Below are 115,343 nucleotides of genomic sequence, written 5' to 3' on the forward strand. Positions count from 1 at the left end.
GAATGTATATCGTGTCTCACATGTTAAAGCCTGTTTCTCATCAGGAGTTGCAACAAGTGGAGCAAGAACACGCCGTTCGTCTGCCTTTGGCTTATCAGCGCTGGCTGCAACAATACGGAGAAGGAACTTATTCAGGCTGGATGAACATTCAGCGGCCGGATCCTGAAGTTTTAAAACCATTTGCAGCATATGATCTTTGGGAGCATACGGAAGCAACGGTCATCAGCCAGTCCCAATTGCAAGAGTGCATTAGCATTGGAAGTTCAGTAGACGGCGATTTCCTGGTTATTCATGCAGATGTGGAAGGTCTAATTTGGCTCCCGCGGCATGATGAACAGATTACGGTATGGCCGTCGAACGAGGTGTCTTTCGCTGATATTCTTGACCATATTTACTGCGGATATTACCACAGGGATGAGCCGTTCAGACCAGCGTATTTCGAACCGTGGAACGAGGAGAGGCAACATATTTTTTATCATTTTACGGGAAAAGAGAACGGAGCATCAATGAAAGAACTGGTAGATCTGTGCGAGTCGCACCTTTCATGGGATCTGGTCATTGATAATGAATATACATGCAAGCTGTTCAGCGCCATGATTGGCGGGTATGTTCGTTTTAATATGGCGAGTGAGCGCGAAATAGGTTTATTTTATGAAAAAATTAATCATGCAACGGAGGCGCAAGAAGCGCAGCAGCAGGTGCAGGCGATACAACAGTTTTTGCAGGCACATCATTGCACTGCATTGGAATAGAGAACAGCAGAGGGCGAGGGGATTTTATGGTTTGGCTGGATACAGAAATTGCAGAACAGTGGCGTAAGGAAGGCAAGCGGTATGCCAGCGATGTAAATGCATTTGTACATAGAATTCTTCAGGGAGAGCATCCGGATGAATCTGAACTGGCAGATGATGCCCGGCATTCGCTCAGTTCCAAAGTGATGAAAATGGTGAAACAGGCTAATCTTCAGGGTGAAGTGAAGCGACTTCGAGAAGAATTGCCTGCGGCCACGTGGCCGCTGAGCAATCATTTTCAGGATTCTATGCAGGCCGTGCAAGCTGTATGTTACCTGAATGAGGATACGATGCTCTGTAATACAGGAGTATTGTCGAATAACGGGCAGGTATATACGATGGATCAGCAGGGATGGTGGTGTAGTCCAGATTACACCATGGCAGGCTGTTCAGCGGTCGGCGGTTACGTTGCTCTGGCGAGTCATGAAGGTATTCGCGTCATTCGTGAACCAGACCGCAAGCTGGAAGGAGAGCAAGTCGCATACTACCCATGGGACAAGATCAAAGATCGAATCAAAGCTCAATTGCCTGAAATTGAATCCCTGGCAGATACGATACATCCCGAGAACACGATTGAAAAGCTGATCCCCATGGATCAAGGACAGGCGCTGCTGCTTCAATCCCGGTACGGCATCTATCTGATAGAGCGGGAACAGGTGGTCATTCTTCATCCCGATGTGGCGGAGATTCAGGAGTACGAATATGAAGACACCCATCTTTCTATGGGACATACCGCAGTATCTTCGGATGAGCGCTGGATTGCCTGGGGAAGCCAGATGAGTAGCCATACGGTGCTGGATCGGGAAAGTAACAAGACGTATCAGGTGGAGCCGGAGTCGAGTTATCCGCACTGTGCGGCATTCAGTCAGGACAATCAAGTTGTCTGGTTTAACGCCTGCCATTTCTACAATGGAGTAACGATTCAAGTTCAGCTTGACAGCATTGCTGATCGTAAACAGGATGAAGAGTGGCCTATTATGGAAGAGAATGCTCGTGTGTATACCATGATTGAGATGGAGGCAGGCATGGTGATTGGTGATGCATACGGTTATTTGTATTGCATCAACCGCGAAGGCCAAGAGCTATGGCGCCATTTTGTGGGCTCAACGATCTGTTCTCTGGCTGTGTCACCTGAGCAGTCTCAGCTTGCTGTGGGAACATATGGCGGTATGTTGCACATCCTTGATCTGGGTTCGGAACGGATGGACGAATACGGAATTGGCACAGGTACGTTGCGTGAACGGGAGCGTTACGTATTATGGCGTGAACAGGAGCCGCTGCGCTGGTAGCATAGACTGGCAGGCCTTGAATGAATGAATTTGATTTTGCTAAAGGATGATGAGGGTGGAACGTCAAGAGGCTATAGTGTTGTTAAAATATCACGCCTTTGCTCACGATGATGTGAATCATCCGAAAATGGAACATGGCTTTCTCGGTAGCTTACGTCCGTTTCGCGGTCAATTGATTGAAGAGAACTTCCATGAATTAATGCGCATATTACGCACGCTCGCTCCAGATCTTTCACATGCAGCATTGGATCGGGAAGTAATCGCTTGCCTATGGAGCATTACTCATCTGGCGAGGGCTTGGGCGATTGAACCCGAGGGCATGCTTCGCAGTAATCATCTCATCTCAGATGAGCAGGTTGCAGTGATGGAGGAATGGCTTAATCTGTTCTCGTATGCAGTTATGATCCTGATTGAAGGCGGCGATGAACAAGAGGCGTTCTGGGGATATGAACAATATGTGTTGGACCGAAATGTGCAGAAAGGTGAAGGTGACGGGATATGAAGTCTGGAGTGGATACTGTTATCAATGATCTGCGGATAGAATTGAACCATCTGTTAGACCTGAAAATACAAGATGAAGAGATTCGGTCATTGTATGACACGTATCTTCAATTGTCAGGGGTATCCGAGGCGGAACTGGATCAGTTCGAGAAACAGTATGGGGTCCGTCTGCCCGTTGATTTCCGTGCTTTTTACCGCCATACGGATGGCAGTGGTTATGGTCTGCATATGTTGTACCCGGGGGATGTAGAGCAGGGGTCTTGTCAACCGTTCTATCTAATGTCACTTGATGAGATAGTCGAGACCAAACAATATTTCTGTGATGTGGACGAGAAGCTGGAGGAGCATTACGGGGATGAAGAGATTCGCCAGTTAGATCCTGAGATCAAACCGTATTTGTTCCATAAATCATGGATTCCTTTTGCCACAATGGCTGGAGGTTCGCTCTACTTGATGTTTGATTTTGATCCAGCAGAGGCGGGGACATACGGACAGATTATTATGTATGTGCATGATCCAGACTTTGTTTATTACGTTACATCATCGTTTACGGAGCTTCTCCGGATGTCTATCCGCAATTTGAATCTAATGGATGGGATTGAATACTAGAACCCTGAATGTTCGTTGTAAACTACGATGGATATAAAAAGATGAAATAACCAAAAGGCAGGAGCAATTTGAATAGCTCCTGCCTTTTGGCTAAAACGTAAAGCCTTCAGGCTCTACCACTGGAAAAAACGGTGACCATGAAATCCGCCGGGACCTCCGGGCCCACCCGGTCCGCCCGGTCCGCCATGGCCCCCGTGTCCTCCTGGACCGCCGCCGTGAGGGCCTCCCGGATATCCCGGATAATGTCCTGGATAACCACCATGCCACGATGGTCCAAATCCCCCAATAGGAAAAGGAAGAGGAAATGGCACTACCGGTGGATAAGGATAGGGGTAGGGATAAGGGTAAGGGGGTGGCGGTGGCGGATAATAAGGATAAGGATAGCCTACAGATTGCTGGGTTGATGATGCACCTGGAACATATGACATATCACAAGCCTCCAATGTCTGGATTGATGATATCAGCCTATGCGGATTCTTCACTCGCTGACACAGCAACTTAGCCCAGTAGAAATGGGCTCACCGATCTGGGCGCTAGGCATACGCTGAGGTATAGGGTACCACCTAAACCGAGAGCGAAGGGCAGGCGTTTTATTTTGGCAACCTCGTACATGGATTTCACTTTACCGACTACGCAGTTTACGTATGATCTGAGCAACAATCCGCTTTTCAAGAAAGATGAGCATAATTACATTAATGCACTTTCGGTTAAACAGCTCAATACGTTGGGCGACAGCTCTTTATTGGATATTTTTCTGAGTGCAGGCAATGTCGTCGAACCTCACATTCATCAGAACGCAGCCGAGCTTGTTTATTGCATCAGCGGTGCGGCGGTTGTTTCCCTCATTAACCCGTTCACGAATGAACTGCTTCATTTCCCCATTACACCAGGGCAGACCGCTAACGTACCGCAAGGATGGTGGCACTATGAAGTGGCGACGGCAGATCACACACATCTGCTCGCGATCTTTGATGCCCCTGTGCCTGAAGCGATCTTCGGCTCTGATATTTTGCGACTGACTCCCGCGAAAGTACTGGCTCACACCTATTGTCTGGATGAACATAAAGTGCAGGAAGTCTTGGCTCCAATTCAAAAAACGGTGATTATCGGCCCGCCAAAAGATTGTAAAACACAAGTTGCTCCTGCATCCAATCCTATGCCTAATGTGGGGCCAAATCTTCAACCTAACATCGAACCACTTCAAATCCAACCAAACATTCAACCGAATGTACAACCGAACTTACTGCCAAACATTCAATCGAACACGCAACCCAATGTTCAACCCAACATCCAGCCTAATGTACAGCCTAATACGCCACCCAACATCCAACCCAATATGCCTCCTTATGTAAATCGTCTTTCACATTGGGGTACTTGGGTAGATCCGCGTATTATCCACGAACCAGGATGCCCATACTATAGCGAAATCCCGGTGCAATTGAACTCAGATAATAAGGCGTAAATTGAATCATATTCCTCTATTTACTCTTGCTTGTACGAATCTATTTCGTATTTTGTTCTCATTACCGTGAGCTTTATGATAAGCAGATCTGGCATTATTACGATAAGGGCGTTCAACTCAGAGCGCCTTTTTTGTTTTTTAATCTTTTTTTCTCGCGAGATGTCACAAACTTCATACGTTATTTGTCTTCAGTATGTAGACCAAATGAGAGCTGATGATGGAGGAGAATGAATATGAATTTACGTATGAATTACAGAGCGGCGAACCCTGGTGCTTTCAAAGCTATGATGGCGTTGGAGCAATATGTATCCGGGCAATTTGAAGATAAGGTGTTATATGAGTTGTTGAAAATTCGTGTCTCTCAGATCAATGGCTGTGCCTTTTGTATAGATATGCATGCTAAAGACTTGATGAAGCTTGGCGATTATGGGGATCATATTCTTTTGCTCAGTGTGTGGCATGAAGTGCCTATATTTACGGAGAAACAACGTGTTATGCTTGAGATGGCCGAGGTTGTGACGCGAATATCGGAGCATGGGTTTCCACTTGAGCTGTATAATAAAATTCGTGAACACTTCAGCGAAACTGAAATCGTTAATTTGATTATGGCGATTAATTCAATCAACAGTTGGAACCGTATTGCCATTACGACAGGCATGTACCCAGGATGTTTTAACTAACATGATAAACGAGAAAAATAAACGATAAACGAACCAAGCCAGAGGAGGCGATCCTATGCAGTCCAATCCTAATTCTGATTATAATCAACGTAAGTATAGACCGGACCCGTCTTCTCTGGATGTTGGCGCATTGTATATACAGTATAAGAATTATGCCTTCTCGATCGCATATCGAATGCTGGGCAGTGTGACTGAGGCGGAAGATATCGTTCATGACTGCTTCGCAGAACTTCAAAGGTTGAGGAATCAGCTTATTCACCAACCCAAGTCTTACATCGGAAAACTCATCGTGAACCGCTGTTTGAATCTGCTGAACTCTGCTCGTAACCAGAGGGAGCATTATATCGGGGAATGGCTTCCCGAGCCGCTTGGTGTACATGAATTAGTCAATACGCCAGAGGAAGCGATACAGCAAAAAGAAATGATTTCGTACGCCTATCTAGTTATGCTTGAACGTCTGTCACCCCTGGAACGGGCTGTTTTTGTGCTACGTGAAGCCTTCGAGCATGACTATTCGGAGATTGCGGGATGGCTGGGGAAAACAGAAAGCAACTGTCGACAGATTTACAGTCGTGCCAGACGAAATTTGCCTGAACAACTTCCAGTGATAGAGCAAGCGAGCGCCAATTGGAAAACTAAAAAAGAAGTGCTTAGCCGTTTCACCACGGCATTTCTAGAACATGATGTTTCAGCTATGCTGGAGCTGTTGACAGATCAGCCTGTGTTCACAGCGGATGGCGGCGGCGTGACACGCACGATTATGCGAACAATGCATGTACATAAGGGTGTGCTCGCCATCCTTACCTCTCCTAGAGTGCTACGTTCGTTAAGAGAAAGAATGTGGGAGCCTGCATTCATTAATGGCGAGCCTCAGCTCGCTTTAATGAAAGATGGGCAGGTCACTGAAGTGTTATGTTTGGAAATGGATGCTTCAGGGAAGCGAATCCATGGCGTGTATCTCATTGTCAATCCAAACAAACTGGCAACTGTGCAATTATGAACTAATAATAGTAATGAAATGTTTAACTGTGACTACTTATTTAAGCGACATGATCCTTTTAAAAAGGACCGTCGCTTTTTTTGTTTTATATACCGTCTAATCTACTTTAGTTTCTCTATCATAAATTTGATTCTAGGTTTATACATGGTATGATCTAATAGATTTCAAAAATAGTAAATATATGCCATGAATGAAGTAGATTTTGAATTCAACACAAGTGAGGTTGTACGTATTGAGAAAACTAAATTATGTGCACATGTTTGTTTTTCTTAGTGCAATTACGGTTGGCACGCTGGGGTTGTATTACATAGCGGCCGACTGGCTGAATCAGCGTTATTTTCGTTTCCTAATCTGGAATTTGTTTTTGGGCTGGATTCCATTTGTATTCTCATCCCTAACCTATGGTTTGGGCCGTCTGAAATGGAAAGGAGCCATATGGATCGCAATACCGAGTGCGATGATGTGGCTGTTATTTTTCCCCAACTCTTCGTATATCGTTACGGATTTGCTTCACCTGACGTCAAGGAGTTCAAGGTATTTCTCTGGAAGCCTTGCCGAGTTTCACTATTGGTATGATCTGATGGTTGTGCTGATGTTTGTGTGGACAGGACTGCTGATCGGCTTCCTATCAATGTATCAGATTCAGGAAGTCATCTATGATCGGTTGGGACGTGCGGCGTCATGGATATTTGTACTGGGTGGAACAGCTCTTGGCAGTTATGGTGTTCTGCTTGGACGGGTTTATCGGTTAAACAGTTGGGATGCATTAACTAATCGCGAGTTGTTAATCAGGCTGATGCACGAAAGTGTTAGCCGGCCCTCCTTGGCGTTTTGTATGTTCTTTGGAACGTTTCTTCTTACTATCTATCTCACGTTATATTATTTGCTGAATGCGAGAGGGTCTGGACCAGATCAACGAAGTTTACAAACCAATGATAAGAAAGTGTAGGTGCTTCGATATGCTGGATGCAGTAAAGGTCAGGGAAAAAGTCAAAGAGGTTATGGAACAAAAAGATTTTTCGGGTGTTGTGCTGTGCAAACAGGAGGGGGAGACCCTTTTTCAGATGGTGCGAGGGTATGCGAACCGCAGTGATGAACTTCTGAATGATGTGAATACACGTTTTGGTATTGCTTCGGGTTGTAAGGTTTTTACAGCTGTAAGTATAGGTCAGTTGATTGAGCAAGGACATTTTACGTTAGACTCCAAATTAAAGGATGTCCTAAACCTTACGTTTCCGGCGTGGGATTCAGAGATCACAGTGCACCAATTGCTGACCCATACTTCTGGCGTACCGGATTATTTTGATGAGGATGTGATGGATGATTTTTCAGCGTTGTGGAGAGACAGACCCGTGTACGTGATGCGACAGCTCAGTGATTTTCTGCCTATGTTTCAACATCTGCCAATGAAGTCTGCTCCTGGTGAGAAATTTCATTATAACAATGCGGCATTTATCGTACTCGGACTCATTGTGGAGCAATACACTGGCTTGGCCTTTACAACATATGTGGAGGAACATATTTTCAAACGTGCGGGTATGCAAGATTCAGGTTATTTCCTGACAGATCAGCTTCCGCGTAACACAGCGATTGGATATATCGATGCTGACGACGGGACATGGACTAGTAATATTTTTTCGATCCCCGTTCAAGGTGGAGCAGATGGCGGAGCCTATGTAACCGCACCAGATATGATTCGTTTCTGGGATGCTCTGCTGGGGCATACGTTGCTCGGTGAGGAGATGACACGATATTTGTTGACGCCCTACGCGCGGGATGAGAACGAGGAATGTTATGGTTTGGGGATATGGCTGGAGTTACGTGAAAAAGAGATATTTAAGACTCATGTCATGGGTTTTGACCCAGGTGTTTCGTTTATGTCTGGCGTGTATCCCAAGCATGGGGTTCAACTTGTGGTTATTTCGAATCAGGAGTCAGGGCCTTATCCTATAACGTTGGCTGTAGAGGAAGCAATGGTGTAAAGGGAGAGTTGAGGTTGGAAAATATCGGATCGTAGACAATTGCCCTGAAACGGACAGAAGGGAGAACGCCGTAGCAGGTTAATTCCTAATGTCTGAGTACCCTTGCCCTTCCACTTAACGATCATGCAATCCAGGCAAGGGTATATGTTTGAAATATCTCTCTTCGAATCATTGTAAATTTATTTGGAAAAGGTAGCTAGCTTCCACAATTCAGGCACAATGAATCTGGGGAATACGTCGATGGGTGGCTTTTCCTTCTTGCGTTTGTCATTGGTCAGCACGGTCACAAGTTCCAATTCGGGAACAACATATACATACTGACCTCCAAATCCTCTGGCGTAGTAATAATCTAGTGATTTGAGACGCTCTGAATCCGTAGGTCGGTGTTGGGGGACCGAGTTATCGTCAAGATGTTGACCTGCATATTGATCCACCCACCAGTGCCATCCGTAACTGCCATGGTTTGGCGGAAGGACCGTGATGAAGGATTGCGTTGAGCGTTTGACGAGTTGGCTGGAAATAAGCTGTTTTCCTTCCCATTTCCCTTCCTGAAGGTAGAGTTGTCCGAATCTGAGCAAGTCGGTTGGCAGCAATCTCAGGCCAAATCCACCCGTGTGTACACCTTGGGGATCTTGCTCCCATTCATAATCTTGAATGCCAAGTGGGCCAAATAGATAACGCTCGGCATACGCTGCTACACTCATGCCTACATGTTGCATTAATATTGAGGATAGAATCTGGGAAACTCCCGAATTGTATTCCATATGTGTGCCAGGTTCTTGTCGCAAACGCTGTTCTAAAGCGAAATTAACCCAATGATCCGTACGTGTCATCCGTGGAAACGAATTTTGTCCGCCGAACTCATCCCAGTTAAATCCGGCTGTCATTGTAAGCAGTTGCTCTAGGGTAATTGCTGGTTTACGTGGGTCAGGATCAGAAGTAAGCTGCGGGAAAAAGGTGGATATGGGCGTGCCTGCCTCAGGCAGTAGCCCTTGATCCATGGCGATACAGATGAGCGCAGAGATGATGCTCTTGGTACATGAATTGATTTTGGCGATATCTGTCTCAGCCTGTGTGTTCCGAAAATGCTTGTAAACGATCTCCCCGCGTACACTGACCAGACAGCTTCTGAGATCCAGCGGTGGAATGATCTGTTGCAATGTATGATGAAGGTTTAGGGAATTCATAGTGTCCTTTCTGTGTTCGTTATGTATTTAGTATGTAGATTCCAAAGGGTTGCCCACTATGTTAGCATATTCATTTGGGTAGCTCAACAAACATCAATTTCATTATTTCATTGCAGAGGAGGTTAACCTTATGTACAAAATCGGTAATCAAGGCACGTTCAAAACGTTACCTGATCCAGCCCTCGCAATCTATCATGGAGATGTTACCCGCGTTGAAACCTATATAGAGCAAGGCATGGACTTGGAAGAAAAAATAGCATTAAGTTCAAACATTACGCTTCGTCCGCTTGACCTGGCATTGATCTGCAATCAGCCTAAGGTTGTCAGACTTCTAGTGGAGCGGGGAGCCGAGATCAATGCCAAAGACCATCCAGCCATTTTATATGCGGCGCGCTACGGTGGAGCAGATGTGATTCGTTATTTAGTTGAGCAAGGAGCCAAATTGAACGGACTAAGCCGGTTAAAATCAAGTGCATACGACGAGGCATACTACGGGAACAAAAAGAATATTACGGTGTTGAACGACCTTGGGTTGGACATCCGCAAATATGGCGGCAAAACGTTACGAAAAGCAGTATCGGATCATGATATGAAAACGGTTCAATACCTGCTGAATGAGGGTGTGGACATCAACTACAATGAGCCGGATATGGTTTATCCGTACAAAGCGACACCGCTCACCGTAGCTGCACGGCAGAACAGTATGCGAATGGTCAAATATTTGGTGGAACAAGGTGCGGATGTGACGTTGCAGGAGAAGGATGGGGAGCGGGCCTACACGATTGCGGTCAGTCAGAAAAATAATGAAATGGCTGAATACTTGAAATCACACGAGCCTGAGGAGTTCCATAATCTGAGCAATAAACTGCATGCACTACAATCATACAAGCTCCCCGAAACGTTAATCCGTTTTATGACCGAAGGTTCACGCCGAATAGACCTGCCAAGCTGTCCCGCTGGCGTTGGTTATATTGAATTCTTTTCGTTGACAGATACGGTGGAGATGAAGATGGGCAGGCAGAAGCTATTGCGTTTATCCTCTGATCTGGATCAGTACTCTCATATGCTCATCGTCTGGAATCCAAGCAAAAAGATGATAGGTTATGCCGATATTGAACATCAGGAACAGGGCACATTATGCACGTTTGAACAATTTTTGGACGAACCTGAGGTTTACATTGAACGGCTTTTGAATTAGATAGAGTGGTGTCTTGATTTGTGAAACCTCTTGCATAACGCGGTTGCGATTGCAAGAGGTTTTTGAGTTTTCTCAAAGAGGTGCCTAAATAGGAAAAATATCTCATGAAATATGAACTATACTAGTGCGTAAGAAGGTTAGAAATGGTAAAATAGCAATGCCTAAACATGAAAAAAGACGATAATTGACGAATATTAATATATCTTATGATTGTGTTGGTTGGGATCATAGATGTTGAAATCTAGTATTTTAAGCTAAAGTGAGGAATAGAATATGGCTATTATTGATGTAATCAAGTATGACGGTTCGCCCGACGTGTTTGCCTGGAAACATCCGGAGACTGAATTGGGAACTTGGACTCAGTTAATTGTAAATCAATCTCAACAGGCTATACTCTTTAAGGATGGAAGGGCCCTTGATCTGTTCGGGCCAGGCAGGCACACGTTAAGTACAGCGAACATCCCGATACTAAACCGACTTATTAACCTTCCATTTGGAGGAAAGTCTCCTTTTGCTGCAGAAGTCTGGTATGTGAATCAAGTAAGTGCTATGGACGTCAAGTGGGGAACTGCGAATCCGATTCAGGTTCAGGACCCGAAATATAATATTATTGTGCCTGTTAGAGCTTTTGGACAAATGGGCATGAAAATCTCAGATTCACGAAAATTTTTAGTTAAACTTGTAGGAACATTGCCAGAATTTAATCAGCTCAATATGGTGAATTACTTCCGTGGATTAATTACGATGAATATCAATTCGATGCTATCTTCCTATTTAATACATAGAAAAGTAAGTGTGTTAGAAATTAATGCCTATATCGCTGAAATATCACGACACTTTGCGGACAACATCGCTTCTACATTTGACGAGTTTGGAATTGAACTTATCAATCTATACATTCATAATGTCAATTTGCCCGAAGAAGACCCATCGGTCATTCGATTACGGGAAGCGCTCGCGCGCAAAGCGGAAATGGATATCATTGGATACACCTATCAGCAGGAACGCTCATTCGACACGCTTGAAGGTGCAGCCAAGAATGAAGGAAGCATGCAGTCTGATATTATGGGCGCAGGTCTTGGTATGGGCATGGGCGTTGGCTTGGGAGGTTCGTTTAGTAGCGGAATGTCTGAAATGTCCAAAGTAATGTCTACAACAACAGAAACGCCTGCCGTACGCTTGTGCGGGCATTGTCAACATCCGAATCAGGAACAGAGCTCTTTTTGCAGTAAATGCGGAAAATCATTAGCTGAAAAATCTGCAACGACGGACTGTAATAATTGTGGTCACACGATGGAGAAAGGAACTAAGTTTTGTCCGAACTGCGGTGACAAATATTATGCTTGTCCTTCATGTGGGGCTGATAATGCGGAGAATGCGTCTGAATGCGTGAAGTGTCACGAGCCGATGCCAAGGCCATGTCCTAATTGCAACCACATGAATGGGCCTCACACTAAATTTTGTGGAAACTGTGGCACAGGTTTAACGTTGAAGTGTAATCAATGTCAACATGAAGTACAACCTGGTCAGAAATTCTGTCTCGATTGCGGAAATAATCTGCAAGAAGGGGGGCAGGCTTAGTGATGGTGAAACGGAGCAACGTTTTTATTCTAGATGTAATCTATCTTGTCTGTTTAATTTTAAGTTCGATCATCTCATTTACGATGTTTAGCAACGATATTCTATCATTTCCATTCTGGATCAATCTTGCCGCATCGTACGTTGCGATGACGACTTTGTGGATTTATGCGCGTCATGTGATGCAAAATATGGATCGCTTTAAACGTTTTGTCCCAGGTTACACAGCTATAGGCATTGTATTAATCATTTATCTGGGGTGTGTCATTTTTTATGCGTTATTCGTAGGTTTCGCAGATTATGCACTGCGCTGGTTTGTTTTGTTACATGTAATCACTGCGGCTCTTGCTTTCATTTTGTGCGCTATTTTAATGATCTATATTCGATCAGGAAGTGAGCATGAAGCCAATCAACAATTGAATATTAACGACTGGAAATCAATTGAGAACGCCATGTATCAGTTGCTTAATATAATGGATAAACATCCAATGTTGAATGTGGAAAAGGACAGGAAGTCAGTAGAAGCCATCATTGAGCTGGTTAAATATAGCGATCCAATCGCGCCAGCTGCCGTGCAGTATAATGATCGTCAGATTCTTATAGATATTGAATTGTTGAGAGAAGAACTGTCTACTCAGTATGAGGCAGGAGAAGTAGTAAATAGTGAACGTGTGGCTATGCAATTATCCCGATTGATGTCTCGTCTAAAAGAAAGAAATCAACAGATTCTTTCGCTCAAATCTTAACCATGTTTTAGGGGGAGAAGAAAGTGAAGAGGTTTTTTGGAATTATTTTAATCATCATCTCGTTTATAACCATTCTATTCTCATTAATGATGATGGCGGATGAAGCGGGTCTAGCCGTGTTTAGTTTAATCGTACTTTTTATTCCTGGTGTTATTGTATTGGTTACGGGAATAAAAATGTGTGGTCGACCTAAGTCTCGTTCTAAATCGGCTCGTAATGATCAACATCCGACTAGTGTTAAAGAACATTATAAGGATGTGTACCTTGATAAAAACCATATCCAGCAAAAAGAGCCGGTTTCGGTAAATTGCTCTGGATGTGGAGCTAAGGTAGAGGTATATCCTAATTCGTCGGCAAATTGTGAATATTGTGGGACAACGGTAAGAACTTCGTAGTTTCACTGACTTGCTTGAAGCTTAAGAATGAAGACTTGTGATAGATTATTTGAGTGCTTACAGAGTGTTCTTTGGAGGAATTATCATGATCAGAGCGATTTTTGGATTGATATTTTTGATCTATGCAATTGGTATGCCTATTGCCTTTTTTAATGCAGGTGATCACAAAAACATTGGAAGTAATCCGGTCACCTTCGTAGTGCTCCTCGTATTAGAGTTTATTTTTATATTTTCAGCGATTAAATTACTCCAAAGAAAAAAGGTTCCTCAAAAACAATTTTATGGCGGGGACTATGGGAGTGATTCAGATCCGGCACTAGAAAATACTTATCGGCCCCAAGAAATTGGAAATGGTCCCTCAAGTTACAATAGTAATACGGTGATTTATACAAATAACCAATCACTTAGCTACACAGAGATAAATATAAATAGCGACAAGTATGCTAAAGACGAAGAAGAAAAGGTTGAAGAGAAGGTTGAAGAAGCACCAAGACAAGTTTCAGTGACCTGCTCGGGGTGTGGGGCGAAGGTAAAGGTGTATCGGAAACAGTTCACGGATTGTGAGTACTGTGGAACAACGGTTGAGGCTTCATAATTCATTAGATAACATAAGGAAAACCACAGATCCTTCCCTTTGAATAGGGGATAGGCTGTGGTCTTCTTTTTATAATCTGCTCTAAAAGTCTCTAGTCCGATCGAAGACTTCGTATAACTGATCCCGATCAATCTTGAAGGAACCTGACTGGGTTGTTTTCAACTGATCCTCTAGTTTATCGATCAAATATGCAAGTGCCGCAGCAATTTCCTCACGCTCAATCGTCTCAATCCATTCCGATTTGGCATCCATTTGATTAAACGTCTGTGTATACTCCTGAGTAAAAGAAATGAGTTGATCGGAGAGCGTGTCTTCATAATCATTTCTCTGGCTTAATTCACGAATCCGCTTCAGAGACTGTTTATACAACTGCGCGGCTTTTTTGGCATGTACTGCCTTGATCTGTTCCCTTCCGTCCCAATCTCGAAATGGATTGTTCAGATTTTCAGCGAGCCATTCCGGTTTACGAGGCTGAGTGATATCGAGATCGATTCGGGTTTCGGCAACTTTTTTATATCGGGTTTTGATCGACTTGGCTGCTTCTGCAGGGAGACTGCTCATCCAAAGCGTATGTAATTCAGGAAGTTGCTCGGGACTTGGAAATTGATCTCCCTCAAAACCAAATAGATCATTCGTGCTGAACATTTGCAAGGACTTTAAATGTTGAATGGAATGAATACCGGATACTGTGCCGGGTTTACCCCACAAGCGTAATTCGGAAAGTTCAGGATATGCTTGAACGACAGATTCAATATCAAGCTCTTTGATTTTATACAATTGAAGGCTACTTAGACGAGAAAGACCGCGAATTTCTGGCAAAGTTTCCGCTATACTTAAGGTCAGCTGCTGTCCGTCTCCAGTAGTATCAATAAGAAGACCTGGACTGATCTCGCCGGTGAGACTTAGGAAATCCATCTTGTTATTGAGTATAATCTTCTCCATTCCGCTAGCATCCACAACAAGCCGGGTCAACTGCGTTTGACTGAAATTCAGTATACGTTGCCCGTGGTTCTGTACATGAAGTTCATAAACGAAGGGATTCTCTTTCAGAAAAGGAATGATAGCCTCGTGGTACCCATTCATCTCGATATGAGTCAGACACGGAAGTGCCTCAAGTTCAGCTACATCGTCAGCTGAAGTTGGAATAAAGTTACGAATCGTGCTGGTGTTACGTCGCATTTTAATCCCGCGGGCGGTGATGTCACTGTGGTCATGAGCTGCCTGCTTAAAAAGAGTTCTGCGGCTTTCATTGATGAGTTCCCATTGCCGCTGACGATACAGGCTTTCTCCGGCCGGCCAACCCGAACTGTAACTTCGTGATTCTTCGGTAATTAGGGGAGGTCGGTTGCCGACTAAAATATAGGATACAGGAACATCCGCTTTTACATAGTTATGCTCTAAGGTACCATTCCAAAAAAAGAAATTGCAGATCAGTGGTTTCATCACGTCAAGCTCGGATTCCGTTGGGAGCTGATCTCCAGACCAGTTCAATTGCAGAATCGCGGCTAGTTGACGTGGTTTTTTATCTTCTGTTTCTTTCAAAGCAGTGATCTGACAGGCCGTATATTGTTGCATTTGTTCATTAAAGCTGCAGTATATATCCCCGATAGATGGAAACATAATAAACTCCTCTCAACATATAAAGAGTACATTGGAAAAAAATGAAGCCCAATTCGTTATCAGAATTATATCATCTAAGCCTCACAAACTTCCAATTCAAGGCAAGCACAGCCCACGTTCTTCTTATCCGCAGCACGCACAGTTTGACTTAGTTATACGCCAGAGCTTGAATGCAGTATTATCTCATGATGTCCCAGCATACAGTACAACAACGAGATGTTTGCCCAAGGAGGAGAATATAACCGATGATCAATCCGATCTTGAAATCCCCCAATGTTCCGCTTGCTGCTGATTCCAATGCTGTGGTGAATTACCGGAGAGATTCAAGCAACTACGTCACTCAGTTATTTGGAGAGCAGTTGCCAACGATTGAGAATGGTTTTTTTAATGTCTATCTGAGTAAAGGGATTATTGTGCAGCCCCACTGGCACCCCAATGTAACCGAGATGGTCGTGGTAATCAGCGGTGAGATTACAGCTTCCGTGTTCAATCCGTTCACACGCGAACGGATAACGTATCGTTTGAAGCCGGGGCAAGTGGTTGTTTTTCCAAAAGGCTGGTTTCATTGGTTTGTTGCGGAAACCGATGGCGTATATGTGCTGACCATATTTGATCAACCGACACCGGATATTGTATTTGGGGCAGATTTTCTTGCGGCTACACCGCCGGAGGTTGCTCATCGCGCATATTGTCTGGATGAAGAAGCCTATGCCAAAGCGGTTGCATCCATCCAGAATGATGCCATTCTTGGTCCTAATATTGGTTGTGGAACAGACGTTTCGGATACCTCTGTTCAAGCTTCCAAGGCTACCAAAGCGCCAAGGGAATAACGGTAACCGAAATATCCAAAGGATTTTAACCTTTCTTAACTGATTATCATTCCCGAACCTGCAGCTGCGTATATTCGGTTGCAGGTTTTTTTACGTTTGCATAAGTTGACGCCATTCACCCTCTCTCTGTTACTATAGGAGTAACAACAATGAAAATGGAGGATTCTTCTATGACAATTGCTATAAGTGAATGGCTGGAAACAGCATTGAGTTATGCACCAGTAATCATGTTTGATCAGAATGAGCCTTTTTATCCGGATTTCGTTGGCGTGTCTGTGCTTGAGCATTCTGGGCCGTCCCCATCTTTTCGTAGAGAGCTACAGTTTCCTTCTGAAGCAGTAAAGTATGTTATCGAATATGCGATATGGTGGGATTACGAGATCGGACATCTCTATGAGCTGGAGCATGTATGGGTGTATGTGGGACATGATGGAGAAGTCGTGGATTGCGAAGCCAGCTTTCATGGGAGAGTATTAAGAGGGCTGTTAAAAGATAGAGCTAATCTGGTTGGTCATCATGTGTGCCTGTACTCCCAGCCGGGGAAACACGCCTTTTCACCATTACAGGTTGTATTTGAGTTGTTGCCCAATCTGTATAGTGTAGCAGGCGCCCAGGCAGGATGTGATGGCTTGCTTGTAAATGAAATGTTTGAACCGTTTTTTCAAACCAGTGAACAGATCGATGCCCGTGTCAAAAAATATCTGCAAACCAAAGCATTTGTACCCTCGATGCAGTTTGAAGAGTATTTGTTGAAACCGGAGATGTTTATGACATGGGACAAGCTGTTTGAACTTATTCCACTGCGAATCAAAGACCGTCTGACAGAGCTGGAGCAGATGGAATAATATGAATAAATCGTATTTCGATTGAATCAAAGGAGCTTAAAAATTGCATATGAATCTAGAAAACAATCAAACTCCCACATAGTGAATTTGATTGTTTTTTTAGTTCAATTGAATCATGTATTTTAATTTTATTATTAGTCTTAAGTCGTATTTATTAGATGTTTTGAACAGGTGAGTAGAACTATCTCGATATAGTTATCATATGAATTAGTCCAAAGAACTATGAACTAACATATAGGTCCAAGTAAAAAAGATAACATTGATCGTCCATCATCAAAAAAAGAGATATGTACAAAAATGTATATATAAATTTCGTTAATATGAATGTTTATTCTATTAAATTTAGATTAATAGTATTTAGTAATATAAACACAAGAGTCTTATTTATCATAAAAATTTTACATAAAAATGAAAGTTTGCAAAAATAAAATTTATCTATTCAGTTTTCTAATATTTCTGTCGAAATACATCGTATGTTGTCTGGAGAGCGATCCATAGAATGGATTAGCAAACTTTATTTACATAACTAGACACGAAGAAACTTAGGGGGAGATATAATGAAGTGGTTTGGCAACTTGAAAACAGCAACAAAGATTATCTCAGCATTTTTGGTAGTATCTCTGATTCTTGCGATTCTGGGAGTGTATTCAATCACGACACTTAGAAGTACCAATGAGCACATGAAAGAAATGTATAACAGCAATCTGATTTCAGTAAAAGAATTGAGCGGAGCACAAATGAATTACCAGAGGATGCGGGTTAACATTCGTGATCTCAACTTTGAGAAAAATGCCACAGAGCAAACTCGCATTGTCGATAATATTAATACCATTAAAGGTAACATCGAGAGTCAAATTGAAGGCTATCGTCCTCTGGCAACGACCCCCGAAGAAACTGAGCTCCTTAGCAAATTCGATACACAGTACTCAAATTACATGCGAATCTTTGAGCAAGGTATAGAGCTGGCAAAAAGTGATGACGATCAAGGATTTATCGTTTTCTTGAAAGACACACTCAAACCGCCTGGTGATGAAGCCCTCGCTACGATGGGTGAAATGGTGGATCTGAACGTTAAACTGGCGGAACAGAACAATTCAAAGTCGGAAGCAGCGTACACAAGTGCATTCTCAGTTACCGTTGTTTTGGTCATTGGTTCGATTATTTTTAGTATTATCATTGGATTTGTGATCTCCCGTTCCATCTCCAGACCTCTAATGGCTATGCTAGGTCTAGCTACAGAAGTTTCTAACGGAAACCTTACCCTCAAGTCTGATATCTCCTCAAAAGACGAGGTTGGGCAACTGGCCTTTGCGCTTAATCGCATGGTAGACAATCTGCGAGAATTAATTAATAACATTGTCATGAATTCACAGAGCGTTGCAGCATCGTCTGAACAAATCTCGGCAAGCACACAGGAAATTGCTAGTACAAGCACAAGTCAATCGAGTGAAGCAGCAAACATCTCCGAATTGTTTAAAGAGTTGTCTCTGGCGATCAACTCTGTAGCTGCAAGTGCTGAAGAAGCTGCCGAGTTATCTAATGATACGGTGAAAACAGCGCGTGAAGGCGGTCATGTTGTTCAGACTTCCTTGGAAGGTATGCAAGCCGTGAATATGAAAATGGCGAAGCTCGAAGAAGATTCACGCAAAATTGGCGACATTATCGAAGTTATTGACGACATCGCGGAGCAGACAAACTTGCTTGCGTTAAATGCGGCGATTGAAGCAGCCCGTGCAGGAGAGCAAGGAAGAGGATTTGCTGTTGTAGCTGATGAAGTTCGCAAGCTTGCTGAACGCAGTGGCGAAGCGACCAAAGAAATCACAACAATTATCAAAGTGATGCAGGAGAATACGAGACAAAGCGTGCAAGCTGTTTCGGATAGTGTGGAGCAATCCTCCAAAACAGGACAAGCCTTTGATCAGATCATTGAGATGGTTAATAATTCTTCCCAGAAAGTCAATGAAATCGCGGCTGCGTGTGAGGAAGAGGCGGCACAAGCTGCTGAGGTGATGAGCTCGGTAGAGTCGATCTCTGCATCCAGTGAGGAGTCTGCAGCAGCATCCGAAGAAACGGCGGCAACTTGTCAATCGCTCGCACATCTTGCAGAAGAATTGTCTGTATCTGCGTCTGCTTTCAAAACCCAGTAATAATAACGAATTGAGGGTGAAACGATGTCTTCACTTCAGAAAGAACAATATATCGAACTGTCTGTCGGCGCAGAGACCTGTGCCATTCGAATCGAAGAAATTCATGAAATTATAAAAATGCAAAGTATTACCGATATTCCGTTTAGTCGTACCGAAATCAAAGGAGTCATGAACTTACGTGGTAAAGTTGTCTGCGTCATGTGCCTGCGTAATTTGCTTGGCATGCCAGACGAATCGGCAACCCGGGCGACCCGAATCATTGTGGTACGTTATCAAGATGAGTATATCGGTTTGATTGTAGATCGAGTCAGCAAAGTCACAACTTATTCGGAAATACATCCGCCTACTGGAGGTCATGGACGCAACCTTGAAATATTCTTTCAGGGTGTGGGCCAACAGGGAGACAGTCTGGTTGGTATATTGAAACTGGATGAAATATTGGGCGGTTAGGAGGGAATGCACCAATGATGGATTTGTCCGCCTATCGCGACATATTTATCGAAGAACTGAATGATCAGTTGGAACGGATGGATCAGTCCTTGCTTGCACTTGAGCTTTCACCTTCTGTGGAACTTGTGCAGACCTTATTTCGGGCGGCTCATACGATTAAGGGCTCGGCTTCGACTATGGATTTTCGTGAATTAAGTGATCTGACACATGAAGTGGAGTATGCATTGGAATGGGTGCGATCCAAGAAACCGGAAATTACCGCACAACTCGTTGACACCCTTTTTCGTTCGTTGGATGCCATGAGAATGCTTAGGGATCAATACGTGCAAGGCGAAAGTTTTACTGATTTCCGTGCAGTGGTTAAAGAAATACAAGACATGATTCATCAACCAGCCTTGGCTCAGCAGACCAAGTCACCCGTTCTACAGTCTGTGGAGTCGAATCTGTTCGATGAAGTACTTGAACCAGGTCAGCAGATTTTTTCCATTCGCATTGTATTAAGCTCAGATTGTTTGATGAAAGCAGCTAGATATCATATTTTGTGCAAACGGGTTGAAGATGTATGTGGCAGTGTACTAGCGACATCCATTGAAAAGCAGGGTCTTGATGAGGAACTGGGAGAGGCGCACTATAACGAGTTTGTGATCGTTACAGCATCTTCTCTGGATCAAGCTCAGATTGAGAGTGCGTTATCCGGAGATTCGGATATTCGGAGCGTGGATGTCGGTCCATATATTTTGGCGACAGAAGAGGTTGCTGTAACATCTGAATTAATAGAGACTGAATTGACAGTTGGAAAAGAAAAAAGCGACACGTCAGTGCCTCTTCAGGAAGATAAGATGAAGTCAACCCAGCCTACGGTTCGCGTAAGTGTGGAGCGACTGGATCATTTGATGAACCTCGTGGGTGAGCTGCTTATTGATCAGACCTCTCTTGCTGATTTGAGCCGTACTGGTGCCCGTAAGGAGCCCTCCCCAGTGATTCAAAGTATTGGCGGAGTGTCCGACCATATGGGTAGAGTCATTAAGGAACTGCAGGACGGAGTTATGAAGACGCGGATGTTGCCTATTGATCAATTGTTGAACCGGTTCCCGAGGCTGGTTCGGGATTTGTCGCAGAAGCTGGGCAAAGATATTGAGCTGGTCATTAAAGGCGGAGAGACTGAGCTGGATCGCATGATTATCGAAGAACTCAGTGATCCGTTAATCCATCTGATTCGGAACAGTGCAGATCATGGCATTGAGAGTGCTGAGGTTCGTGCCCAACAGAACAAGCCTGCCAAAGGACGAATCAAACTGACCTCATACCACGAGGAAAATCATGTGGTCATACGTTTCTCCGATGATGGTAAGGGTATTGATGGGGAGAAAATCAAAGCTTCCGCATTGAAAAAAGGCATTATAACTGAAGAGCAAGCGGCTCGTTTAAATCAACAGGAAGCCGTTCATCTGATTTTTGAACCAGGGTTCTCTACGGCTTCAACCGTTAGCGATGTATCTGGCCGAGGTGTTGGCATGGACATCGTAAGAAGCCAGATCGGAAGGTTGAATGGCATCATAGATATTGATACCGAGGTTGGTATCGGAACGACATTTACGATTAGGTTACCGCTCACCTTAGCCATTATCAAAGGGCTTCTGGTGAATGTATCTGGCAGGGTATTGATTTTGCCAATGTACAACGTAGCGGAGATCGTGCGCATTAAACCGGAAGAGATTCAGATGATTCAGGGACAGCAATCCATTTTGAATCATGGACGTATCGTGCCTTTCTACCGACTGTGTGACAAGCTTCAGTACCCGCGTACTGACCGTAAGTCCAAGACGATTCCACTCGTCATTGTGCGTTCTGTCGATAAAATTGCGGCTTATGCAGTGGATGAAATCATCGGAAATCAGGAAGTGGTAATTAAGTCGCTTGGAACATACCTCGGAGCAATGAATCATCTATCTGGTGCAACCATTCTGGGGAACGGTAAAGTGGCTCTTATTCTGGACGCTTCTTATCTAGTCAGTCATTAAAAGTCAAAGAACTCATTTCGTCCAGTAATCACTATAATATATTTAAAATTAAGAAGATAAAGAGCCTCAAGATCCTGCATGTACAGGGCCTTGAGGCTCTTTATCTTGTTCTCAACGGATCATGTTCTCGAGGTGTCCGCCTGTGCTTTGAAAATCAAGTCCATAAAGTGATTCGCAGCCGAAGAGATCGGCATATTCCGTTTCGTCATGATCCCTACATGAGAAGGAGGAAGAGGAACGTCAAGCTGAATCTCAAAGAGAGAGCCTTCTTCCAGCTCTTTGGAGATAAATTCTCGTGTGACATAAGAGATCCCCAAGCCGCGGCGAGCAAATTCAATCAGGAGGTCAACGCTGCCGACCTCGATTTCTGGTTTTAACGTGTAATTATAATGATTGAAGAGTTCTGTGATGGCCATCCGAACCCGGCTGTTCCGGGAAAACAGAATAAGCTCATGTTCAAGCAGTTGTTCAAGGGTTAGCACTTTTCCCTTCAACTGGGCATATCGTTCACCAGCAACAAAACAATCCTTTAGTTGAATGCTCTCCCGTACTTCCAGCTGTGGGTCAACGATGGGCATGCGGACAACGCCAAGATCGATTTTGCCTTCTTTCAGAAACGTAATGACCTCAGGCGTTGTTCCATGGCTTAGATGCAGCTTGATGTTAGGGTACTGAATGTGAAACTCCTCCAGATACGATAACATGTAATGTTTGAAGAGGGAGTCGCTACCACCAATCCGAAGTTCCCCGTTATCCAGATTTTTTAGCGCAGCCATTTTTTCTTCTGCAAGGGAGATGAGAATCTGGGATTGTTCAATATAGGAGTACAGGCTGGCACCCTCCTGAGTTAACGCAACCCCCTTAGAATTTCGATAGAAAAGAGTGAGTCCGAAGCTGTCTTCCAACTGTTTGATCGCGTGACTGACGCTGGGTTGTGTGATGTAAAGGGCTTTGGCGGCTTGGGTCAGACTGCCTGTTTTGGCAGCCCAGTAAAAGACTTTATATAATTCATAATTTGTTGTCATAGATATCGTCTATAGCTCCTGTGAAATATATTAATTACTTGTATAGCTATAAAACGTATTATAGTGTAACTACAACAAAGAAACCAGAGTTACTTGGAAGGAGCACGGTAAGATGGAACCAACAACAATTGTTTTATTTGGTGCTACTGGAGATTTAGCCAAAAGAAAAATATATCCTGCCCTATATAATCTGTACCTTGAGAAAAAGCTTCCTGAAACCTTCTCCCTGATCGGCATGGGCCGCAGAGAATGGTCGGATGAATTTTTCCAAGCTCAAGTGGAAAAATCTTTGCATGAGTTCTCCAGACGTCAAGGAGATCATCAATCAGTAAAATCATTTGTAAAAGCTTTTCGCTACAGTGTATTGAATATCACACATAAGGAAGATTATATAAAGTTGCTTCAATTGGTTGAGCAAAGAGAAGCTGAACTGGGCATCCCATCCAATCGCTTGTTTTATCTCTCGGTTGGTCCGGAATTCTTCGAACCGATCGCTGAAAATATTCAGGCAAGTGGGCTTGGTTCAACGCAAGGGTGGAAACGTCTCGTCATCGAGAAGCCATTTGGTCATGATTTGCAGTCAGCACGTGACCTTAACCGCAAGCTGAGTGAATCCTTCACAGAGGAAGAGATTTATCGGATTGACCACTACCTGGGTAAACCGATGGTTCAGAAGCTAGAGACACTTCATCAAAGCAACCCGATTATGAAGGCTCTCTGGAACAACCGTTACATCTCTAACGTACAAATTACGGCAAATGAGACTGTAGGTGTTGAAGAACGCGCATCCTATTATGATCATGTAGGTGCTGTGCGTGACATGTTCCAGAATCATATGTTGCAATTGCTTATGATGATGGCGATTCAGCTTCCATATAACAGCACTTCCGAAAATGTGGGCCAGAAGAAGAAACACATTATGGAGTCCATTCAGCCCCTTCAGAAACAAACAGTCGGTGCAAGCATCATCCGTGGACAGTACGCTGCAGGCAGCATTCAAGGAAAACCGGTACATGCCTATGCAGATGAACCAGGTGTTGCCGAGAACACGATGAATGACACATTTATTGCCGCGAAGCTGCAAATTGATGATTTCTTCTGGAGAGGTGTTCCGTTTTACATCCGTACGGGTAAAAGAATGAAGGAGAAATCAACACGAATCGTGATTGAGTTCAAAGAACCTTCAGGCCAAGGTCACCTGATCAAGAACAACGGTTCGAAGCCGAACCTGCTTGTGATTGAGATGAGCCCGGATCAAAGCATGACACTGCAACTGAACGCAAGTGATCCTGAAAATAAAGGGGAGTTCAAACCCGTTCATATTGATCTTGCTCCTAATCAGGGAGATCTGGCAGAAGCTTATGAGAACTTGATTCGCGATGCGTTGCATGGTGATCCAACATTTTTTGCACATTGGGATGAAGTTGAGTTATCCTGGGCTTGGGTGCAACCGATTCTGGATGCATTCAATGAAAATCTGCTACCGCTTCACTTATATCCGGCAGGAAGTTATGGACCAGCGGAGTCGGATGCCATGCTTGAGGCAGAAGGTCATCATTGGTGGTTTGATGAGCCAAGTGAACTGATTTCTGAGCAAGACAGCGACGTACCCATCGCAGTTAACGGCAACATTTAATTCAAAAAACGAACAAAACTAAAATAATCGGAGGTAATTCAGTCATGAAATTTTTTATCGATACAGCTAACGTGGAAGACATTCAAAAAGCATATAAAATTGGTGTATTGTCCGGTGTAACAACGAACCCTTCCCTGGTTGCCAAAGAAGGCGTGAAATTCGAAGACCGCATCGAAGAAATTCTGAAGCTTGTGCCTGAAGTGGAGTCTGTTTCCGCTGAAGTAACGCCAGATGCGCTGACTGCTGAAGAAATGATTGCTCAAGCGAACGAATTGATCAAAATCAACAACAACGACAAAAATATCACGATCAAATTGCCAATGACCCTTGCAGGTCTGGAAGCTTGCCGTTACTTGACTAAAAAAGGTGTAAAAACAAACGTGACTTTGATCTTCACTGTGAATCAGGCGTTGCTTGCAGCTCGTGCAGGTGCAACATACGTATCCCCTTTCTTGGGACGTCTGGACGATATCTCCGAAGACGGTGTACAACTGGTAGCCAAAGTAGCTGAACTGTTCCGCACACATAATCTCGATGCTCAGATCATTGCTGCATCCGTGAGACATCCGGATCACGTTACACGTGTAGCGATGGCTGGAGCACATATTGCAACAGTTCCATTTTCAGTCATTGAACAAATTTCCAAACACCCGCTGACAGATCAAGGGATGGAGAAATTTGCAGCAGACTGGAAAAAAACAGTACAATAATAGCCATACGTGTGGATAAGGTTTAACGAAAAATATATATAAATCATGGAGTATCGGGAGGACATAATGAGTAAACAACAGATTGGTGTCATTGGACTTGCAGTAATGGGGAAAAACCTGGCTTTTAACATTGAAAGTAAAGGTTTCTCGGTATCGGTATTTAACCGCTCACCAGAGAAAACGCATGATCTTCTGAAAGAAGCAGACGGTAAAAACCTGATCGGAGCGTTTTCCATTGAAGAGTTCGTAGCTTCTTTGGAATCACCACGCAAAATTCTAATCATGGTACAAGCGGGTAAAGCGACGGATGCTACGATTGAGCAATTGCTTCCTCATTTGGATCAAGGAGATATCATTATCGATGGCGGTAATGCTTACTTCCCTGATACACAGCGTCGTAGCAAAGAGCTGGAAGCCAAAGGTTTCCGATTCATCGGTGCAGGTGTATCCGGTGGTGAAGAAGGCGCACTGAAAGGTCCTGCAATTATGCCAGGCGGTCAGGAAAGTGCATATGAGCTTGTAGAACCGATCCTGACAGCAATCTCTGCCAAAGTTGGCGATGATGCGTGCAGTACGTATATCGGACCTGACGGTGCGGGACACTACGTTAAAATGGTGCATAACGGCATCGAGTATGGTGACATGCAGTTGATTGGTGAAGCATACCACTTGCTGAAATCCGTACTGAACGTTTCCGTAGAAGAATTACATGAAATCTTTACAGAGTGGAACCAAGGTGAACTTGACAGCTATCTGATCGAGATCACAGCGGATATCTTCTCCAAATACGATCCAGAAACAGGCAAACCAATGGTTGATGTTATTCTGGATGCCGCTGGACAAAAAGGAACAGGCAAATGGACAAGCCAGAGCGCGCTAGATCTCGGCGTACCATTGTCCATGATTACGGAATCCGTATTCTCCCGTTTCTTGTCGGCGATGAAAGACGAGCGTATCGCTGCAAGCAAAATCTTGAACGGACCTAAGGCCGAAGCGTTCTCCGGTGACAAAAAAGCATTCATCGAGAACGTGCGCAAAGCGCTGTTCGCAAGTAAAATCGTATCCTACGCTCAAGGTTTCGCACAGATGCGTGCCGCATCCGACGAATACGGCTGGGATCTGAAATACGGCAACATCGCGATGATCTTCCGCGGCGGTTGCATTATCCGTTCGCAGTTCCTGCAAAACATCAAGGAAGCATACGATAAAGATGCAGCCCTGAAAAACCTGCTCCTTGATCCATACTTCCAAAACATCGTGGAATCCTATCAGGATGCATGGCGTGAAGTGGTAGCCGCTGCGGTGAAACAAGGTATTCCGGTACCAGGCTTCTCCAGCGCGTTGTCTTACTACGACAGCTACCGTACAGAGCGTTTGCCAGCAAACTTGCTGCAAGCACAACGTGACTACTTCGGCGCTCACACATTCCAACGTGTGGACAAAGAAGGTTCATTCCACTTCCAATGGATGGATACCAACGAGTAATTTTAAATATAAGCACCTCTGCAACAATCCTTTTGAGTTTACTCAGGGGAGAGTTGCAGAGGTGTTTTTTTGTTTTGGCACAACTTCGATATGTATGGTTGATAATACAGAGGTGGAGACTCTTCAAAATTTAATATCACCAAATTGTAATAAAATGTACCCATCTGGAGTCTGTAAAAGATGCTGAGGCACCTCTATTTACGTTATACTAGTTCAGACGGAACTGTATCCGTTAAAATTGCAGTATATAACTTTTTGAAGGTGGGGGTCAGGCCAGGCATGTTTGTACTCGTAGGTATTTTGTTTTTGCTCGTATATGGATTATTAGTCTTCTACATAGGCTGGAGCGGCTGGAGTTGGATGAAACCCGTAGTGGCAGCCAGATTTCGCTGGTTGTATATCGTAGCACTGGTTTTTCTAGCGGCTTCCTTTATTTTGGCGCGCATATTTGGCAGCATTTCGTTTCTCGGTGTCATCGGTTCCTATTGGCTGGCGGTTTTCTCGCTGTTATTGCTCATATTACCTGTAGTGCACCTGACGTTGTGGCTTCTGCGCTTGACGCGAATTCCTAGACATCACGCTCATAAATGGGCGGGTGTAGTTACGCTGGTTTTACTTATCTCTACAATGGGATACGGAATTTTCAACGCCTATAGTCCAGTCGTCAGACAATATAACATTCAGATTGATAAAAAGGTGGAAGGCGTCGACAAGCTGAATATTGTCATGGCTGCGGATATGCATTTTGGACTGTTGTCTGGTCCTGCTCATGCGAAACGAATGGTAGAGGAGATTAATGCCCTCAAACCTGACCTCGTCTTATATCCAGGTGATCTGATTGATGACAATCTGGCGATGTATGAGAAGAGTGGTATTGCCGACATTATCAGTGAAATCAAGGCTCCTTATGGCGTATATGCTTCACTGGGGAACCATGACAAGTTTGACGGCCCTATAGAGGATTTAATCGCTGCGTTGGAGAAAAGCAATATGCAGGTGCTGTATGACGACAAGATCGTATTGGACAACAAAATTACGTTGATTGGACGGAAAGACCGAACGGAAGAAGATCGGGCAGACGTAGCAACGCTTATGCAAAATGCAGATCTGAATCAGCCTGTAATCATGCTGGATCATCAGCCGTACGATCTGGATATCGCCGAGAAGAACAACGTTGATTTAGTCGTATCGGGTCATACCCACAGGGGACAGATTGCACCGGCACAATTCATAACACAAGCGATCTATGAGAATGATTGGGGTTATCTGCAAAAGGGGTCCATGCACTCGATTGTCACCTCGGGATACGGTTTCTGGGGGCCACCCATCCGGACAAGTAGCCGTTCCGAAATTGTGCAGATCAACGTGACCTTCAGGCAATAAACAAAGCAGCCCCTTCGTGATAGAAGGGGCTGTTTTTCTTAGTTCTACAAACGGACAGTTAGTTCCGTACTCCATTTATGGGAATCGCTTCAAACGAATAAAAAGCGCCTTTTTTGTTGATTTTACCGATGAGGGTGGTGGCCCCTTTTTTTGTAAAGGTGTATTGGTTATCTTGGATACGAACGCTGTATCCTTTCAAATTAAGGCCAAAGATCGATTTTACTTTTGGAGCTGCGGCGGAGAGGGCTTTCTTTTTACTCAGCTTAGGTTTGGCAAAAGACTTTTTAAAATCAGCATCATTGTTCCAGTCCGTGCCAAATTCGTTGATTACCTTCCACACCTTGCCGGTGCTACTTCCAATATGCACTGAGTTTATACTACTATCATCCTGATATACCCAGAGTGTATCTTTGTTTTCTTTGGTAAGCAATGAATAATCAAATGCCTTAACGGATGAGATGCCAAGCATTTTGAGTGAGTTTCGGGCTTTGTTCGTAAGTGTAGCTCGTGCTTCCTTAAGGTCATACAGAATACTTGCTGACAATTGGTTGTTATGATCCACATCGACGTATAAACTTTGGTCATGTCCCCAGATCACCCAGTAGTTTTTGAGTCCGCTGTCGTTTACATCTTGTTTAACTCGCCAGAAGGCATCCGCTTTAAATTTTTTGTCTTTGTCGAAAGACTTCAGGAACGATTGTATTTTGTTGTATAAAGCTTGATCCAATACTTTGTTAAGATCATCCGCTTTATAATTGATTAAGGTAGAAGTAACTTTTGCCTTTTTGGAATTATAATTTTGAGTGACATCAGCCTCGGCTGCGCCAGTTAATGTGCTATTTACAACCCAATCATCAAATGCAGTGTCTGCCGATGTGAATTGAATCGTTTGTTTTCCAGCCAGTGCTGTGATGGCATCGGTTAATTGTTCAGTCACTTTTTGATCGAGATTCAGCGTATTCGAAACATCCTGAACCACGGAAGTAGGACTTGATTCTGCCCAAGCGGCGGGAGCTATGGATAATAATAGTGACATAGAAGTGACCGTTGCGGTGATCGAGATCAATTTTTTCAAGGGATTATTCCTCCTGTTACGTAAATGTAATTGTGATTGCATTAGATATTTGTAGTTGGATACACTATTAACGTGGATGAAAAGGAAAATGTTGCATACTCTATATTTTTACCTTATGCTCTTAGTTGACACCGTTTTCAGCTTATGCTAGACTACTTGCGAGGCTTGTTACCGGTAAAGCGGGCAAAACCACAATGGAAATGATCTTATTATTTCTATTTTGGTTTTGCCCTTTTTTATGTCTCAAAATAAACCAGGTGGGTCCATTATGATTATTAAACAGATATTTAATAACAATATCGTCAGCACAGTGGATGATAAAAATCAGGAATTGCTGATCCTCGGCCGGGGTATCGGATTTAAGTTCAAAGCTGGCGATGAGATTGACGAAGAGCGAATTGAAAAGGTGTTTCGTCTTCAGGATACATCGATTTATGAGAAATTCAAATCCATCGTAGCTGAAGTGCCAATTGAGATTCTGCAGGCAACCGATGACATTGTAACGTTGGCGCGAACACAGCTGAGTAAAACGATCAGTGACGGGATTTATGTCTCCTTGTCTGACCACATTCATTTTGCTGTTCAGCGGTTGGAGAAGGGAATGATTACGCGCAATCCGCTCTCGTGGGAAGTGCAACATTTCTATAAGGCAGAATACGATGTGGCCAAAGAGGCGTTGACCTTGCTAAAGGAAAGACTGGATATCGAATTCCCTAAAGATGAAATATGTAACATTGCACTGCATTTCATCAATGCGGAAGTCAACGACTCCATGAATGATGTTACACATCTGATGCAGTTGCTGCAGGAGATTATGAACATTATCAAATATCACTTTAATGTCGAACTGGATGAGGATAGCGTGAACTATTTCCGTTTTATCACACATCTAAAATACTTCTGTCAGCGAGTCATTACACATTCGACTCATGATGATGCGGAGGAGTATCTGTATGAGGTGGTCCGGAAAAACTATCCGGAGACCTTCAAATGTATCGGCAAGATTGAGACATTTATCCATAAAAATTATCAATACGATATGACTCACTCGGAGCAGCTGTACCTTACCCTGCATCTGGAGCGTCTCATGAAAACAAAACGGGAAACGTAACGTTTTCCTAAACGCTATGGGCTTGTTACTGTTCAATCAGGCAATACCCGAATGAAAGTATGCAGGTACATCTGCGTATTTTTGTTCGGGTATTTTTTATGGGGAAATTAAGGAGGAAATGAAGATGAAACATCAAGACACCGCACAGCAAATTATCAAAGCCGTTGGCGGAAAAGACAATATTAACTCGGTTTATCACTGTGTTACCAGGCTGCGCTTTGATCTGAAAAGTAATGAAAAAGTCGACAACGGCGCGCTCAAACAGCTGGACAAAGTGATGGGCACCAACATTTCGGGGGATCAATTCCAGGTCATTATCGGTAACGATGTGTCCAAAGTGTTTGATGCGATGGTGAAGGAAGAACCGTCCATTCAGCAAAACGCAGATAACAAGCAGGCTAAGCCGGAGAAAAGTAAAAATGTAATCCTGAACATCTTCGAAACGATTGCTGGTGTATTTGCTCCCATGCTGCCGGCCATAACAGCCGCAGGGATGTTAAAAGGGTTACTGGCCCTGTTCGTTTCACTGGAATGGATGTCCGCTGGTACAGACACATATCGTATCCTGTCCGCGATTGGTGACGGTGTGTTCCATTACTTGCCACTGCTAATTGCAGTCAGCGCTGCGCGCAAGTTTGGGAGTAATCCATTCGTAGCGATTGCACTAGGTACAGCCTTGATGTATCCCGACATGGGGGCCTTGCTCTCCAGCGGAGAAACGGTGGCATTTCTAGGCATTCCGGTCACGGCGGTAAGCTATGCTTCATCGGTTATTCCGATTTTGCTGGCGGTATGGTTGATGTCTTATGTTGAAAAATGGGTGGATCGAATCATCCCTGCAGCGCTCAAACTCTTGCTTGTGCCACTGATTACGCTCCTGGTGATGGTTCCAGTCACACTGATTGCGATTGGTCCATTGGGTACATTTGTTGGTAATGGCTTGTCCGGTGGGATTAACTGGCTACTGAACGAAGGTGGTTTGATCGCTGGTATCGTACTTGGCGGTGCCATGGCACTGATTATCATGACCGGTATGCACTACGCTTTAGTACCGATTATTCTCAGCAATATTGCTACACTTGGTTTTGACAAATTCCTACCTCTGACGTTCATTTCCAATATGGGTCAGGCTGGTGCAACACTCGGTGTATTCTTCCGTGCTAAAGATAAAAAACTCAAAACCGTGGCCTTATCCACGAGTTTCACGGCTCTGATGGGTGTAACCGAACCGGCGATGTACGGGGTTAATATGAAATATAAAAAGCCATTTGCCGCTGCGATGATCGGTAGTGCAGTAGGTGGCGGTTTCGCCCTGGCTTTTGGCGCTAAAGCCTATGTACTCGCGGGGAATGGCGGACTTCCGGGGTTACCGTCCCTTGTTGGACAGACCTTCCTGTATTCCTTTGGAGGTATGATTATCGCTTTTGTTGTAGGTACGATTGTATCCATTCTGTTCGGAATTAAGGAAGAAGAGGGTGATGCAGAGGCGCTGGCCCAATTCGCTCCAGGTGCTTCTAACGCTACCTCATCAACAGATAAGGCTAACATGGTTGACGCGCCTGTCAACATAGAGGATCTTGGTGTCCCTGCACCCACGGGTGATGCTATCGCTTATGCTCCGATGACAGGCAGATCCATCCCATTGCAAGAAGTGAATGATCCGACCTTTGGTGATGAATTGATGGGCAAAGGTGTGGCGTTTGTTCCTACTTTGGGTGAACTGGTGTCCCCGGTTACAGGCACGGTGATGAACGTATTCAAAACCAAACATGCGATTGTTGTCCGCAGTGATGAGGGTATGGAGCTTCTTATTCATGTTGGGATCAACACGGTGAAACTACGCGGACAATACTTTGAAGCCCATGTAGCAACGGGGACTCGCGTACAAGCTGGTGATTTATTGCTAACCTTTGAACTTGATGAGATTGCGAAGGAATATGACATAACCACTGCTATGGTTGTGACCAATACAGCCGATTATAAAGAGATTATGCCTATACAACTTGGAAATATGCAAATGGGTGAGAAGGTATTGAAAGCAAATCTGTGAACAAGGAGAGATTGATATGAACAATAGACAAGGATTTCCCGAAGGATTCTTATGGGGCGGCGCAATCGCTGCCAACCAGGCTGAAGGGGCGTTTGATGTCGGAGGAAAAGGCTGGTCTACGGCAGACATGGTTCCTTATTTTGAGAAGAAGGATTATACCAATTTGCGAGAGTTGATGCATGTCACAACTGCCAAGGTGGAGAAGGCAATGGCACATCACAGTTCGAAAGGTTATCCAAAACGATATGGTATTGATTTTTATCACCGTTTCAGAGAAGATATTGCCCTGTTTGCCGAGCTTGGTTTTAAAACGTTCCGTCTGTCCATCAACTGGCCGCGTATTTTCCCGAACGGTTATGATGAGCAGCCAAACGAAGAAGGCCTTCGTTTTTATGATGAGGTATTTTCCGAGCTTCGGAAATACAATATTGAGCCACTGGTAACCCTCTCTCATTACGAGATGCCAATGTCACTCGTACTGAAATATAACGGTTGGGCAGGTCGTGAAGTTATTGAGCATTTTGTGAGATATGCAGAAACGGTCATGACAAGGTACAAGGATAAGGTTAAATATTGGCTGACGTTCAACGAGATCAACACGACGATTATTGAGCCGTTTACAGGTGGTGGCATTATTGAGGATCGGGTGGCTAACGTTATGCAGGCGTCCTATCAGGCGCTTCATCATCAGTTTGTAGCCAGTAGTTTGGTGACCGAGAGAGCACGGCAGATTAACCCAGAGTTCCAGATTGGATGTATGCTGGCCCGTATGATCCATTACCCGGCGACGTCCAATCCCGAAGATGTGCTACAAGCTCAAATCGACAATCAACTCAACCTGTTGCATACGGATGTACAAGTTCGCGGCTGTTACCCAGCGTTTATGACTCGTTACTGGTCAGATCATGGAATTAACGTGGTCATGGAGTCTGGAGACGAGCAAATATTACGTGAGCACACGGTAGATTTTATCTCATTTAGTTATTATACTTCCCTGGTGTCTGCGGTGAATCCTGAGGATTACGGGGTTACGGGCGGCAACTTGTACAGTACCATCAAAAACCCGAATCTGGAACGCACAGAATGGGGTTGGCAGCTTGATCCGGTTGGACTGCGTATTGCGCTGAAGGAGCTGTATGATCGTTATCAATTACCGTTGTTCGTTGTTGAAAATGGGCTCGGCGCGAAAGATAAGGTAGAGAAGGACGGTTCCATTCAGGATGATTACCGAATCGATTACCTCCGTAAACATATTACACAGATGAAGGAAGCGGTCATGGACGGTGTAGAACTGATGGGATACACGAACTGGGGAGCCATTGATATTATCAGTGCATCTACCTCGGAAATGTCCAAACGTTATGGTGTAATCTATGTGGACCAGGATGATAACGGACAGGGGACATTGAACCGGTATAAGAAAAAAAGTTTTGGTTGGTATAAAAAAGTAATTGCTTCCAACGGCGAGGATATGGATTGATCCTAGAACGAACTTAAAGGGCTTTGTTTCGTAGAATTTTGCTACGGAGCAGAGCCTTTTTCGGATTGTTCCTATGAAAATGAATGACTGAGTCCCGGATGAGATGATATACTGTGTTCGTATCAGGGAGGAATGAAAATGAGAAAATCGATTATTGCCGTAGATATGGATGACACGATTTGTCAATTGGTTAAACGGGCTATATACCATAACAACAGGAGTTTCCCGACGCACCCTCTCCAATATGAAGATATGGTCGACTGGGATACAACGCACTTGCGTCACCCTGATAGTACACATGAGGTATTTTACGGGCGTCCTGGTCTGTTCGAAGAACTGGAACTATATGACGAGTATGTGGTAGAAGAGATGCAGAAGTTAAACGAGGTATATGATCTCATTATTGTTACAGCGGCAGAACCGAGAACGGTTAATGAGAAGTGGAATTGGCTGCAACTACATATGCCGTTTATTAAACTGGAGCAATTCATTACGTGTAAACGCAAAAACTTGCTCACATTTGATCTTTTAATCGATGATGGGCCGCATAATCTGATTCCGGCTGTGGAAAGTGGTCGGAAAGTGATCTGTATTCCGCATCCGTGGAACAGGCAACATCGTGAGCAGTATGGCTTTCCTCTAATGTCTTCCTGGAAAGATGCGAAGCTGTACATCGATGAGATGTTGCAACCTTCAGGCCTTCATATTTAATATTAAAAAATACTACCGTAATCCAGAGCAGAAGTCATACTCTGGATTTTTTGCGATAGGTTAGCGGGCTAACACCCGTTATTTTTTTGAAGGCAACATGAAAGGAATCCATATCCTGATAACCAACCATTTCAGCGATCATACCCACTTTATGGTCCGATCGCTTTAACAGCTCACAACTTCTTTGAATACGTAGATGTTGTACATAGGATCTAAATGTCTGCCCGGTATAACGGACGAACATTCTTCCAATCTTTTTCTCACTCCACCGCGATAACTGAACCAAATCACTCATGAGGATACGTTCGCCAAGATGTTGCCTGAGGTAATGAAGAATGGCTTCCATGTCATGAAACATAGGGGGATGTGGAGTGGAGTTCATACACTTCTTCTGTTGATCCTGTCTGTAAGTCATGATAATTAATTGGCTAACCAGTGTGTCTAACATCGCAAGTGAACCTGGTCCCGGAACGGAGAATTCACGGTATAACTGATGCATTAATTCTTCCAAACGTCCTGTATGATCTGTGACGGAGATATACTTCTGCCGATTTTGCTCAAGGTCCATCAGATGTTGCATAATGTCCTCATCCCGAAGAATATGTCTCAAAGATTGTATTAATTCGGCGTTAAACAAGCAGTTATAGATGACTAAGGGTGTTTTTGTTGCATCTGTACTCACGGGGCGGAAGACGTGAGGGATTCCGATAGGAATGACAAATAACATGCCCTTGTTGACAGGTACAATATCTTCACCGATGTGGTGAAACCCACTACCTTCGGCAACATAGCTGTATTCAACAAAATCATGGGTGTGAAAGGGCATTATAAAGTTCTCAAAGCAGCGATTAACGAATAACTGTAGTGGGCGGTTCAGGAATGCTTCGCTTTTCAATAGTTCTACAGACCTATTCATACACCGTTTCTCCTTCCCACAGATGGCTGTATAAGGGGGTAAAAGAGTCCGTTTTACCGGATAATTCACACCCTGGAATCGATATAATTATATCGTAACCTACCAAGGGAAGCCATGATGGAGAGGATGATCACAATATGTTAAAGATCAGTGACCTTCGGTGTGAATATCGGTTGAATCCAATTGGTCTGGATGTCAAATCGCCCCGACTGAGCTGGAAGTTGGAATCAGATCGTAGGAATTGTATACAGGCGTCTTATCATGTTCAGCTATCTCACACACCTGATTTTGCAGTCATCATATGGGATTCACAAGAGCTGACATCAGATCAGTCTGTTCATGTCGAGCTCGAAGGTTTTCAACCGGCTGCTCGAACACGGTATTTTTACCGGGTTCAGGTTTGGGATACATTTGAAAATTCCTCAGGGTGGTCTGACGCCGCATATTTTGAGATGGGACGCATGGAACTCAGCACCGATTGGACCGGAAAGTGGATTACAGCCAACAGATCTGGTGAACCTGAATCATCCTGTCCACGCATGAGAAGATTCTTTCACATTGTGAAACCTGTTCTACGTGCAACCATTTATGCTACGGCACTTGGAATGTATGAGTTACATTTGAATCATACCCGGGTAGGTGAAGATTATTTTACGCCAGGTTGGACGACATATAGTAAGCGTTTGCAATATCAGACTTATGAGGTGACTCATCAGCTTAAGACTGGAGAAAATGTGCTTGGAGCCTATCTTGGAGATGGTTGGTACCTAGGGCATCTTGGTTGGAAAATTGAACGAGAGAATTACGGTTCTACATCTGCTTTACTGATGGAGCTTCACATTCGATATGTTGATGGCTCGGAAGAGATCATCGGTTCGAATGAGGAGTGGTCTACTGCACCAAGTGCCATTCGCATGTCAGACATTTATATGGGGGAAACCTATGATGCGCGTATGGAGAGCGACTGGGGGGATCAATGTCAAGGTGCATGGTTACCTGCTCAGGTCCTTTCCTATCCAAAGGACATCATCGTTGCGCAAGAGAATGTACCTGTCATGCAGATAGAGCAACTACAGCCCATAGCTTTACTGACAACACCGCAAGGAGATCGGATACTCGATATGGGACAGAACATGGTAGGCTGGGTGAGATTCAGTATTGAGGGGGATGCAGGGTGGGCGGTTGAATTGCACCATGCCGAAATATTGGATCACCAGGGGAATTTTTATATCGATAATCTTCGTGCTGCCAAACAAAGGATACATTACACCCTCAAAGGAGGAGGGATGGAGACATATGAACCTCATTTTACTTTTCAAGGATTCCGCTATGTAAAATTAATTGGGTTCCCGGAAGAGGTTGTTTTAGATCAGTTTACGGGAGTTGTCCTTCATTCCAGCATGGAACGCACGGGCCACTTCTCTTGCTCCAGCCCGTTGGTTAATCAACTCCATCACAATATTTTATGGGGGCAAAAAGGGAACTTTGTTGACGTACCCACGGATTGTCCGCAGCGGGATGAGCGACTGGGATGGACAGGGGATGCACAGATGTTCATTAGAACCTCCGCTTATCTGATGAATACAGCCCCCTTTTTTACGAAGTGGCTTCGGGATTTGCGAGCGGAACAGGGAGAAGATGGGGGAGTGCCGTTTTTTGTCCCAGATCTAAAAAGCTTGATCCCTGAAGGCTGGGGAGAGACAAGTCATTCCTCATCTGCTTGGGGAGATGCGGCGGTGATCTGTCCTTGGGTCATATACGAAATGTATGGGGACATGCGATTGCTCAAGGAGCAATATGAAAGTATGCAGAGATGGATTGCGTATATTTATGATCAGGGAGAGAATGTCTTCCTTTGGAATACAGGGTTTCATTTTGGGGATTGGCTTGCACTGGATTCCAAGCCAGGCAGTTACGTTGGGGCGACGGACATTCATTATGTCGCGACTGCATTTTATGCATACTCCGTTTCATTGACTCGTAAAGCTGCGGCTGCACTCGGTAAATTGGAAGATGTTAAGGTTTATGATGAGCTGCATCGAAATATTGTCAAGGCATTTCAAGATGAATATGTCACTACTGCAGGCAGACTATCGGTTCCGACGCAAACAGCGCATGTGCTTGCCTTGCAGTTTGATTTGCTGGAGACATCAGCCTCTAAACGTGTTGCTGCTCAATTGACTGAACTATTAAAAGAAACACAGAATCATCTTACAACTGGCTTTGTTGGAACACCTTATTTGAATCCGGTATTAAGTGATATGGGCAGGAATGATCTAGCCTATGAATTATTGTTGCAGGAGGGTTATCCGTCGTGGCTATACCAGGTGACGCAGGGAGCAACAACCATGTGGGAGCATTGGGATGGCATGAGAGAGGATGGGAGCCTGTGGAGTGCAGACATGAACTCGTTTAATCATTATGCCTATGGTGCTATAGGAGAATGGTTGTATCGTTATGTGGCAGGGATTCAGCCTGATGAAAAGCAACCCGGATTTAAGAAGGTTCGTATCAAGCCATATCCAGGTCCGGGACTGGAATGGGCAGAGGCTAGTTTTGAGAGTATGTATGGCCAAGTAAAGTCTAGTTGGCGTCGACAGACACATGGGGAAATGGAACTTTGTGTTCAGATTCCTGCCAATACGAGAGCGGAGATACATCTGCCACATGCCGATCGTCGAACGATTAAGGAGAACGGCAGCCTGATTCATCAATCTGCTGATTATGTATTTTTAAACAAATCAGGCACAGATGTAGCTATGACTGTAGGATCTGGGAAATATCGATTCACCTACAGGATGATTACTGAAGAGGGTGAGTGTAGCTAAACCTTGTTAATTGAATATACTACAAATTAAGATTGTAATCTCCTCGCTAGCTGATTAAAATAAGATTTGGAATCTGGATTGACGGAGACTATCTTTCTATTATCAGACACAAGTGAGGTTACAAGTATGAGTCCACCGGTTAATCGCCCCCGACGCATAGAGTATCTGGATCTCTATCGCGCTATTGCGATTATGGCAGTTGTAGCGATCCACGCAACATCAACTGCTGTTGCGCATTATCCCAAAAATACATGGGATCATGATCTGTTTTATTTCTGGAATACATTTCTGCAATTTGCAGTTCCGGCGTTCTTGTTTTTATCTTCACTGGTTCTGTTCTATAACTACAGTGCTAAGTTAAACGAGAAGGACTGGATCATTTCCTTTTATAAGAAGCGAATGTTCTATATATTTGTGCCGTATGTCGTGTGGTCGCTGATCTATTTTGTCATCAAGAAGTTGATTGCAGGAAAGGAACCATTAGCATACAGTGTTCAGTTTGTGAAGCAATTAACCCTTGGGACCGCTCATACACATTTGTACTTTTTTCTGATTATTCTCCAGTTTTATATCGTTTTTCCATGGATATTATATTTAACAAGGAAACCATGGTTTAGAAAATATTTACCTTTGTATTTTATTGCAGCGCAAGGGCTGTTTTACGTATTGAATGTAAAGTTTGACTTCGAACGAACAGGCAGTCTGTTACCCAGTTATTTGATAGTGATCGGGTTTGGAGCATGGATGGGACTGAACTTCGAATGGTTGATGAATAAAATGATGCGCCTGCGTTATGTGCTGCTGGTTGCACTTATAAGCGGAGCAGCGATTTCGATGTACGCCTCTGGCATCATTAAAACAACGTTAATAGAATGGCCGGTTTTGATGTACAGTGTGTTGTTTATTGTACGAAATATATTTACACTTTCTGCTTGTCTCGTGCTCTTGGTTTTGAGTGAGAAAGTGGGTACGAGAGGCCGCAGGAGCGAATATAAAGTGTCACGCTTCACAGACTCTCTGGGCACAGTTGCATTTGGAATCTTTTTAATTCATCCTTTAGTTTTGATGATCTGGAGGCTTGTGCTCACCGACGATTTTGCCCGTCACTTCAGCCTAGGCGTTGTGTTATCATTTATCGCATCATTGTTGCTTTCATGGCTCTGTGCGGTGGGACTACGCCGACTAAAATGGGGATGGGTTCTCATCGGACGGTAATGATACGTTCATTTTTTAATAAAATATGTGGAAAAGTACAAAGAGATTTCAATCCCTTTTAACAAGGAGATTTTGAAATCTCTTTTTTATTTATTACAAGAAAGGTATGATGATAGAATACCCTTAAAAAGAAATGAATGGGAAAATAGATTAAATATATACTGTTTAAGGATTCGCATCCGATTATATTTAGGTGGAGGAAACCAATGAAACTAATTATTATCTTTGGACCGCAAGCAGTTGGTAAAATGACCGTTGGACAGGAACTGGAGAAGATCACCGATCTGAAGCTGTTTCATAATCATATGACGATCGATCTTGTATCCCCCTATTTTAGCTATAGCACTTCAGAGGGGAAGAGACTTGTAGGATTGTTTCGGGAGGAGATCTTTCGTGCGGTTGCTCAGAGTGAGCTTCCGGGTCTTATTTTTACTTTTGTATGGGCTTTTGACGTGGAGCAAGATCATGCCTATATTCGTCATCTTACCGACATGTTTGTTTCCCAAGGTGCGGAAGTATGTTATGTAGAATTAGAAGCGAACGTTGCAGAACGACTGGAACGGAACAAAAGCTCCAATCGTTTACTTCATAAACCAACCAAAAGAGACATTGCTTGGTCTGAGGGAGAATTATTGCATTCTATGAGAAAATACCGATTAAATTCCGAACCGGGAGAAGTTAAACATGAGCATTATCTTCGAATAGATAATACAAATCAAAGTGCTGAGCAATCGGCGCAATGGATTCGGCAATATTTTAATTTGTAGTTTGATGCATCTGACCCGCTTACTTAAGAATATTCAGCCAAAATCGAAATACTCTACTAAACAGGAGGATACGAATGTATTTCTTAATGCTTGTATTGGTAGGCATTGTTTTGTGTATTATGTTTCCTTATGGCCCAATCATCGTTGGAGGTATCATATATAGATCGAATCTCATCCGAGAGAATGGAGGTTATTAATCGTAAGATTGAGGCGGAATTGGAGCGGGACAGCAAACATAAAAAAACGTAATCCCAATCAGAGACTGTTAGCGTTTTCTAGTTGCATAAAACAGTGAAATGTAATACCATGAACGCACATATAGTTCACATTGAAGAGATAAGGGCATGTCCAGTAACCTCAAGGCGCAGGTATGGTTTGCCTTTTTCTGTATATTGGAGTGATGAAGTGAGAATTGAGAAGGTGTTAAACAATAATGCGGTAGTCGCCATCAAAGATGAACAGGAAGTTATTGTTATTGGTAGAGGTATCGCTTTTCAAAAAAAGGCGGGTGATCTGATCTCTGACCAGCATGTTGACAAGATCTTTACTTTACAGAATGAAGATATTCAGGAAAACTTCAAGGCTTTAATTGCCAGCATTCCACTTGAGTATATGAAAGTGTCCGAAGAAATTATTGCGTATGCCAAGCTGAAGCTTGGGAAGAAGTTAAATGAGAGTATCTATCTGCATCTTACGGATCATATTCATTTTGCCATTGAGCGGTATCGCAATAATCTTCCGATTCGGAATGGGTTGTTATGGGAAACCAAGCAGTTGTATAAGGATGAGTATGAAGTGGGGCTTGAAGCGTTAAATATGATCTGTGATCAATTTGGAGTGCTTTTGCCGGAGGATGAGGCCGGATTTATGGCATTGCATTTTGTGAACGCAGCACTTAACGAAGAGATGCCCAATATACGTAGCATGACGCAGGTGATGCAGGAGATTCTGACCGTTATTAAATATCACTTCAAAATAGACTTTGATGAGAATGCGTTGAACTATACTCGTTTTGTTACTCACCTGAAGTATTTCGCGCAGCGGATGGTGAAGGGGAAACACTATAAGAGCAACAATGATGATGAATTGTTTCAGATGATTCAGAAAAAATACCCGGATGCATACAAGTGCTCTGTTAAAATCAAAAAATTCATTGAAAATAACTACACCTATCAACTGACTGACGAAGAAATGATGTATTTAACCATTCATATTGAGCGAGTGGTCAATGCAACATCTGAATAATCATGACGATTAACAAATATATTAAAAAAGTGCTTGCAAACATAGTGCGGATGTACTATGATGATGTCAAGAAGTAAGCGCATACATTAATCCAAACGGATTGTTACTGTTCAATCAGGCAATGCCGGACCGAAAGGTTTGAGGATGAATCAATGTGCTTGCAGTTTATAATCAAATATCAATGTGTACAGCCTTACAGGGTTGCAACCGTTAAGGGCAAAACCTGAATTGCTGAATAACATGACTGATTTCCGGATCTCCGGTACGTTGTGATTGTTCAGTAGTTCAGGTTTTCTTTGTTTCACAAGCATGGGGAGTCTACTTAGAGAGGAAGAATGACAATGAGCAACTACGATCAATTAGCAAAAGACATTCTGTCACGGGTTGGTGGACCTGAGAACGTAAACAGTGTATTCCATTGCGTAACGAGATTGCGGTTTAAACTGAAAAATGAAAGCGTAGCCAAAACAGAAGAACTGAAAAATATGCCTGGTGTAATTACCGTTATGCAGAGCGGAGGACAATATCAAGTCGTAATCGGCAACGAAGTGCCGGACGTATATAAAGCTGTGGTTAAAGTAGGCAATCTGTCTGCTGAGGGTCAAGTCGATGCGGATGATGCAGACTCCGGTCCAAAAGGCAATTTGTTTAACCGTTTTGTCGATATGATCTCCGGTGTATTTACTCCGGTTCTCGGATTGCTTGCAGCAACAGGGATGATCAAAGGTTTCACGGCGATGTTCGTGTCCCTTGGTTGGATTAACAATACGGAAGGTACGTATGCGTTGTTAAACGCTATTGGAGATTGTTTATTTTACTTCTTCCCGATCTTCCTTGGATACACGGCTATTAAAAAATTCGGTGGAAGCCCGTTCCTGGGTATGGCCATCGGTGCATCGTTAGTCTACCCGACACTTGCGGGAATACGCGCTGGGGAACCAATGTACACTTTGTTTGCAGGCACTTTGTTTGAATCACCGATTCGGATTGAGTTTCTAGGTATTCCGGTCATTCTGATGGATTATGCTTCATCCGTTATCCCGATTATTATCGCCACGTTCTTCGCGGTTAAAATTGAACGTTTCTTCAAAAAAGTTATGCCTAAAGTAGTCAGTAACTTCTTGGTTCCATTTTGTACGTTGCTCGTTATTGTACCCCTTACATTTTTGGTTATTGGCCCGATTGCGACATGGGCAGGTCAACTGTTAGGTGCATTTACATCTTCCATTTACGGACTGAGTCCGTTACTTACAGGTCTTGTAATCGGTGGTTTGTGGCAAGTATTCGTCTTGTTCGGACTCCACTGGGGACTCGTTCCATTGGTATTCGTTAACCTTGCAACGCTTGGTTATGATTCGATTCTGGCACTTTCTTTTGCAGCTTCCTTTGCTCAGATCGGTGCAGTGCTGGCGGTTATGCTGAAAACGAAAAGCCAAAAAGTGAAAACACTCGGTGCACCTGCATTCATTTCCGGTATATTCGGTGTAACTGAGCCAGCGATTTACGGTGTGACACTACCACTCAAAAAACCATTTATCATGAGCTGTATTGCTGGTGGTATTGGTGGAGGTATCCTTGGTTTGTTCGGAGCGAAAGGTTACATCATTGGTGGTCTAGGGATCTTCGGTTATCCGAGCTATGTAAGCCCTACAGAAGGAATGAATTCCGTATTCTTCTGGGTTGTAGCAGCTACAATTATCGCATTCATTCTCGGTTTCATCTTGACTTATGTTGTGGGCTTCAAAGATCCAGTTGAAAAAACAGCCGCTCCGGCACCTGTACTTGATCCTAACCCGAATAACCGTTATGAAATCGTTAGCCCAATGGCTGGTGAAGTGGTTGAACTGAAAGAAATTAACGATGTTACGTTTGCAGGAGAACATATGGGTAAAGGCATTGCCATCCGTCCAACCAGTGGTAGAGTTGTGTCCCCGATAACAGGTGTTGTGCAGACCGTGTATCGTACCAAACACGCAATTGGTCTTGTTACAGATGATGGTGTAGAGATGCTGATTCACATTGGTCAAGATACGGTGCAATTGAAAGGCCAACACTTTACTGCACATGTCAAAGATGGTGACCGTGTCAATGCAGGTGATCTGATCATGGAGTTTGATCTGCAAGCGATTAAAGATGCGGGTTACGAAATCGTGACCCCAGTAATCATCACCAATACTTCCAGTTATCTCGACGTTGTCCCTACTAAAAGTCAGACTGTGAACGAGCAGGATAAACTGCTGACAGTACTGAACTAATACGTGCTTGAACGGATCGAATCGGATCATAAATGCCTATGATGAATAGGAGGAATTATTCAAATGGTTGAAAAAATGAAGGCCTTCCCAGATGATTTTCTCTGGGGAGGAGCAACGGCAGCGAATCAACTGGAAGGTGCTTATCTTGAAGGGGGGAAAGGGTTAACTACGGTTGACCTGATCCCGATTGGAACCAATCGTTTTCCGATTGCGCTGGGTAATCTGGATTCGTTTGAACCCAAAGAAGGAGAATTCTATCCTTCACATGACGCGATTGATTTTTATCATCGGTACAAGGAAGATATTGCTTTATTTGCAGAAATGGGATTCAAGTGCCTCAGGCTTTCGGTAGCCTGGGCACGGATTTTCCCGAACGGTGATGATGCAGAGCCGAATGAAGCGGGGCTTCAGTTTTATGATGATGTCTTTGATGAACTGTTAAAACACAATATTGAACCCGTCGTGACCATATGTCACTTTGATGTACCTGTGAATTTGGTGAAGAACTACGGTGGCTGGAAAAACCGCAAGATGGTCGGCTTTTTCGAAACTTATGCCAAAACACTGTTTACTCGTTACAAAGGCAAAGTGAAGTACTGGATGACATTCAACGAAATCAATATGCTGCTTCATCTGCCTTATATCGGCGCGGGGATCGTGCTTCAGGAAGGCGAAGATAAAGAACAGGTATTGTATCAGGCTGCACACCATGAGCTCGTTGCAAGTGCGCTAGCTGTTAAAGCTTGTCACGAGATTATTCCAAGTGCACAGATTGGATGCATGCTGGCCGCGGGTACGGTGTACCCTTACAGTTCACATCCGGATGATGTGTGGAAAGCGATGGATAAAGACCGGGAATCATTCTTCTTTATTGATGTGCAGTCCAAAGGAGAGTACCCGGGTTATACCAAACGTTTCTTCAGAGAGAATAATATCCGTATTGAGATGCAACCAGAAGATGCCGAAATTTTGAAGCATCATACAGTGGATTACATTGGCTTTAGCTATTATGCAAGCCGTTGTACAAGTGCTGATCCTGAAGTGTTGAAGGACTCGACTGAAGGCAACGTGTTTGGATCGGTGAAGAATCCGTATCTTCAAGCGTCCGAATGGGGCTGGACCATTGATCCCAAAGGGCTTCGTATTACGTGTAACCAGCTTCATGATCGCTACGGCAAACCGCTGTTTATTGTCGAAAATGGACTCGGTGCGACCGATGTGTTGCTGGATAATGACACGGTTGAAGATGACTATCGCATTGAGTATCTGAATAGCCACTTCGCTGAGATGGCCGAAGCGATTCAGGATGGTGTAGAACTGATTGGGTACACCAGTTGGGGTCCCATTGATCTGGTTAGCGCAGGTACGGGTGAGATGAAGAAGCGGTATGGCTACATTTATGTAGACAGAAATAACGATGGAAGCGGAACACTTCGTCGGGTAAGAAAGAAAAGCTTCTATTGGTACAAAGAGGTTATTGCAAGTAATGGCGCAAAATATTTCTAGACCAAGAACAGTCCCGTTCGCACGGGATTGTTTTTGATTTTGATAAGGAATCAATGGCTTGACGTCCGTTTGACTCGTGTTATGAGTTTTATTATAATTTATAAATGTAGAAAATCTTGTCAACTAAGAAGGGGGAGTCATCAGCCATGAAGAAAAAATCACTTGCGTTTATATCTTCAGGGTATGGATACTCCACTGCGGTATTTTTCTAGAATCCAAAACACGGGACAAGTCTGCCCAAATGGAGATCAAAATAATGAAAAACCGTAGAAAAATCTTAGGAATGATGAGGTAATGAACATGACAAATGAAAAAATTACGAGAAAAAATCCAACCAATATGCCATCCCCTGTAGGGAATTATACGCATATCACAAAAATTCCGAGAAATGCAGAGTTGTTTGTGACATCAGGGCAGGTTGGCGTAGATGTGAATGGTCATTTCCGAATACGTTGAATGAACAAGTCACCAATACATTTCACAATATCAAAACCGTTATGCAATCCGAAGATTTGCATGCTGAACATATTATAAAAGTGAATGTGTGCGCAACGGAGAAAATAGACTGGGATTACCTGTACAGCGAATGGGAGCAATTATTCGATCATGATTATCCTGCAATGACTATTGGATATATTACAGAGTTAGGTCTGCCTGAGATCAAGATTGAAATCGAAATTTGGGCTGCAAAACTATAAAACCAAATATATTTCTATAAATGCGATGGAGCTCTATCTTGTAGAAGCTCCATCGTTTTATTTGCATATTGACTATGAAATATAAGGAAACAAAGGTCAACCTAATAGGTTAGCGGTAAATGAACACACGCATCTTTATGGGACTTGCACACTTTGATTGGCATTCAGCCGCCCGTACGTCCAATAGATGCCTGAACCCGATACAGGGTCTGAAGCGAAACATAGGGCATCCCGAATTTGGGCGTTCGTTTTGCCTTGGGATGCGAGTAAAGCAGCCACGCCAGCAACTTGCGGAGCGGCCATTGATGTTCCACTAAGATAAGCGTACGATCCACCAAGGTACGTGGAGAGAATAGTATCACCCGGTGCAGCCATATCCACCCAAGAACCGTAATTGGAGAAATTCGATTTCAGGTCGGATGAGTTGGTGGATGCAACAGCGATGACGTTAGCATACGATGCTGGAACAATCGGAAATGACGTATTGTCATTACCTGCTGCTGCAATAATGACAGCTCCCCGATCCCATGCGTACTGAACGGCAGCCTGAAGGAAAGCATCTCCTGTCGGTCCACCCAGACTCAGATTGATCACTTGAACGCCGTTATTGGCTGCAAAAACAAGCCCATTGCCCACGTTACCAATCGTCCCTTGGCCGTTGTTGTCGAGCACACGAAGCGGTACGATGGAAGCGAGAGGTGCTGTGCCCGCAATCCCAACACCATTATTGGTAATGGAAGCAGCGATACCGGCAACATGGGTGCCATGTCCATTTCCATCCTCAGGGATGTTGTCATAATCGACGTAATCGTAACCGGGCAAAAGCTTGGATGCAAGTTCAGGATGATTCAACTGTACACCCGTATCAATGATGGCAATTTTAATCGAGCTGTTACTCTGAGTAATATCCCATGCAGCAGGCGCATTGATTTTGGTGAGATTATATTGATAAGGGAAGAAGGGATCATTGGGTATGAATGAAGCTTCAACCAGATAGTTGGGATGTGCATGTTCAATGAGATCATGATCCTTGTACTGCTTGAGCATCCTGTGCATTTTTTTGCGAGATTCGATTCGGTACCACCCGAGGTCTTCATAGGTTTCAGCGACTTTGCATTTCGTTTTTCGATGAAGGGTGTGCATCTGATCAGGGGTTGTACCTTCTTTGAACTTGAGTAACAGTTGATGTGGGGCGTGAGGATCGAATGTATTTGCTTCCCTTTGGTCGATATAACGAAGGGTGAGCCAGGTGGAGATCAAAATGAAAACGGCCAAGATGCCTAACCATAACCACATCGGCTTTACCCCTTTCCATATTGGATTCTGACACGCCTTATCCTATGCGGAATCTATGAAAATGCGCGGGCTTGCTTCCAAATTGGTCGTGAGTATAGATAGATTCATAGGTTTGAATATAGTTAATTGATAGGTTTATAAGAATTCGTTAAGATGAAGAGAAGTATTTTATAAAAGAAAATAAGGAATGTGATATGGTTGACAGAACATCAGGTGAAGCCCGAAGTAAGACCTGTTCGATCCTATGAGATTCAGGAAGCGATTGATTTTGCTATGCGTGTGCGTAGTGAAGTATTTCCGATGATGGATCATAGCGTATTGCCTAAGGATTTTGAGCAGTTCGACGAATATTACATGAAGCGGAATGATACTGTTTTTGTGATTGCACGATCGGATGAAGCAGGTATTATCGGTTCGATTGGTATTGTTCCTTATGATGGGCGAATTCAGGTTATTGAAGGTCGTTACCCGGCTCGTACCGCAGCTGAGATTGTAAAATGTTACGTTGATCCTGCCTACCGAAGGTATGGCATCGGTTCACGATTGGTGCAAGAACTGCAACGAATTGTGACAAAAATGCAGTATACAACGTTATATTTGCATACTCATCGCTTTCTGCCGGGAGCCGTGGATTTCTGGGAACGTCAAAGGTTTGCATTTATTACGGAAGAGCAAAATGAATGGCAGATCGTGCATATGGATAAACCCATCAATTTTTAGATCGGAGAGATGTAGGAATGTACACAAGTCTGATTGAGAAACTGGCCCACACAAAGGCGTTAAAGTGGTTCCCGAACCATCAAGTTCAGGAAAGCTGGATTGTCGAGGTTGAACAGGAGCTGGGTTTTTCATTGCCTCCTTCCTACCGATGGTGGCTTCTCAATTATGGACAAGCGATGTTGAGCGGGACAGGAATTCTAACCATTACTTCATCAGAGCACAGAGAGTACACAGATACGGACATTCTCTATATCTACAGACTTGCAGATGAACAGTCAAAGCAGGAAGGCAAGCTGGAATTGTTTATCCCGGATGAGGATGAATATTACTATTTCGATACAAGAATGGCTGATGCACGCGGAGAATTCAAGGTGATGCGTTTAGATTACTTTAATGGAGAGCCTGAAGTGTATGCGGATTCTTTTGCCGAATTTCTAGAAAAGTTGATTGATCAACGAACACCTCGGAACGCTTAGTACAGTAAAACGTAAGGTTTCAGACAGAGAATAGAACTGGGGGAAAAACAGATGAGCAACATAAAACCAAAAATCGTATTTATTGATATTGATGGCACGTTGGTAGACGATGACGGTAATATCCCATTGTCTGCTCAAGAGGCTTGTAAACAAGCGCGTAAGAATGGACATCTGCTGTATTTATGCACAGGCCGCTCTAAGGCTGAGATCTATGATTCGATCTGGGATGTAGGCTTTGACGGATTGATTGGAGCAGGCGGTGGATACGTGGAGTATGGTTCTGACGTGTTATATCATAAAAAAGTAACGGCAGAAGATGTTCGTCATATGGTCGATTTCTTCAATGAACACGGCATTGATTTCTATCTTGAATCCAACTCGGCATTGTACGCAAGCAGTAATCTTCAATCCCATTTGGAACGCCGTATCTATGGCGATATCGAGAATGATCCAGTTGCGCGGGAGAAAAAGGAAACAAAACCTCATCCGTTTATCGCAGGATTAACGTACGGCGAAGCCGATCTGTATAAGGATGACGTCAACAAGGTTTGTTTTTTAGAAAGCTCGGAGGTTCCTTTTGAACGAATTAAACAGGAGTTTGAAGGCAAATTTGAAGTAATTCAGTGTACCGTGCCTGTCTTCGGAGAAGGTAGTGGAGAATTGATGATTCCGGGAATTCACAAAGCGATTGCGATTGCTGATCTGTTAGAGCATCTGGGAATGTCGAGAGAAGATACATTGGCCATCGGCGATGGCATGAATGATGCCGAGATGCTGGAGTTCTGTGCTGTAGGGATTGCAATGGGCAATGCGAAGCCTGGGTTGAAAGCCATTGCCGATGATATTACGGGCTCCGTGGAAGAAGATGGACTATATCATAGTTTTGTAAAGCATGGGTTAATTTAAAGCTTGAGAAAAAGAGAATCTTAAGATTCAATCCGTTAAGACAGACATCTCTGTAGTTGGAGGTGTCTGTTTTTATTTATACCCGAGTTTATTGCATATCTCAGCATGAAAGTATAATATGAATTTTGAAAACAAGGAATTTATTGGGTTTAAATGGAGGTTGGATGGAATATGAATTTGAATACATGGAGGACACCAGATGAGTAATATCGCCCTGTTGTTTCCTGGACAAGGTTCTCAGATCATTGGGATGGGAAGAGACTTCTGGAATCATTTTGGTGTAGCCAGGTATTTATTTGAAGAAGCTAGTGACGCTATTTCTTTCGATTTAAAAAAGCTGTGTTTTGAAGGAAACATGAATGAATTGACGTTAACGATGAATGCACAGCCCGCACTGCTAACCGTTAGTGTTATTGCATTTCAGATCTATATGCAGGAAATTGGAGTGAAACCGGCTTATATGGCCGGACACAGCCTGGGAGAATATTCGGCTCTGGTATGCACAGGCGTTATATCTTTTCGAGAAGCTGTTCAACTTGTAAGACGACGAGGCATGATTATGCACAAAGCAGACCCAGATCAGCAAGGTACCATGGCGGCTATTTCCAATATCTCAATCGGTACGCTTCAAAAAATATGCGAAGAAGTGTCTGTAAACGAACGACCTGTGTGCGTTGCCTGTATAAACGCGAACCAGCAGTTTGTTATATCGGGCCATCGCCAATCTGTACAAGAGGTTATAAGAAGAACGACATTCAAAGGAACAAAACATTCATATCTCCAGGTCTCCGGTCCATATCATTCTCCCATGATGAAAAATGCGGCAGACCAATTCAAGATCGAATTAGATCAATATCACTATGGTCATGCAGCATATCCGATCATTTCCAATGTCACAGCGAAGCCCTATCCGTCGGACCAATCCGTTGTAGATTATTTGAATAGACAAATGACTTGGCCAGTAAGATGGTTAGAGTCCATGCAGTACTTAATGGAACAAGGGGTTACGGAGGTCATTGAACTGGGTCCGAAACAAGTGTTAGTGAGTCTTATGAATAAAATAGCGAAGAACATTGTACCTTATTCTTTAGGTCAACCTTCCGATTTAACGATACTCGCGAATTCACAGGCAAGACAAGACAAACTCCTAGCCATACGCAAACATAAGTTGTCTCAACTGATGAGCACAGCACTCACATCGCGGAATTACAGTCAGGACGCAGAAATATACAACAAAACGGTTGAGCCATTATTTCCTGAATTACAACGGATGAAAGAGCGGCTAGACAATCATAGCCATGAACTTAACGAAGCTGAAATACAGGATTCAATTGTGCTGTGTGAGCGGATTTTTACAGCCAAGCAATCCCCAAAAAACGCAAAAGTGATGATAAGTACGATTTAGTTAGCTGGCTCCATCAATTGCCATACAATACACTCCAGGTTGTCTCATCTGAGGCAGCCTATTTGGCGTTGGATTACATGCTGAATTTAATTGGAAAATGTATGTGCTTTGTTATGTAAGTGTAAAAGGACGCTGTTGATTAAAAAATGTATTTTACCAAATAGTAACAATAATTTTCTTGAAAATACATATATTTCTATGGTAAAATTTTGCAGTAAATATGTGTAACTAATTAGATAAGTTACATAGAGATGATTCATTGGAGGAGAGATATGTATACCAGTCGATTTCAAACACTCGTAGATGTTATTCGCGACAGAAGCAAAGTAACAGACCGGGGTATTCGTTTTATTGATTCTGATAAAATGGAAACATGGATGACTTATAGTCAATTATTTAACGAAGCCAAAGGTTATTTGGGATATCTACAAGAAATCGGCATAAAACCAGGGCAGGAGATTATTTTTCAGATTCAAGAAAACAAACGATTTATCGTCGCATTTTGGGCTTGTATATTGGGTGGAATGATACCTGTACCTGTAAGTATAGGTGAAGATGAAGAACAAAACATGAAAGTATACCGTATTTGGGATTTGTTGAAGGACCCTTTCATGATTGCATCTGAGAAAGTGCTGGATAAAATGAAAAAATTTGCTTTAGAGCATGAAATGTCAGATTTTCATCATCAGCTGGAGAAGAGAGCCGAAATAATACATGACCAGGTATATAAGTATGATGTTGTTAGATATAACGAACCCAAGTCGGAAGACCTGGCATTTATTCAATTCTCGTCTGGATCAACCGGTGATCCCAAAGGTGTTATGCTCACTCATCGAAATCTGATATACAATGCGTGTGCTGCAATCAATGGTACAAAAATCAGCTCGGATGATCGTTTCCTCTCTTGGATGCCGCTCACCCATGATATGGGCTTGATCGGATTCCACCTCGTTCCATTCGTGGCAGGTATTCATCAATATCTGATCCCCACGGAATTATTTATTCGAAAGCCAATTCTATGGATGAAAAAAGTCAATCAACATAGAGCCACTATCCTCTCCTCTCCTAACTTTGGTTACAAGTATTTTTTGAATTTTTTCCGTGAAGACAAGGCCGTTGGATGGGATCTGTCATGTGTCAGAGTCATCTATAATGGTGCCGAACCCATTTTACCAGAGGTTTGCCATGAGTTTCTGAATGTATTATCAGCCTATCAGTTGAAGAAAACGGCTATGTTTACCGTATACGGATTAGCAGAGGCATCCGTGGCAGTCTGCTTTCCTCCAATAGAGAAAGAATTTGCTGCGATATATGTACACCGCGATCATCTGAATTTGGGTGAGCATGTCATTGAAGTCGAGAAGGATGCAGAGCATGTGGCATCGTTTGCTGTCGTTGGTCGAGCTGTGGACTATTGTCATGTCCGAATATGTGATGAGGATATGAATCTCGTTCCAGATTATGTTATCGGTAAGATACAAATTCAGGGTGATAACGTCACCCAAGGATACTACAATAATCCGATGGCAACCGAGAACGTATTTACTCGTGATGGTTGGGTGAATACGGGGGATCTCGGTTTCACTATGAGCGGTACTCTTGTGATCACTGGACGAGAGAAAGACATTATCTTCATGAATGGTAAGAATATATATCCTCATGATATCGAGCGTGTAGCTATTCAATTGCATGAGATTGAACTCGGCAGAATTGCTGCTTGTGGTGTGTACGATTCGAATAGTCAGAGCGAAGAAATTATTGTTTTTGTCGTTTATAAAAAAAAGATCGAACACTTTCTGCCACTCGTAAAAGACATTAAAAAGCATTTATACATTCATGGAGGATGGAGTGTCAAGGAAGTACTGCCTATTAAAAAATTACCGAAAACAACGAGCGGAAAAATTCAGCGCTATCAGTTAGCCAAGCAATACGAAGCTGGAAAGTTTTCAACAGAATCTGCACTTATCCAAGAAGCACTTATGAAGGAAACAGGAAGAGAAATGAAAACTGTTTCCGTTCAAGTCCTGGAACGGGAACTGATATCCCTATTTTCCGAAGTTTTGGTAGGGAAGAGGATTAAAGCTGAGGATAGCTATTTCGATATGGGTGCAACTTCATTGCAGCTGGCCCAGATCGCTGAACGTATCGAAGAGAAATATGGAGAAGAGTTAGCCGTTACGGATCTCTTTACCTATCCCTCAATAACGGATTTAGCAGGATATTTGGCTGGTAGTCGCCGTGAAAATAAAAGAGTTTATCCCGCTCGGGAACATGAGCCATCATCAAATGATATAGCCATCATCGGTATGTCTATGAATTTTCCCGGAGCATCAAATGCAAGTGATTTTTGGCGTGTCATGGAAGAGGGAGAGCACTGCATTCAGGATTATCCTGAGCATCGGATACAAGACGCAGCGGATTATATTCAGTCCATTCGGAGTGAAACGGATCAACCTGAATGGATCAAAGGCGGTTATTTAGATCAAATCGATCAATTTGATTATTCATTCTTTGGATTAACCCCAAGAACTGCCCAATTTATGGACCCGAATCAAAGAATGTTTTTGCAAACAGCATGGCATACGATCGAAGATGCGGGGTATGCAGGTGCCGGGATTAATGGAAGTCATGTTGGCGTGTATGTGGGTTATTCCAAAGTTGGGTATGATTATGAACGACTTATCACGGCGAGTTATCCTTCAGAGATCAAACATTATATTATTGGAAATTTACCATCTGTACTGGCAAGCAGAATCGCATACTTTTTAAATTTGAAAGGTCCGGCATTGACAATTGATACAGCTTGTTCTTCCTCGCTTGTTGCGGTTCATATGGCATGTAAAGGTTTGCTTGCAGGAGATTGTGAAATGGCTATTGCAGGAGGGATTCGAACAGCCTTGTTACCGATCAGTATCGGACTGGATATGGAATCTCCAGATGCATTGACACGAACGTTTAGCGAAGACGCGAACGGTACAGGCTTTGGTGAAGGTGTTGGAGCGGTTATGTTGAAGCCATTGCAACAAGCCATGCAGGACGGCGACTATATCTATGGCGTAATCAAAGGCAGTGCGATTAATCAAGATGGTAGAACGGTTGGTATTACAGCGCCTAATCCCGAGTCACAGACGAATGTCATTGAACAGGCGTGGAGAGAGGCTGGCATTTCTCCGAATACACTGCATTTTATAGAAGCACATGGAACAGGCACCAAATTAGGTGATCCCGTTGAATTTAATGCTTTACGTAAGGCTTTTGAAAAATATACGGATCGAAAACAGTATTGTGCGATCGGGTCCGTTAAGGCCAACATAGGACATAGTTTTGAAGCGGCGGGTATCGCCGGATTAATTAAATCTGTTCTCATGTTACAACATAGGACGATTCCACCGTTGGTCCACTTTAATAAGCCTAATCCGGCACTGAAATTTGAATCTTCTCCTTTTTATGTGAATCAGGAATTGATGGCTTTGACTGACGAAGATCGACCTTTACGATGCGGGGTCAGCTCGTTCGGCTTCAGCGGCACAAACGCGCATGTGGTTCTTGAAGAATATGTTCCGTCACAGACAGTACAACAAACATCGGATCAAGAGCCTCACCTATTTGTGTTATCTGCTCTTAATGAACGGGCACTGAATGACCTGATCAAGATGTATATTCAGTATATAGAAGAGCACGGCAACGTTAGCGTTCAACAAATCTGTTACACAGCAAGTAGGGGAAGGGCTACTCTGGATTATCGGCTTTCCATCGTTGTAAAGAGTGAACAGGAACTGTATGGGAAATTGAAACAAATCGCACAAGGAGAAAACAAGATTCCCAATGTTTACTTTGGCTACGCCAAAAAAGACAGGGCTATCGCTTCCGATCATCTCTATGCACTGCCAAAGGCAGAATCATTACGTTCGTTCGGTGAGTTATTTACACAAGGGGCAGTGATCGATTGGGAGAGGCTGTATGAAGGCAAGATCATCTCTAAAATTCCATTACCTTTATATCCATTTGAGCAGAAAAGGTGTTGGATCGAAGTCAAACAACCGGTATCTGCAAAACATAAGATAGAAAGGAATGGGGTTCCAATGGAGGAAAAAAGAAACGATGTGCAATTGAAAATTAGGACAAGCATCAGTCGCGCATCCGGTTTGAAACTTGCAGAACTAGATGAACATGCCCATTTTCTTCAGATGGGACTGGACTCCATCATTCTTGTGCAAATCAAGAAAGAGATATTAGACGGGTTTGGCCTGGATATTCCGATGGAGATGTTTTTTGAGAATCTTACGAATATCCATTCCTTAGTGCAATATGTGTCAGAGAATACAAAAGGTTTTGATATGTCTGCACACTTAGATGATGCGCCAGAACAGGAACATTCTGAACAACAACATCTTGCATCGGTGCCTCATACAAATCCGGCCAGATCATCAGCGAATTCAGACCAAATTGTGATGTCTGCCATTCAGCTGATGGAATCCCAATTAAAAAGCTTGAATTTGCTATTGGGTGAGCAAACAGCTGCTCAAGTGAATCATTCACAAATGAAACATCCTAAACACGATGAACTCAATGAAGTTAATGAACTTAATGAAGTTAAAAAGGTCAGAGAAATGCCTAATATGAAAGCAAACATTGAAAACAGTAAGGGGATTCGAACGGAAAACGTTACATCTAATCTCGATTCCAAGGAAATCAAGCCGTTTATACCCTATCAATCACTGAAAATTCAAGAAGAAAGTCCATACACAGAGCTGCAGAACCAATATATTGAACAATTTATAGCCAAATATACTGCTAAAACCAAAGGCTCTAAGCTAAAAACAGACCTAACCCGTTATGTACATGCCAACAATCGTAATGTTGCTGGATTTCGTTCTTATTGGAAAGAAATGGTGTATCCCATCATTGCTGCACGTGCTGCTGGGTCAAAGTTATGGGATGTAGACGGGAACGAATATTTGGATTTGACGATGGGGTTTGGTGTAAATTTATTTGGTCATAATCCATCCTTTATTCAAAATATTATGGCTGAGAGCATTCAAGAACAGATGCCCCCATTAGGCCCTATGTCTGATCTGGCAGGAGATGTTGCAGCGAAAATTTCAGAGCTGACAGGTGTAGAGCGTGTCGCATTTTATAATTCAGGGACTGAAGCTGTCATGGTTGCGCTGCGTTTGGCAAGGGCAGTAACGGGACGTTCCAAAGTTGTATTATTTTCCGGGTCGTATCATGGTACACATGACGGCGTATTAGGAGTAGCGAACCCCGGAAATGTTTTATCTTCTGCACTGCCCATGGCTCCTGGAATTGTGAAAAGTTCTATGGAGGATTTGATTATTCTGAATTATAACCATCCGCAATCCCTTGAACTGATTCGTCATATGGGCGATGAATTGGCTGCTGTGCTTGTTGAGCCAGTACAGAGTCGAAGACCTGATCTGCAACCAACGCCTTTTTTACATGAACTTAGAGAGATTACTACACAATCCGGTACTGCGCTCATTTTTGATGAAGTCATAACTGGATTTAGGATCGGGTTGGGAGGAGCACAGGAATGGTTTGCAGTTCGGGCGGATTTGGTTACCTATGGCAAAGTAGTTGGCGGAGGGCAACCGATCGGAATCGTTGCGGGCAAAGCTGAATTTATGAATGCTGTAGACGGAGGCTTCTGGAATTTTGGTGATTCTTCTTTTCCTTCCGATGCAGACAAAAAAACCTTTGTTGGTGGAACATTCTGTACCCATCCGCTTACTATGCGAGTAACGTTAGCCGTACTGCAGCATCTTCAATCTGAAGCAGGAGTTTTATACAAAGAATTAAATGATAGAACAGATTATCTTGTAAAGGAATTAAATGAGTTTTTTAAAACATCGAATGTGCCTATGCAGATGGTGAACTTTGGATCCCTGTTTAGATTTATATCCTTTGGAGATATGGAGTTGTTTTTCTACCATCTAATCCATAAAGGTTTATATATTTGGGAAGGTCGTAACTGCTTTATATCTACCGTTCATTCCATCGATGACATGAATACAATCATTAAGATTGTGAAAGAGACGATCAGTGATTTGCGGGAACTAGGCTTTATTCCTGGTGCATCACCTGTTATGGAAGTTCCCTTGTCCTTGGAGCAAAAGCAATTATTATTAACTACACTGCACGGTGAAGATGCAAATGCGGCATTAAATCAGAGTGTTATTTTGAAAATGAAGGGCCAGATGAACACGTCCGCTCTGGAGCAAGCTGTTAATCAGATCATACAGCGTCATGAAGCTCTGCGAACGGTTATTCATGCGGATCGTGAGACACAACAAATCAGGGAAGTAATGGAATTTCACTGCACATGGCTGGATTTCTCCATGTATGTTGGCGAGAAGCAAGAGCAGGAAATATCCGATTGGTTATCTACCGACGCGAGCAAAGCATTCAATCTGCAATCCGGGGAACCCTTGTTTAGAATTACGTTGCTTAAACAGGCAGCGAATCAATATGTTATGGTGCTTACTTTTCATCATATTATTGCAGATGGCTGGTCGATTGCTTTGTTTATTCAAGAAATGGAACAAATTTATTCTTCTCTTATTCGGGGAAATCCAGTTCAATTGCCAGAAGCCACCCCGTTTCGTGAGTATTTAACTTGGCAGCGGCTTGAACAGGGCAGAGGAGCGTATGACCAAGGGCTTCAGTTCTGGCAAAAGCAATTTTCCTTATCCTATCCAAACGCAGTCCTACCAACGTCACAGTCCGTTGAGGTACAAAATGGATATTCAGGCGCACGATACTCCATGAAACTGGATCATTCCTTAACAGCATCCTTGCGAACATTAAGTATAAATAATAAAAACAGTTTGTTTGTCACGATGTTTGCCGCGTTTCATTTATATTTGCATCGGCTAACAGGGCAGTCTCAGCTTGTGATCGGAGTGCCTACGGCAGGGCAGTCTCATATGAGGAAAAATACTTTGATGGGCAACTGCGTCAATATTGTACCTGTTCATCATAGCTTGTTAACAGAGCAGTCCGTTGCGGAACATATTGTTCAGCTTAAGGAGAAGTTGGCTCTTGTCATGGAACATCAGCATGCTCCATTAACGCTTGTATCCGAGCAGCTTGCCCCTATGAGAGCACCGGAGACCCGCATTTTATTTAATATGGATCGAACGTTTCATCACCTTCAATTCGATCATATGGAAACGAAGCTTGTGTCGTATCCGATCAAACATATTTCATATGATTTATTTCTCAATATTACGGATGTAAGCCACGAACTTCATCTAGATTTTGATTACAATATCGATTTGATTGGACATGAGATCATGAAATTGTGGTCGGAAGGGTTTATAGGTTTACTGCAACATATGGTCAGTCGTCCTGAAGCTGAGATTTCGTCGTTGACATTATTTACAGATCAACAACAGGCACAATTAGACGATATGTACAATCAATTTAAAACGGAACGTGCTGTTAGCATTAGGCGTACTGCCGAGTTTGCGTATCCGGTCAATGATACTGAACGAAAGCTGGCGCAAATTTGGGAGGACGTATTGTCTCTGGAGCAAGTGGGCAGAAATGATCACTTCTTTGATCTCGGAGGCAACTCTCTCCAGGCGACAGTGATGCTCTCCAAAGTCCATCAGCAGTTTGCACAACATATTTCGATCGTTCAATTATTCAAGAATAGACATCTGAAGGAGCTCGCCAGCCTGATTACAGACGAGAACGTAAGTCCACTCGTTCCGATTAGACCATTGGAGGTCAAAGAGCTTTACGAGACTTCTCCTGCACAACAACGAATCTATTTTCTGGATCAATTCGAGCCCAATAGTGTGTTCCAGAATATGTGCGGTCATCTGACGGTTAGTGGAAACATAGATGAAGCTAGATTAATTGATGCATTAGAACAAATCGTGCAGCGTCACGAAGCTTTTCGCACCAGTTTTCATCTGGTTGAAGGAGAACTTTATCAAGTCATTGCCCCTTCGATTGATTTTCAAGTGAAACGCTCAGAGCAAAGCTATGACTCATTTGAACAGCATATCAAGGCGTTTACCAAACCATTTAATTGTGCCCAAGCTCCGTTAATACGTGCGGAATTCATTCGTGTTAACGATGATCATGCAGAGATTCTCATTGAGATGCATCATATTGTATCCGACGGGTATTCCGTTGGTATTTTAGCGAATGAACTTATCGATGCATATGACGGAAGAAACATGCCGGAAATCAAGGTTGAATATAAAGACTTTGTTGCTTGGCAGAAAGACTACATTACAGGTGAAAACTACACGCAGCAGGAGAAATATTGGGTGGATCAATTCAGTGAGGAGATACCGAGTCTGAATTTGCCTACCGATTTTGTTCGAACACCCTATGTGACTTCGGCTGGTTCAAGGCTGTCCTTTGTTCTGGATCACCACTTGAAGGATTCTCTGAAAAGTCTTGCCAAACAGACAGGCACCACATTGTTTATGGTGTTGTTAGCCGCGTACAATGTGCTGCTTCATCGGTATACGTCTCAAGAGGACATTATTGTAGGGACGCCAACATCAGGAAGAAATCATCCAGATGTCGAGCGTATTGTAGGTGTCTTTATTCAGACGGTGGCGATTCGAACACAGCCTAAGGCAAATAAGTCGTTCCGATCCTATCTGGAGGAGATCAAAACTCAATCCCTCGATGCACTGAACAACCAAGACTATCTATTTGACCATCTTGTTGAAAAATTAAACATACATCGCGAGTCGACAGGAACAGCATTATTTAATACCATGTATATTTTTCAGAATACAGCGTTGAACCAAAGACAGGAAAAGGATTGCAGTTTCAAAGTGAGAGAGATCAACGTTGGCGTATCATTATACGATCTGATGTTCATCGTTGAAGATGATGAAGAGTGTCTGGAGATGCACTTGAATTACAAGACAGATCTATTTGAACGGAATACCATCGACCGAATGAAGACACATCTGCTGAATATCCTCAGAGACATCGTGATCGAACCGGATGTTGTCTTGTCCGATATTCAAATGCTGTCTAAACAGGAGCAGTACGTTCTATTACATGATTTTAATGATAGCGCAATCGACTATCCCCGGGATCAGACCCTTCAGGAACGTTTCGAGGCACAGGTAGAACGATCACCCGACCAATTGGCTGTTAGTTATGGTAAGCAGCAGCAATTAACGTATCGTCAATTAAATGAACGGGCGAACCAGCTGGCGTATACGCTAAGGGCTGAAGGGGTATGCGCGAATCAACCCGTAGGCCTTATGACAGAGCGTTCCATGGATATGATTGTTGGCATCTTGGGCATTATCAAAGCGGGCGGGGCATATGTACCGCTTGATCCGGATTCTCCTGAAGAGCGTATCCAGCATATCTTGCGTGATTCAGGAGCGATGGTGTTGGTCACACAAGAACATCTGAAACAAAGGGTCATTTTCGATGGAAAAGTTATGGATTTAAACGATGAAAAAAGCTACGCATCTAATCTCTCCAACTTAGAACGGGTAGGGGATTCCAGCCAGCTGGCTTATGTAATCTATACTTCCGGTACAACGGGGACGCCAAAAGGCGTCATGATCGAACATCGTCAGGTTCAACATTTAGTTACCTCGCTGTACAGCCAGGTTATGAATGAATCAAATAACGGTAAGCATGTTGCAGTACTAGCTCCTTACTATTTCGATGCATCGGTCAAACAGATTTTTGGCGCGCTGCTGTCAGGACATGCCTTGTTTGTTGTAGACAGGGAAACGGTTGGGGATGGACAAGAACTAATGAATTATTACAAGCGGTATGAAATTGAGGTAACCGACGGTACACCTGCTCATCTGAAATTACTTGCCAGGGCAAGAGACGTTCAGGGAATATCATTAGAATATATGCTCATTGGCGGAGAGGCTCTTTCTCAGCAAAGTGTAGCTGAATTCACGGCTTTATTTTCACTCCACCATACGCCGCCAACCATAATCAACGTTTACGGTCCGACTGAATGCTGTGTCGATGTTGCGACATACCGTGTTGTTCCGGAGGAGTTGGATACAGAAAACATAAAAAATCATCTGCCGATTGGCCGAACATTAGGCAATAACCGTCTGTATGTATTGAACAATCATGAACAGGTTCAGCCTGTGGGTGTTGTTGGAGAATTGTGCATTTCAGGCGACGGAGTAGGCAGAGGATATTTGAACTTGCCTGAACTGACAGCAGAAAGATTCGTACGTGATCCCTTCTTCCAAGGCGCGACGATGTATAAGACGGGAGATCTAGTGAGATGGTTGCCGGATGGCAATGTCGAATATTTGGGACGAATCGATCATCAAATGAAGATTCGAGGCTACCGAATTGAAGTGGGCGAAGTTGAAGTAGCATTATTACTTGTACCAGGTGTGAAAGAAGTCATCGTGATTGCACATGAGGATGAGAACGGAGACAAATCTATATGTGCCTACTTTACGGCGGATTCCGAAAAGACCGTTGGAGAGTTGAAACAAAATCTCGCTACTCTGCTTCCCAATTATATGGTTCCAGCTTACTTTACACAGCTCGATAATATGCCTTTGACCTCCAATGGAAAAATTAATCGACGTTTACTCCCGCCTCCACTAGAAAACATACAAACGGGAAGTGAATATATCGCACCCCGGACATCCTTGGAAAAAACGTTACTATCCATTTGGGAGGGCGTACTTGGTATAGATAAAATCAGTATAAGAGACAGTTTCTTTGATGTAGGAGGTAACTCTTTACGCGCGACAAAGCTGGTGTACAAAATCAATCAACACCTGAGTGTTCGTATCTCCGTTAGAAACGTCTTTGAATGGCAGACAATAGAACAGATGGCCCAGTACATTAATCAGATGGAGCAGCAGGTTAACCAGTCTATTGTAAAAGCGACGGAAAAAGAATATTATCCTATTTCTTCAGCACAAATGAGAATGTACATTATGAGCATGAAAGCCGGTGAAGAGCTCACCTACAACATGTCAGGCCTGTTTATGCTGGAAGGAGCGCTTGATCAGACACGATTGGACGCAGCTTTTCAGCAGTTAGTAGATCGTCATGAATCGCTCCGGACTGCTTTCAAAGCCATCCACGGAGAACCCAAACAAATCATATATCCTGAAGTGAAGTTTGTCATTGAATCCATTCAGGCGGTGGAAGAAGAGGTGGAAGACCAGGTAGAGCAATTTGTTCGTGCCTTTGATCTGGGACAAGCACCGCTTATGAGAGCAGGGCTGATTGAACTTCGACAGGATTGCCATGTACTGTTAGTAGATCTGCACCATATCATTGCAGATGGGCTATCTGTGCAGATTTTAATGACCGAACTCGGTCAGTTATATCGCGAGGAAAAGTTACCCCCTCTTCGAATTCAGTACAAGGATTATGCGGAGTGGCAGCAATTCCAACTTCACAGTGATTGGATGAAAAAGCAGGAGCAGTATTGGCTCGAGGTCTTCAGTGAAAAGATTCCACTATTAGAATTGCCAATAGATTATGAAAGACGTGAATCGCCGCGTTATGAGGGAGATTTATTGGAAATTGCTGTGAACGAAGAGCTGGTCATAAGCTTGAGAAAATTGGAAGCTCAGACAGGAGCAACGTTATACATGATCCTGCTCGCGGCTTATACCATTTTGTTGTCTAAATATAGTGGACAAGAGGATATTATCGTGGGTATGCCGATTGCGGGAAGAACACATGCGGAACTGGAGCCGGTGATGGGCATGTTCGTGAATACACTTGCTGTTCGACATCAGCCTGCAGCAGATAAAACATTTGCAGCATATCTACTGGAAGTCAAAGAACATATGCTGAACGCTTATGAGAATCAGGATTATCCGTTTGAGGAATTGATTAAAAAAGTTGATTTAAACAAGGATGTACGGCGGAACCCGCTGTTTGACACGATGTTTGTATTGCAAAATTCAGGTCCGTCAGAGATGCATATGGATGGACTCACCTGTAAACCAGTTGCTCCAAATAATCGCGTATCCAAGTTTGATTTAACGCTGTATGTTACCGAGTCGGATCAGCAGATTGATGCCGCTTTTGAATATAGCACGATTCTATTTGAAAAAACCACGATTGCAGCCATGTCACAACACTTGCTTCTCATTCTGACAACGATATGCTGTGAGCCTCATATTAAAATCAATCAGATTAAATTCCCTGAAGAGGACATGAATGAAGGTACACTGACCGATCTGATCGAGATGGATTTTTTCTAAGTGAATATAAAATATAAATTCTGATTGGGGTGTCGTATGTCTATATTTAAGAAACAAGAATTGTATTGGGAGAGCCGATTCCAAGAAGATGATGTTCTTGTTCATTTGCCTTATTGCAAGATCAATTCCAAACACACATACGATATAAACCAACAAAATTACATTAATAAACCATTGTCAGACGAAGTATCTACTAGAATCAAATCTATTTCAAGAAACATCCCTATGGCCATGTACACGATATTATTATCCGGAGTTCAGTGTCTTTTATATAAATACACCAATGAAACCCAAATAATTATCGGCATGAGAGCGATGGAAGAGAAGAACAGTGACCCGACGCTCTCAAATAAGGTTCTCCTCTTAAAAAATAATATCGATCACACGATGTCTTTTAAGTCCATATTTAATCAAATGAAGGTCAGTTTCAGTGAGGCTGTTCAACATCAACGAATCTCTTTCAGAAAAATGGTTGAACGTTTAAGCATAGAGTACGATTCGAATCACATACCCATGATTCATACATTGGTTTCATTGGGGAAAGCTCAAACTGTTTCTGATGACAATAACGTAAGAGCAGCCACGTTATTTCACTTTAACCTGGAGAACGAGAGGATTCACTTGAAATTAACCTATGACGCAGAGCGTTATGATCGAGATTATATGTTTCAGGCTGCAGAGCATCTCGATCAATTGTTCGCTATCCTATTGAACCAACCCGATCTGGGGTTAAGTCGCGTCGACCTGTTGTCAGTTTCCGAGCGGAACAAACTGTTGTTCGATTTTAACGATACAAAAGTGGTTTATCCACAGCATAAGTTAATGCATCTATTATTTGAAGAACAGGTGGAGAGGACGCCGTATCATCCTGCAGTCGTATTTGAGAACAGTGCATTAACCTACAAAGATTTAAATCAACAGTCCAATCAATTGGCTCGCACACTTCAAGCAAAGGGATTGCAGACAGGGCAATTCGTTGGAATCATGGCAGAACGATCGCTGGAAATGATTGTGGGATTATTGGGTATTCTGAAAGCTGGTGGGGCGTATGTTCCCATTGATCCGGAATATCCGGCAGATCGTATCCGGTTTATCCTTGAGGACTTCAATGCGGCTTGGTTGCTGCATCACAGTTACATGCAAATACCTGAATCATATGAGGGTACGTCTGTTTTTCTCGAAGATGATGCCCATCGCAGCAACAGTCATTTGAATCTGGAGCATTCGACCAGTGATAGTGACCTAGCATATATGATCTACACGTCAGGAACAACGGGCAACCCCAAAGGTGTCATGATTGAACATGCCAGCATTGTGAATTCCCTGCAATGGAAATCGGACTTTTATCATTTTAGCAAAAACGACCGGGTGTTAATGCTGAATCCCTTTGTGTTTGATTCGTTCATTACTCACTTTTTTGGCCCGATCATCTCTGGATCAACCGTGCACGTATTGAACGGGCAACAGTGTAAAGATGCGGTGGCCATCAATTCGATGATCAAAACAAAGGCAATTACGCATATTCAAAGCCCGCCGAGTTTCTTGATGACTCTTTTGGAACAAGCGGAAGCTGCAGATTGGGCTTCGATGAAAAATGTAGTCGCAGCGGGAGAGAAAATTGTACCTTCTTTGATCCAGCGATTGAAACATATCAATCCACGGATCGAAGTATGTAACGAGTATGGCCCGACGGAAAATAGTGTGGTATCTACCGTTCTTCCGATTAATTCGACAGAGCAATATATCTCGATTGGAAAGCCAATTGCGAACAATAGAGTCTACATTTTAAGTGAACACCGTGAATTGCAGCCTATCGGAGTGCAGGGAGAATTATGTGTAGCGGGAGCGGGGATCGCCAGAGGTTACTTGAATCGCCTTGACCTGACGGCAGAGAAGTTTGTCGATGATCCGTTTGTACCTAGAGCGAAGATGTACAAAACGGGTGACTTTGCAAGATGGCTGCCTGATGGAAATATTGAATATATCGGAAGAATGGACCATCAAGAGAAAATTCGTGGATACCGGATTGAACTTGGTGAAGTGGAGGGTGCCCTTTTAAATATAACCCGGATTCAAGAGGCTATCGTGATCGCTATTGAAGATGAAGCGGGAACAAAGCAATTATGTGCCTATTTCGTAGGAGCTGAAGCAATGACCATTGCGGAGCTACGGGAAGAGTTAGCTTGGCATTTGCCAAGCTACATGATTCCATCCTATTTTGTACAGCTGGATCAGATGCCGCTTACGTCCAATGGAAAGGTGGATCGCAAAGCATTGCCTTCTCCCAAAGAACATATGTTGAAGGGAATGCAATACGAAGCGCCGCGCACCATCATGGAACAACAGCTGGTATCTATCTGGGAAAGTGTGCTGGGAGTACAAAATATCGGACTGCGGGATAATTTTTTCGAGCTGGGCGGGGATTCGATTAAATCTATTCAGGTATCGTCGAGGTTATATCAGGACGGTTATCAGGTACAGATGGAACAGCTATTTAAGAACCCAACCATTGCAAGCTTGATTCCGCATGTTCAGCCCGTAAGCACTAAATCAGAACAGGGAACCGTTTCGGGCAAAGTGTTACTGACGCCTATCCAACATTGGTTTTTTGAGCAGTACAAGGTGGATCCCCATCACTATAATCAGTCCATTATGCTATATCGGCAAGAAGGTTTTCACGAGGCCGTCCTACGCCAGGTGTTCGATAAAATGATTGAGCATCATGATGCACTACGCATGGAGTATCATTACAACGAACAAGGTTATGAACCGTGGAATCAAAGGCTGGACTCACCAAAATCATTCTATACGTTTGAAACGATGGATTTTACGTCGTTAGCAGATCCATCTGATCCAATCGAGAAGAAAGCCAATGAACTGCAACGGTTGCTCAGCTTGGAGTGCGGCCCTTTGATGAGGTTGTGTTTATTTCAATGCGCGGACGGTGATCATCTATTGATTGTGATCCATCATTTGGTGATCGACGGGGTTTCATGGCGAATTCTGATTGAAGATATATCAAAGAGCTATGAACAATTCATGCTTGAAAAACCGATGCAGCTACCACAGAAAACGGCATCGTTTCAATTATGGGCGGAGCAGCTTCAGTTGTATGCGGACAGCGAAGTTATGAAACAGGAATTGGACTACTGGAGAGAAATGGAACAAGCCTCCTTTACGCCATTACCGACCGATTTCAGAACGAACGATGCCCTGGAAAAAGATAGCGAAGAACTAACGCTAGAATGGACGGTAGCCGAAACAGAGCAGCTATTGAAACATGCAAATCGTGCGTATAATACGGAGATTACCGATCTTCTGCTTACTGCATTAGCTATGTCTATTTATCAATGGACGGGCAGTGATCAAATTCTTGTGAATCTAGAGGGACATGGCAGAGAACCGATTATTCCGGATCTTGATATTACACGAACGGTCGGATGGTTTACAAGCCAATACCCAGTTGTGCTTAACATGAAAGAACATTCCAATCTATCTCTGCTCATTAGAACAAACAAAGAGGTCCTTCGCAATATCCCTAAAAAAGGGATTGGATACGGGATTTTAAGATATTTAAGCACACATCTGAAAGAGACTCCATTTACCTTGAATCCTGAAATTAGCTTCAACTATTTGGGACAATTCGATCAGGACCTCCAACATAGCGGGATGCAAATGTCTCCTTATTCCGGTGGAGCCGCAGCAAGCGAGAATCATAGAAGAAATGTCCTTATCGATGTTAATGCTTTGATTATGGATGGGAAATTGTCCTTGTCCTTGAAGTTCAGTCGTACACAATATCATAAAGAAACGATGGGGCGAGTGGAGGCCTATTTCAAGAACCATGTGCGAGAATTAACCAAGCACTGCTTGAGCAAAGAGAAACCGGAATTAACACCAAGTGATCTATCCTTGAAAGGCATGACCATTGAAGAGCTAGAAGGTCTGGTTCGCGAAGTTGAACTCATTGGTGAAGTCGAAGACATATATGCGCTGTCTCCGATGCAAAATGGAATGTTATTTCACGGTTTACTTCATTCGAATTCGGAAGCTTATGTGCTTCAAACGACACTGGATCTTCATGGATTGTTAGACGTGAAAGCATTTGCGAAAAGTTTGGATCAACTGATCGAGCGGAATTCGATTCTCAGAACGAATTTTCATAGCCAATGGAAACACGGTCCCCTGCAAGTGGTTTACCGTCATAAACCAAACGCGATTCTATATGAAGATTTGCGAGAAATGAAAGAAGAAGATCGTGACGCATATGTGGCAGCTTATATTCGAAAAGATAAAAATAAAGGTTTTGATTTGTCCAAGGATGTGTTGATGCGGATATCGATTTTGCAGACGGATGATCAAACCTATCGTTTCATTTGGAATTATCATCATATTTTAATGGATGGCTGGTGTCTTTCTATTGTGATCCAGGAGCTGTTCGATGGTTATTTTGCAATCCTGGAACGACGGAAAAGTGAACAACAAACAGCTGCGCCTTACAAACACTATATTGAATGGCTAGATAAACAGGATCATAAAGCATCGCTGAAATACTGGAGCGACTATTTGGAAGGTTATGAGGAGCAGACCGCTTTGCCAAAAGAGCATAGCATTCGAAAAAGCAGCGAATATCATTCCGAAAATCTAATTTGCCCACTGAGTCAGGAATTAACTGAACGCATCACACAGGTCGCAAGTCAGAATCAGGTAACGCTGAACACGCTAATGCAGACAGCTTGGGGAATGTTGCTGCAGAAATACAACAACAGTGAGGATGTCGTATTTGGGAGTGTGGTATCCGGCAGACCAGCAGAGATTGCTGGTGTTGAGCGTATAATCGGGCTATTCATTAATACGATCCCTGTGCGAATTCAAACGCAAGGAAACGAAACATTCGCGGCGATGATGAGACGGATCCAGGAGCAAGCTGTCGCTTCGCATCCGCATGAAACGTATCCATTATACGAGATTCAAGCGGAAACCAAGCAAAAGCAAAATTTGATCGATCACATTCTCGTGTTTGAGAATTATCCGGTACAGGGCATCACGGAACAGTTTGGGGATCAAGAGCAGACAGCTCTTCGCATTACGAATGTAGAAGCAGATGAACAAACCAATTATGATTTTAACCTGATTATCAAACCGGGCCAAGAAATGAAATGCATGTTCTATTACAATGCCAACGTCTATGATCGGGCAAGCATAGAACGGATCCAAGGGCACTTGATTCAACTGTTAGAGCGGGTATGCCTGAATCCATATATCTCCATCGATGATATAGACCTGATGACAGCACAGGAGAAAATGCAGATATTGAAATCTTTTAATGACACAAAGGCCGCATACCCTATGGACAAAACGATTCATGGATTGTTTGAAGAACAGGTGGAACAAAACCCTGGAAACGTCGCGGTGGTGTTCGAAGGTCAACAGCTCACCTATCAGGAACTGAACAGTAAAGCCAATCAATTGGCAAGAACATTGCATGCTAAAGGGATTCAACAAGATCAGTTAATTGGAATTATCGCTGAACGATCGTTAGATATGGTCGTGGGAATGCTTGCGATTTTGAAAGCTGGCGGTGCGTATGTACCGATTGATCCCGAATATCCAGAGGAACGTGTGAATTACATGCTTGAAGATTCGGGTGTACATGTATTGCTGCTGCAGCGGCATCTACAGGAACGTATCTCTTATACAGGAGAAAGCATCTATCTCGACGAGTTAGGCGTTTGTCATGAAGATGATTCTAATTTGGGAGTCACGGTGTGCCCGACAGGGCTGGCCTACGTAATCTATACTTCGGGAACAACAGGAAGACCCAAAGGCACATGCATTGAACATAAAAATGTGGTTCGATTGTTGTTTAACAGTCAAAATAGATTTGATTTTCAATCATCAGATACATGGACGCTGTTCCACTCCTTTTGCTTTGATTTCTCCGTATGGGAAATGTACGGTGCCTTGCTCTATGGAGGCAAACTGGTTATCGTCCCCCAAATGACAGCCAGAAGTCCGCAGCAATTTTTACAATTGTTAAGAGATGAGCGAGTAACCATTTTGAATCAAACGCCAACGTATTTCTACCATCTCCTTCAGGAGGAGTTAACAAGTCAAGAAGAAAGGCTGAATGTTAGAAAAGTGATTTTTGGAGGGGAAGCTCTTAATCCGGCTTTATTAAAAAACTGGAGAGAGAAATATCCATCTATTCAGTTAATCAATATGTATGGCATAACGGAAACCACCGTTCATGTAACCTATAAGGAAATTACTGAAATTGAGATACAGGCGGGAAAAAGCAACATCGGTAAACCGATCCCGACACTGCAGACCTATATATTGAACACGCATCAACAGCTGCAGCCGATTGGGGTTCCGGGAGAGTTATATGTTGCCGGAGAGGGACTGGCCAGGGGATATCTGAATCGACCTGAGTTGACAGCAGAGAAATTCGTAGAACATGCCTGGATTACTGAAGGAAAGATGTACCGAACTGGAGATGCTGCCAGATGGCTGGCAGATGGAAATATTGAATATTTGGGACGAATCGATCAGCAGGTGAAAATTCGAGGTTATCGAATTGAACTGGGAGAAGTGGAGACCGCTATTTTAAAAATAGAAACGGTCCAAGAAGCGGTTGTAATCGCCCATGAACAGGAGGACGGATCCAAGCAATTATGTGCTTATTGGAAAGGCAACAGTGCATTTTCAGCCAAGGAGATTAGATCAGCATTAGCTCATGAAATCCCGGATTACATGATTCCGTCTTATTTTGTTCATGTAGATCATATTCCGTTAACTTCCAATGGTAAGGTTGACCGGAAGGCATTACCTTTACCACAAAAAAATGTAGATCAGATAGCCGAATATGAGGCACCGCAGAGCCCAGTGGAACAAGCGATTATCTCTGCCTGGGAAGCCGTGCTTGGTGTTCAGAGAATCGGCAGATCAGATCATTTCTTTGAGCTTGGGGGAGATTCGATCAAATGTATTCAAGTGGCATCACGATTGCTTCAGTCAGGCTATAAAGTGGAAATGAAGCATTTTTTCACCTATCCGGTCGTATCCGAATTAAGTGAACACGTCACCTCTGTGAACACTCATTATGATCAAGGGGAAGTGACAGGGGAAGTCTTACTGACACCTGTTCAGCGTTGGTTCTTTGATCAAAACATGGTGGATGCACATCATTACAACCAGGAAATGATGTTCTTCCGTAAAGATGGTTTCGATATCGGCTTCATTCACAGCATGTTGAAGAAAATGGTCAAGCAGCATGATGCACTTCGCATCGTTTATCGTCAGGTACCAGAAGGTGGATATGAAGCGTGGAACCGCGGAGCTGAAGAAGACGGATTATACAGTTTGGATATCTTCAATCTGACGAATGTAACGGATCCGGCACCTTTGGTTGAAATAAAAGCAAAAGAAATCCAGAGCAGCTTGGACCTGGCTCACGGCCCATTGATTAAACTTGGCTTGTTTCAATGCGCTGAAGGGGATCATTTGCTCATTGCCATTCATCATCTGGTGATTGATGGAGTGTCATGGCGTATTTTGTATGAAGATATTCAAACAGGGCTTGATCAGTTCCTCAGAGGGGAAGAAATCTGCCTGCCTCAAAAAACGACTTCGTATAAACAATGGGCAGAAAAGTTATCTGCCTTTGCTGTTCAGCCTGTGATGAAGCAGGAATATGCATACTGGTGTTCTGTGGATCAAGTCGAGCGAACTCCGTTGCCTAAAGATATGGATTGTAAAGAAAGCATTGGAAAAGACAGCGAAACGATTACCTTGCATTGGACGGCAGAGGAAACGGAGCTGTTATTAAAGCAGACCCATCGTGCGTACAATACGGAGATTAACGACATTTTGCTAACGGCATTGGGAATGGCAGTTCATGATTGGACAGGCATGGATAAAGTGGTCGTGAACCTGGAAGGGCACGGCAGGGAGGATATTCTTCCAGAGCTGGATATTACGCGTACCGTGGGATGGTTTACGAGCATGTATCCAGTCATGATTAGGATGGAAGCGGGAGCTGACATATCTAAAAGAATCAAGTCTGTCAAGGAAGGACTGCGCCAGGTCCCGAGTAAAGGGATCGGTTACGGGATCTTAAGGTATTTGTCAGCATGGACTGAAGGAGACAAATTAGAGCGAAATCCCGAAATCAGTTTTAATTATATGGGTCAAATAAACCAGAATTCGGACCAGGCTGGTATTCAGTTTTCAACGTATTCCAGTGGACCTTCCGTCAGTGAAAATAACAAGAGACCGTTTGTGCTTAATATCAACAGCATCGTTGTAGAGGGGAAATTGGCACTGACTATCAATTATAGTCAAAAGCAATATCAACGAGAAACGATGGAGCAACTGGCCTATTCTTATAAGGATAACCTTCGTAAAATAATCGAGCATTGCACCATTAAAGAACAAAGGGAGCTCACCCCAAGTGATTTTTCACTTAAGGGATTGACGATAAATCAATGGGATCAGATAGTCGAATATACCCGAAGTATCGGTCAAATTGAGAATGTGTATCCACTTACCCCTTTGCAAAAGGAAATGCTGTACGAGAGCGAGCGGAATCCTGTTTCGGGTGCGTACTTTGTACAAATCTTGTTTGATATGGCCGGGAATTTGGATGTGACCTCTTTTGCACAAAGTTTGGATCAAATCATGCAAAGACATGCGATATTAAGAACTAATTTTTACACTGGAATGCTGGACATTCCCCTTCAAATTGTGTATCAGGAGAAGAAATTCGAATTTAAAGTTGAGGATATAACAGGCATAAGCGAATCACAGCGTAAAACGTATATCGATCAACACATCGAGCAGGATCAGGCTAGAGGATTTGATTTGCAAAAAGATTCGTTAATCCGGATGTCTGTTATAAGAACAGCCCCAGAAAGCTATCATGTCATTTGGAGTTTTCATCATATTTTGATGGATGGTTGGTGTATGTCTCTGATCAGTAAAGAGATTTTCGAGAATTATTTTGCGATTCGGGAAAATCGAAAACCTGAAATGAGCCTGTTAACACCCTATAGTGAATTCATTGAATGGTTGGAGCAGCAGAATAATGAAGGAGCGATAACCTACTGGAGTCGTTACCTAGAAGGTTATGAGGGACAAACCAGATTACCCGGAGGGAAAACTAAACCGCAGCATGAAAGACAGGATTCCAGAACGCTAAACTGTCATTTGGATGAGGCACTGGTTCAGAGAATGAAACACATTGCGGAGCAACAACAGGTGACGGTGCATACATTTATGCAAACCGCGTGGGGCGTATTACTGCAGCAATATAATGAAAGTAAAGATGTCGTATTTGGCAGTGTTGTATCGGGCAGACCAGCAGTTATTCCTGGGATTGAAAGCATGATTGGACTATTTATCAATGCTATTCCTGTTCGTATTCGGGCTGAGGGTGAAGAATCCTTTATCACACTGATGAAAAGGACCCAAGTACAAGCTGTGGATTCACATGCTTATGATACGTACTCGTTATACGATATTCAAAATTTGACTCAACAAAAACAAGCCTTGATTAACCATGTGGTCGTGTATCAAAATTTTCCGATACAGGATCGGCTGGAGGATTTGGGCAAAATAGGTGAAGTGCCGCTTGAAATCACGAATGTTGGGGGAACGGAACACAATAGTTTCGATTTTACTTTAATTATTAAACCCCATGAGCAAATGAAAATCATATTAATGTACAATGCTAAGCTATATGACATCGCTACGGTTGAACAGATCCAAAAACACTTTGTTTCTATCATTCAACAAGCGGTGACGAACCCTGAGGTTCATATCAACCATCTTGACTTGATTACATCGGAAAGTTATTAATGTACGTAACAACCCAAACAACTGTTTTCAGTGATTAACAGCTGTTTGGGTTGTTCTTTCTGTTGATATGTTGACCGGGTTCTTAACAATAGCTTCCCTTCTGACCGATATATAATGAGTACGATTACATGCGAAGATAAGGAAGGAGAGATCACATGGATATTGCAGCAATGTCAATGGCAATGAGTCAAGCTTCCATGGCACAGGCAGCAAGTCTAAAAGTCATGTCGATGACCAAAGATATGGCAGAGCAGCAGGGTCAGCAGATGACCGAGTTGTTAAAGTCAACGCCGGCTCCCCACCCCAATCTGGGCAGAAGTCTGGATATTTCGGGTTAAGCGTGTTCCGACGGCATTTTAAGTTTGTTATGCTTTACAAAACATGCAGCAAGCAAAACGCGAAGCAACTTCAATTCATTGGAATTGAGCTGCTTCGCGTTTGTTTTGCGTTATTAAATTATTTCGTGTTTGTTAATATGCAGGTTTTCAGTATAGATATTATGATATTAAACTGATCTTGGTAAGTCCGGTGCTACGTTCTCAAAAGGCAGCTTATCTTTCAATGTCCATAGCTCATCATAGCTGGAAATTTGCACATCTGCTTTGGACAGATTCTGATTGCCTGACCCCGGATTATGATAGCCGATACAACGCATGCCTGCACTTATGGCTGCTTGAACCCCGTTGCGTGAATCCTCTATAACCAGACAATTCGCCGGAGATACACCGATTCGCTCGGCTGCGGCCAGGAAAATATCCGGAGCCGGTTTGCCGTGTTCAACCTCTTCACCAGTCAGGCGAACATCAAAGAACGCACCCAATCCCGTTTTCTCCATGATTAGATCAATGAGTGCCCGAGGGGATGAGGAAGCAACGGCAATCGGGATGTGTTGCTCATGTAGCCAGCGTATCCACCGTTCTACCCCAGGCATAGCCACAAGCTTGGCATGAGCTAACATCTTTTCCATGACATGCTGCTGATGATACGCAAGAATCTCTTCCAGCGGCACCTTGACCTGATACTTGTCGATAACATGTTGCCACATGGATTCTAACGTGACACCAACAAAAGAATGATGTTCTTCCAACGTCACGGCTGCCCCAAAATGATCAAATGAACTTCGCTCTATCTCGAAATAAATCGGTTCACTGTCGATCAGAACGCCATCCATATCAAAAATGACCCCTTGAATAGAAAGATGACGATGTTCATCTTGCATCTGATTCCTGTCCAGACGTCCAGCCACTTGATCTGCTGTCATGCTGCATTCCTCCTCTGAATGATGTCTCATATGTTTTAGTGTAACTGCTTTTTATTCAGCATTCCAGCAAGCTACGAAAAACGAATTAATTGGATTGCAGTACAACCTTGATGGCATGAGAGGAGGCTTGTAAGGTGCGTCCCTGTATATCGCATCCAAGTGTGCGGAACGCTTCTTCATAATCTTCCAGCGGAAAAGAATGGGTTATAATTTTTTTGGCAGGAATAATCTGTTGTTCAATCATATAATGTGCGGTGGCAAACGTTCCAAGCGAATCAATAGAGCCGATAATTTTCAGGCTGCGATCCACAACTTCCTTCGGGTTAAATGACGTATTTCCATCCCGTAAACCAACCAGCATCAAATAGCCGCCACTGGCAAGCTGTGACAATACTTGAGTGCCTACAACTCCAGTAGTATCTACAATCATATCCACTTGTCCGGTTGCAGGAGCGATGTCTGCAATCGCCTGTTCAAAGGAAGAATGAACTTGCCAGCGATCGGGTGCGATGGAACCTGCAATGGCTAAGCGTTCCTCGGAGATGTCGACCAGACTTCCGGTGACACCTTTGGAAGCAAGTGCATAGCTGTACAGGATGCCAATGGGTCCAGCCCCAAGGATAATCGTTCTGAAATTCGGCAACAAATGAATCTGATTAATGCCTGTCAACATACAGCTTAGCGGCTCGGTTAGAGTAGCTTCTTCATAGCTAACATGATCTTTTAATTGATATAAAAAGCGATCTTCTGTCACGTAATAATCCGTGAACGTGCCATCTGCACTTACTCCCGTTTCCGTAACGGACTTGTGAGTACAGTGGTTCTGCCTTCCTGTTCTGCACATCTCGCATTGACCACAGTAATATGTAGGGTCGATGACGACACGATCTCCTGGTTGCAGTGTGGTGACGGCGGAGCCGACAGCAATTACTTCACCTGCGGATTCATGTCCAAGAATGACGGAAGGAATCGCATGATATTTTCCGCTAACAATGCCTAAGTCTGTTCCACAGACCCCGGTTGCCCGTATACGCACAAGCACCTGATTATCTCTGGTAATTTCGGGAACGGGTCGTTCCTCGAGTGCGACATCCCATGCAGATTTATATACTAATGCAAGCATGATGGAACCTCCTTTTTTTGTAGGAACTACATTTTTTCAAACTACATTTCGACGCTAAAGTAACTTCTGATAATTAATGAACGCTGGCGAGGACAGAATCCAATCGATCCACAATCTCAACCAGTTCGTCTTCGGTCGTTGTCAGAGAAGGGCGTACTTTAACGACGTTGCCAAAGCCGTACCGTGAACTGCGTAGAATCAAATGTTGATCTTCAAAGGCACGGTCGATGATCGCATTGGTTTTTGGAGTATCTGGCTCATTTTGATCACCCACGATTTCAAGTCCCCACATGAGTCCCACACCGCGGGCTTCTCCGATGCTAGGATATTTCAGAGCGAGCTCGTGTAGCAGTCCGCCAAGCAAAATTCCTTTTCGTTTGACCGCATCCAGAAATCCCAGTTCTGAGACCACTTCCAGTGTGGATTTGGCAGCGGTGACCGAGATGAGATTACTGCCTGATGTAAAAGAATGCTCATGTTTTTCCAGTACATTCAATCGAGATTGCATCAGAACTGCAGCTACAGGTACACCAATACCGCCAAGGCCTTTGGCAAGTGTAATCATGTCGGGCTGGATATCAAATAATTCGCTAGCAAACATCGTACCCGTTCGTCCGACACCCGTTTGGACTTCATCAGCAATGAGAAGCATGTTGTTCTCATCACATAATTGGCGAAGGCGCTTGAAATATCCTAACGGTGGAACGATGTTGCCGCCATTTCCGAGAATGGGCTCAATAATCATACAAGCAACCGAGCCTGAGCTGGCGTACTCTATAGCATCAGATATCGCTTCAACACATTGATATCCGCACTCGCTACTTTCACTTTTGAACGGGCAACGATAACAATATGGTGCAGGTACATGAACCGCATTAGGGGCTGACGAATTAGGAAAACGCTTGCGTCTAAAGGCATTACCTGAGATGCCCGTTGCGAACTGAGTCTGTCCATGATGAGAAAGGTATAAGCTGATGATGTCCGTTGATCCTGTATACTTCTGGGCAATTTTAGTTGCGCACTCATTGGCCGTAGACCCGGTAATATCCCGCATCCATCCGGCATCGATATTGTTCGGAGCATACTCAATCAAGTGTTCCAATACTTCATTGACGTAAGGTTCCGTGAAGGAGGAAGACATATGCGTAAGATTGCCGACTTGTTCCTGAATTTTATTGACTACATGTGGATGATTATATCCCAAGGACAGATTAAACGTACCCGAGACGCCATCTAGATATTCCACACCTGCATCGTCAATCAACTTAATCCCTTTTCCGACTGTAAAGCGGTTGTTGGTTAAAGTTTGCATTCGGATTCCTCCAATAGTTTAGTGTACTAGCTAGGTGAACAATATGACATTCCGGATGGTTTGGGCATCCCCCCTTTCAAGTGTGGAAGTATGTAAGCCTTACAAGTTATATTTCTTTGGTTTGATGCGGGAATGCAGAGCTCAACGATTCATTTCGAGTGTTCCACAGGTGGGAGAGGATCAATGTCAGCAATAAAAGCATACAAAATCCCGCTAAAATCATGATGGTGCCGACGATCGGCCATGCGCTCATACTCCATCCCGTGAGATACTGTAACGTTGCACCGCCAATACCGCCGGAGGCAATCAATATACTCGTTGTCCTTTCCGTCATGCCAGGAATCAGCACATTCGCATAGACGAGTGCGATGCAGAATAAACCCGACATAAATAATCCTGTTCCAAAGATTAGCCCATATGTTACCCATTGACCGGACACGAATACCATAGATACCGTAAACAGCAATGTACCTATCGTGCTCCAGATCAAGAAGGGCATATAATTGACGGCTTCAGCGATTTTGCCAGAGAAAAGGCGTCCTACAATCATTGCAATCCACAGAATGGATACACTTAGGGAGGCGATAGATTCTTTCAGTTCCAAACGTTCTACCAGAATGGAGGGCAGGAAATTCATCAATCCAAGCTCCAGTCCCATGTAAACAAAGAAAAAGACAACGAAGAGGGAGAGCAGCCCCAGATGTTTTTTGGAATAACGGACTTTGTTTGCCCCCTGTTGTGTCGTGTTTTCTCCAGCCTGTTCGAGGTATTGTGCAGCAGGCCGAGGCATGGTGACCCATGGAACCATGAGGATGAGTGCGCAGGCAGCAACCGTGAAGAACGTCAAGTGCCACTGGCCCAACCAGATGAACAGAGCTGCCGCCGCGGGGATGAGAAGTGCGCCAAGGGCGAAATAAACATCCAGTTTGGACATGGCGACCGCTTTCTGATTTTCTGTAAATTCAATAGTGAAGGCTCCAACGGAAGGTTCGATGATGCCTGAGCCAAACCCGACAAGAATGGTTAACAAAAGCAGGACGTTCCACGAAGGCAACCATCCGAGCACCAAATAAGCTGCAATAATGCAGATCAACGCAAGGGTGAGCATCCATTTTCGACCAATTTTAGCCGTTATGGACGGTGACACAAGTACACCGACAAGAAACCCGAGAAACTGCAAAAATAGTAGAAATCCCCCGTCACTGTAACCGCGTTCATAATGAGGTAATAAAACGGGTAGAAGCGCACCAAGTACTACGCTGGTTATGCCAATCAGCAGATAGAAGCCGCAACTTAAAACGAATATTCTTTTCAAATGTCTACCTCCTTGAAATGGATAACATTTTTATAAATTGAAATAAATGTTTATTTTATATTTAACTTATACCATAATTTTGAAATTGTACAAGCTTTTTATTGTAAAATTATGTTAAAGTTTGGCGGGGTCATTCTTTTTTTTTGGTTCATCCTGTCCGATCACAAGATCTATGTCGAAGATGACTCTGTTGCGTCACTTTTCATTTCATGAGAAGATGAGGTTCAGCGCTTTATAAGGTAAACGGAATGACTGATCAAAGGATTGAAAGAACGTAGGAGTACAGATTAAATAATGAGAAGCGGTGAAATATGTTAATCAACAAATACATAAGTGAGACGGGGCATTTTTCCCGCAGGGAAACGACTCGGCGCATTGCAGCCGGAAGAATTACAATCAACGGCAGGGTATGTGTAAAAGGAGATACGGTTGCACCAGGAGACATCGTGCTGATGGATGGGGAGCGCATTCCAGAGCGGAATCCTGAGGCCGTGTATATCGTTCTGAACAAACCCGTTGGCATTACATGCACGGCAGCTGAACATGTTGAGGGCAATATCATTCAGTTTGTGAATTATCCTTCACGCATTTTTGCAGTCGGCCGGTTGGATAAAGCGTCAGAGGGGTTGATTTTACTCACCAATAACGGAGATATCGTGAACAAAATGATGCGTTCGGAGCATCATCATGAGAAAGAATATGTCGTCACCGTGGACAAGCCGGTCACTGATGCATTTCTTCAATCCATGTCACAAGGTGTGGAGATTCTGAATGTGGTTACCAAACCATGTGAGGTGTATAGGCAAGACGAGAACGTTTTTCGAATTATTTTGACACAGGGGCTTAATTTACAAATCCGCCGAATGTGCAAAGCGCTGGGGTACAGGGTTTTAAAGCTGGAGAGAATTCGGATTATGAACATTACACTGGATGAACGGTTGAAAAGGGGAGAGTGGAGACATCTGGAGAAACAGGAGTTGGAGTTACTTATGTCTCAGTTAGATCAAGACAAAGCAGGGGATGAGTAGTGATGGACTTGCCCAATCTCTGTGATATAAGCTAATTTTTTTCGAAAAAGACGCAGAAGACACGACCCCGTTTGCTAGGGATCGTGTTTTTTACATTGTGAACGTGATTACGTAACTTCTAACGAGAAGTGAGTTAAGTGTTGCGACGTAATTTTGCCGAAAATACGTTGCGCTTTTTGCCTCTCGCCGTGCTCTCCGAAATGTAAGAGCCATACAACGTAAGGGATGCACCTAGTATGCTCGCCCATGTCAGTTGCTCATGAAGAATAAGTGCAGATGAACCAACTGTAATCAGAGGTACGAGATAGATGTATACACTTGTTGGAATCGCTCCTAGTAGCTTAACGGCTTGATTCCATGTCACAAAACAAAGGGCTGAAGCGCCCACACCGAGAAAGAGAAGGTTTGATAAATTGGTGAGGTGTGTGAATCTAGCGACATTCAGGTCAGATTCTACTAAACCCAACGCTGGTAGCATGAATAGCAGGCCATAGAAAAACACTTTACGTGTTGCGCCTATAACGTTGTAGTTTCGTAATCCGATTTTACGCATCATAACCGAGTACACTGCCCACACCACAGGAGCGATAAATGCGAGTAGATCACCCAAGGGATTAAGTTGCAACATATAGCTTCCATTCAGGGTAATCAGGATAATGCCACAGATCGCAATGCCAAATCCGCTTACAAAGCGGGTCGTTAACCGTTCCCCATCCAGAAAAAAGTGGGCAAGTACAGCGGTGAAGAAAGGAGCAACGGATACAATGATGCCTGCATTGGAAGCTGTCGTATATACCAAGGCCATATTTTCAATGAGAAAATATAAGGTCACTCCGCATAAACCTGCACCGATAAATAATGCTTCTTCCCGCAAAGAAACAATTTTCTGAGTACGTGGATAGATCATCCACAGGACGAGATAACCAATCAGAAAACGGAACAATAATATTTCAACAGGTGTAAAGTCCTTCAGTAACACTTTTGTTGAAACAAAGGTGGTTCCCCAAATGAGAATGGTAAATAAGGCAAGCAGGTGTCCGGCAACATGGTTGTGATTACGTATTAAAGTCATCGCTTGTTTTCCTGCAATCGTTTAGTCTCGGCTCCGTGATTAAAAATACGACGATATTGTTTGGGAGTTAGACCAATCAGTTTTTTGAAAAAGTTGGTGAAATGGCTTTGATCGCTAAAGCCCGTCTGAGCAGCAACATCTATAGGCAATAGTCCCTGTTCCAAAAGGCGTTTGGCATGATTGATCCGTATCGTTTCAAGATAGCGGTAGGGAGATATACCTTTTTGACGAGTAAACTGTCGCAGTAAATGGTATTTGCTAATCCCCGAAATCTCGGATAATTCATTCAAGCTGATGTTTTCCGAGTAATGGACTTCCATATAATCACACAGTTGCCGAATCTCTAACGTTATCTTCTGTTCGGTTTCAGCCATCTCTGCATCAGCGTAGTCCTTCAGCAGTTGATCTAGTAGCAAGAGAAGCATCTCTTCTTTGCAGAAGTCGGGTTGTTCCTCAAGTATGAACTGATGTAGCTCATGGAGCGAGGAGACCAGCTCACTCTGATATAGAACATGGGTGGAGAACCTTGGCAAATAGGCTTGTCCAGTAATTTCACGCACGTACTCCAGCATAACTTCTGGCTGAATATTGATGCAACGGTAATCCAATTTTCTTCCATCTACCTGCTCACAGGCATGAGGATCTTGGGGGTTGAAAATAATGATGTCACCGCTGTTTAATAGGTATTCCTCGTTGTTGCAGATCAGATGGCGTTTCCCTTCTTCAATAAATCCAATCACATAATAGTCATGAAAATGATTGGGAAATTTCTGCATGATGCCTTCAAATTGATAAGCTTCCAGTTGCAAATCTGGATCATACACGACGGTTCGCACTTCGCGACTCATGATGCACCTTCTTTCTGGTATGTTTAGGTGATTATAACGTGCATCTGAGGCTGAATTCTTGAACAATATTGCTTATTATACCGAAGCGGTGAATCGAGAACATCTATTTGAGTTCAGTTTAGGTTTAATTTAAAATAAGAATGGTAGAGATGAAAAATTTTCCGTCAATGAAATAAATGATTTTCCTTCAAAGGATAAGGAGATGGGATAATATGTTTGAACACTTGGTTATTTTTAAATTTAACGATAAAATCACACCTGCGAAGCAACAGGAGTTTGTAGCTCAGTTGCTTGCGTTACAGGATCAGATTCCTGGAATTGTTGATCTGACGGCTGGCGTGAATGTAACGGAGGAAACCGATCGCATTCAAGGATTCACCCTGGGATTAAGAGTAACATTTGAAGATCAGGAAGCCTTGCGAGCATACGGTCCGCACCCTGCACATCAGGCATTCGTAGCCTCTCTGGATGGCTGGATTGAGAACGTGATTGTAACAGATTATCCGATCCCTGCGAAGTAAAATACCAATAAACACTTGGTTTTATGCCGGATGATCACGTCAGATAAGAACTGTTTTTACTTTGGAATTTCCATGCGACGACATAAATGAGTATGGGTTCACAAATGCTACATGAAGATAAACAAAGGAATTTCTTTGTTAGGAGAAGGAGTGTGACCCATGGAAAAAAACGATTTAAACGCAGGCTGGAATCTGGAAAACAGTTATGCAGAACTGCCTGAAACGTTTTATACAAGACAACAAGCTGTGGCTGTCCAGTCTCCAGACTGGATCATTTTTAATCAAACACTGGCGGTCAGCCTGGGGTTGAATGCAGATGTACTGCAAAGCCCCGAAGGCACAGCTATTTTCGCGGGTAATAACATACCAGACGGAGCCGAGCCCCTTGCACAAGCGTATGCAGGTCATCAATTTGGTAACTTTAATATGCTTGGGGATGGACGTGCTTTGCTCCTGGGTGAACAGATTACTCCGCAAGGGGACCGAGTGGATATTCAGTTAAAAGGTTCAGGACGGACGCCGTATTCCCGCGGAGGGGATGGACGTGCTGCCGTTGGCCCGATGCTTCGGGAGTACATTATCAGTGAAGCAATGGCTGGCCTGGGAATTCCTACGACACGAAGCTTGGCTGTTGTCTCCACAGGAGAGAATATTTATCGTGAAACAGAGCGCCCAGGGGCTATTCTCACTCGAGTCGCGGCCAGTCACATTCGAGTCGCAACTTTTCAGTATGCAGCCCAATTTGGTTCGGTAGAGGATTTACGTGCGCTCGCAGACTACACGGTACGTCGTCATTTCCCGCAAGTAGAAGGTAACGAACAGCGTTATCTAAGCTTCCTACAGGAAGTGATCAAACTTCAGGCGCACCTTGTTGCAAAGTGGCAAAACGTAGGCTTTATTCACGGGGTCATGAATACGGACAATATGGCAATTAGCGGGGAAACGATTGATTATGGTCCCTGTGCCTTTATGGATACGTATAACCCAGCGACCGTGTTCAGCTCAATTGACAGACAAGGCCGATATGCTTATGGCAATCAACCATACATTGCGGGCTGGAATTTGGCTCGTTTTGCTGAAACTTTACTGCCGTTGCTACATGAAGATGAAGAGCAGGCTGTTCAAATCGCTCAGGATGCCATTGCACAATTTTCGGAGCACTATCATCATCACTGGTTAACGGGTATGCGAGCCAAACTCGGTTTGTTTACGGAAGAAGCGCAAGATGAGACCTTGATTAAGGACCTGCTCGATCTGATGGAAAAGCATGCTGCAGACTTCACGAATACGTTTGTGACATTGACTCTGAATAAACTGGAAACCTCCACACTTAGTGACAAGTCCGACTTCAAGGAGTGGCATACACGCTGGCAAGACAGATTAGTTAGACAGCCGGAATCCAGCGATGAAGTGATGGAACAGATGAAACGAAACAATCCCGTAGTGATTCCGCGGAACGAGAAGGTAGAAGAAGTACTGGAGCGAGCAGAGCAGGACGGAGACTACAGTTTGATCCAGCCTTTGCTGGATATTCTCCAGCGTCCTTATGCGTATACTCCTGAACAGGAAGTATTTGGTGCGATGCCAGTGTCCTGTGACCCTTCGTATAAGACATTTTGCGGGACTTAACCTCTCTGTGAACCTGAGAGGAAAAGGTGTGGGCTGCCGAGAGGCAGCTTTTTCATTATTAGCCGTTATAATCGATTATATGAGGTTGATCTCACACCCTAGATGTTAGAGAGAAGGAAGGTGAATCTTGTGTCAAATGTGTTAAGCATGGAGGAGCTAGCCCAGCAACTCCTTGAATTGTTATCACGTACTTCTTACCCGATGGAACAGATGGAAAGTTATGTGAACCGATTGGGAGAGTCGTTCAAATGGGAAGGTGCACCCTATGTCGAAATAGGCGATGGACATTATATTGTTACAATCTATGAACGCGGTGTACCGTCCCTGATTAAAAAGCTGAAGCACGTGGAGGAGGTCCTCTACTGGTTGTTGGAAGATATGATTTTTACAGCCGCCCATGTAAGCCTGCTTAAGAAGTATGGTGTCGATAACGTTAACACCCATCTCGATTATTCAAGTGAAGTGTGGCAAGAGATCGAAGACAACGTACGGGCAGCTTTTCGAAGGATCGGTGAACCATATTTAACTTGGCATCAAGAGGGTAAACGCCGGGAACTGGAAACGGTTCAACCCAGGAAGGGGAAATCTTCGATATGAGCGAACGGGACATTCAGGATGTGTGGTATGATTACGCACTGACTTTTGTGGAAAAAAAGAACCAGTCTGCGCAAGGATGGACTGCGCTTTCCCAGACGGAACAAGAGATTGCAGCGTTGTGGCTGTTTGAGGCAGATGTCTATAATGGTGGTTTTATACAATTCTTCTGCAACTGGGGAGAAGAGGCTTATAAGATCGCATGCAAGGCACTTGAAACGATTAGTGCGAACCAGGTTCTGAGTAATGTGAAGCAGCAGTATGCTTGTTTTGAGCATTTGGAAAACGATTCTAGACTAACGGGGTTGTGGGACATCCCAAAATATCTGGAGACGGAGCAAGAAGAACGTTTGGATGAGCTGGACCAGCAACTCTGGAATAACGAAGATCAGGTTGCGGAGAAGGCTTACGCTTATTACCATGACGAGCTACGGATCAGGTTATAGTTTTGTTGATGGTTTGAATACTTGCGCTTGCAATGTGCAGAACGTTTCGCTATACTGGCTATAATTAAATACATGAATTACGTTGATAGAGCGCAGTAGCGGCTTTGTCCCTGTTACAGAAAGTCAGGGGTTGATGGAACCTGATACATACAAGGGCTGCGAATTACACTCTGGAGTACTTGGGTAATGCCAAGCGGATGGGCAAACGATAACTTGCTGAAAGTGGTATGGATCGCTATTTCTTGAACATATGAATGTTCGGAGAGGTTGTCCATGCAATTTGGGTGGTACCACGGTTATTCTAATCGTCCCTGTGTCTGTGAAGACAAGGCGGCGATTTTTTTGTGTCCAAAAATGCCCGTAGCTGTGTGAATTCGTAGCAAAACGTAAGTCATGCCTGAATTTTGATGATGAAAAGGGGTTATTACAATGAACATTATTGACGAACTACAGTGGCGCGACGCCATTAATCAACAAACGGATGCGGAAGGGCTACGTGAACTGACGGAGACCAAAGCGATCTCCCTGTACTGTGGTGTAGATCCGACAGGTGACAGTATGCATATCGGACACTTGATTCCGTTTATGATGCTGAAACGTTTCCAATTGGCAGGGCACCGTCCGGTAATTCTTATAGGCGGCGCAACGGGTACGATTGGTGACCCGAGTGGTCGTCAGTCCGAACGTTCTTTGCAGACGTTGGAGCAAGTGCAAGAGAATGTAGACGCGTTAACGGCACAGATGAAAAAGTTGTTTGTTACCGAAGGTGACAATCAGGTTCGCATGGTTAACAACTATGACTGGACACATAAGATTAACGTTATCGAGTTCCTGCGTGACTACGGGAAAAACTTTAACCTGAACACCATGCTGGCAAAAGATGTCGTAGCAAGCCGTCTTGAAGGCGGAATTTCATTCACGGAATTCTCTTACCAGATTCTGCAATCACTAGATTACCTTCACCTGTTCCAAACGGAGGATGTACAACTACAGATTGGTGGATCTGACCAATGGGGTAATATTACGAGCGGTCTGGATCTGATTCGTAAAAAAGAAGGCTCAGAATCGAAAGCTTATGGCTTGACCATCCCACTGATGCTGAAGTCGGACGGTACAAAGTTTGGTAAAACAGCTGGTGGTGCGATCTGGCTTGATCCGAATAAAACGACACCGTTTGAATTCTACCAATTCTGGGCGAATACAGATGACCGGGATGTGATTAAATACTTGAAATACTTCACATTCCTGAGCAAAGAAGAAATCGAAGCCTTGGCTGAGAAAGTTGAAACAGAGCCGCATAAACGTGAAGCACAGAAAGCCTTGGCAGAGGAAATGACCAAGTTCGTTCACGGCGAAGAGATGCTGGAGCAGGCAAAACGTATCACAGCAGCTTTGTTCAGCGGAGATATTCGTTCCCTGACAGCAGATGAGATCGAGCAGGGTTTCAAGGAAATGCCAACATACGAAACAGACGGTGAAGCTAAAAATATTGTAGACTGGCTTGTTGATCTTGGTTTGGAGCCTTCCAAACGCCAAGCTCGTGAGGATGTGACCAAGGGAGCCATCTCTATAAACGGCGAAAAAATAACCGAGCTTGAATTTACGGTATCTGCAGAGCACGCGATTGGCGGTAAATTTATCATCATCCGTAAAGGTAAAAAGAACTACAGCCTGGTTAAGCTTCAAGCATAGTTATTTGCAAATCAAGCAACCAAAAAGACCGTCTCCCATGCTGTCAGATGACAGAGGGTAGACGGTCTTTTGTATAACAAGCTAGAAGCTAGCCATATTTTAATGTTGATTGACAATCGCAGTGATCTCTTCATCCAGATCCAAGGTAACATCTTCACGATACGCACGAATGTTGTACTCGCTGTGCAAGTAGCGAAGAATTGCTTCGATCATGTTGGATTCTACCAGGAACTGACTGCGGCCTTGAATCCAGACTTCTGCGGAATAACCTGTATCTTCTTCCCAGCTTAACTCCACATTTACGTCCGTAGGACGCACACCTTTACGCTCTGCCATGTGAATGCAAATTGCATTCACAATCTCATCCATACTTAGAACCATAGAGCTTAGTACCGTCCGTTTCTGTTACGATCATCATCACGATCGTCACGGCGGTCATAACGACCATCCGCAGCAGGCTTACGGCGATTTGTAATGGCTCTGAACAATGCCATAGCCAGCATAACAATCAACATAATTGCTGCTACGTTCACGAGCAATCCAAGAATGTTACCCAGTGCTCCCATACCGCCAAACAGTCCGCCGAACAACATACCGGCCAAACCACCCAGCATCATACCTTTCATGAAGCCGCCGCCACCGCCAAAGAATCCACCACGGTTATTTGCCGCTGCGCCAGTATTGGAATTGTTACGGGAATTGGACTGACTTACGTTATTGTCTGATTTCTTAGGGGTATTCGTGTAACTCTTCGTACCGGATTTGAATCCACCGCCGCCTCGTCTTGCATCAGCACTGTCCGGATTCGTAACACCAACCGTTGCGAACAGTAGTGTGAATGCCATGAAAACCATCATTAGATGTTTAATTCCGAATTTTTTCTTCATTGTATAGATCGTAACCCCCTGAATAAATTTGTTTAACTCCCCAAAATGGGCCTTACTCTAGTAATACGGGTCAACCTGCTGGAACGTTTCAAAATTAATTTAAATTTCTGAAATACTTGGACTCGGGTCTTGAATAGCCGCTTGACCATCGAGAAGCTGGGTGACCCAATGACACCATTCCAACCCTGTCTGGGCATGCATTAACCCTTTTTGCACCAAAATGTAACTTCCAAAATCCCGGTTGCCTACCCGAAGATTATCCTGCGGTATCCGTGATTTCAATTCTTCGAAATACCGTATACGTTCCATGAACCAGCTTTTCCGCTCATTCAGGATACGTCTCATGCTTCCATCTTCGGCAATACCTACACAAAGAATGCGAAGATTAAATTCATCGCGCGTAACGGGCGCCGTAACCGGAGTAATCATCCACTCCAGTAACTTCTGAATGCCTTTTTCCGTAACTGCATACATTTTTTTGTCCGGTTTGTCAGACTGTTGTACCCAGCGGGAGGCGAGTAACTCTTCGTTTTCCATTTTGGACAGGAGCGGGTAGATCTGGCTGTGTTTGGCCTGCCAATGCGGCTGAATCTTCAGCATTAGATCATAACCGGAAGACTCCTCGCGGGTAAGCAGCCCGAGTAATCCGTAGGAAAGTATGTTCATGCACATGTCTCCTTAATATTAGGGCTGGGCCAACGAAACAACCCTTGTTTTGTTTCGTTGACCGCTTTCATAAAAGTGTACACTGAAACTGTATGGTTTGACAACCTGACAGGATAACTGCCTTAATTTAGACAAAAAAAAGTACGAACCAAGAAGGTCCGCACTCCAAACCATTTAGAGAGATGCCTGTTGTCCATACCCGTCAGCGACAAGATCAAGCTCGCCTGTGGCAGAGTCAATCACCATACCGTGAACAGGTACATTGGGAGGAAGTAATGGATGCTTTTTAATCACGTCCACAGTTCCTTTTACCCCTTCTTCAACACTATCAAACCCGCGCAGCCACTTTTGCAGACGAATGCCGGAATTTTCAAGCGTAGACATGACCTCTTCGGAAATTCCCCGTTCTGTCATGTGACCAATCATCGTTTCGGCATGCAGGGAAGCCATACCACATTCTGTATGACCTACCACGAGCACCTCATCGGCGCCCAATTCATAGATAGCAACCAATACAGAACGCATAACACTACCAAAAGGTTGGGAGATAATTGCACCTGCATTTTTGATGATTTTTACATCGCCATTTTTCAGGTTCATCGCTTTCGGCAACATCTCTACAAGACGGGTATCCATACAAGTGATGATGACCATCTTTTTGGTTGGAAACTTGCTAGCCGTATACTTCTCGTATTCTTTAGTCTCGACAAATGATTTGTTGTAAGCCAAAATCTCTTGAATGTTGTTCATGTCCATTGCCTCCTGTTATCCAATACGACGAGCACGGTCATTTGCATGAGATGCAGCTTGTCCTACACGCCTTTGATTAATTAGAGCACCGCAGTCAGTAGACCGCGCTATCCCTATTTTAGAAGCATAATGCATTATACTTCTGTCAAAAGTTGATTATACGCAATGCAAAAAGTATCATCAATAGGGTGTACAAATTTTTTTTGAAGAGGTGAACGGTAACCATGGACAAACAAACACAGCAACATTTGCAATCTTTCCTTATTCTGGCCCGTAAAATAAAAAGTTATCACGAAGCCATTGGTTTGCTTCACTGGGATTTACGCACAGGAGCACCGAAAAAAGGCGTTCCAACTCGCTCCGAGACGCTGGGATTGCTCTCTACTGAGGCATTCAAACTGCAAACCTCCGCTGAGATGAAAGCTTATCTAGATACGTTGACTGAGCCGGATGTGCTGGAGCAACTCGAAGACACCGACCGCCGCCAAGTGGAGGAGTGCAAGAAGGAGTATGATCGCAGTCAGTCGGTTCCACCTGAGAAAGTTCAAGCCTATACCGTACTTACTGCCAAATCGGAGACGGCTTGGGAAGATGCCAAACATAACAGTGACTATGCCGGATTCTCACCATATCTCACCGACATCGTGAAACTTAAACAGGAGTTTATTGACTACTGGGGTGTCAAGGATACAAGGTATGATACCCTACTGGACATGTACGAACCCGGATTGACTGTGGAAAAGGTAGATGCTGTATTCGCCCGCCTCAAAGCGCGTCTCGTTCCACTTCAAGAGAAAATCAATGCGGCGGAGAATAAGCCTAATACTGATTTTCTGAATCAAATTTTTGACACCAAACAGCAGGAGAAGTTCAGTCTGTTTATTCTGGAACAGATGGGATATGACTTTGAAGCAGGCCGTCTTGACGAAAGTGTGCATCCATTTGCTACAGGTTTGAATCCCGGTGACGTTCGAATAACGACTAACTATTTACAGGATGATGTAACCAGTGCGATCTTTAGTTCTCTGCACGAAGGCGGGCACGCACTATATGAGCAAAATATTGATGAGAGTCTTGCCGGTACGCTTCTTGCCGAAGGCACATCGATGGGTATCCACGAATCTCAATCCCGTCTTTGGGAAAATATGATCGGACGCAGTCTGCCTTTCTGGACACGTTATTATAAAGATCTACAGCAACATTTCCCGCAACTGAGCGAAGTGAAGCTGGAAGATTTCTACCGTGCAATAAACCGGGTGGAGAGTTCTCTGATCCGGATTGAAGCAGACGAGCTGACTTACAATCTGCATATCATTATTCGATATGAGATTGAGAAAATGCTTTATAATGAAGGGTTGGAAGTGAAGGATCTGCCAGAAACATGGAATAAAAAATACAAGGAATACCTCGGAATTCTGCCAACCAACGATGGTGAGGGTGTGCTTCAGGATGTACACTGGTCCGGTGGAGATTTCGGTTATTTTGCTTCTTATTCTCTAGGCAATATGTATGCTGCACAGATTATGCATACGTTACGTCAGGAGATGCCGGAGCTGGATCGTCTGATTGAAGAAGGGAATCTGATTCCAATCAAAGAGTGGCTTACAGACAAGATTTATCGCTACGGTAAGAGCCGCACCCCTTCCGAACTAATAGTTGCAGTGACAGGTGAAGAACTGAATCCGGATTATTTGGCAGACTATTTGGAAGCCAAGTATGCTGAGATTTATAAATTATAAAGCGTCTGAATGAAGGTCAGCCAGAAAATTCTGGTTGACCTTTTTTTGTGTGCAAGTTCTTAACCTTTTACTGGGCCTCGGCATATTCATAGTAAAGAGAAACTGCTGAACTCAGAAAAGGAGGGAAATCGAATGAAATATACGCCATGGTTTGTCCGGGGGATTGTAATTTTGTTGATTCTCATTGTAGCGCTGACGAGCTGCAATAAGGAAGAGAATGAAGCCAAGATTACGATTGGTGAAGTGACTCGTTCTGTATTTTATGCACCGGAATATGTAGCCGCGGCTCAAGGTTTTTTTGCAGAAGAAGGGCTTGAAGTGGATATCCAAACAACGGCTGGTGGAGATAAAACGATGGCGGCATTGCTCGCAGGTTCGGTAGATATTGCACTGGTTGGTGCAGAAACATCCATCTATGTCTATCAACAAGGGGCAGAAGACCCGGTCATTAACTTTGCTCAGCTCACGCAGACCGACGGAACGTTTTTATTCGCACGAAATGCACAGGACAGCTTTGATTGGGAACAATTGAGGCAAAGTGTATTTCTCGGACAGCGCAAGGGTGGCATGCCCCAAATGGCCGGGGAGTTTGTTTTAAACAAACATGGCATTAACCCGTCAAGTGATCTGGAATTGATTCAGAATGTGGATTTCGCGAATATTGCTTCTGCCTTTGCTTCAGGCACAGGGGATTATGTACAGCTATTTGAACCGCAGGCATCGATCTTTGAACAGGAGGGCCGAGGTAAAGTGGTGGCATCGTTCGGAACGGAAAGCGGGCATCTGCCTTATACGGTATTTATGACCAAACAAAGTTATTTGAACGAAAACAAAGAACTCGTACAAAAATTCACGAATGCATTGCACAAGGCTCAACTTTGGGTAGATTCTCATACAGCGGAGCAGATTGCACAAGTGATCACCCCGTTTTTCAAAGACATTGATCCTGCCATTCTGACCAGCAGCGTAAGCCGGTATAAGGAACAAGGCACGTATGCCACAGATCCGATCATTGATGGCGATGAGTGGAACAATCTGCTGAATGTCATGAGCGCTGCCGGAGAATTAAAAGAGCGGGTTGAATTGAACACCATTGTTGATCCGTCTTTTGCAGAACAGGCGCTCCAGGGAAGGAAGTGAGGAGCAATGCCTGATTCCGGGAACGTGATTCGACTGGACAATATTTCTCAAGTGTATGTCAGTGAACGCGAAGCATCACTCGTCATCGAGGATTTGAATCTGGAGATCAAACAAGGAGAGTTCGTCAGTCTGGTGGGACCAAGTGGTTGCGGAAAAACAACGCTATTGTCGATCATCGCCGGACTGCTAAAACCGACCCGGGGAAAGGTTGAAGTCGAAGGCAAGCATGTTCAAGGTCCCTCTGCCAATATGGGTTATATGTTGCAACAGGACTATCTGTTCCCCTGGCGGACGATTCTGGATAATGCACTGATTGGGCTTGAGTTGACAGGAAATCTGGACGCACAGAGCAGAGAGCGTACCCGTGAACTTCTCGTTAGTATGGGACTTGGCGGGACAGAAGAGCAGTACCCCTCTGAATTGTCGGGTGGCATGAGGCAACGGGTAGCCCTCGTTCGAACATTGGCCACAGACCCTGCGATACTCTTGCTTGATGAGCCGTTCTCGGCCTTGGATTATCAAACCAAACTACAACTGGAAGATCTTGTATCGGATACGTTAAAACAGTATGGCAAAACTTCCGTGCTGGTCACACACGATTTGTCTGAAGCTATTGCAGTCAGCGACCGGGTCATCGTACTTGACCGCAACCCTGGACGCATTCGGCGTGAATTCGATATCCCTGAACAGATTCGGCTGGCACAGCCTTTCCATGCAAGGGAGCAGGCAGGCTTTAATGAGTTGTTCCAGTCACTCTGGGATGAACTTGTTCAGTCTGGAGGAGGTGAGAAAGATACGTGAGTCAGAAAATTCCAGATCAAGGAAAGCAGGAAGTACGTGAAATTTGGCTGGAAGAACTCCATCGTGACCATCATCGTAGGATGGTTAGATGGCGGCAACATATTTTTGCGGTTCAGCTGTCCATGTTAGTCGCTATGTTTTTACTCTGGGAGCTGGCGGGCAGATTACGGTGGATTGATGTATTGCTCTTCAGTTATCCGAGTAAAATCTTTGCTCAGATTGGCAAGGATGTCGTCAGCGGCGAAATATGGGCACATGTCGGGGTAACCGTAGGTGAAACGGCCGTTGGATTTTTACTGGGGACACTTGTCGGAACGTTGCTTGCTGTTCTGATCTGGTGGTCTCCTTTTTTGTCCAAAGTGCTCGATCCTTATATGGTTGTGTTCAACAGCATGCCTAAGGTCGCGCTCGGTCCGATTTTTATCGTTATGTTCGGGGCAGGATTTACAGCCATTGTGATGACAACCCTCTCTATTACGGTCATCATTACAACGCTCGTTGTGTACAACAGCTTTAATGAAGTGGATCCCAATTATGTGAAGGTTATTCGCACGTTTGGCGGTGAACGATCTGAAATTTTTGCCAAAGTTGTGTTTCCTGCTTCATTCCCCACAATTGTATCTACGTTAAAAGTCAATGTGGGTATGGCCTGGGTTGGGGTCATCGTCGGTGAGTTTCTGGTCGCCAAACAGGGGCTGGGATATTTAATCATCTACGGATTCCAGGTGTTCAACTTCACACTTGTGTTATCAAGCCTGCTCATTATTGCAGTCGTAGCTACCGCTATGTATCAACTGGTTGTATATGCAGAACGCAAGTTACTATCGTCTGGTCGTAGATCATAGCTCGAAAATGAAAAGTGACTGACAGAGCCATTTTACAAGTATTCATCATATGTATACAATTTCACAAGAGGTGTCACGTTGCCCCCAATTGTAAAATCAAGTAGGATATTTGATGGAAGGAAAACCTTCATGCCGGGCAGAAACACATGGGATGAGTATAGGTCGGTTACAGGTTTAGACTCTTTCGGTTATCGCAATTGAAAGGGCAGTGTTTCTTCTTCGTGGCATGTTTCTGTGACCGGCATGTGTTGTGCATGCCGGTTGATGTCGTCTAGTTTGTAACCGGTTGAGTCATACTAAACAGGGAACATATGGACCGCGAACTTTTGTACAGCTTAGAGGAGATGGAATGTTAAATGGGGTTTAGAGTCATTAAAACGGCAATCGCAGCGCTGATGGCTGTACTGATAGCGGACTGGTGCCGCCTGCCAGGACCAACATCAGCAGGCTTGCTTGCGATTCTGGGTGTGGATGTTACACGAAAAAGGAGTATTCGAACGATATCGGCACGTTTTTTTGCGTCCGTGGTTGGCCTTTTGTTTGCAAGTGTACTTTTTCACTTTCTCGGCTTCCATTATTGGGTGTTGGGCGTATACATACTCACGGCTTTTCCGGTGATTGTTCGGGTGGGCTTTAAGGAAGGTATTGTGACAGGTTCAGTCGTGGTGTTTCGGGTATTTAGCGGTGGAGAGATGGATGTGCATGTCATTCTTGTACAGATTGCGCTGCTCTTGATCGGCCTTGGTTCAGCGATGGTTGTGAATCTGGCTTATATGCCTGCGGCTGATCCACAGATGCTCCGGATACGCAAACGGATTGACGAATTGTTCTCGAAAATTTTCCGGGAGTTCGCCACAACTTTGCGTAACCCCAATGAAGTATGGGCGGGCAAAGAATTAATTGAAGCGGATAAAGCCGTACTCGGCGGAATTGAAGCCGCCAAACGTTCACTGGAGAATCAGGTCATTCATCCCAATGAAGGCTGGAGCGTATACTTTTATATGCGTAAAACCCAGCTGGATTCCATACAGCACATGATGCATCTTGTATCCCAGGTCTATCAGAAAATGCCTCATGCCGAGATGGTAGCGGAGCTGTTCGATCAGCTCAGTCAGGACGTGTTGACCGAATCGTACACGGGACGAACGGAAAAGTTGCTTGCTGATGTGCAGGAAGAATTCAGACAAATGGAGTTGCCGGATACAAGGGAAGAATTCGAGATGCGTTCCGCAATTCTCCAGCTGTGCCGGGAGCTCTCCATGTATCTGAAAATCGCCAAGAAGGACAAAGCGCCTTCTCCAATCTCAGACCGCTCGCAATCTGTAAACGAATCATAGAAAATAGTTGTCACCCTAGACGGATGTCCTGCATACACTTGTAGTGAATGATTGTATGGAGGAGGTTTAAAGATGTCATTGAGTCATAAACATCAATGTAGAGAGATTATCACGAAGGCGATCTGCGGCAAAGGTCGTAAGTTCTCTACCGTAACACATACCGTGACTCCGCCCAATGGACCGACCAGCATTTTGGGGGCTTGGATTATCAACCACCAGTATGAAGCTGTATCAGCGGGGGACGGGATTGAAGTTATTGGTACTTACGATATCAACATTTGGTATTCCTACGACAAAAATTCGCAGACAGATGTAGCTAAAGAAACGGTATCGTATGTAGAACATGTGCCTTTGTCCTATCTGGACCCGAAACACCGGACTTCCACTGTAGAGGTATCTGCGGATGCAACGCAGGAGCCTAGCTGTGTGGAAGCCACAGTGTCCTCGGGCGGCGGCAGCGTAATTATCCGGGTTGAGCGGGAATTCGCTGTAGAGCTTGTGGCTGAAACGAAAGTCTGTGTCAAGGTATGCACGGATGGCTGCGGTGATTACGAAGACAAGGATTATGACTATGGCAGCGCGGATGGAGACTATGATGATCTCGATCCAGACCTGCTGGATAATGAGTTGTAAATCGCTCATCCGAAAAGGGAAAGTGAATGTTCATAACCTAAGGTATCATATGCACCATAAGGTGCGGCGAAGAGGGCGTAAGCCCTCTTTCTTTCATAAAGTACAAAAAATGGGTTGTGACGAGCCTCATTATGCGCCTGAAGAGTTTAACGGGAAGGCTCCGCAGCTGCGGGGTCTTTTTTTGATAAGCAAGAACATGGCGAAGGGAGGGACGGAATGGACTTCATGGAAGAAGCCGAAAAGGGTGTTCAAGCTTATACACGTCTGGGCGCTGGCGAACGGATAACGCGTTTAAAACAGGCAGGGATCGAAGTGCTGTCCATGAGTGAGCAACGTAAGCGGGAAGCTGGACTCCGTGTGCGGTATGATGTGCATATCAGCTGCCTTCAGGCCATTCGGATTATACGCAGAGACACGAGCGGAATGGGAGCGAGACAGGAAAGCGAACTGGACCGTGAAGCGTCATCATCTGTTTATAAACGGGTAGAGCGCCTTGCGATCAAGACGTTGTATACATTAGGTCTAGATCATGGGGCTGTCCGTTTGGAAGCTTCGGGTAATGGCGGGTGTGCAGTCATTTCGGTTAATCCCGACCCGTGGAAAGGTGTAACAGACCTTGCTCTGCTTTATAGGGAAAGCTGGCAGCAACATCAGACGTTATTGAACCAGGAGCGGCAGGAGAACCTGGTTCCTGTGCTCGGCATGGACCCTGAGTTTCTACTGGTGCAGATGCCTGAGTCCAAAATTGTACCTGCTTCTCGTTTTCTCGAACGCACGGGTATCGCAGGCTGTGATTCAGTAACGATTGGTGGCAGACGGGTGTACCCCGTTGCCGAGCTTCGTCCAGCTCCGAGTGCAGAACCGCGTGAGTTGTTGTCGCATTTATTGCGAGCCTTTGCGGTTGCCTCACGCAGCATAAGTGACTCCTCTTTGATCTGGCAGGCAGGTGGAATGCCGCAACGAGGATTGCCGCTAGGTGGCCACATTCATTTTAGTCGCTTGCATCTAACGGGGGGATTACTCCGTGCTCTGGATAATTATTTGGCACTACCACTGGCAGTGTTGCAAGATCCACGCGGATCAGGAAGAAGACCAAGGTACGGAACGTTAGGTGACTTTCGTCTGAAAGCCTATGGTGGATTCGAATATCGGACACTGCCGAGTTTTCTTGTTTCGCCGGTTGTTGCTAAAGGGGTTGTTGCTCTTGCAGGTCTGATTGCATGCCACTACGATCTGTTAAAACAGCGTCCTTTAGCAGAGGAGAAGGTTCATTCCGCGTTTTACGAAGGACAGCGTCATGTCATGATGACCTGTATCCCGTCACTGATGGACGATCTGAAACAGTTACCCGGATACGCTAGGTATGAACGATATGCTGCGCCTCTCATGAGGCAATTCAAACGGGGGCATACCTGGGATGAGAGCCGGGATATTCGTAAACTTTGGAATATTCGGGCAGGCTCATGAAGAAGCGTCATTTTTTTGTTATAATGAAATATAGGACTTTTAATACGTTAAGATACGGAAGATATGAAGCAGTAAGCCCATGAAGGAACAGGCGGATAGCCGAACATAAGGCGGAGGTGCGCGATCTTGGTGCCTGACCGCCTTATTGCCTTCCAGGGAACTTTCTTCCTGACATCATAGGAACGGATGGTGGATCGATATCATGGCTCAGTACACGCCAATGATTCAACAATATTTGCAAGTGAAATCCGAAGCACAGGATGCATTTCTTTTTTTCAGATTAGGTGATTTCTACGAAATGTTCTTCGATGACGCAATCAATGCTGCAAGAGAACTGGAGATCACGTTAACAGCACGCAACGGAGGCACAGACGACAAAATTCCGATGTGTGGCGTGCCCTATCATTCGGCGGAAAATTACATACAGCGTCTGATTGAGAAAGGGTATAAAGTAGCTATCTGCGAGCAGATGGAAGATCCGACAGTAACCAAAGGCATGGTACGCCGCGAGATTGTTCGTGTCGTTACACCCGGAACGGTGATGGAAGGAAAGACGCTGGGGGACAAGTCTAACAACTACATGGTATGTCTAACCGGTAACCAAAACACGCTCGCTCTTGCTGCCTGTGACCTCTCTACAGGAGAACTGTACGTCACATCAGTTCCATACTCCAAGGAGTGGCTTAAGGACGAAATTGGCATCTATGAGCCGTCTGAACTTGTTGGAGATGAAGCCCTGCTGGAGCTCGTAGAATCCGAATCATCTCCAATCGGCCGTCCGGTAGTCTATACCGCATGGACTAAAAGCAAGGAAAACCTCGTGCGTCAGCAGTTTGGCGAGTCGGTATGGGCAAGGCTGGAGCCGGAGCGTCAAGCATGTGTAGCACGTCTTTTCTCGTATCTAAGTGAAACGCAGAAGCGCTCGCTCGGACAATTGACACAAATCTCTACGTATGAGCCGGATCATTATATGATTCTTGATCCGTTTACACGCCGTAATCTGGAGCTTGTAGAAACGGTGCGAGAACGTTCGAAGAAAGGCTCTCTGCTGTGGTTGCTGGATCGCACGGAGACGTCCATGGGCGCCCGCATGATGCGGCGCTGGGTGGATAAACCTCTTTTGCAAAAAGGAAAGATCAATGAAAGACTGGAAGCAGTAGATACCTTGTATAACCAGTTTATTCTGCGTGAGGATCTGCGAGCTGAGCTGAAAGACATCTATGACTTGGAACGTCTGGTGGGACGAATTGCTTTTGGGAATGCGAATGGTCGTGACCTGAACGCGCTCAAATCGTCACTGGACAAAATTCCGAGTCTGCGCCACCACTGCGCGGCATCTTCGTCTGTAACGCTCCAGCATATCGCTGAAATGATGGATGATTGCGCTGATTTGCGTGATGCGATTGGACAGGCTATCGTGGATGAACCGCCCGTGTCGGTTAAAGATGGGGGCTTGATCCGCGAAGGATACCACGCCCGTCTGGATGAGCTTCGGGAAGCTTCGGTGAATGGTAAACAGTGGATTGCCGAGCTGGAAGCAAGAGAACGTGAAGCAACGGGCATCCGCTCGCTGAAAATCGGGTACAACAAGGTGTTCGGTTATTATATTGAAATCACTAAATCGAATCTTGCTTCACTTCCTGAAGGTCGGTATGAGCGTAAACAAACACTTGCGAACGCTGAACGATATATTACACCTGAACTGAAAGAGAAGGAGACACTCATTCTTGAAGCTCAGGACAAAATGGTCGATATCGAGTACGGTCTGTTTGCAGAGCTACGTGAACGTCTTAATCAAGAGATTGCACGTCTACAGAAGCTTGCTGAGCAAGTGGCTGAAATTGACGTATATCAATCGTTTGCAGTGATTAGTGCAGAGCGTAACTTTGTGCGTCCCGTGTTGACAGATGGATATAATCTGGTCGTCGAGCAAGGACGGCATCCGGTCGTGGAGGCCGTCATGCGTGATGGGGCGTTTATTGCAAACCATACTGCGATGACTGAGGAGGAGGCACGTATTCTATTGATTACCGGGCCGAATATGGCGGGTAAAAGTACGTATATGAGACAAGTGGCGCTCATCTCGATTTTGGCGCAGATCGGATGTTTTGTGCCTGCGGGTCAAGCGGAAGTACCTATTATGGATCGGATCTTCACACGGATTGGTGCTGCGGATGATCTGATCGGTGGTCAGAGTACGTTTATGGTGGAGATGGCTGATATTCAGGTCATGACCGAAAAAGCAACGCCGCGCAGTCTCATCATTATCGATGAGTTGGGCCGAGGGACTTCCACCAGTGAAGGCATGGCGATAGCACAATCGGTCATTGAATATGTACATGACGTGATCGGCTGTAAAGCTCTTGTATCCACCCACTTTCATGAGCTGGCTCATCTGGAGGAAAGTCTGGACAAGCTGGCAAATTATTCGATGGCGGTTCAGGAGAGCGGTGACAAAGTAAACTTCCTGCGCAAGTTGATTGCGGGTGCGGCAAGTAGCAGTTACGGCATCTATTGTGCAAGGCTTGCGGGTCTCCCTGATAGCATTATTGAGCGTGCTAATGGACTACTGCATGGTTTCGAACAAGCAGCCTCACAGGTAGCGGTTGGCAGTGAGTTTGTGAGTGAGAACAGAGCGTCACCCGAACAGTTGGCAAAGGTGCAAGCGGCGACTCGTTTGGAATCATCGAACGTTGCGGAGGAGCCGTTCATTCGGGAGGAAAGCCCGAAGAATCTATCCAAACAGGGACAGCAGGAGGTTGTACAGCTGTCGATCTTCGACGACGAGCAGTCAGCAACTGTGCAACCTACTAAAACAGTTATAGTTGAAGATAAACCTGCACGCGAACTGATCCGTCATATGAAAGAAATTGATGTGATGAACATGACGCCTTTGCAGGCGATGCAAATCTTGAATGAACTTAAATTAAAGGCACAGCAATTATCCTGAGTAACCGGGAGGAGGAGAATCTGTGGCGAAAATTCATGTGCTTGATGAACATATTGCCAACCAGATTGCGGCGGGTGAGGTGGTTGAACGGCCTGCATCTGTCGTAAAGGAACTGCTGGAGAATGCAGTGGATGCAGGGGCCTCCAAGATTGAAGTGGCAGTGGAGGAAGGCGGTCTGCTTCGCATCCGGGTAAAGGATAACGGCTCAGGCATAGAGCCGGATGATCTGGAGACAGCTTTCTACCGCCATGCGACCAGTAAAATAACCCACGGACGTGATCTGTTTCAGATCACAAGTCTCGGGTTCCGCGGAGAGGCGCTACCAAGTATTGCAGCCGTCTCCAAGGTGGAAGTGCTGACCGCTAGTGGAGACGACGGGCGGGGACGACGAATCGTGATTGAAGGCGGCAAGCTCTGCACTCACGAGGATGCTGCATCACCACAAGGAACGGAGTTTGTGGTTAAGGAGTTATTTTACAATACGCCTGCAAGACTAAAGTATATGAAAACCATTCAGACCGAGCTGGGACACATCTCGGATGTGTTATATCGCATGGCGATGTCGCATCCGCATATTTCGTTCACTCTTCGGCACAATGAGAATACGTTACTGCAAACGCTGGGTAATGGTGATCTGTTACAGGTGGTTGCGGCGATCTATGGTACGAGTGCGGCTAAAGCGATGCTGCCTATTGAGGGCGAAAATCTGGATTACAAGATCAGCGGTCTGATCAGTCTGCCGGAATGGACACGTGCGAATCGTGCGGGGATGTCAACGATTGTGAACGGACGATATATTCGCAACTATGGATTAAATCAGGCGATTCTGAAAGCCTATCACACGTTGCTCCCTATTAATCGTTTTCCGCTCGTGGTACTGCAGTTGGAAATGCACCCTTCACTCGTGGACGTGAACGTTCACCCGGCGAAGCTGGAGGTTCGTTTTAGCAAAGAGACGGAGCTATACGAGTTTGTGGAAACCACGTTGCGTGGGATTTTAAGGCAAGAGGTATTGATTCCGCAAGTAAGGAAACAGCAAATTAGACGTGGAGATGACAGTTCATTTATCCAAGAACAATTTTTGTTCCCTCGTGGACCCGTGAAAGAGCAGGAAGTAAGTGAAGGATATGGCCAACAAGGACCGCTTGGTAAACCGGTTTTAGAAGATGATCATTCTGACCTGGATGCGCCAGCGGAAATTGAATCAGGAGCAGGAATAGCTACAGTAACAGGAGTCGGCGCAGGAAATGGCTCAGAACCAGCATTACAGCAAAGTTCTTCCGATTTCTCGCAATCGGCTCCTTTGCCCGAAGCACCACCGGAATCTACTCCAGCGTACGGTTCGCTCGATCTCTTGAACGGAGCCCAGTTTGATCAAAGGAATGATTCAGAGCAGGAGAGTAAGGGTGAGAATCCAGGCCAACATTCTCGGAACAATGTGGGTGAAAGTGCAGATGTGCGTGCCGACAAAGTAGCTGCTACGAGCACATCTGAAACCCCAGCGGCTACCGGGAGTCAAACCGAAGCGTATCGTGCGCCATCCTACAGCGCTCCAGTAAGGGAAAGCCGTACGCCATACACATCGTCAGGTCAAAAAGGAGAGCGTAGCTGGAAAAAAGCATCGATACCCGATCCGGCCAAACTGTCGGCTGCAATGCACGCAGATCCTTCTATGCCTGCGTTCCCTGAACTTAGTCTGATTGGTCAGCATCACGGAACGTACCTGATTGCACAAAACGATGAAGGGTTATATTTGATCGACCAGCATGCGGCGCATGAACGGGTAAATTACGAGTACTATTACGAACAGTTTGGCAATCCGGCTCAGGCCTCACAGGAGTTGCTACTGCCGATTACCCTTGAATTCACACCTTCCGAGACAGAAAAGCTAAAAGCAAGACTCGCCTGGTTTGAACAAGCGGGGGTATATCTGGAGCATTTCGGCGGCCAAACTTTCCGTGTGCGTTCTCATCCTTACTGGTTCCCTAAAGGAGACGAAAAAGACATTATCGAGGAAATGTCGGAATGGGTTCTAAGTGAGCGTAGCATTGATGTGGCTAAGATGCGTGAAGCCGCTTCGATTATGTGCTCCTGCAAAGCTTCCATTAAAGCGAATCAAAAGCTTACCGACCGGGAAGCGGAAGTGTTGATTCAGCGTCTGGGTTCATGTCGGCAGCCATACACGTGTCCGCACGGGCGGCCAATAGTAATTTCTTTTTCAACATATGATCTGGAAAAATTATTTAAACGAGTGATGTAGCTTTATAGGGGGATATTATGTATATAACGACGGGTGACAAGGAGGCGGCTTCTCTGGTGGAACGTGCGCGTGCATTGGCTGCTGCGACTGGCGGCACCTATGTAGCACGCAACAGAACATCTCTCCCCAAAATGCTTGAGCAATATGGAATTCAAGACATTCTGGTGGTGCTGAAAGGGAGAGCGCGCTTGTTCCGGAAAGATGCATCCGAGCTTGAATTTCACCCGAGTATGGGATTTGTACGTGCCAAACGAGTGTTGAGGGGAGAGCCTGATCCGATGCTTGAAGCAGGTGCTGTTCGCGAAGGAGATACGGTTGTGGATTGTACCGCAGGGCTTGGCTCGGATTCACTCGTTTTTGCGGTGGCGACAGGTGTTCGAGGGCATGTGATTGCCTGTGAAAGCTCCGCGCCACTCTATACACTTTTACTTGATGGCATGTCCCATTATGAGAGCAACGAACCATCCATAGACGAGGCGTTCCGGCGCATTGAACTGCGAAATCAGGATCATCTGGAACTGCTTCGTTCATTGCCTGACCATAGCTGTGATACGGTTTATTTTGATCCGATGTTTCGTGAACCGATGATGGATTCGAGTGCAATCAAGCCTTTACGCGACTATGCCAATGCCCGTGCATTAGCGGAAGAGAGTATTAAAGAGGCGAAGAGAGTCGCACGCAAGCGAGTGGTCATGAAAGAAAAACGCGGCAGCGCAGAGTTTGAAAGGCTTGGATTCCAGGTGCTGGATCGGGCGAATGCAAAAACCTTGTACGGAGTGATTAATGTTGAAACCGGAAGTTGAAAAAAAACCAAAGCTACTGGTGCTGGTTGGACCGACAGCTGTAGGCAAAACAAGATTGAGCATTGAGCTGGCACAGGCTTTTAACTGTGAAATCATATCGGGAGATTCCATGCAGGTTTATCGTGAGATGGATATCGGAACGGCGAAAATAACGACGGAAGAAATGAAGGGCATTCCCCATCATCTGATTGACATTCATGAGCCGGAATATCCGTATTCCGTAGCGGAGTTTCAGGAAAGCTGTACACGTTTGATTCCTGAAATTCATGCACGGGGTAAACTGCCCTTTATCGTGGGTGGCACGGGTTTATACGTGGAATCGGTTTGTTATGGCTTTCAATTCTCGGACAGTGGCTCAGATGAAGCATTTAGGGAAGAGCAGTTCAGTTATGCTCAGCAGCATGGGGCACAGGCACTTCATGATCGGCTCAGGGAAGTTGATCCAGCCAGTGCGGATCGTCTTCATGCGAATGACCAGCGGCGAATTGTACGTGCGCTTGAAATCTTCCATCTTACAGGTGAGAAATGGTCGGAGCAGCTGGCTGTTCAGAAGAAAGAGTCTCCGTACGATCTACTTATCATCGGTTTGACAATGGATCGCCAGAAGTTATACGCCCGAGTCGAAGAACGAATCGATCTGATGATTGAGCAAGGGCTGGTCGATGAGGTAAAAGCGTTGCTGGAACGCGGAGTCGCGCGAGGTCATATTTCTATGCAGGGCTTGGGATACAAGGAGATTGCCGCATATTTGCAAGGTGAAGTTAGCTGGGATGCTGCGGTAGAGTGGCTTAAAAGGGATACTCGCCGCTTTGCGAAACGTCAGTTGTCCTGGTTCCGTCATATGAAAGATATTCAGTGGTTGGACATGACGGACACCGAAAATTTTGAAGGCCAGTATAAGCAAGTAAGTGAATTGATTACACATACATGGAATTAAACGAAGTCAGACGAAACCTCTACTTTTCGATGAAAAGCTGGAGGTTTTTATTTTTGTTTAGGGTATGCTACCCCTATATGGAAAAAATGGTTCTGTCAATATGATTCAAATCGCTGATTTCAGGATAAAATTTAAGTGATTATTCTTCGGAAATTGGTAGTTTTGAGATCAAAGGTAAAAGGAACTGATCTGTTATTCAGTCTGCTACGTAACGTTCTCATAGTGCAAATGGTCGTTCCTGTGTGGAACCATTTACTAGTAGTGTGATATTACTTAACACGGTATAACGCATTAAAATTTGTTTAGTGGAGCCTCGTTATACGGTTATTACGTGAAATTTGTTCCTCTTTTGCAAATCTGTAAGGCAGTGTATAATGGATAAGTCTACTAATTTTATAGCCTCTCCTCTGGGAGATGTGAAAAAGGGACAAGGGGTTTTTGTGGATTATATGAAACTGTTCATGATATAATAGCACGAAAGCTACTCAGCGATATTGAATAATACTTACACTACGAATTCAAATGAACCAATGGGGGTACGGCTAATGAACAAGTCCATCAACATCCAAGATACGTTCTTGAACCAACTGCGGAAAGAAAACATTCCGGCTACGGTCTATCTGACCAATGGCTTCCAAATCCGCGGGACGATCAAGGCATTTGACAATTTTACGATCGTCATTGACAGCGACGGACGCCAGCAAATGGTCTACAAGCATGCCATCTCCACGTTCACGCCGCAACGCAGCGTATCGCTGATGCAGCAAGACAACGGCGGCGAAGCTTAAAAAATCCGAAACCTTTTCACAAACCATTTCGTCTACAAGTATAGGTATTGAAACAGAGCAACCTAATAAGGGTTGTTCTTTTCATTCCGGGCAAAATAGGTTTAATATAAGCTTGTGCTCGCCAGAGAAATAGAAAACATGCAACTGAAAGGGAGTCAGGAGGTAACATGCCAAACGATCCGTTATCGAGGTCTAATAATCGCAACACCAATAACAAGTCAAACCAAAAAGCGAAACCTAAGACCTCTAAAAAGAAAAAAATTACGGGGAAACGCGTTGGATGGACTTTGTTTTTCACCATGGCAGTCGCCATATTCTGTGCGCTAGGCGGATATTTGTTTATTTTAATCAGTGGTGAACGCCTGCTTACAGCCAACATGGATAAAACAACAATCAATGAAACGTCAAAGGTTTATGATCGCAACAATAATATTATGGGCGAGCTGTCCATCAAAAAGCTGGAACCTGTGGAATCCGATGATATTCCGAAATTGGTCAAAGAAGCCTTTGTTGCTACAGAGGATAAACGGTTCTATGAGCACCAAGGGGTAGATATCTGGTCCATTGGTCGTGCAGCCGTCAAAGATATCATGGCACGTTCCATGGTAGAGGGCGGTAGTACGCTGACCCAGCAACTGGCCAAAAATATGTTCCTGTCGCGTGATAAAACGTTCTTCCGGAAAGCAACCGAGGTATCGATTGCGATGGCGCTGGAACGTAAGTTTTCCAAAGATGAGATTTTGACGATGTACCTGAACCGGATTTTCTTTGGCCATCAGCGTTATGGAATCAAGGCTGCATCGGAGTTTTATTTTGGAAAGAGTAACCTGAACGACCTTAAGCTGTGGCAGATCGCTACACTGGCTGCTATGCCTAAAGGGCCATCTGCATACAATCCGCTGAGTAATCCAAATGATTCGAAAACGCGTCGGGGCGTAGTATTACAATTAATGTATGAGCAAGGTTACATCACCGAGGCGGAGATGAACGAAGCGAAGGCTGTGGTTTATAAATATACGCCGCCTGAGAAAGACAGAAAGTATCAAGCCTTTATTGACTATGTGCTCCGTGAAGCAGAGCGTGTAACGGGCATGACGGAAGACGATCTCAATATTGGCGGTTTCAAAATCTATACAACAATGGATGCACAGGCTCAAACAGCTGTGGAGAATGCTTTCTCGGATGACAGTTTGTTTGAGGCAAGCAAGGATGATCAACAGGTTCAAGGTTCGATGGTCATTATGAATCATGAAAATGGCAGTCTTGTTGCCTTGTTAGGCGGACGTGATTATCAGACCAAAGGATATAGTCGTGTAACGCAAAGCCGGAGACAGCCAGGATCAGCCTTTAAGCCGATCGTATCTTACGCTCCGGCTCTGGAGACAGGGCAATACAGTGCGAACTCGCCGCTGAGCAATGAGAAGCAGTGTTTCGGCAATTATTGTCCGGGCAACCTGCATGGCTACTCTTCTACGATCAGCATGACCGATGCCATAACAAAATCGGAAAATATACCTGCTGTATGGTTACTGGATAAGATCGGGGTAAATACGGGAGTTAATTTTGCGAAAAGTGTAGGCATTCAGCTGACGGACCAAGACAAAAACCTGGCAATCGCTCTGGGTGGTCTTAGCAAAGGTACGAATACATTGGAGATGGCTCAAGCTTACAGCTCCTTTGCTAACCTTGGTGAGTATCAGCAAGCCTACTCCATAAAAAGTATTGTGGATAGTAGCGAGAAAACCATTTACAAACATGATAAATCAGAAACCAAACGTGTGATGAGTGAACAGAACGCATATCAACTTACGCAGATGTTGCAAAACGTAGTAAATGACGGTACCGGACGCTCCGCTCGTCTGGATCGGCCAGTAGCCGGTAAAACGGGAACTGTGCAAAGTGGTATTGCTGGCAACAGTTCGAACCGTGACGTATGGTTTGTCGGGTACACTCCTGAGTGGACTGGTGCTGTCTGGATGGGTTATGACAATCCGGATGCAAAACATATGCTTAAGAACAGTAGTAAGCTGTCTGCAGCGTTTTTCGCCAAAGTCATGGGAGATGCATTAAAAGGTGTCCCTGTGAAAGAGTTCAAAACGCCAGCTGGCGGTCAGGCACCTCCTCCCGTGGAGCAACCACAGCAACCGACATTATCAGTGAGTGGATTGAATGGATCCTATGATCCATCTACTCAGACCGTTTCACTTAGCTGGACTGGAACTGGTGATGCGAATACGCAGTATCGTGTCTACCGGAAGGAGACATCGGAAGCTCAGTTTACTCATCTGATCGATGCTGTTGGCTCAACAAGTGCGCAGGATTTAAGTGCATTACCTGGGCTAACCTATGAGTATTATGTAACGGCTTATGATACGGCTTCCGCACAGGAAACTAGCCCATCCAATACCATTTCGCTTATGATCGAAGCTCAGGAGATTAATCCGCAGCAACCAGATCCAGGTACAGATCCTGAAACAGGTACAGATCCTGAAGTGCCAGGTACGGATAATCCGGACAATGGTGCGGGCGATAATGGTAACCCGAATGGTAACAATGGTAATGGAAGCGAGAATGGCAACAATGGTAATGGGAATAACGGAAACAACGGAAATGGTAATGGCAACAATGGTAACAATGGTGGATCGGGTCCTGGCAATGGTCAACCGGACGGTGGTGGTACTCCGCCAGGACAAGAAACGACTGATCCTGGAAGTGACGGCTCAAGTGATGGTGGAGTGAGTACACCGGGTCAAGTCGTTACACCACCAGACAGTGGAACCAGTGGAGACGGCGCAGGAACAGAAGTTCCTTCTACCCCTCAATCCGGTTCGGGAGGATAAAAATCCTGTTTCACAATAGTATATATGTGTACTCAACTGCTTCCCGGTTCGCCGGTGAAGCAGTTTTTGTTTTGTATGAACAAAAGGAAGGTTACAATTCGATATCCAAGATCATGTGAACTATGAATAGCAACATAACAAGCTTAGTTTTGAGTGTATCCTTTAAATATGGTAAGCTGTAGCTATTCGTAATACGTTGTATAGAGCAGATTCATAGCACTTGTTCTCTAGTAGACGTATAAATGTTCACCAATCCAAAATGCAGATCATAGATCTGCAGTCGGCAAAGAGGGGTTCGTATGAAACGGAAATTCGGGGATCGCGCAAACTGGCGCCGGATTACGAACCGACAATTTACATGCCGGTTCGTTCAGTCCAAAATTTTCACAGGTTACATTACGCTGTACACCATACAGGATTTAAAAGAACCCTTGTGGAAGACGTATGGAGGTACAACCTTCTGTATTGCTGACAAGGGATACTCCTGGCTACAGTACTATCCGAAGGGAGAACACTTTGTTGTTACAGCCATGTTTGATGATCAGCAGCAAATTGTAGAGTGGTACATCGATACTTGCCGTAGCCAGGGAATTACAGATCAGGGTGTTCCTTGGTTTGATGACCTCTACTTGGACGTTGTTGTGCTGAAGGACGGAGAGATCTTTTTGCTGGATGAGGATGAGCTTGAGGATGCCTTGTCACGGAAACATATTACAACCGGAGATTATGATCTCGCGAACAAAACGGCGAAGGAGCTGCTCCATGCCATTGATGCTCATGTGTTCCCATACTTTCAGTTATCACTGAAGCACAGACAAACGTTATTTGAGAACGGGGAGTTTCGCAAAAACATCCAGGTCTAAAACGAATTTTTCTGACCAGAACTTTTCTTGTACATCCTTCTAATATCTGGACACCTGATAGAATACATTAATAATCAGGAGAGATCAGCCCGATAAAATAGAGGTGATGGCGAATGAACGGACGGGTCATGGCTGCAGGAGGGCAACCGGGAGGCAGACCATCCAGGCAAATTAATGTGGTACTACGTAACCAGGAACCTCAAATACTCGCTAAAGATGAAGCACTCTCGGTACAAGCGGCTAAAAGTTTAACAAAGCATGCGCATTTTCAGGAGATTCAGGGTGAACTTGAGCAACTGGTGGGACTCGAAAATATCAAAGATTTGGTGTTCGAAATTTATGCATTTCTTCAGATTGCGCAGATGCGCTCCGAGGCAGGTCTGCTAAGTGGTGCACACGTGTATCATATGATCTTTAAAGGCAACCCCGGAACGGGCAAAACCACGGTAGCCAGAATCGTAGCCAAAATGTTTCAGAAGATGGGCGTGCTGAACAAAGGACATCTTATTGAAGTGGAACGTGCTGACCTTGTGGGGGAATATATTGGTCATACGGCTCAGAAGACCAGAGATTTGGTTAAGAAAGCCCTTGGAGGCATTTTGTTTATCGATGAGGCGTACAGTCTGGCTCGCGGCGGGGAGAAAGATTTTGGCAAGGAAGCGATCGATACACTTGTAAAATCAATGGAGGACCATAAAAACCAGTTTATTCTGATCTTGGCGGGATACTCGGAAGAAATTGATTTTTTTCTACAAACGAATCCAGGTTTACCTTCTCGCTTTCCGATTCAGGTTGAATTTCCAGACTATACGATTGACCAGTTGATCCAAATCTCTGAGATCATGGCCAAAGAGCGTGATTATATTTTGATGCCTCAGACCATACTCAAGTTAAAGCAACATCTTCTTCAGGAGAAGAATGATTCGTTGCACGCGTTCAGTAACGCCAGGTATGTAAGGAATGCAATCGAGAGATCAATCCGGCATCAGGCTGTTCGTTTGCTGGAGCAGTACTCGGATGGAAGTCCGGGTAAGCTGGAGCTCATGACTATTCGTACAGAAGATTTGAAGTTTGAACGAAAGTAAGCGATAATAACCTTTTAACAGAGCCGGCCGGGCTAACCGGTTCGGCTTTAACCATGCCACGAGCATTTCGTGGTTTAATGTATTTATACGGAGCAGGGGAGTGGGTATATATATGACAATGGGCACGCACGATACAGATACAACCAAAAAAGACCGCGCAATATTGGTCAGTCTGGTTACCGATGAAGTGAAGCGTTCAGGCATTAATCATGAGTATTCATTACAGGAACTTGTGAAGCTGGCTGAAACCGCAGGCGTTGAAGTTCTCAGTGTATTAACCCAGAACCGGGAAACAAGGGACACGAAATGGTTTATTGGTAAAGGTAAAGTGGAAGAACTGCGTTTGGTTGCAGACGAGCTGGGAGCAACGACAGCTATTTTTGATCAGGAGTTGTCTGGCGCTCAGGTTCGAAATCTGGAAGAGGCTTTGGATCTGAAAATTATTGACCGTACACAGCTTATTTTGGATATCTTTGCGCAACGTGCCAGTACACGGGAAGGGATCATTCAGGTAGAACTGGCGCAACATAGTTATTTGTTGCCGCGTTTATCGGGGCATGGTAAAAACTTGTCACGACTTGGGGGCGGCATCGGGACAAGAGGCCCAGGTGAGAGCAAGCTGGAGACAGACCGTCGTCACATCCGGGGACGGATCGATGATCTAAAGCGTCACCTCGAGGAAGTCACACGTCATCGTAAACTGCACAGAGAGCGTCGTAAAAAAACAGGGATTATTCAAGTTGCTTTAGTAGGTTACACAAATGCAGGTAAATCAACATTGTTGAAGCAGTTAACCGCAGCGGATGTATACATTCAGGATCAACTTTTTGCTACGCTCGATCCAACATCACGTACAATGGAGCTACCGAGTGGTAAAGAAATTGTACTGACGGACACCGTTGGTTTTATTCAGAATTTACCTCACGATCTGGTTGCGGCTTTCCGCGCGACATTGGAAGAAGTGAATGAGGCTGATCTGATTTTACATGTTGTAGACGCTTCATCCGAAATGCGTGACGATCAGATGAGCACAGTTCATACCATTTTGCAGCAACTTGGTGCAGGGGACAAGCCTCAGCTTGTTCTGTATAACAAAAAAGATGCCTGCACGCCGGAACAACTACAGATGCTTCCTTTGGATAAAAAGCATATTAAAATAAGTGCACTTGATGAATCAGATTTGATCAAGGTTCGTGAATTGATTCAAGCGGAACTGACAGGCGATACGAAGCGATTCCGTATTCCGGCGGAACGTGGGGATCTGACATCTGTACTCTATAAAATCGGAGACGTTGTAGGAACGGAATATGATGAGAACGATGTTATCTATCAAGTCGAGCTGCAAAAAGGTGAATATGAGAAGTTTGCATATTTACTCGAAGATTTCATTGAACTGTAATATTCATGACATATTAATGTGATAAGTTGACACGAGAATTGATTCGAATGCGTCAGTTTCGTGCTATAAAAGGGGAATGAAGCAAGATGGCAAGGTTTGATTCAACTATTCTAGAACTTCAACATCAGGTGGAACGTCAGATCGAGGGACAACTTCATCAGGTTGATCGTATTGTAGATCACAATCAATGGAAAGTTATCGATGCCTTTCAGCGCAGAAAAGTAAGTGATTATCATTTTGCGGGCTCAACGGGGTATGCCTATAACGATCGTGGACGTGAGGTGCTTGATGAGGTGTATGCGGATGTGTTTGGTGCAGAAACTGCACTGGTGCGTCCTCATTTTGCCTCAGGAACACACACGATAAGTACGGCCCTGTTCGGCGTATTGCGGCCAGGAGACAATCTGTTGTACATCACAGGTAAGCCCTATGACACATTACATAAAGTGATCGGCATGCCTGGTGATGGAACAGGGTCTCTCCGTGATTTTGGGGTTGGCTATGCTGAAACTGAACTCACAAACGCAGGGCAAGTGGATTGGGGAGCGGTGGAAAAGTCTATTACGCCAGCAACGAAGGTTATAGGCATTCAGCGCTCACGCGGTTACGACTGGCGTTCTTCGTTTACAATTGATGAGATTGCAAATATGGTGGCACGTGTTAAATCGTTGAAACCAGACGTTATCGTGTTTGTGGATAATTGTTACGGCGAATTTACTGAAGAACGCGAACCTACGGAAGTAGGTGTGGACTTGATGGCAGGTTCGTTGATTAAAAATCCTGGTGGTGGGTTAGCAGAAACCGGAGGATACATATGTGGTAAAGAGAAGTATGTACAACTGGCAGCGTATCGCTTGACTGCACCTGGTATTGGGGGTGAGGTCGGTGCTATGCTGGGGACAACACGAGGCATCTACCAAGGACTTTACATGGCTCCGACCATTGTTGGTCAAGCGATTAAAGGAAGTATTTTTGCTGCGGCGATGTTTGCTGCATCCGGATTTGTAACCAAGCCTGCGTGGGATGAGCCGCGTACCGACCTGATTCAGGCGGTGCAATTCAGCTCTGCGGAGCATCTAATTGCTTTTGTGCAAGGTATTCAGCAGGCAGCAGCTGTGGATAGCCATGTTGTGCCTGAGCCTTGGGATATGCCTGGATATGAGCATCCTGTCATTATGGCGGCAGGTACGTTTATCCAAGGAGGAAGCTTGGAGTTATCCGCCGACGCACCGATTCGAGAGCCTTTTATCGGTTATATGCAAGGTGGGTTGACTTACTCTCATGTTAAATATGGCGTTTTAATGGCATTACAAGCGATGAAAGATCGTAAATTATTGTGAGTTTATCTAACATGTCATTGACACTTTGTAACAACTAAATGTACAATAGGGTCAAGAATAGATGACTGGAAGGTTGATGAACATGGGCGACGAGATTCGCAGAAATATGGCCTTATTCCCGATCGGTATCGTAATGAAACTTACCGACCTGTCCGCGAGACAGATTCGTTATTATGAGCAGCATAGTCTCATTGTTCCTGCAAGAACTTCAGGGAATCAGCGTTTGTTTTCCTTTAACGATGTTGAGAGATTGCTAGAGATTAAAGCTCTGATTGAAAAAGGAGTTAACATTGCTGGCATCAAGCAAGTGATGAATCCTGTCTCAAAAGAGTCTGAAGAGGCAACGGTGATTACGCCAGATACGGAAGTTAAACGTAGAGAGCTGTCCGATACGCAACTGCACCGCTTGCTGAAGCAACAGCTGGTGTCAGGCAAAAGACCAGGCCAAGTATCTCTCATCCAAGGTGAACTTTCTCGTTTTTTTAATAAAAAATAATCGGTTCACCTAACGAGGCGGGTAAGGTAAATTTCAAACTTCTGATGTCAGACTCCTTGACCCGTGGAACATTCTAATGTACAAATATAACATGCAAGCCAAATACGCAGATAAGAAAGGGAGAGGAATCATGAGTTATACAAAAGAAGACATTCTCCGCATCTCCAAAGAAGAAAACGTACGATTCGTTCGATTGCAATTCACCGACTTGCTGGGAGCGATTAAAAACGTTGAGATTCCTGTAAGCCAGTTAACGAAGGCTTTGGATAACAAAATGATGTTTGATGGTTCTTCCATTGAAGGTTATGTTCGTATCGAAGAATCCGACATGTACCTCTATCCGGATCTTGACTCTTGGCTTATTTTCCCATGGGTATCCGATAATCGCGTCGCACGTTTGATCTGTGACGTATATCTGCCAGACGGCAACCCATTCCCAGGTGATCCACGTGGCATCTTGAAGCGAAACCTGAAGGAAGCCGAAGAAATGGGATTCACTTCCTTTAACGTTGGTCCTGAACCAGAATTCTTCTTGTTCAAAACGGATGAAAAAGGAAATCCAACAAACGAACTGAATGACCAAGGTGGATATTTCGACCTTGCACCAACAGATCTTGGTGAAAACTGTCGTCGTGATATCGTTATTACACTTGAAGAAATGGGATTTGAAATCGAAGCTTCTCACCACGAGGTAGCTCCTGGTCAGCATGAGATCGACTTCAAATATGCGGATGCATTGAAAGCGGCAGACCAGATCCAAACCTTCAAACTCGTTGTTAAAACGATTGCACGTCAGCATGGATTACATGCTACGTTTATGCCAAAACCATTGTTCGGTATGAACGGTTCCGGTATGCACTGTAATCAATCCTTGTTCCGTGGCAATGAGAACGCATTTGTTGACGAGTCGGATGAACTGGGCCTGAGCAAAACTGCACGTCACTTCATGGCTGGAACGCTGAAGCATGCACGTGCGTTTGCAGCAATCACTAACCCGACTGTGAACTCATACAAACGTCTTGTGCCAGGTTACGAAGCACCATGTTACGTAGCATGGTCTGCAAGTAACCGTAGCCCAATGATCCGTATTCCTGCTTCACGTGGTCTGAGTACTCGTGTTGAAGTTCGTAACCCGGATCCAGCTGCTAACCCTTACCTCGCTTTGGCTGTTTTATTGAAAGCAGGTCTGGACGGAATCAAACGTGAGCTTTCCTTACCAGCTCCGATTGACCGTAACATCTACATCATGTCAGAAGAAGAGCGTGTGGAAGAAGGCATTCCTAGCTTGCCAGCTGACCTGAAAGAAGCATTGAACGAATTGATCCGCAGCGAAGTCATCTGTGATGCTCTCGGCGACCACGCCCTGGCTCACTTCTACGAGCTGAAAGAAATTGAGTGGGATATGTACAGAACACAAGTCCACCAATGGGAACGCGATCAATATATCACGTTGTACTAATACCAGAATCCCTTGCGCCATCTGGCGTAAGGGGTTTTTCTTTTTGGGGATAAATAATTTCTGGATGAACTAAAAGGTGAGTGCCCACAAAATGCCCGCATCCAATAAGATGCAGGAAAAATGCAAGAATAGCGCTCCTCATGGGAGCGCTATTCTTGCATTTAATTTACTCTATTGAGGGCTTTCTAGCAGTAGCTACTCTATTTTAATAAACTCGACACAGGGGCATTAAAATAACCCCATTTTGTTTGTTTTGTTCGTTAATAGCTTACATGAAACTTAAAAAGGATGATATAACTACCATGGTTTGCACTTACAACTGTGAGCCCAGGTCGAATAGGAGTCACCAAAAAATCAGGGCCAATATCACAAGCGCCATCACTATAGATTACATCATAAGTATAGCCACTATACCACTGACCAGGTTGGCCTACTTTTGAGTATCTTACATATTTCTGTGTTGCCTGAATCGTAATACTTTGTGAAGTTAATGAATCTTGAGAAGAAGGTGAAAGCGGCAGCAAATGATGTTGGAACAGCGACGATTGCCACAATAACAGTTAAAGCTCCAAGTGAATACATTTTCTTTTTCATACAAATACCTCCTAATATTTGTAATGAATTGGTAAAACTTTACTCTTTAAAACTACCATATTATTAAATGTAAAATAATATAATTTGTCACATTGTTTACTATATTTATCCTCAGATCACATCCAAACATATATGAAGATAAAATAAGAAAGTCCAAAAATTTATATTTGTGCAAAGTAAATAGTTATATTATTGTGAAATCTCTAAATGAAAACTAAACTCAAATAAGAACATGGAGAGTCAGAAATATGATAAATTCTATGTCTGAAAAATTCATAAAAGAGTCAAGAACATACAAGCAATCGCTGAAAAAATAAAGAAGTATGCGTCATGCTTTCCACTTATTTTGTCTTTTGACATCTGTCTTGTTTCAAAACTATGTTGATAGTTTCATATATAAAAGATATAATTAATTTGATTTTGGACAATATAATTTTTATAAATTAATTGGAGATGATATTTTTGGAACACCAAGCGAAACAACTTGTGACTACACAACGTACGTTTTTTAATACAGGACAGACTAAACAAGTGGAGTATCGGATTCAGGCTTTGCAAAACTTGAAAGAAGGGATCGAGAAGTACCAGCAACGTATTCTGGATGCGCTTCGTGCTGATCTCAATAAATCAGAGGCTGAAGGATATGGCTCGGAGATTCGCATTGTATTGGGTGAATTGGATTACACGCTGGAACATCTGCGTGAATGGGCTACACCACGTAACGTTCCAACGAGCTCTGCAATGCCAGACGCGGCTAGTACGATTTACCCTGAGCCTTATGGAGTTGCTCTGATTATTGCGCCTTGGAATTATCCGTTCCAACTGGCGTTTGGGCCGCTAATCGGTGCAATTGCTGCAGGGAACTGTGCTGTGATCAAACCTTCTGAGCTTACACCAGCGACGTCTCGTTTAATTAACGATCTTATCCAGGACATATACCCTGAGGAGTACATTGCTGTTATGGAAGGAGAGGTTGAAACGAGTACAGCACTGCTTAATGAGAAATTCGATTATATTTTCTTTACAGGCAGTACGGGGGTCGGTCGTATTGTCATGAAAGCTGCAGCAGAGCACTTAACTCCAGTGACGTTAGAGTTAGGCGGTAAAAGTCCAGCCATTGTGCATCGGGATGCTGATCTGAAACTGGCAGCACAACGTCTTGTGCGCGGTAAATTTCTGAATGCAGGGCAAACCTGTGTTGCACCGGACTATTTAGTAGTAGATGAACAGGTACATGATCAACTCATCGAGGAAATCAGAGCCGAGGTTCGCGATAAATTTGGGGATGATGTGATGCAAAATAAGGATTTTCCTCATATCGTTAACACACGTAACTTTGATCGTTTGAATGCTTTCCTTACGAATGGCAAAACTTTAATGGGAGGGCGTTCGAATCGGGATCAGCTTATGATTGAACCGACTGTTCTTGGCGATATCGATTGGGATTCACCAGTAATGCAGGAAGAGATCTTTGGACCTATTCTGCCCGTATTTACGTATC

At 44.2% G+C, this 115,343-nt stretch carries 83 protein-coding genes, 2 pseudogenes and 1 other annotated feature (1 of these 86 only partly in view); of the genes and pseudogenes, 67 read left to right on the forward strand and 18 right to left on the reverse strand.

Annotation, left to right across the window (positions count from 1 at the left end; all coding sequences use genetic code 11):
• The first annotated feature begins 20 nt into the window (after window positions 1-20).
• From J2T16_RS00825 to J2T16_RS00840, 4 genes are read left to right on the forward strand one after another with little or no spacing between them, the layout of a single operon-like run.
• Window positions 21-752, forward strand: a complete 732-nt coding sequence (locus J2T16_RS00825; protein WP_186809725.1) for an SMI1/KNR4 family protein — start codon at window positions 21-23, stop codon at window positions 750-752.
• A gap of 26 nt (window positions 753-778) precedes the next feature.
• Window positions 779-2,080, forward strand: a complete 1,302-nt coding sequence (locus J2T16_RS00830) for a hypothetical protein (protein WP_154890544.1) — start codon at window positions 779-781, stop codon at window positions 2,078-2,080.
• A 55-nt stretch (window positions 2,081-2,135) separates the two neighbouring features.
• Complete coding sequence (locus J2T16_RS00835; protein ID WP_154890543.1) at window positions 2,136-2,582, forward strand: hypothetical protein; 447 nt, start codon at window positions 2,136-2,138, stop codon at window positions 2,580-2,582.
• On the forward strand, window positions 2,579-3,190 hold the full coding sequence (locus J2T16_RS00840; protein WP_186809724.1) for an SMI1/KNR4 family protein: 612 nt from the start codon (window positions 2,579-2,581) through the stop codon (window positions 3,188-3,190). The genes J2T16_RS00835 and J2T16_RS00840 overlap by 4 nt, the downstream gene beginning before the upstream one ends.
• A gap of 113 nt (window positions 3,191-3,303) precedes the next feature.
• On the opposite strand, the gene J2T16_RS00845 is transcribed toward J2T16_RS00840, so the two are convergent.
• Window positions 3,304-3,618, reverse strand: coding sequence for a hypothetical protein (locus J2T16_RS00845; protein ID WP_186809723.1), 315 nt, complete (start codon window positions 3,616-3,618; stop codon window positions 3,304-3,306).
• Between the two features lie 182 nt (window positions 3,619-3,800).
• On the opposite strand from J2T16_RS00845, the pseudogene J2T16_RS00850 reads away from it, so the two are divergent.
• The 5 genes and pseudogenes from J2T16_RS00850 to J2T16_RS00870 all read left to right on the forward strand — a co-directional run.
• Window positions 3,801-4,317, forward strand: a pseudogene (locus J2T16_RS00850) (cupin domain-containing protein); the annotation flags it as partial.
• Window positions 4,318-4,885: 568 nt separating this feature from the next.
• Window positions 4,886-5,332, forward strand: a complete 447-nt coding sequence (locus J2T16_RS00855; protein WP_499017485.1) for a carboxymuconolactone decarboxylase family protein — start codon at window positions 4,886-4,888, stop codon at window positions 5,330-5,332.
• Window positions 5,333-5,387: 55 nt separating this feature from the next.
• Window positions 5,388-6,332 carry a sigma-70 family RNA polymerase sigma factor gene (locus J2T16_RS00860; protein ID WP_499017487.1) on the forward strand — a complete coding sequence of 315 codons (945 nt, stop codon included), beginning with the start codon at window positions 5,388-5,390 and terminating at the stop codon, window positions 6,330-6,332.
• Window positions 6,333-6,564: 232 nt separating this feature from the next.
• Complete coding sequence (locus J2T16_RS00865) at window positions 6,565-7,281, forward strand: DUF1361 domain-containing protein (protein ID WP_499017489.1); 717 nt, start codon at window positions 6,565-6,567, stop codon at window positions 7,279-7,281.
• 10 nt (window positions 7,282-7,291) lie between these two features.
• A complete protein-coding gene (locus J2T16_RS00870) occupies window positions 7,292-8,314 on the forward strand; it encodes a serine hydrolase domain-containing protein (protein ID WP_499017491.1) in 1,023 nt (340 codons plus the stop codon).
• Window positions 8,315-8,493: 179 nt separating this feature from the next.
• Here the strand turns inward: J2T16_RS00870 and J2T16_RS00875 are convergent, their stop codons facing one another.
• Window positions 8,494-9,501, reverse strand: coding sequence for a serine hydrolase domain-containing protein (locus J2T16_RS00875; RefSeq protein ID WP_499017493.1), 1,008 nt, complete (start codon window positions 9,499-9,501; stop codon window positions 8,494-8,496).
• A 130-nt stretch (window positions 9,502-9,631) separates the two neighbouring features.
• Here J2T16_RS00875 and J2T16_RS00880 point away from each other — a divergent pair, with 130 nt between their 5' ends.
• From J2T16_RS00880 to J2T16_RS00900, 5 genes are all read left to right on the forward strand, one after another.
• Window positions 9,632-10,699 carry an ankyrin repeat domain-containing protein gene (locus J2T16_RS00880; protein WP_336120193.1) on the forward strand — a complete coding sequence of 356 codons (1,068 nt, stop codon included), beginning with the start codon at window positions 9,632-9,634 and terminating at the stop codon, window positions 10,697-10,699.
• A 273-nt stretch (window positions 10,700-10,972) separates the two neighbouring features.
• Entirely contained in the window at window positions 10,973-12,280 is a 1,308-nt protein-coding gene (locus J2T16_RS00885) for an SPFH domain-containing protein (RefSeq protein ID WP_154983609.1), read from the forward strand.
• The gene (locus tag J2T16_RS00890; RefSeq protein ID WP_336120192.1) at window positions 12,280-13,023 is read left to right on the forward strand and encodes a hypothetical protein; all 744 of its coding nucleotides are present in this window, start codon (window positions 12,280-12,282) and stop codon (window positions 13,021-13,023) included. Before J2T16_RS00885 ends, J2T16_RS00890 begins: the two co-directional genes overlap by 1 nt.
• 23 nt (window positions 13,024-13,046) lie before the next feature.
• Window positions 13,047-13,418, forward strand: coding sequence for a hypothetical protein (locus tag J2T16_RS00895; RefSeq protein WP_154957510.1), 372 nt, complete (start codon window positions 13,047-13,049; stop codon window positions 13,416-13,418).
• A gap of 85 nt (window positions 13,419-13,503) precedes the next feature.
• The gene (locus tag J2T16_RS00900) at window positions 13,504-14,013 is read left to right on the forward strand and encodes a hypothetical protein (protein ID WP_221788262.1); all 510 of its coding nucleotides are present in this window, start codon (window positions 13,504-13,506) and stop codon (window positions 14,011-14,013) included.
• Between the two features lie 81 nt (window positions 14,014-14,094).
• Here the strand turns inward: J2T16_RS00900 and J2T16_RS00905 are convergent, their stop codons facing one another.
• Window positions 14,095-15,633: a hypothetical protein gene (locus J2T16_RS00905; RefSeq protein WP_499017497.1), complete on the reverse strand. Its 1,539-nt coding sequence runs from the start codon at window positions 15,631-15,633 to the stop codon at window positions 14,095-14,097.
• Window positions 15,634-15,878: 245 nt separating this feature from the next.
• Between J2T16_RS00905 and J2T16_RS00910 the strand changes: the two genes are divergently transcribed.
• The 5 genes from J2T16_RS00910 (at window position 15,879) to J2T16_RS00930 (ending at window position 21,926) form a co-directional block, all read left to right on the forward strand.
• Window positions 15,879-16,463, forward strand: coding sequence for a cupin domain-containing protein (locus tag J2T16_RS00910; RefSeq protein WP_154957507.1), 585 nt, complete (start codon window positions 15,879-15,881; stop codon window positions 16,461-16,463).
• Between the two features lie 170 nt (window positions 16,464-16,633).
• Window positions 16,634-17,308 (forward strand): hypothetical protein, encoded by a 675-nt coding sequence (locus J2T16_RS00915; RefSeq protein WP_499017499.1) that lies wholly within the window; start codon window positions 16,634-16,636, stop codon window positions 17,306-17,308.
• Between the two features lie 557 nt (window positions 17,309-17,865).
• Window positions 17,866-19,455, forward strand: coding sequence for a methyl-accepting chemotaxis protein (locus tag J2T16_RS00920; RefSeq protein WP_154957505.1), 1,590 nt, complete (start codon window positions 17,866-17,868; stop codon window positions 19,453-19,455).
• A gap of 24 nt (window positions 19,456-19,479) precedes the next feature.
• Window positions 19,480-19,905: a chemotaxis protein CheW gene (locus J2T16_RS00925; protein WP_499017502.1), complete on the forward strand. Its 426-nt coding sequence runs from the start codon at window positions 19,480-19,482 to the stop codon at window positions 19,903-19,905.
• A 14-nt stretch (window positions 19,906-19,919) separates the two neighbouring features.
• Entirely contained in the window at window positions 19,920-21,926 is a 2,007-nt protein-coding gene (locus J2T16_RS00930) for a chemotaxis protein CheW (RefSeq protein ID WP_154890523.1), read from the forward strand.
• A gap of 119 nt (window positions 21,927-22,045) precedes the next feature.
• Here J2T16_RS00930 and J2T16_RS00935 read toward each other — a convergent pair whose 3' ends face one another.
• The gene (locus J2T16_RS00935) at window positions 22,046-22,951 is read right to left on the reverse strand and encodes a LysR family transcriptional regulator (protein WP_154890522.1); all 906 of its coding nucleotides are present in this window, start codon (window positions 22,949-22,951) and stop codon (window positions 22,046-22,048) included.
• Between the two features lie 112 nt (window positions 22,952-23,063).
• Here J2T16_RS00935 and zwf point away from each other — a divergent pair, with 112 nt between their 5' ends.
• The 4 genes from zwf to J2T16_RS00955 all read left to right on the forward strand — a co-directional run bounded on the left by zwf (window position 23,064) and on the right by J2T16_RS00955 (window position 28,165).
• A complete protein-coding gene (gene zwf / locus J2T16_RS00940) occupies window positions 23,064-24,587 on the forward strand; it encodes a glucose-6-phosphate dehydrogenase (RefSeq protein ID WP_154890521.1) in 1,524 nt (507 codons plus the stop codon).
• A gap of 44 nt (window positions 24,588-24,631) precedes the next feature.
• Window positions 24,632-25,297, forward strand: a complete 666-nt coding sequence (gene fsa / locus J2T16_RS00945) for a fructose-6-phosphate aldolase (RefSeq protein ID WP_154890520.1) — start codon at window positions 24,632-24,634, stop codon at window positions 25,295-25,297.
• A gap of 66 nt (window positions 25,298-25,363) precedes the next feature.
• On the forward strand, window positions 25,364-26,782 hold the full coding sequence (gnd, locus tag J2T16_RS00950) for an NADP-dependent phosphogluconate dehydrogenase (RefSeq protein WP_154957504.1): 1,419 nt from the start codon (window positions 25,364-25,366) through the stop codon (window positions 26,780-26,782).
• A gap of 279 nt (window positions 26,783-27,061) precedes the next feature.
• Window positions 27,062-28,165, forward strand: a complete 1,104-nt coding sequence (locus J2T16_RS00955) for a metallophosphoesterase (RefSeq protein ID WP_154890654.1) — start codon at window positions 27,062-27,064, stop codon at window positions 28,163-28,165.
• A 58-nt stretch (window positions 28,166-28,223) separates the two neighbouring features.
• Here the strand turns inward: J2T16_RS00955 and J2T16_RS00960 are convergent, their stop codons facing one another.
• A complete protein-coding gene (locus J2T16_RS00960; protein ID WP_154890518.1) occupies window positions 28,224-29,240 on the reverse strand; it encodes a hypothetical protein in 1,017 nt (338 codons plus the stop codon).
• A gap of 268 nt (window positions 29,241-29,508) precedes the next feature.
• On the opposite strand from J2T16_RS00960, the gene licT (J2T16_RS00965) reads away from it, so the two are divergent.
• The 4 genes from licT (J2T16_RS00965) to J2T16_RS00980 all read left to right on the forward strand — a co-directional run bounded on the left by licT (J2T16_RS00965) (window position 29,509) and on the right by J2T16_RS00980 (window position 34,592).
• Window positions 29,509-30,351 (forward strand): BglG family transcription antiterminator LicT, encoded by an 843-nt coding sequence (gene licT / locus J2T16_RS00965; protein WP_090916914.1) that lies wholly within the window; start codon window positions 29,509-29,511, stop codon window positions 30,349-30,351.
• A 124-nt stretch (window positions 30,352-30,475) separates the two neighbouring features.
• Window positions 30,476-32,401: a beta-glucoside-specific PTS transporter subunit IIABC gene (locus J2T16_RS00970; RefSeq protein WP_154890517.1), complete on the forward strand. Its 1,926-nt coding sequence runs from the start codon at window positions 30,476-30,478 to the stop codon at window positions 32,399-32,401.
• A 16-nt stretch (window positions 32,402-32,417) separates the two neighbouring features.
• Complete coding sequence (locus J2T16_RS00975; RefSeq protein ID WP_336120188.1) at window positions 32,418-33,881, forward strand: glycoside hydrolase family 1 protein; 1,464 nt, start codon at window positions 32,418-32,420, stop codon at window positions 33,879-33,881.
• Between the two features lie 138 nt (window positions 33,882-34,019).
• Window positions 34,020-34,592, forward strand: coding sequence for a 5' nucleotidase, NT5C type (locus J2T16_RS00980; RefSeq protein WP_154957499.1), 573 nt, complete (start codon window positions 34,020-34,022; stop codon window positions 34,590-34,592).
• 34 nt (window positions 34,593-34,626) lie between these two features.
• Here the strand turns inward: J2T16_RS00980 and J2T16_RS00985 are convergent, their stop codons facing one another.
• Window positions 34,627-35,508 (reverse strand): helix-turn-helix domain-containing protein, encoded by an 882-nt coding sequence (locus J2T16_RS00985; RefSeq protein ID WP_499017508.1) that lies wholly within the window; start codon window positions 35,506-35,508, stop codon window positions 34,627-34,629.
• A gap of 137 nt (window positions 35,509-35,645) precedes the next feature.
• On the opposite strand from J2T16_RS00985, the gene J2T16_RS00990 reads away from it, so the two are divergent.
• From J2T16_RS00990 to J2T16_RS01020, 7 genes and pseudogenes are all read left to right on the forward strand, one after another.
• Entirely contained in the window at window positions 35,646-38,336 is a 2,691-nt protein-coding gene (locus J2T16_RS00990; protein ID WP_221788272.1) for a family 78 glycoside hydrolase catalytic domain, read from the forward strand.
• Window positions 38,337-38,462: 126 nt separating this feature from the next.
• Window positions 38,463-39,551, forward strand: coding sequence for an acyltransferase (locus J2T16_RS00995; RefSeq protein ID WP_154890512.1), 1,089 nt, complete (start codon window positions 38,463-38,465; stop codon window positions 39,549-39,551).
• Window positions 39,552-39,757: 206 nt separating this feature from the next.
• On the forward strand, window positions 39,758-40,318 hold the full coding sequence (locus tag J2T16_RS01000; RefSeq protein WP_336120185.1) for an AAA family ATPase: 561 nt from the start codon (window positions 39,758-39,760) through the stop codon (window positions 40,316-40,318).
• A gap of 405 nt (window positions 40,319-40,723) precedes the next feature.
• On the forward strand, window positions 40,724-41,563 hold the full coding sequence (licT, locus tag J2T16_RS01005; RefSeq protein WP_090916894.1) for a BglG family transcription antiterminator LicT: 840 nt from the start codon (window positions 40,724-40,726) through the stop codon (window positions 41,561-41,563).
• Between the two features lie 341 nt (window positions 41,564-41,904).
• The gene (locus J2T16_RS01010; protein ID WP_090916892.1) at window positions 41,905-43,818 is read left to right on the forward strand and encodes a beta-glucoside-specific PTS transporter subunit IIABC; all 1,914 of its coding nucleotides are present in this window, start codon (window positions 41,905-41,907) and stop codon (window positions 43,816-43,818) included.
• A 63-nt stretch (window positions 43,819-43,881) separates the two neighbouring features.
• Window positions 43,882-45,324 carry a 6-phospho-beta-glucosidase gene (locus J2T16_RS01015; RefSeq protein WP_312027600.1) on the forward strand — a complete coding sequence of 481 codons (1,443 nt, stop codon included), beginning with the start codon at window positions 43,882-43,884 and terminating at the stop codon, window positions 45,322-45,324.
• A 300-nt stretch (window positions 45,325-45,624) separates the two neighbouring features.
• Window positions 45,625-46,022: pseudogene (locus J2T16_RS01020) on the forward strand (RidA family protein).
• 135 nt (window positions 46,023-46,157) lie between these two features.
• Here J2T16_RS01020 and J2T16_RS01025 read toward each other — a convergent pair.
• Entirely contained in the window at window positions 46,158-47,318 is a 1,161-nt protein-coding gene (locus J2T16_RS01025) for a S8 family peptidase (protein WP_090916888.1), read from the reverse strand.
• Window positions 47,319-47,507: 189 nt separating this feature from the next.
• Between J2T16_RS01025 and J2T16_RS01030 the strand changes: the two genes are divergently transcribed.
• The 7 genes from J2T16_RS01030 (at window position 47,508) to J2T16_RS01060 (ending at window position 73,260) form a co-directional block, all read left to right on the forward strand.
• On the forward strand, window positions 47,508-48,038 hold the full coding sequence (locus J2T16_RS01030; protein ID WP_499017512.1) for a GNAT family N-acetyltransferase: 531 nt from the start codon (window positions 47,508-47,510) through the stop codon (window positions 48,036-48,038).
• A gap of 17 nt (window positions 48,039-48,055) precedes the next feature.
• Window positions 48,056-48,514 carry an SMI1/KNR4 family protein gene (locus J2T16_RS01035; protein WP_154957490.1) on the forward strand — a complete coding sequence of 153 codons (459 nt, stop codon included), beginning with the start codon at window positions 48,056-48,058 and terminating at the stop codon, window positions 48,512-48,514.
• A 51-nt stretch (window positions 48,515-48,565) separates the two neighbouring features.
• Window positions 48,566-49,420, forward strand: coding sequence for a Cof-type HAD-IIB family hydrolase (locus J2T16_RS01040; RefSeq protein WP_336120183.1), 855 nt, complete (start codon window positions 48,566-48,568; stop codon window positions 49,418-49,420).
• Window positions 49,421-49,619: 199 nt separating this feature from the next.
• On the forward strand, window positions 49,620-50,825 hold the full coding sequence (gene fabD, locus J2T16_RS01045; RefSeq protein WP_499017514.1) for an ACP S-malonyltransferase: 1,206 nt from the start codon (window positions 49,620-49,622) through the stop codon (window positions 50,823-50,825).
• 272 nt (window positions 50,826-51,097) lie between these two features.
• A complete protein-coding gene (locus tag J2T16_RS01050) occupies window positions 51,098-63,061 on the forward strand; it encodes an amino acid adenylation domain-containing protein (protein WP_499017516.1) in 11,964 nt (3,987 codons plus the stop codon).
• A gap of 36 nt (window positions 63,062-63,097) precedes the next feature.
• Window positions 63,098-72,922 (forward strand): amino acid adenylation domain-containing protein, encoded by a 9,825-nt coding sequence (locus J2T16_RS01055; RefSeq protein WP_499017519.1) that lies wholly within the window; start codon window positions 63,098-63,100, stop codon window positions 72,920-72,922.
• A gap of 155 nt (window positions 72,923-73,077) precedes the next feature.
• Window positions 73,078-73,260, forward strand: coding sequence for a YjfB family protein (locus tag J2T16_RS01060; RefSeq protein ID WP_221789363.1), 183 nt, complete (start codon window positions 73,078-73,080; stop codon window positions 73,258-73,260).
• Window positions 73,261-73,427: 167 nt separating this feature from the next.
• On the opposite strand, the gene J2T16_RS01065 is transcribed toward J2T16_RS01060, so the two are convergent.
• From J2T16_RS01065 to J2T16_RS01080, 4 genes are all read right to left on the reverse strand, one after another.
• Complete coding sequence (locus J2T16_RS01065; RefSeq protein ID WP_154983762.1) at window positions 73,428-74,141, reverse strand: HAD family hydrolase; 714 nt, start codon at window positions 74,139-74,141, stop codon at window positions 73,428-73,430.
• A 127-nt stretch (window positions 74,142-74,268) separates the two neighbouring features.
• Complete coding sequence (locus tag J2T16_RS01070) at window positions 74,269-75,306, reverse strand: zinc-dependent alcohol dehydrogenase (protein ID WP_154890502.1); 1,038 nt, start codon at window positions 75,304-75,306, stop codon at window positions 74,269-74,271.
• 73 nt (window positions 75,307-75,379) lie between these two features.
• Window positions 75,380-76,618: an aspartate aminotransferase family protein gene (locus tag J2T16_RS01075; protein ID WP_154983577.1), complete on the reverse strand. Its 1,239-nt coding sequence runs from the start codon at window positions 76,616-76,618 to the stop codon at window positions 75,380-75,382.
• Window positions 76,619-76,724: 106 nt separating this feature from the next.
• Window positions 76,725-77,933 (reverse strand): MFS transporter, encoded by a 1,209-nt coding sequence (locus J2T16_RS01080; protein WP_221789364.1) that lies wholly within the window; start codon window positions 77,931-77,933, stop codon window positions 76,725-76,727.
• Window positions 77,934-78,244: 311 nt separating this feature from the next.
• Between J2T16_RS01080 and J2T16_RS01085 the strand changes: the two genes are divergently transcribed.
• The gene (locus tag J2T16_RS01085; RefSeq protein WP_221789365.1) at window positions 78,245-78,961 is read left to right on the forward strand and encodes a pseudouridine synthase; all 717 of its coding nucleotides are present in this window, start codon (window positions 78,245-78,247) and stop codon (window positions 78,959-78,961) included.
• A gap of 133 nt (window positions 78,962-79,094) precedes the next feature.
• Here J2T16_RS01085 and J2T16_RS01090 read toward each other — a convergent pair whose 3' ends face one another.
• Window positions 79,095-80,024 (reverse strand): DMT family transporter, encoded by a 930-nt coding sequence (locus J2T16_RS01090; protein WP_434349241.1) that lies wholly within the window; start codon window positions 80,022-80,024, stop codon window positions 79,095-79,097.
• 5 nt (window positions 80,025-80,029) lie between these two features.
• Window positions 80,030-80,881: a helix-turn-helix domain-containing protein gene (locus tag J2T16_RS01095; protein ID WP_336120178.1), complete on the reverse strand. Its 852-nt coding sequence runs from the start codon at window positions 80,879-80,881 to the stop codon at window positions 80,030-80,032.
• 212 nt (window positions 80,882-81,093) lie between these two features.
• On the opposite strand from J2T16_RS01095, the gene J2T16_RS01100 reads away from it, so the two are divergent.
• The 5 genes from J2T16_RS01100 to tyrS all read left to right on the forward strand — a co-directional run bounded on the left by J2T16_RS01100 (window position 81,094) and on the right by tyrS (window position 85,763).
• The gene (locus J2T16_RS01100; RefSeq protein ID WP_090916867.1) at window positions 81,094-81,402 is read left to right on the forward strand and encodes a Dabb family protein; all 309 of its coding nucleotides are present in this window, start codon (window positions 81,094-81,096) and stop codon (window positions 81,400-81,402) included.
• Between the two features lie 159 nt (window positions 81,403-81,561).
• Window positions 81,562-83,031, forward strand: a complete 1,470-nt coding sequence (locus tag J2T16_RS01105) for a protein adenylyltransferase SelO (protein WP_336120177.1) — start codon at window positions 81,562-81,564, stop codon at window positions 83,029-83,031.
• Window positions 83,032-83,160: 129 nt separating this feature from the next.
• A complete protein-coding gene (locus tag J2T16_RS01110) occupies window positions 83,161-83,628 on the forward strand; it encodes an Imm63 family immunity protein (protein ID WP_499017524.1) in 468 nt (155 codons plus the stop codon).
• Window positions 83,625-84,071, forward strand: coding sequence for a DMP19 family protein (locus J2T16_RS01115; RefSeq protein WP_221789370.1), 447 nt, complete (start codon window positions 83,625-83,627; stop codon window positions 84,069-84,071). The genes J2T16_RS01110 and J2T16_RS01115 overlap by 4 nt, the downstream gene beginning before the upstream one ends.
• A gap of 73 nt (window positions 84,072-84,144) precedes the next feature.
• Window positions 84,145-84,387, forward strand: a binding site (T-box leader).
• 113 nt (window positions 84,388-84,500) lie between these two features.
• Entirely contained in the window at window positions 84,501-85,763 is a 1,263-nt protein-coding gene (tyrS, locus tag J2T16_RS01120; RefSeq protein ID WP_090916859.1) for a tyrosine--tRNA ligase, read from the forward strand.
• A gap of 99 nt (window positions 85,764-85,862) precedes the next feature.
• On the opposite strand, the gene J2T16_RS01125 is transcribed toward tyrS, so the two are convergent.
• From J2T16_RS01125 to J2T16_RS01140, 4 genes are all read right to left on the reverse strand, one after another.
• Entirely contained in the window at window positions 85,863-86,144 is a 282-nt protein-coding gene (locus tag J2T16_RS01125) for a YxcD family protein (protein WP_090916857.1), read from the reverse strand.
• Window positions 86,145-86,149: 5 nt separating this feature from the next.
• Entirely contained in the window at window positions 86,150-86,650 is a 501-nt protein-coding gene (locus tag J2T16_RS01130; RefSeq protein WP_090916855.1) for a hypothetical protein, read from the reverse strand.
• A 99-nt stretch (window positions 86,651-86,749) separates the two neighbouring features.
• A complete protein-coding gene (locus tag J2T16_RS01135; RefSeq protein ID WP_090916853.1) occupies window positions 86,750-87,316 on the reverse strand; it encodes a PadR family transcriptional regulator in 567 nt (188 codons plus the stop codon).
• Between the two features lie 174 nt (window positions 87,317-87,490).
• On the reverse strand, window positions 87,491-88,066 hold the full coding sequence (locus tag J2T16_RS01140) for a beta-class carbonic anhydrase (RefSeq protein ID WP_090916851.1): 576 nt from the start codon (window positions 88,064-88,066) through the stop codon (window positions 87,491-87,493).
• A 224-nt stretch (window positions 88,067-88,290) separates the two neighbouring features.
• Between J2T16_RS01140 and J2T16_RS01145 the strand changes: the two genes are divergently transcribed.
• The 19 genes from J2T16_RS01145 (at window position 88,291) to glnA (ending at window position 113,248) form a co-directional block, all read left to right on the forward strand.
• Window positions 88,291-89,805 carry a carboxypeptidase M32 gene (locus J2T16_RS01145; RefSeq protein WP_499017528.1) on the forward strand — a complete coding sequence of 505 codons (1,515 nt, stop codon included), beginning with the start codon at window positions 88,291-88,293 and terminating at the stop codon, window positions 89,803-89,805.
• A gap of 132 nt (window positions 89,806-89,937) precedes the next feature.
• Complete coding sequence (locus J2T16_RS01150) at window positions 89,938-90,945, forward strand: ABC transporter substrate-binding protein (RefSeq protein ID WP_499017530.1); 1,008 nt, start codon at window positions 89,938-89,940, stop codon at window positions 90,943-90,945.
• Between the two features lie 6 nt (window positions 90,946-90,951).
• A complete protein-coding gene (locus J2T16_RS01155; protein WP_090916844.1) occupies window positions 90,952-91,746 on the forward strand; it encodes an ABC transporter ATP-binding protein in 795 nt (264 codons plus the stop codon).
• Window positions 91,747-91,826: 80 nt separating this feature from the next.
• The gene (locus tag J2T16_RS01160; protein WP_499017887.1) at window positions 91,827-92,591 is read left to right on the forward strand and encodes an ABC transporter permease; all 765 of its coding nucleotides are present in this window, start codon (window positions 91,827-91,829) and stop codon (window positions 92,589-92,591) included.
• A gap of 356 nt (window positions 92,592-92,947) precedes the next feature.
• Window positions 92,948-93,928 carry an aromatic acid exporter family protein gene (locus J2T16_RS01165; protein WP_499017532.1) on the forward strand — a complete coding sequence of 327 codons (981 nt, stop codon included), beginning with the start codon at window positions 92,948-92,950 and terminating at the stop codon, window positions 93,926-93,928.
• 72 nt (window positions 93,929-94,000) lie between these two features.
• Window positions 94,001-94,561, forward strand: coding sequence for an outer spore coat protein CotE (locus tag J2T16_RS01170; RefSeq protein ID WP_499017534.1), 561 nt, complete (start codon window positions 94,001-94,003; stop codon window positions 94,559-94,561).
• A gap of 216 nt (window positions 94,562-94,777) precedes the next feature.
• Window positions 94,778-96,028 (forward strand): putative amidoligase domain-containing protein, encoded by a 1,251-nt coding sequence (locus tag J2T16_RS01175; protein ID WP_253493829.1) that lies wholly within the window; start codon window positions 94,778-94,780, stop codon window positions 96,026-96,028.
• Window positions 96,029-96,230: 202 nt separating this feature from the next.
• A complete protein-coding gene (gene mutS / locus J2T16_RS01180; RefSeq protein ID WP_499017536.1) occupies window positions 96,231-98,978 on the forward strand; it encodes a DNA mismatch repair protein MutS in 2,748 nt (915 codons plus the stop codon).
• Between the two features lie 22 nt (window positions 98,979-99,000).
• Window positions 99,001-101,238: a DNA mismatch repair endonuclease MutL gene (mutL, locus tag J2T16_RS01185; protein ID WP_499017538.1), complete on the forward strand. Its 2,238-nt coding sequence runs from the start codon at window positions 99,001-99,003 to the stop codon at window positions 101,236-101,238.
• Between the two features lie 17 nt (window positions 101,239-101,255).
• Window positions 101,256-102,041, forward strand: coding sequence for a class I SAM-dependent methyltransferase (locus J2T16_RS01190; RefSeq protein ID WP_499017541.1), 786 nt, complete (start codon window positions 101,256-101,258; stop codon window positions 102,039-102,041).
• Window positions 102,022-102,978 carry a tRNA (adenosine(37)-N6)-dimethylallyltransferase MiaA gene (gene miaA / locus J2T16_RS01195; protein ID WP_499017543.1) on the forward strand — a complete coding sequence of 319 codons (957 nt, stop codon included), beginning with the start codon at window positions 102,022-102,024 and terminating at the stop codon, window positions 102,976-102,978. The genes J2T16_RS01190 and miaA overlap by 20 nt, the downstream gene beginning before the upstream one ends.
• A gap of 545 nt (window positions 102,979-103,523) precedes the next feature.
• The gene (hfq, locus tag J2T16_RS01200) at window positions 103,524-103,766 is read left to right on the forward strand and encodes an RNA chaperone Hfq (RefSeq protein WP_090916826.1); all 243 of its coding nucleotides are present in this window, start codon (window positions 103,524-103,526) and stop codon (window positions 103,764-103,766) included.
• Window positions 103,767-103,933: 167 nt separating this feature from the next.
• Window positions 103,934-106,606, forward strand: a complete 2,673-nt coding sequence (locus J2T16_RS01205; RefSeq protein WP_499017545.1) for a transglycosylase domain-containing protein — start codon at window positions 103,934-103,936, stop codon at window positions 106,604-106,606.
• A gap of 299 nt (window positions 106,607-106,905) precedes the next feature.
• Window positions 106,906-107,469, forward strand: a complete 564-nt coding sequence (locus tag J2T16_RS01210) for a ribonuclease FAU-1 family protein (protein ID WP_090916821.1) — start codon at window positions 106,906-106,908, stop codon at window positions 107,467-107,469.
• Between the two features lie 113 nt (window positions 107,470-107,582).
• Window positions 107,583-108,554: an AAA family ATPase gene (locus J2T16_RS01215; protein WP_090916819.1), complete on the forward strand. Its 972-nt coding sequence runs from the start codon at window positions 107,583-107,585 to the stop codon at window positions 108,552-108,554.
• A gap of 112 nt (window positions 108,555-108,666) precedes the next feature.
• Window positions 108,667-109,953, forward strand: a complete 1,287-nt coding sequence (gene hflX, locus J2T16_RS01220; protein ID WP_154890484.1) for a GTPase HflX — start codon at window positions 108,667-108,669, stop codon at window positions 109,951-109,953.
• An 86-nt stretch (window positions 109,954-110,039) separates the two neighbouring features.
• The gene (locus tag J2T16_RS01225) at window positions 110,040-111,293 is read left to right on the forward strand and encodes a methionine gamma-lyase family protein (RefSeq protein WP_499017548.1); all 1,254 of its coding nucleotides are present in this window, start codon (window positions 110,040-110,042) and stop codon (window positions 111,291-111,293) included.
• A gap of 82 nt (window positions 111,294-111,375) precedes the next feature.
• Window positions 111,376-111,789 (forward strand): MerR family transcriptional regulator, encoded by a 414-nt coding sequence (locus J2T16_RS01230; protein WP_056689944.1) that lies wholly within the window; start codon window positions 111,376-111,378, stop codon window positions 111,787-111,789.
• 130 nt (window positions 111,790-111,919) lie between these two features.
• Window positions 111,920-113,248, forward strand: coding sequence for a type I glutamate--ammonia ligase (gene glnA / locus J2T16_RS01235; RefSeq protein ID WP_090916813.1), 1,329 nt, complete (start codon window positions 111,920-111,922; stop codon window positions 113,246-113,248).
• A gap of 408 nt (window positions 113,249-113,656) precedes the next feature.
• Here glnA and J2T16_RS01240 read toward each other — a convergent pair whose 3' ends face one another.
• On the reverse strand, window positions 113,657-113,842 hold the full coding sequence (locus J2T16_RS01240) for a hypothetical protein (protein ID WP_221789379.1): 186 nt from the start codon (window positions 113,840-113,842) through the stop codon (window positions 113,657-113,659).
• A 462-nt stretch (window positions 113,843-114,304) separates the two neighbouring features.
• Between J2T16_RS01240 and J2T16_RS01245 the strand changes: the two genes are divergently transcribed.
• On the forward strand, window positions 114,305-115,343 hold the 5' portion of the coding sequence (locus J2T16_RS01245) for an aldehyde dehydrogenase (RefSeq protein WP_336120164.1). 266 nt of this gene lie beyond the right edge of the window; only the first 1,039 of its 1,305 coding nucleotides appear in the window; it begins with the start codon at window positions 114,305-114,307; the stop codon falls past the right edge of the window.

The sequence above is a fragment of the Paenibacillus intestini genome (assembly GCF_030803945.1).
GTDB lineage: Bacteria > Bacillota > Bacilli > Paenibacillales > Paenibacillaceae > Paenibacillus > Paenibacillus polysaccharolyticus.

Coding starts and splice junctions, on each gene's coding strand:
- J2T16_RS00825 (WP_186809725.1), top strand. CDS start 21: ATGTTAAAGCCTGTTTCTCATCAGGAGTTGCAACAAGTGGAGCAAGAA.
- J2T16_RS00830 (WP_154890544.1), top strand. CDS start 779: ATGGTTTGGCTGGATACAGAAATTGCAGAACAGTGGCGTAAGGAAGGC.
- J2T16_RS00840 (WP_186809724.1), top strand. CDS start 2,579: ATGAAGTCTGGAGTGGATACTGTTATCAATGATCTGCGGATAGAATTG.
- J2T16_RS00845 (WP_186809723.1), bottom strand. CDS start 3,618: ATGTCATATGTTCCAGGTGCATCATCAACCCAGCAATCTGTAGGCTAT.
- J2T16_RS00855 (WP_499017485.1), top strand. CDS start 4,886: ATGAATTTACGTATGAATTACAGAGCGGCGAACCCTGGTGCTTTCAAA.
- J2T16_RS00860 (WP_499017487.1), top strand. CDS start 5,388: ATGCAGTCCAATCCTAATTCTGATTATAATCAACGTAAGTATAGACCG.
- J2T16_RS00870 (WP_499017491.1), top strand. CDS start 7,292: ATGCTGGATGCAGTAAAGGTCAGGGAAAAAGTCAAAGAGGTTATGGAA.
- J2T16_RS00875 (WP_499017493.1), bottom strand. CDS start 9,501: ATGAATTCCCTAAACCTTCATCATACATTGCAACAGATCATTCCACCG.
- J2T16_RS00880 (WP_336120193.1), top strand. CDS start 9,632: ATGTACAAAATCGGTAATCAAGGCACGTTCAAAACGTTACCTGATCCA.
- J2T16_RS00885 (WP_154983609.1), top strand. CDS start 10,973: ATGGCTATTATTGATGTAATCAAGTATGACGGTTCGCCCGACGTGTTT.
- J2T16_RS00900 (WP_221788262.1), top strand. CDS start 13,504: ATGATCAGAGCGATTTTTGGATTGATATTTTTGATCTATGCAATTGGT.
- J2T16_RS00905 (WP_499017497.1), bottom strand. CDS start 15,633: ATGTTTCCATCTATCGGGGATATATACTGCAGCTTTAATGAACAAATG.
- J2T16_RS00910 (WP_154957507.1), top strand. CDS start 15,879: ATGATCAATCCGATCTTGAAATCCCCCAATGTTCCGCTTGCTGCTGAT.
- J2T16_RS00915 (WP_499017499.1), top strand. CDS start 16,634: ATGACAATTGCTATAAGTGAATGGCTGGAAACAGCATTGAGTTATGCA.
- J2T16_RS00920 (WP_154957505.1), top strand. CDS start 17,866: ATGAAGTGGTTTGGCAACTTGAAAACAGCAACAAAGATTATCTCAGCA.
- J2T16_RS00925 (WP_499017502.1), top strand. CDS start 19,480: ATGTCTTCACTTCAGAAAGAACAATATATCGAACTGTCTGTCGGCGCA.
- J2T16_RS00930 (WP_154890523.1), top strand. CDS start 19,920: ATGATGGATTTGTCCGCCTATCGCGACATATTTATCGAAGAACTGAAT.
- J2T16_RS00935 (WP_154890522.1), bottom strand. CDS start 22,951: ATGACAACAAATTATGAATTATATAAAGTCTTTTACTGGGCTGCCAAA.
- zwf (WP_154890521.1), top strand. CDS start 23,064: ATGGAACCAACAACAATTGTTTTATTTGGTGCTACTGGAGATTTAGCC.
- fsa (WP_154890520.1), top strand. CDS start 24,632: ATGAAATTTTTTATCGATACAGCTAACGTGGAAGACATTCAAAAAGCA.
- gnd (WP_154957504.1), top strand. CDS start 25,364: ATGAGTAAACAACAGATTGGTGTCATTGGACTTGCAGTAATGGGGAAA.
- J2T16_RS00955 (WP_154890654.1), top strand. CDS start 27,062: ATGTTTGTACTCGTAGGTATTTTGTTTTTGCTCGTATATGGATTATTA.
- licT (WP_090916914.1), top strand. CDS start 29,509: ATGATTATTAAACAGATATTTAATAACAATATCGTCAGCACAGTGGAT.
- J2T16_RS00970 (WP_154890517.1), top strand. CDS start 30,476: ATGAAACATCAAGACACCGCACAGCAAATTATCAAAGCCGTTGGCGGA.
- J2T16_RS00975 (WP_336120188.1), top strand. CDS start 32,418: ATGAACAATAGACAAGGATTTCCCGAAGGATTCTTATGGGGCGGCGCA.
- J2T16_RS00980 (WP_154957499.1), top strand. CDS start 34,020: ATGAGAAAATCGATTATTGCCGTAGATATGGATGACACGATTTGTCAA.
- J2T16_RS00985 (WP_499017508.1), bottom strand. CDS start 35,508: ATGAATAGGTCTGTAGAACTATTGAAAAGCGAAGCATTCCTGAACCGC.
- J2T16_RS00990 (WP_221788272.1), top strand. CDS start 35,646: ATGTTAAAGATCAGTGACCTTCGGTGTGAATATCGGTTGAATCCAATT.
- J2T16_RS00995 (WP_154890512.1), top strand. CDS start 38,463: ATGAGTCCACCGGTTAATCGCCCCCGACGCATAGAGTATCTGGATCTC.
- J2T16_RS01000 (WP_336120185.1), top strand. CDS start 39,758: ATGAAACTAATTATTATCTTTGGACCGCAAGCAGTTGGTAAAATGACC.
- J2T16_RS01010 (WP_090916892.1), top strand. CDS start 41,905: ATGAGCAACTACGATCAATTAGCAAAAGACATTCTGTCACGGGTTGGT.
- J2T16_RS01015 (WP_312027600.1), top strand. CDS start 43,882: ATGGTTGAAAAAATGAAGGCCTTCCCAGATGATTTTCTCTGGGGAGGA.
- J2T16_RS01025 (WP_090916888.1), bottom strand. CDS start 47,318: ATGTGGTTATGGTTAGGCATCTTGGCCGTTTTCATTTTGATCTCCACC.
- J2T16_RS01035 (WP_154957490.1), top strand. CDS start 48,056: ATGTACACAAGTCTGATTGAGAAACTGGCCCACACAAAGGCGTTAAAG.
- J2T16_RS01040 (WP_336120183.1), top strand. CDS start 48,566: ATGAGCAACATAAAACCAAAAATCGTATTTATTGATATTGATGGCACG.
- fabD (WP_499017514.1), top strand. CDS start 49,620: ATGAGTAATATCGCCCTGTTGTTTCCTGGACAAGGTTCTCAGATCATT.
- J2T16_RS01050 (WP_499017516.1), top strand. CDS start 51,098: ATGTATACCAGTCGATTTCAAACACTCGTAGATGTTATTCGCGACAGA.
- J2T16_RS01055 (WP_499017519.1), top strand. CDS start 63,098: ATGTCTATATTTAAGAAACAAGAATTGTATTGGGAGAGCCGATTCCAA.
- J2T16_RS01060 (WP_221789363.1), top strand. CDS start 73,078: ATGGATATTGCAGCAATGTCAATGGCAATGAGTCAAGCTTCCATGGCA.
- J2T16_RS01065 (WP_154983762.1), bottom strand. CDS start 74,141: ATGCAAGATGAACATCGTCATCTTTCTATTCAAGGGGTCATTTTTGAT.
- J2T16_RS01070 (WP_154890502.1), bottom strand. CDS start 75,306: ATGCTTGCATTAGTATATAAATCTGCATGGGATGTCGCACTCGAGGAA.
- J2T16_RS01075 (WP_154983577.1), bottom strand. CDS start 76,618: ATGCAAACTTTAACCAACAACCGCTTTACAGTCGGAAAAGGGATTAAG.
- J2T16_RS01085 (WP_221789365.1), top strand. CDS start 78,245: ATGTTAATCAACAAATACATAAGTGAGACGGGGCATTTTTCCCGCAGG.
- J2T16_RS01095 (WP_336120178.1), bottom strand. CDS start 80,881: ATGAGTCGCGAAGTGCGAACCGTCGTGTATGATCCAGATTTGCAACTG.
- J2T16_RS01100 (WP_090916867.1), top strand. CDS start 81,094: ATGTTTGAACACTTGGTTATTTTTAAATTTAACGATAAAATCACACCT.
- J2T16_RS01105 (WP_336120177.1), top strand. CDS start 81,562: ATGGAAAAAAACGATTTAAACGCAGGCTGGAATCTGGAAAACAGTTAT.
- J2T16_RS01115 (WP_221789370.1), top strand. CDS start 83,625: ATGAGCGAACGGGACATTCAGGATGTGTGGTATGATTACGCACTGACT.
- tyrS (WP_090916859.1), top strand. CDS start 84,501: ATGAACATTATTGACGAACTACAGTGGCGCGACGCCATTAATCAACAA.
- J2T16_RS01125 (WP_090916857.1), bottom strand. CDS start 86,144: ATGGTTCTAAGTATGGATGAGATTGTGAATGCAATTTGCATTCACATG.
- J2T16_RS01130 (WP_090916855.1), bottom strand. CDS start 86,650: ATGAAGAAAAAATTCGGAATTAAACATCTAATGATGGTTTTCATGGCA.
- J2T16_RS01135 (WP_090916853.1), bottom strand. CDS start 87,316: ATGAACATACTTTCCTACGGATTACTCGGGCTGCTTACCCGCGAGGAG.
- J2T16_RS01140 (WP_090916851.1), bottom strand. CDS start 88,066: ATGAACAACATTCAAGAGATTTTGGCTTACAACAAATCATTTGTCGAG.
- J2T16_RS01145 (WP_499017528.1), top strand. CDS start 88,291: ATGGACAAACAAACACAGCAACATTTGCAATCTTTCCTTATTCTGGCC.
- J2T16_RS01150 (WP_499017530.1), top strand. CDS start 89,938: ATGAAATATACGCCATGGTTTGTCCGGGGGATTGTAATTTTGTTGATT.
- J2T16_RS01155 (WP_090916844.1), top strand. CDS start 90,952: ATGCCTGATTCCGGGAACGTGATTCGACTGGACAATATTTCTCAAGTG.
- J2T16_RS01160 (WP_499017887.1), top strand. CDS start 91,827: ATGGTTAGATGGCGGCAACATATTTTTGCGGTTCAGCTGTCCATGTTA.
- J2T16_RS01165 (WP_499017532.1), top strand. CDS start 92,948: ATGGGGTTTAGAGTCATTAAAACGGCAATCGCAGCGCTGATGGCTGTA.
- J2T16_RS01170 (WP_499017534.1), top strand. CDS start 94,001: ATGTCATTGAGTCATAAACATCAATGTAGAGAGATTATCACGAAGGCG.
- J2T16_RS01175 (WP_253493829.1), top strand. CDS start 94,778: ATGGACTTCATGGAAGAAGCCGAAAAGGGTGTTCAAGCTTATACACGT.
- mutS (WP_499017536.1), top strand. CDS start 96,231: ATGGCTCAGTACACGCCAATGATTCAACAATATTTGCAAGTGAAATCC.
- J2T16_RS01190 (WP_499017541.1), top strand. CDS start 101,256: ATGTATATAACGACGGGTGACAAGGAGGCGGCTTCTCTGGTGGAACGT.
- miaA (WP_499017543.1), top strand. CDS start 102,022: ATGTTGAAACCGGAAGTTGAAAAAAAACCAAAGCTACTGGTGCTGGTT.
- hfq (WP_090916826.1), top strand. CDS start 103,524: ATGAACAAGTCCATCAACATCCAAGATACGTTCTTGAACCAACTGCGG.
- J2T16_RS01205 (WP_499017545.1), top strand. CDS start 103,934: ATGCCAAACGATCCGTTATCGAGGTCTAATAATCGCAACACCAATAAC.
- J2T16_RS01210 (WP_090916821.1), top strand. CDS start 106,906: ATGAAACGGAAATTCGGGGATCGCGCAAACTGGCGCCGGATTACGAAC.
- J2T16_RS01215 (WP_090916819.1), top strand. CDS start 107,583: ATGAACGGACGGGTCATGGCTGCAGGAGGGCAACCGGGAGGCAGACCA.
- hflX (WP_154890484.1), top strand. CDS start 108,667: ATGACAATGGGCACGCACGATACAGATACAACCAAAAAAGACCGCGCA.
- J2T16_RS01225 (WP_499017548.1), top strand. CDS start 110,040: ATGGCAAGGTTTGATTCAACTATTCTAGAACTTCAACATCAGGTGGAA.
- J2T16_RS01230 (WP_056689944.1), top strand. CDS start 111,376: ATGGGCGACGAGATTCGCAGAAATATGGCCTTATTCCCGATCGGTATC.
- glnA (WP_090916813.1), top strand. CDS start 111,920: ATGAGTTATACAAAAGAAGACATTCTCCGCATCTCCAAAGAAGAAAAC.
- J2T16_RS01240 (WP_221789379.1), bottom strand. CDS start 113,842: ATGAAAAAGAAAATGTATTCACTTGGAGCTTTAACTGTTATTGTGGCA.